Below are 115,343 nucleotides of genomic sequence, written 5' to 3'. Positions count from 1 at the left end.
GTTTTGATGTGTTGGGCGCCGCGGTGACGCCGATAGATGGCACGCTGTTGGGTGATAATGTCTCAGTTGAGGCGGCGGACAGTTTTAGCCTGAAAAATCTGGGGCGTTTTGCCAGCAAACTGCCGACAGAGCCTCGTGAAAATATTGTCTACCAGTGCTGGGAGCGTTTCTGCCAGGAGATTGGCAAAACGGTTCCTGTGGCAATGACACTGGAAAAAAACATGCCGATTGGCTCAGGGCTGGGCTCCAGTGCCTGTTCTGTTGTCGCGGCGCTGGTGGCAATGAACGAGTATTGCGGCAAACCGTTAAATGAGACGCGAATGCTGGCGCTGATGGGCGAGCTGGAAGGGCGCATTTCCGGCAGCGTGCATTACGACAACGTGGCGCCTTGCTACCTTGGCGGCATGCAATTGATGATCGAGGAAAACGGCATTATCAGCCAGCAGGTGCCAGGCTTTGATGAATGGCTGTGGGTGCTGGCCTATCCGGGCATCAAAGTTTCTACCGCGGAGGCCCGCGCTATCCTGCCGGCGCAGTATCGTCGTCAGGACTGTATTGCTCATGGTCGGCATCTGGCGGGCTTTATTCACGCCTGCTATTCCCGTCAGCCCCAGCTTGCGGCGAAGCTGATGAAAGATGTTATTGCTGAGCCGTATCGCATGAAATTATTGCCTGGGTTTAATGAGGCACGTCAGGCGGTCGCCGAAATGGGTGCGCTCTCCTGTGGTATTTCTGGTTCCGGCCCAACGCTTTTTGCGTTGTGCGATAAAACGGAAACCGCGCAACGTGTGGCAGACTGGCTGAGCAAACACTATTTGCAAAATCAGGAAGGCTTTGTTCATATTTGCCGTCTGGACACGACGGGTGCACGAGTAGTGGGATAACCAATGAAACTCTATAACTTAAAAGATCACAACGAACAGGTCAGCTTCGCGCAGGCCGTCACGCAAGGGCTTGGCAACAACCAGGGGCTGTTTTTCCCGCATGACCTGCCGGAATTCAGCCTGACTGAAATTGATGACATGCTGACCATGGATTTCGTTGCGCGCAGCGCCAAAATCCTCGGGGCGTTCATCGGTGATGAAATTCCGCAGGACATTCTGGAAGCGCGCGTTCGGGATGCGTTTGCGTTCCCGGCGCCCGTACAGCCGGTTGAGAGCGATGTTGGTTGCCTGGAGCTGTTTCATGGCCCGACGCTGGCGTTTAAAGACTTCGGTGGGCGCTTTATGGCGCAAATGCTGACCACCATCAGCGGCGACAAGCCGGTGACGATCCTGACTGCGACCTCCGGTGATACCGGGGCGGCAGTGGCACATGCCTTCTACGGCCTGAAAAACGTTCGTGTCGTGATCCTTTACCCGAACGGAAAAATCAGTCCGCTACAGGAAAAACTGTTCTGTACGCTGGGTGGCAATATCGAAACCGTCGCCATTGGTGCGGATTTCGACGCCTGTCAGGCACTGGTAAAACAGGCTTTTGATGATGAAGAACTGAAAGTGGCGCTGGGCCTGAACTCAGCGAACTCAATCAACATTAGCCGCCTGCTGGCGCAGATTTGCTACTACTTTGAAGCGGTGGCGCAACTGCCACAAGAGGCGCGTAATCAGCTGGTTGTTTCCGTGCCAAGCGGCAACTTTGGCGACTTAACGGCGGGCCTGCTGGCGAAATCGCTTGGGCTGCCCATTAAGCGTTTTATCGCGGCGACCAATGCGAATGACACCGTACCGCGCTTCCTGCAGGACGGTGAGTGGAAGCCAAAAGCGACACAGGCAACTCTGTCGAACGCGATGGACGTCAGCCAGCCGAACAACTGGCCGCGCGTGGAAGAGCTGTTCCGCCGTAAAATCTGGCGCCTGAACGAACTGGGCTATGCCGCAGTGGACGACGAAACGACCAAAGAGACGATGCGTGAACTGAAAGGTAAGGGCTATCTCTCTGAACCGCATGCGGCCATTGCTTACCGTGCGCTGCGCGATCAACTGCATCCGGGCGAGTACGGCCTGTTCCTGGGGACCGCGCATCCGGCGAAATTCAAAGAGAGCGTCGAAGAGATTCTCGGCGAAACACTGCCATTGCCGAAAGAACTGGCAGAGCGCGCAGATCTGGAACTGCTGTCGCACCATCTGCCTGCGGACTTCGCTGAACTGCGTAAACTGATGATGAGCAAAGCGTAATCCGCTTCGTCTCAAACCAGAACCGGGTGAGCGTAATCGCTGCCCGGTTTTTTTACGCCTGAATACGGAGAAATTAAGGAGGAATATGGCAGGAAAAACGGAGGAATTCCCATAAAATGCGGGCACTTAGAGATTAGGATTGCAGAGAATAACAAGCCGCCATCACTTTGCTTAAGCTCCTCACATCGGCCCACTACGGGCAAGATGAACAAAGGAGTAACCCATGTTGAAACCTGTATTCTTCGCGCTTTCGTTGTTGATGGTGGCTCCGCTGGCGGCACAGGCTGCTGAAATTACCCTTGTGCCAGCAGTAAAACTGCAAATCGGCGATCAGGATCGTCACGGCAACTACTGGGATGGCGGCCACTGGCGCGACCATGACTGGTGGCACAGACACTACGAATGGCGCGAAAACCACTGGCGCCCGCACGGTGACGACCGTCGCGACTTCCGTGGCGACTATCATGATGATCGCCACGATGATCATCATCCGGGGCCGGACTGGCACCACGATTAAACCCTTCGCTTAGTCTGCCCCCTCCTCAGAGAGGGGGCCACAGCCTTACTGTTCGTGACGTTTAAAGACCAATTCGCCCTTGCCGGACAGTTCTTCATCAAAGAAATAGCCTTCGCTATCAAACGCGGTTAACTGCTCTGGTTTTGTCAGGCGGTTTTCAATGATGTAACGACTCATCAGACCGCGTGCTTTTTTGGCGTAAAAACTAATGACCTTAAACTTGCCATTTTTCTCGTCCAGAAAAACGGGTTTGATAATTTGCGCGTTCAGTTTTTGCGTTTTGACCGACTTAAAGTACTCATCGGATGCCAGATTCACCACGATGTCATCGCCCTGCGCCTTAATGGCGTCGTTCAGCGTATTGGTGATGACCTCGCCCCAGAACTGATAAAGATCCTTCCCCTTCGCATTTTCCAGGCGGATCCCCATCTCCAGACGGTAAGGCTGCATCAGGTCCAGTGGACGCAAAACGCCGTACAAACCAGAGAGCATACGCAAATGCTGCTGTGCAAAATCGAAATCAGCCTCGGTGAAGGTTTCTGCCTGCAGGCCGGTATAGACATCGCCTTTAAAGGCCAGAATGGCCTGGCGGGCGTTTTTCGGCGTAAAGTCCGGCTGCCAGTCGTGAAAGCGGGTGGCGTTCAGGTCGGCAAGCTTATCGCTGATACCCATCAGGGCTTTGATTTGCTGCGCGCTAAGCTTACGTGCAACCTTAATCAACTGCTGCGAATAATCCAGCAATTCAGGCTGTGTGTAGCGCGTAGTGGCCAGCTCACTTTGATAATCTAGCGTTTTCGCGGGCGAGATGAGAATCAGCATAGTCAGTCCTTGCAGGAAAATTTCCGCTGACTGTAACAAAAAACGGCCTGCAATTGATCAATAGTTGCGATTGTCATTTACGATCCCGTTTTATCATCCCATGCGCCGGGCGCGAGCTGCTGGTTAATATCCGGATAACGCTTCGGATCGAACACTGGCATCACTCCCATCTTGCGCTGGCGTAGATAATCGGCGGCGATAAGGGTGACGACGGGAGACAGTAGCAGAATCGCCGTCATGTTAGTGATAGCCATAAACGCCATCATTACATCTGCCACATGCCAGAGTAACGGGATGCGCAATTGAGAGCCGATCAACACCATCAGTAAGATCCCGATACGCAACAGCCAAATATTACGCCTGCTGTTCATACGCAGGAAAATGAGATTATTTTCGGCGTAAACGTAATTGGCGATAATGGAATTAAACGCAAACATGATGATGATGACGGCGACAAAGCTGGCTCCCCATGAACCCGTCAGGGCTACCATCGCTTCCTGAACTATCTGGACGCCAATGATTGGGTTATCTGTTGGCGTATCCTTTGCCAGGAGAAGAATAAACGCGCTGGCGGTGCACACCAAAAACGTGTCGACAATTACGCCGACCATCTGCACGAAGCCCTGAGCGGCAGGATGAGGGGGAGATGAAGCCGCGGCTGCGGCGGCATTCGGCGTTGAGCCCATCCCTGCCTCGTTGGAGTACATACTGCGTTGAAAACCGCTGGTGAGCGCCTGGCTAAGCGTGTAACCCATGGTACCTGCCGCCGCTTCCTGCCAGCCAAAGGCACTTTTCACAATATTGGCGAACATCTCCGGCAGTGCGGTGAAGTGCGCAATGCCAATACCGACACTGGTCATTACCCAGGCCAGGGCCATGATCGGGACCACCCACTGCATGATGCGAGCAATCTGTTTCATGCTTTTCGTGATCAACAGCAGAATCATTCCAGCAAAAATAAGACCGGTGTAAATCTCATTAAAATGCCAGGCAAAATGGACGGCATTCGCTACCGAATTGGCCTGAATGGTATTGAATAACAGCCCGTAAACCAACAGCAGGAATACGGAAAACAGCACGCCCATCCAGCGCATGCCAAGGCCTCGCGCCATGTACCATGCAGGACCGCCGCGAAATTGCAGGTTGGCGTCGCGTTCTTTGTAGAGTTGCGCCAGTGTGCTTTCGGCGAAACACGTTGCCATGCCAATCAAGGCCGATATCCACATCCAGAAAATCGCGCCGGGGCCGCCTGCCGTAATCGCTAACGCCACACCGGCTAAATTACCGGACCCCATTCGTCCGGCAAGACTGAGAAACAGCGCCTGATACGACGTCAGTCCACCCGACTGGGCGCGGCTATGTTTGAGATTATGGTAGAAGTCGCCAATCAGGCGAAACGGTACAAATTTGCTTTTAAAAGCAAACCAGATACCTGCCGCAAGCAGCAGGTAGAGCATCAATGAACCCCAAAGTATTTCACTGATAAAAGAAAAGAATTCAGGCATTAACATCCCTCTTGTCTATGCCGGTTCGCAGGTTAATAAGCAGCGCTATTATTAATAAAGCACTACTTTGCAGGCAATTAATAAATCTAGTTTACCATACCGGGCGTGCGCAATGTCTGCGGTTGCGCTGGCAGGGCGTCGTGTTATCATCAGGGCAGACCGGTTACATCCCCCTAACAAGTTCAAAGAGAAACACTATCATGACGGATAAATTGACTTCTCTGCGTCAATACACAACTGTTGTTGCTGACACCGGAGATATCGCGGCGATGAAGCTGTACCAGCCGCAGGACGCTACCACCAACCCTTCTCTGATTCTTGGCGCTGCCCAAATCCCTGAATACCGCAAACTGATTGATGACGCTATTGCCTGGGCGAAAGAACAGAGCAGCGACCGCGCGCAGCAAGTGGTAGACGCAACGGACAAACTGGCGGTGAATATCGGTCTGGAAATTCTCAAACTGATCCCTGGTCGCATTTCTACCGAAGTTGACGCACGCCTTTCCTATGACACCGACGCGTCCATCGCGAAAGCAAAACGCCTGATCAAACTGTATAACGACGCGGGTATCAGCAACGATCGCATCCTGATCAAGCTGGCTTCTACCTGGCAGGGTATTCGCGCGGCTGAGCAGCTGGAAAAAGAAGGCATCAACTGTAACCTGACGCTGCTGTTCTCCTTCGCCCAGGCACGTGCCTGTGCAGAAGCTGGCGTTTATCTGATTTCCCCGTTTGTGGGCCGTATCCTCGACTGGTACAAAGCCAACACGGATAAAAAAGAGTACGCACCGGCAGAAGATCCGGGTGTGGTTTCCGTAACCGAAATCTACCAGTACTACAAACAGCACGGCTATGAAACCGTCGTGATGGGCGCAAGCTTCCGTAACGTCGGTGAAATTCTGGAACTGGCAGGCTGTGACCGTCTGACTATCGCTCCGGGCCTGCTGAAAGAGCTGGCGGAAAGCGAAGGCGCTATCGAACGTAAACTGTCCTATGCTGGCGAAGTGAAAGCACGCCCGGAACGTATTACCGAAGCGCAATTCTTCTGGCAGCACAACCAGGATCCGATGGCAGTAGACAAACTGGCGGATGGTATCCGTAAGTTTGCTGTTGACCAGGAAAAACTGGAAAAAATGATCGGCGATCTGCTGTAATCATTCAGGTGTGGCCGGAGACCCGGCCACACTTTCCCCTCTGTCTGCATTTCCCCTCAGCGTGTATCATTTCCGTTAGTCATTATTTTTTTGAACGGAATGAATATGGATACATTACGCATTGGCTTAGTTTCTGTTTCCGATCGCGCCTCCAGCGGTGTTTACCAGGATAAAGGCCTCCCGGCACTGGAAGAGTGGCTGGCGCAGGCGCTGACCACTCCTTTTACCATCGAAAAGCGGCTTATTCCGGACGAGCAGAGCATCATTGAACAGACACTGTGTGAGCTAGTGGACGAGATGAGCTGCCATCTGGTCCTGACGACGGGCGGCACCGGTCCTGCGCGCCGTGATGTCACTCCTGATGCAACACTCGCCATTGCTGACCGTGAAATGCCGGGGTTTGGCGAACAGATGCGTCAAATCAGCCTCAACTTTGTACCTACTGCCATTCTCTCCCGCCAGGTGGGGGTGATTCGCAAGCAGGCGCTGATCCTCAATTTACCGGGGCAGCCAAAATCCATCAAAGAGACGCTTGAAGGGGTGAAGCAGGCAGACGGGCAGGTAACCGTGCCGGGTATTTTTGCCAGTGTACCGTATTGTGTACAGCTTCTCGATGGGCCTTATATCGAGACCGATCCCAAAGTCGTAGCGGCTTTTCGCCCAAAAAGTGCAAGACGCGAGACAATATCCTAAAAATAGTGGTTTTTTAAATTAAGTCATGCGGGCACTGGAGTGTTGATTTATTTACGGTATAGTAATTTTTAATTTACAGTTTGCGTAAAAACGAAATCAACACTTCCTCTTTACAAATGGTCCGCTATGTCAAACTACACACGTCCCCTCAATAAGCAGGATTACAAAACCCTCACGCTTGCCGCCTTAGGCGGTGCGCTTGAGTTCTATGACTTCATCATTTTTGTTTTCTTTGCCGCCGTTGTCGGTGAGCTGTTTTTCCCGGCGGATATCCCGGAGTGGCTGCGTCAGGTGCAGACGTTCGGCATCTTTGCCGCAGGTTATCTGGCGCGCCCGCTGGGCGGTATCGTGATGGCCCATTTTGGCGATCTGGTGGGGCGTAAGAAGATGTTCACCCTGAGCATCTTGCTGATGGCGGTGCCTACGCTGGCGATTGGCTTGCTGCCAACGTATGCCTCTATGGGTATCGTTGCGCCGTTGCTGCTGCTATTGATGCGTGTCTTGCAGGGGGCGGCGATTGGCGGCGAAGTGCCGGGTGCGTGGGTGTTTGTGGCGGAACATGTGCCGGAACGCCGTATCGGGATTGCCTGCGGAACATTAACCGCCGGGCTGACGGTGGGGATCCTGCTTGGCTCTGTGGTCGCTACCCTGATCAATACCAGCATGACGCAGCAGGCGATTCACGATGGTGGATGGCGTATACCTTTTCTGCTGGGCGGTGCGTTTGGCCTGGTGGCAATGTATTTGCGCCGTTGGTTGCAAGAGACGCCGATTTTCCTCGAAATGCAGCAGCGTAAAGCACTGGCGCAAGAGCTACCGGTGAAAGCCGTCGTCATGAAGCATAAGAAAGCGGTAGTGATCTCGATGCTGCTGACCTGGTTACTGTCGGCCGGGATCGTAGTGGTGATTCTGATGTCGCCCGTCTGGCTGCAAAAACAGTATGGTTTCGCGCCAGCCTTAACCCTGCAGGCGAACAGTATCGCGACCATTATGCTCTGTTTCGGCTGTTTGACCGCCGGGCTGGTGGTGGATCGCGTTGGCCCCAGCAAAACTTTTATTGTCGGCAGCATTATGCTGGCCTGCTCAAGCTGGTTCTTCTATCACCTGACGGGCAGCCACCCGGAGCAGCTTTTTGCCTTGTATGGGCTGGTCGGGTTCTGCGTTGGGGTTGTCGGGGCCGTACCCTATGTGATGGTTCGCGCTTTCCCGGCGGAAGTGCGTTTTACCGGGATCTCCTTCTCTTATAACGTCTCTTACGCCATTTTTGGCGGGCTGACGCCGATTGCGGTGACGATGCTGATGGGGGTTTCGCCAATGGCACCCGCCTGGTATGTGCTGGCGCTGTCGCTGATTGGTCTGGGGCTGGGGTTATGGCTGCGCCAGGACCTGGTCGCTACCGAGAGCCCGGCGTTGGCGAAATCCACGCGCTAAGTGCGCGTTTGGAAAGAAAGCGCCATCGGACGATGGCGCTGAGAAAGATTAGTGCGAAGGCGTGTAGCTCAGGACGATATTGTCATCGGGGATCTGGGTGAAGTCCTTGATGATAGTGTGATAATCCGCCAGCGGATCGATGTCTTTAAACAGCTCCGGGTAGAAAATCTTACTTAACGTTTCAATCGCGATAATGTTGTACGGATTATTGTAGAAGTGGTGATAGAGCGCGCCGGTATGGCCCTGAGTAACGGCAGGAATACTGCTGACCCCCTGGCGTGCCAGTAAGGCATTGAAGGCGGCAGCCACTTCTTTTTCGTCCACGTTGTAGCCGAACGGAATGATCGCCGTTCCTTTGCCCGGGCGTCTTGAACCGGTCATCAGGTAGTAGTCCGGGTTCATGGAGATGATTTTTTCCACTGACACATTACCGGTTGCCCCTGGCAGCAGTTGTGAACCAATGTTCACACCGCCCGCCGCTTCGACCAGACCGCCCCAGCCATTACGGGCATGGGTAAAGCAGCAACCATTATCCAGCCCTGCGACACCCGCGATCGGTTCGATAAACACCAGCGGTTTTTTGTGAGCGTTGGCCAGACGCTGATGCAGCATATCCAGACGTTGCTGATAGAAAGTGATGTACTGTTGCGCGCGCTCATTTTGGCCGAGCACTTTACCGAGCAGCGCGATACCTGGCAGGGTGTTTTCTACCGGATGCAGTTCGTAATCGACAAACACCACCGGCACATGCAGTGCCTCCAGTTTTGCCAGCACACCACTTTGTACCAGGGACGGTTTAGCGCGGAGCTGGGCAATCATCAGATCCGGATGGCGCGAGATGATGGTCTCCAGATCGACATTCCCTTGATCCGAAAACTGCATGTCCAGGATCTTCTCGGCTTCCGGCCATTTGCGCTTAAGGACGTTCCAGGTTTCCGTATCCTGTTTTTTCGGCAGGTTGTTCCACGCCACCACTTTGGCAAAGGGATTGTCGCGCTCCAGCAGCGCCAGCGCCAGGATATCGCGGCCATCCTGCAAGATGATGCGCTGCGGCTCCTTAGGGATCGTGACGCTGCGGTTATCCAGATCCGTCACCGTGACCGGCCAGTTTTGTGCCATCGCCAGCAGGGGGGCAAAGATCAGCGCGATCCCCATGATTGTCTTTTTCAGATTCATCTCTTTCCCGTCTTATGACTGTTTTAGGTTGTTAATCCATCGACCACCACGTGTGGTAGTCCCTGCGAACAATATTCGACCCGGCCTTTTACCCCGTAGACTGCCGCCAGGTTCGCGGGCGTGACAACCTCGCCTGGAACGCCGCTGGCAACCAGCGCGCCGTTTTTTAACATCACCGCATATTCGGCATGGCGCAGCGCAATGTTGATGTCATGGATCACCACCACCGTCACGATGTTACGCAGGCGCGTTTCGCGGGCGACGATGTCCATTACGTGGAACTGGTAGTTCAGATCGAGTGCGCTCAGCGGCTCATCTAACAGCAGCAGGTCCGGTTTGCGAATCAGCGACTGGGCAAGGCCAATCAACTGTTTCTGTCCGCCGGAAAGCTGGTCTAAAAAGCTCATCGCCAGGTGCGAAATACCGAGCTTATGCAGAATGTCGTAGGCCTCCTGTTCGACGTTATCGCCGCCATAGAAGCCGCTGGCGCGTCGGGCGACGATAATCGACTCCAGCGCATGCAGATGCACGCCCTGTGGCAAGGATTGCGGCAGATAAACCACCTTTTGCGCCCGCTTTGCCGGGGAGAGGGTCATTAAATCTTCGCCATTCAGCCACAGTTGTCCCTGGGCCGGGTTGAGATCGGCAAGCGCACGTAGCAGGGTGGACTTGCCGGAGCCATTCGGCCCCAGCAGAGCGGTGATTTGCCCGCGTGGCAGCATCGGGGTGGTTAGCCCATCGATAATTTTCTTTTTGCGATAGCCGGTATGCAGGGCGTGGATGCGCAGTCCGTCGGTCATATATTCCCCCGATGGCGAATGATGATGCTCAGGAAGAAGGGGACGCCGACCAGGGAGGTAACAATACCGACGGGAATGATGACGCCGGAGACAATGTTCTTCGATAACACGGACGCCAGTGAGAGCACCAGTGCGCCAATCAACATGCTGCCGGGCAGGTAAAAGCGGTGGTCTTCACCAAACAGCATTCGCGAGATATGCGGCGCCACCAGGCCAATAAAGCCAACAGGCCCAACAAAGGCCACGGTCAGCGCGGAGATGATACTGATACGCAGCAGCGTCGCCATACGCAGTTGACGCACATTGATACCAAAACTGACGGCCCGGTCTTCCCCCAGACGCAGGGCGGTAAGCTTCCAGGCATTTTTCATCGACAGCGGAACGATGAGAAGCAGGGCGATGCTCAGAATTGCGAGCTTGTCCCATGAGGCGCGGGCCAGACTGCCCATGGTCCAGAAGACGAGCCCCTGCAATGTATCTTCGCTGGCCACAAATTGCAGAATGGAGATCAGCGCATTGAAGGTAAATACCAGCGCAATGCCAAACAGCACTACGCCGGAGGTCGCCACCCGTGTCCAGCGGCTAATGCCATCAAGAATAAAGCAGGCCAGCAGGGCGAAAACAAAGGCGTTAACCGAGATAACCCACTGATCGGGAATGCCCGGAATACCCAGGCCAAGAATGATAGCCAGCGCGGCACCAAATGACGCGGCGGAGGAGACCCCGAGGGTAAACGGGCTGGCGAGCGGGTTATTGAGGATGGTTTGCATTTCTGCCCCCGCCAGACCGAGCGCCATTCCGACCACGATCGCCATTAAGGCAATGGGCAGGCGTAACTCCCAGACAATAACGCGGGTGCCCGCATCGGCAGACCCGGCATCAACCAGCGCATGCCAGAGTGCGGAAAGAGAGAGCCCGGAAGGACCAATAGTGAAATCGAGAATCAGTGAAAAGAGAATAAACGCCAGGATCGCGCCTGCCAGCGCAAAACGCCGTAGCACGACTTTTCTGTAATGTGACGACACGGCGGATTCGTCAGGCTTGATACTGGCGACAAGAGGGGAACTCATTGGCTTACCTTATGCAACACAACAGAATCGATGTATCCCCCAACGTTCCTGTTCAGGCTGTTGCATGATATCCAATATCCGGGATGCTCCCGGCGACCATATTAGAAATGATAATGCTTATCAATTAAATGGGATTTTTATTACCATCTCGTTTAGCTTCGGTTATGGTTTTGGTCGAAAAACGCGCATTCTGCCAGGCTCCCAGCGCGCGCGAGGTGGCATATGCCCCGGCGATTGAGAGTGCGGCAGGCACCAGGAAACTGTGGTCCATTCGCGTGGACTCCATCACTAAGGCGAGTGTGGTGACGGGCATATTCGCTGAGGCGGCCAGGAACCCGGCAGCCCCCAACAGGGCGAAACTTTCCATATCGCTACCGGGGAAAAGCGGCCCGACAAGCATAAACAGTAATGACCCCAGCAGGCCGCCGACGGCAAGGCCCGGTGTCAACAATCCGCCTGCCGCCCCTGCACGTAGTACGGCGCAGATAACAACCACTTTGAGTACCAGTAAAACCACCGCGAGCCAGGCCGTCATTTCGCCACTCAGCGCCAGTTGCGCAGCACCTTTACCGTTGCCCGGAAGCTGTGGGAACCAGACGGAAAAAATACCCAGCAACGTAAAGGCAATCAGACTGACAGCAGGCATCTGCCAGTTATCCCGAACTTTGCTGCTCGCATATTGGGTGAGGCGGCGAAAAAGAAAAGCGCCCGCGCCCAGCAATGGGCCACAAAGCACGCTCCAGAAAATCAATGATGGGGCAGCGAACTCCGTTGTGAAGTGATACTGATGTTCGTCTCCCAGCCCCAGCGTGGCGACCCAGGCCGCCAGCGCCGACGTAACCAGCGCTGCGATAGCCGCATCCCAGCTAAAACTCACCAACAAAACTTCAAGCGTAAAGATAGCACCCGCCAGCGGCACGTTATACACCGCAGCCAGCCCTGCACCCGCACCGCAGGCGGTCATCAGTTGGATATCGGCAGGGGAAAGGTGCAATCTCCGCGCAGCGCCGCCGGCAAACAGGGCGCCCGCTTCACGTGGAGCGACTTCGCGCCCGAGCGGTGAGCCCATCGCTACGGTGATGATTTGCAGCAGAATATGAACAAGTGTGGTGAGTGGCGGCATCGGTTTGTCCGGATTGCTTACCGCCGTACTGATGCTGACACGCTTTTTGCCATAACGGGCAAGCAGCCACCATCCTCCCCCGGCAACGATGCCTGCGGCGACCAACACGATAAAGCGTCGCTGTGCACTGGCGTCGCTCACGCCCTGCAAAAAGGTCTGTGGACTTATCAATACATTCTGGCTATAGCCATACGCGAGGTGCTGAATTTCATGTAGCAACATGGCAAGCAACATACCGCTAAGCCCGGCCATGACACCGGTGAGAAGAAGCGCAACCCAGCGTTGCAACCAGTAAGCACGGCCCTGGAAAAGCGTAGTCATTGTCAGATTCTGTCTGCGAAGAAGTGCCGTCATCATCCCATAAAGTGGATGAATGCGTAATCAACAGGAAGGCAAAAACGGGGGAATTCGTGCCCGCGGTGCAGGCACGAAGAAGGGATTAGTGCTGCCCTTGTTCGCCAATTGGCAGAACGGTACGGCCATATTGCTCGTTGAGGACTTCACCCATCGCCAGGTAGATAGCGCTTGCGCCACATACCAGACCAATCCAGCCGGCTACATGAACGATACCTTCGTTGTCTGCCAGGTGACCTACTGCCAGCAGAGCGAACAGCACGGTCAGGCTCAGGAAGACGAACTGCAGCATACGTGCGCCTTTCAGCGTGCCGAAGAACATAAACAGGGTGAACACACCCCAGATACCCAGATAGACACCCAGGAAATGGCCATTCGCTGCATCTGCCAGACCCATTTTAGGCAGCAGAAGAATCGCAACCAGGGTGAGCCAGAAAGAACCGTAAGAGGTAAATGCGGTTAAACCGAAGGTGTTGCCTTTTTTATATTCCAGCAGCCCCGCAAAAATCTGCGCGATACCACCGTAGAAAATACCCATAGCCAGGATAATACCATCCAGCGGGAACATGCCAATATTGTGCAGGTTAAGCAGAATAGTGGTCATGCCGAAGCCCATAAGGCCCAGCGGAGCCGGATTAGCCAACTTGATGTTGCCCATAATTCCTCAAAATAAATCAACATTGAAGGATGAAATGTATTCCCCGCGTCTATATAGAGGAGGCGGGGCGCGGCATCATAAATAGCGTCACTGGCTGTGTCTATGATCTGAACAGGTGGAAATTAAAAATTTTTTTATTCCTTACCCCTTGATGAGCTTCGTTGCGACCCCATCTTGTAGTCAACCGCAATGTGTGGACCTGAAAAAAAACGAACGAGGGTAGTTGAAACCGCACGATTCGCCCTTATTACAGGTTCACAACCACATGTTGACCGAATTTTTAGTGGAGACGTTTAGATGGGTAAAATTATTGGTATCGACCTGGGTACTACCAACTCTTGTGTAGCGATTATGGATGGCACTACCGCGCGTGTGCTGGAGAATGCCGAGGGCGACCGCACCACGCCTTCTATCATTGCTTATACCCAGGATGGTGAAACTCTGGTTGGTCAGCCGGCTAAACGTCAGGCAGTGACAAACCCGCAAAACACCCTGTTTGCGATTAAACGCCTGATTGGCCGCCGCTTCCAGGACGAAGAAGTTCAGCGCGACGTTTCTATCATGCCGTACAAAATCATCGCTGCTGACAACGGTGACGCATGGCTTGATGTGAAAGGCACCAAAACAGCACCGCCGCAGATCTCTGCCGAAGTGCTGAAAAAAATGAAGAAAACGGCTGAAGATTACCTGGGTGAGCCAGTAACTGAAGCGGTTATCACCGTACCGGCATACTTCAACGATGCACAGCGTCAGGCAACCAAAGATGCTGGCCGTATCGCGGGTCTGGAAGTCAAACGTATTATCAACGAACCGACTGCCGCTGCACTGGCTTACGGGCTGGATAAAGAAGTGGGCAACCGTACTATCGCGGTCTACGACCTCGGTGGCGGTACCTTCGATATCTCTATTATCGAAATCGACGAAGTTGATGGCGAAAAAACCTTCGAAGTTCTGGCAACCAACGGTGATACCCACCTGGGTGGTGAAGACTTCGACAGCCGTCTGATCAACTACCTGGTTGAAGAATTCAAGAAAGATCAGGGCATTGACCTGCGCAACGACCCGCTGGCGATGCAGCGTCTGAAAGAAGCAGCAGAAAAAGCGAAAATTGAGCTTTCTTCCGCTCAGCAGACCGATGTGAACCTGCCGTACATTACTGCAGACGCCACTGGTCCGAAACACATGAACATCAAAGTGACTCGCGCGAAACTGGAAAGCCTGGTCGAAGACCTGGTGAACCGTTCCATCGAGCCGCTGAAAGTTGCGCTGCAGGACGCTGGCCTGTCTGTATCCGACGTGCAGGACGTTATCCTGGTCGGCGGTCAGACCCGTATGCCGATGGTGCAGAAGAAAGTCGCTGAGTTCTTTGGTAAAGAGCCGCGTAAAGACGTTAACCCGGACGAAGCTGTTGCTATCGGTGCTGCGGTCCAGGGTGGTGTGTTGACCGGTGATGTGAAAGACGTGCTGCTGCTCGACGTTACTCCGCTGTCGCTGGGTATCGAAACCATGGGCGGCGTGATGACTGCGCTGATCAACAAGAACACCACTATCCCGACCAAGCACAGCCAGGTGTTCTCTACTGCGGAAGACAATCAGTCTGCGGTAACCATCCATGTGCTGCAGGGTGAACGTAAACGTGCGTCTGATAACAAATCTCTGGGTCAGTTCAACCTGGATGGTATCAACCCGGCACCGCGCGGCATGCCGCAGATCGAAGTGACTTTCGATATTGATGCTGACGGTATTCTGCACGTATCTGCGAAAGACAAAAACAGCGGTAAAGAGCAGAAGATCACCATCAAGGCATCTTCTGGCCTGAACGAGGAAGAAATTCAGAAAATGGTTCGCGAAGCAGAAGCGAACGCTGAATCTGACCGTAAGTTCGAAGAGCTGGTTCAGACCCGTAACCAGGGTGACCACCTGCTGCACAGCACCCGTAAGCAGGTTGAAGAAGCAGGCGACAAACTGCCAGCGGAAGATAAAACCGCTATCGAAGCTGCGCTGACCGCGCTGGAAACGTCTCTCAAAGGCGAAGACAAAGCGGACATCGAAGCGAAAATGCAGGCGCTGGCTCAGGCTTCTCAGAAACTGTTGGAAATCGCACAGCAGCAGCACGCACAGCAGCAGGCTGGTGGCGCTGACGCTTCTGCGAACAACGCGAAAGACGACGATGTTGTCGACGCTGAGTTCGAAGAAGTAAAAGATAAAAAATAATCGCCCTGATGCAGGGTAATTAATCGGCACGGGCGTAGGAGATTTCTCCACGCCCGTGCTCGCATGTTAGGGGTAGATAAAAAAAGATGGCGAAACAAGACTACTACGAGATTTTGGGCGTTTCCAAAACAGCGGAAGAGCGCGAAATCAAGAAGGCGTACAAGCGCCTGGCCATGAAATATCACCCGGACCGTAACCAGGGTGATAAAGAGGCCGAAGCCAAATTTAAAGAGATCAAAGAAGCATACGAAGTTCTGACCGACGCGCAAAAGCGTGCTGCGTATGACCAGTATGGCCATGCGGCGTTTGAACAAGGCGGCATGGGCGGCGGTGGATTCGGCGGCGGCGGCTTTGGCGGCGGCGCTGACTTTAGCGATATCTTTGGCGATGTCTTCGGCGATATTTTTGGCGGTGGCCGTGGTCGCCAGCGTGCGGCGCGTGGCGCCGATTTACGTTACAACATGGAATTGACGCTGGAAGAAGCCGTTCGCGGCGTCAGTAAAGAGATCCGTATCCCGACGCTGGAAGAGTGTGACGTTTGCCACGGCAGCGGCGCGAAAGCCGGTACCCAGCCGCAGACCTGTCCGACCTGTCATGGTTCTGGCCAGGTGCAGATGCGCCAGGGGTTCTTCGCCGTTCAGCAGACCTGTCCGCACTGTCAGGGGCGCGGTACGCTGATTAAAGATCCGTGCAATAAATGTCACGGTCATGGTCGCGTAGAAAAAACCAAAACCCTGTCCGTTAAAATTCCGGCAGGCGTGGACACGGGCGATCGCATCCGTCTGGCGGGTGAAGGTGAAGCGGGCGAGCACGGCGCACCGGCAGGCGATCTGTACGTTCAGGTGCAGGTGAAACAGCACGCTATCTTTGAGCGTGAAGGTAACAACCTGTACTGCGAAGTCCCCATTAACTTTGCTATGGCGGCGTTGGGGGGAGAAATCGAGGTTCCGACCCTGGATGGTCGCGTCAATCTGAAGATCCCTGGCGAAACTCAGACCGGCAAGCTGTTCCGCATGCGCGGTAAAGGTGTGAAATCGGTACGCGGCGGCGCGCAGGGCGATCTGCTGTGTCGTGTGGTGGTTGAAACGCCGGTTGGCCTGAACGATAAGCAGAAACAACTGCTTAAGGATTTGCAGGAAAGCTTTGGTGGACCGACAGGTGAACACAACAGCCCGCGCTCCAAAAGCTTCTTCGACGGTGTCAAAAAGTTCTTTGATGACCTGACGCGTTAATCAGGTATAACTTTTAGAGGGTTGCTTAACGCAACCCTTTTTTATTGCATCCGCAGCCATAAACGGCTTATCACTTATCTTGTTTTATGGATCTCTCCTTGCCGCCGTGGTGTGAAAAAAATTACATCGAACGGCGTGTTATGTTATTAACGTAAACCCCCGAATTATTCCTTCTACTAAATTGAATTACCTTCCTGCTGGTCGTAAAAAACAAATTTTAGTGCAATTTCTTATTTTCATAGGTTAACGATACGAAAAACAACATTTTCTGACACCTGCATTTTAACGGCTTAGCTAATCCATCAATGTGATATCTCTATCACAAACCAATTTGTTCTTTTTAATAAACTGGCCTCGTTTTCATTCTTGCCTGAGATCGTTTTTATTATTGAAGTATTCACGTTAACTATAATAATGAGGAATGCATTATATGCCCCAAAAAAAGGGAAAGTTGCTGGCGTGTGCCCTGATATCGACGACCGCATTATGCAGTCTCCCTGCATGGTCTCTGGAATATAAAGGGGCTTTTGGTTCTATAAATGCCGGTTATGCTGACTGGAATAGCGGTTTTGAAAATGTTCATCGTGGTGAAGTATGGAAAGCAACTGCCGATTTTGGCGTTAATTTCCGCGAAGCAGAAATTTATTCATTTTTTGAAAGCAATGTTTTAAATCACTCTGTTGAGGGACGAAACCATACCGTATCGGCGATGGCCCATGTCCGTCTCTTCGATTCTGACTACTCCTTCTTCGGAAAACTATATGGTCAGTGGGACAACTCATGGAGCGATGATTTAGATATGTTCTATGGGCTTGGCTATCTGGGCTGGCAAGGGAAATCGGGTTTTTTTAAACCCTATATTGGGTTGCATAACCAGTCCGGGGATTATTACTCAAAAAAATATGGGCAAACCAGTGGCTGGAACGGTTACGTTATTGGCTGGACCGCAGCATACTTCTTCAATGCTTTTAATGAGAAGTTTGTATTGTCGAACTGGAATGAAATTGAACTCGACAGAAATGATGCATACGCCGAACAACAGCATGGGCATACCGGAATTAATGGTGGTTTAACATTAGCCTGGAAATTTTATCCCCGCTGGAAAGCATCTGTCACCTGGCGTTATTTTGATAATAAACTTGGTTATGATGGATTTGGCGATCAAATGATTTATATGTTGGGCTATGAATTTTAATTTTTCAGAGGATCTGAAATGAAGAAAACATTTGTTGCCAGTATGATTGGTCTGGCGTTATATGCAGGAAGCACAATCTCTCCCGTTCATGCCGCAGAGGCGAAACGCCCTAATTTGGTGATAATTTTAACGGATGATTTAGGCTACGGTGATCTGGGGACTTATGGTCATCAAATTGTCAAAACGCCAAACATCGATAAATTAGCACAGGAGGGCGTCAAATTTACCGATTACTACGCTCCCGCGCCGCTTTGTTCGCCTTCACGTGCGGGCTTACTCACAGGACGTATGCCTTTCCGCACCGGTATTCGTTCCTGGATACCGGCAGGCAAAGATGTGTCGATTGGTCGTAATGAAGTCACCATCGCGAATTTATTACGTGAGCAAGGCTACGATACGGCGTTAATGGGCAAATTACACCTTAACGCCGGGGCGGATCGCACAGACCAGCCGCAGGCTAAAGATGTTGGGTTTGATTATTCACTGGTTCACGCCGGTGGATTTATCACTAACGAACGACTGGCAAATGCAAAAGAGCGCCCTCGCTACGGCGCCGTTTATCCGGATGCCTTTATTCGCAACGGTAAGCCCATCGGCGAAGCGAAATTACTGAGCGGTGAGCTGGTCAGTACCGAAGTGGTGAACTGGCTGGACGAGCGCGAGAAGAAGAAAGAGGACAAACCGTTCTTCCTGTACGTTGCCTTCACCGAAGTGCACACCCCTGTCGCGTCGCCGAAGAAATACCTCGATATGTATTCGCAATATATGAGCGAATTTCAGAAGAAACACCCGGATATGTATTACGGCGATTGGGCGGATAAACCCTGGCGTGGACCGGGTGAATACTATGCCAATATCAGCTATATGGATGAGCAGGTAGGTAAAGTCGTAGAAAAAATTAAGGCGATGGGTGAAGAAGACAATACCATCATTATCTTTACCAGTGATAACGGACCGGTAACGCGTGAAGTTCGTAAAGTCTACGAACTGAACATGGCCGGTGAGACCGACGGCCTGCGCGGACGTAAAGATAATCTCTGGGAAGGGGGCATACGTGTTCCGGCGATCATTAAATATGGCAAACATCTGCCGCAGGGGATGGTAACCGACACGCCGGCTTCCGGGCTGGACTGGATGCCGACTCTCGCACAGATGATGAAATTCGATCTGCCAAAAGATCGCACTATTGACGGTCAGTCTCTGACGCCTGTCTTCGAGAAGGTTGCGCTGAAACGCGAGAAACCGCTGATTTTTGGTATTGATATGCCTTTCCAGGACGATCCGACCGACCTGTGGGCGCTTCGCGACGGAGACTGGAAAATGATCATCGACCGCGAAGGGAAGGCAAAATATCTCTACAACCTCAAACAGGATCGGGCTGAAACCATGAACCAGATCGGCAAAAATCCAGAGGTTGAAAAGCGTCTGTATGAGGAATTCCTGAAATATAAGCAGGATATTGATAACGATTCACTGATGAAAGCGCGCGGTGAAAAACCTACGCCAGTTACCTGGGGTTAAACGCATTTAATAATAAAAAGAAGTAATTATGCCACTTAGGGCACTGCCCGCCCGATCTTTCATATAGAGGGATCGGGTTATTTTTATTTCAGGGACGAACATCATGTTAAGAAAAAGCTGCCAGGTCATGGTCAAACCCACCGGTTCGGTATGCAACCTTGATTGCCAGTACTGTTTTTATCTCGAAAAAGAGAAGCTTTACCCTGAGAGAAATAAAAATTTCCGCATGAGCGAAAGCACCCTTGAGCGCTTCATTGCCCAGCATATCGCTGCGCAGGATGTTGACGAGGTGATTTTCGCCTGGCAGGGAGGCGAACCCACACTGATGGGGATAGCGTTTTATCAGCAGGCCATCGCGCTACAAAAACGTTATGCCAATGGCAAACAGATTGTGAACACCTTTCAGACCAATGGAATACTCATCGACGATCGCTGGGCTGAGTTTTTCCGTGAGAACGCCTTTCTGGTTGGCATCTCAATTGATGGTGATGCGGCGTTGCATGATGCATGGCGGGTGACGCGAGCGGGAAAACCAACGCATGAAAAAGTAGAGCGCGCGATCTATCTTCTTGCCCGCCATGAGGTTGCATTTAATACCCTCACAGTGGTTAACGCGGCAAACGCGGCCCACCCGCTTCGGGTTTACCGCTATCTGAAATCGCTGGGTAGTCAGTACATGCAGTTTATCCCGTTGGTGGAGCGAAGAAGCAAAACTTCTGACACTGCATCACTGGCCCATCCGCAGGAACCGCAAGCGGAGATGATGCCCTGGTCAGTGGGCTCTCTGGCGTTTGGTGAATTTCTTTCGACGATTTTTGATGTGTGGATCCGGGAGGATATCGGCGACATTTCTGTGCAACTCTTTGATCAAACTCTTGCGGCGTGGTGTCGATTGCCGCCTCAGGTTTGCGTGTTTGCCCCGACATGCGGCAGTGCTTTTGCTATGGAAATGAACGGCGATGTGTATAACTGCGATCATTATGTCTATCCGCAGTACAAACTTGGCAATATCAATAACACTACCATCAGAGAGATGAACAACAGCCGGCAAAACCACACGTTTGGCGAAGCGAAAAACAAATACCTTTCTCGTGAGTGTCACTCCTGCCCATGGCTGTTTGCCTGCAATGGCGGTTGCCCGAAACATCGTTTTTTGCCTCAGGCAGAGGGATCATTCCCGCAAAATTATCTTTGCCAGGGCTATCAGCACTTCTTTTCTCATACCTCCGCGTTAATGCAAGCGATGAAAACCCTGTTTGAAAATGGATACTCGCCGGCAGATATAAGGTATGTTTTATCGGCAAACTGAGCATTTCAGGGAGGAAACGCAATGTTTGGTCATCATGATGTCGACTGCTGCAAAACTTTTGGCTGCAAAAACCTGGGTATCCTGAATAGCCCCGATTACCAACCGCAGGGGAAAGATATTCTTTGCCGCGAATGTGGTTTTACCTTTCCGCGGATTTCCAGACACGCTTTGAATGTTTTTCGTACGGCTGTCAATAAAGAGTGGAAGGGATTAATAAAACAGTGCCCTTTTTGTGGCGGGACGGCTTTTAAACGACACGGTTATTCTTCGCAAGGTAAAAGCCGACTCCTCTGCCGTCATTGCAGCAGAACCTTCCTTTTTACGCCGGTGAGTCTGGAAAAAGAGAATTTAAGCGAGTTGGGTAAAGGCATTGCGGCAGGCGCTACTTTGATAGATCTTCGCAGAGAGCTGCGTCTGGACAGTACCTCCCTGAGCCGACAATTTTCCCGACTGGCGCGGCAGGTTAATAGCCTTCAATCACAATGTCTTTTCCAGGCATATGACATTGCTTTGTGTACGCGCGCTTTTGTTCTGCCTTATCTGGGTTCGGGCAATTTGCTCTATATTCTGGTGACCGCCGAGGCGGATAGCGGCAACGTTGTTGCCGTCTCCACCAATTACTCGCCAGTCTGCGTAGAAAAAGAATATCAGTACACTCACAGTTTTACAGAGCGCTCATTGAGCGGAACGTTTGCCCACATCGTTCAACGAAAAGAGAAGCTGACTGCGCAACGGGCGACGTTATTCGATATTGATTACGGCATGGCCGCATTGCGTAAAAACGATGCAGGGATGATAGTGAAGCCCGTTTTGCCTGCTTATCGTCATTTTGAGTTGGTGAAAAAATTGACGGATGAAAGGTCTGTCAATGTTCAGCATTTTCTTGAACACGAATGCTTTATTTATGGTGGATGCCTGATAGCCAATCACGATGACGTGGTGCGTGGACGATGCCATATATCGTTTGTTGCTGAGCGCGGGCTTGTCGCGCAGCAGCAGGCGCGGCCACCGCGATATTTTCTGGCGGGAGGTATTCGTAACAATGTCTGGCGCTATTTTTCCACGCCTGACTACGCGATGGCCGTCTCCAATTTGACCGGCAGTAAAAAACCTGGAGAATTGTGTCGTGCGACGCTGTTACCCGCGACGCGATTTATTCATTATGTCGAGTCGCATCCTTTTTACGCTCAGATGACGCGCCTTTCCCCGGCAAATCTGACAATGGTCCTTGATTTTATGAAGTATGAATACAACCAGACCCGCACGGTACTGCCGCTCGAGCCTTCTCTCTGCCACTAGAATATCCCCCCTATTCAGGCGAAGTATGCAAAGCCTGAACATCTCATTGATAACCGTATCATCATATAAACTCGGTAAAACCGAGTTTATCCCCAAAATTTATCTGATTTTATCGATGATTCTGGCGGGGTAATATAAGCGCCCCAGGGAGTCGTAAATCGAGAGAAGACCATGAAATTTCTACAACGTTTTTTTAGCAGTGATATCTCAGGCGGGATTGTCCTCATCATTGCTGCCGTACTGGCGATGTTTTGCGCCAATCTGGATGTGACCAAAGCAGGTTATCAAGCTTTCCTTGATACACCGGTTGCGTTCAAGTTTGCAGCGCTGGAAATCAATAAAAATATGCTGTTATGGATAAATGACGCGCTTATGGCGGTCTTTTTCCTGATGGTCGGCCTTGAAGTGAAATATGAGCTGATGCAAGGTTCGCTTGCCAGCCGTCAACAGGCTATTTTTCCGGTGATTGCCGCCCTGGGCGGTATGGTGGCACCAGCGCTGATATTTCTGGCGTTTAACATGCACGATCCGCTGGCGCGTCACGGCTGGGCGATTCCTGCGGCGACGGATATCGCCTTTGCCCTTGGCGTTCTGGCACTGCTCGGCGATCGCATTCCCCCGGCGCTGAAAATCTTCCTGATGGCGCTGGCGATTATCGATGATCTGGGTGCGATCATTATTATCGCGCTGTTTTACACCAGCGATCTCTCGCTGGTATCGCTGGGCGTTGCGGCGGCGGCCATCGTGGCGCTGGCGGTACTGAATGCCCTTAATGTTCGCCGGATCGGCATCTATATGCTGGTTGGCTTAGTATTGTGGACTGCGGTGTTGAAATCGGGCATTCATGCCACGTTGGCCGGGGTCGTACTGGGCTTCTTCATTCCTCTGAAAGAGGAGAATGGCGTCTCTCCGGCCCGTCAGGTGATTGATGCGATCCACCCCTGGGTTGGCTGGCTGATTTTGCCCCTGTTTGCCTTTGCTAATGCGGGCGTATCGCTTGAAGGGGTCACCTTTGCCGGGCTGACGTCGCTGTTGCCAATGGGGGTGATTGCCGGTCTGTTTATCGGTAAACCCGTCGGCATAACCATTTTTTGTTGGCTGGCGCTTCGCCTCAAACTGGCAAAACTGCCGCAGGGGGCGGCGTTTAAACAAATAATGGCGGTCGGCGTGCTGTGCGGTATTGGTTTTACCATGTCGATTTTCATCGCTACCCTCGCGTTTGGTGACGTCGATACACATATGGTTGCTTGGGCGAAATTAGGCATTCTTACAGGTTCAATCCTGGCGGCGGTGGTGGGATACTGTCTGCTGCGTTCGCGTATAGTCCGCTAATTCCTGAAGGGGAAGGCGAACGATAGCCTTCCCGAAAACGTCACTCAGGGAGCGAAGACACGATGTCGAATATCAATTACAACCATCTGTACTACTTCTGGCAGGTATACCGCGCGGGGTCCGTTGTCGGTGCTGCGGAAGCGTTATATCTCACGCCACAAACCATCACCGGGCAAATAAAAGCGCTGGAAGAGCGCCTGCAGGGCAAGCTCTTTAAGCGCCGGGGAAGGGGGCTGGAACCAACGGAACTTGGTGAGCTGGTTTTTCGTTACGCCGATAAGATGTTTACGCTAAGCCAGGAAATGCTGGATATCGTTAATTATCGCAAAGAGTCACATTTGTTGTTTGACGTCGGGGTAGCGGATGCGCTGTCAAAACAACTTGTGAGCGGTATTCTTGAGGCTGCGGTTCAGGAAGGCGAGCCTATCCATTTACGCTGTTTTGAATCCACCCATGAAATGCTGCTCGAACAGTTGAGCCAGCATAAGCTCGATATGATTATTTCGGATTGCCCGATAGATTCTACCCATCAGGAAGGGCTCTTTTCGGTGAAGATTGGCGAATGCAGCGTCAGCTTCTGGTGCCAGAAACCGGCACTTAAAAAGCCCTTTCCTGCCTGCCTTGAAGAACGCCGTTTGCTGATTCCTGGCCGCCGGTCGATGCTCGGGCGTAAATTGCTTAACTGGTTTAATTCGCAGGGGCTGAATGTTGAAGTGCTGGGCGAGTTTGATGATGCGGCGTTGATGAAATCGTTTGGCGCAGCGCACAATGCCATTTTTGTGGCTCCGACGCTCTATGCAAAAGACTATTTTGCCGATGAGAATATCGTCGAAATTGGCCGAGTGGATAACGTGATGGAAGAGTACCACGCCATTTTTGCCGAACGAATGATTCAGCACCCCGCCGTACAGCGTATTTGTAACCGTGATTACTCCCGGCTATTTCATGACCTCTGATGATACGCGCCATATTTCGTTAACCACCGAAGCATGACTTTTTCAGCACGGTAGATTTATCTCTCCTACCCATACAGGAGATAAATCATGATTGCTGTACTTTTCGAAGCCGACGCGGTTGCGGCAAAGCAAGAGCGCTACCTTGAGCTGGCTGCGGAACTGAAACCGCTGCTTGCCGATATCGATGGCTTTATCGCGATTGAACGTTTTCAAAGCCTGACCACCCCGGGGAAGATACTCTCGTTATCCTGGTGGCGTGATGAGGAAGCCATTCAGACATGGAGAAATAATCATTTTCACCGTGAGGCGCAGACGGAGGGGCGCGAGGCAATTTTTTCGTTTTATCGCATCCGTATTGCCCGTCTGGAACGGGAATATTCATCGGAAAACCGGAGGTAAGGTGATGTACGATATTTATGTAGTACTCAAAAACCTGCCGGGTGAGCTGGCGAAACTGGGCAAAACGCTGGGCAGTAACGGTATTGGTCTTGAGGGTGGTGGTGTCTTTACCCACAATAATGAAGGGCATGCCCACTTTCTGGTGGAAGAGGGCATACGGGCGAAAGTGGTACTGGAGCAACACGGTTTTGATGTCCGCGAGCTGCGCAGGCCTGTGATCCGTAAGCTCAAACAGGAGCGGCCCGGCGAGCTGGGCGAGATAACGGCAACGCTTGCATCCCATGGCGTAAATATTCTCGTGCAGTATAGCGATCACGCAAATCAGCTCATACTGGTGACGGATAATGATCTCGTTGCCAGCGAGGCAACAGAACCCTGGGCGGTTTATGCAACTTCATCCTGAACATCTTTCTGATGACGACGCACTTGAGCTTTCGGTCGCGGCAGTTGCCGCAGCGATGGCCGATCCATCACGCGTGAAAATGCTGTGTGCGCTGATGGATGGGCGGGCATGGACGGCAACGGAATTGAGTGTGGCGGCAGGCGTTGCGGCCTCCACCGCCAGCGCACATTTGAGTAAGCTGGTTGACAGCCAACTGGTCTGTTTCCTGTCGCAGGGTCGTCATCGTTACTACCGTCTGGCAGGCCAGGAGGTTGCCCGGTTGATTGAAATGATGATGGGCATTTCCTGGCGGCAGGATAAACCTTTAACCACACGCACGCCCGTGGCGCTGCGGCATGCACGCACCTGTTACGATCATCTGGCTGGTGAGCTGGCGGTAAACATTTATGACGCGCTGGTGGCGAAAGATTACCTGACCGCGGATGGTGCGTCGCTTACCGAAGAAGGGCTGGCATTTTTTATCCGGATGGGTTTACCGCTGGAAAATAAATCAACGCGTAAACGTAGCTGTGCCTGTCTTGACTGGAGCGAGCGGCGCTTTCATCTGGGGGGGCATGCAGGAGCGGTGTTGCTTATTTATTTTGAAACGAAGGGGTGGATCCGCAGGACGCCCGGGTTTCGTGAAGTTGCGCTGACTGCGAAAGGTCGGCAGGGGTTACAGACATTACTCGGCATCGACGTCGGGTAGCAGGCATAAAAAAACCCGCTTTACGCGGGTTCTTTCACAAAGTACAACAAGCGGGCGATTAAGCCAGTTTGCTGATCTGTGCAGTCAGGTTTGCTTTATGACGCGCAGCTTTGTTTTTGTGGATCAGACCTTTAGCGGCCTGGCGATCCACGATCGGTTGCATTTCGTCAAATGCTTTCTGTGCAGCAGCTTTGTCGCCAGCTTCGATCGCAGCGTACACTTTCTTGATGAAAGTACGCATCATAGAGCGACGGCTTGCGTTGTGTTTGCGAGCCTTTTCAGACTGAACGGCGCGCTTCTTAGCTGATTTGATATTAGCCAAGGTCCAACTCCCAAATATGATCTATATGGACAATTCAAAGGCCGAGGAATATGCCCTTTTAGCCTTCTTTTGTCAATGGATTTGTGCAAATAAGCGCCGTTAATGTGCGACGCTACGTTACGTATTGATGGCGCAGGATTCTACCAGCTTGTGGTCATCGAATACAGCCTTTCCACTATAAAAATCGCTTTCCGGCCCAGTTTTTCATGCGGTAAGAAGGCAGCCTGATGAAATCCTTCTCCTTTCTGGCGGGTTCGGGCAATCGTCGGTTAACGTTGCACGTTGTACAAGGTATACTTTGACGATTTTCACTGTTTTGAGCCAGACATGAAGCTGATACGCGGCATACATAATCTCAGCCAGGCACCGCACGGGTGTGTGCTGACTATTGGTAATTTCGACGGCGTGCATCGCGGCCATCAGGCACTTTTACAAGGGCTTAGCGAAGAAGGTCGTACCCGTGCTCTCCCCGTGGTGGTGATGATATTCGAGCCGCAACCTCTCGAACTTTTCGCGAGCGATAAAGCGCCTGCGCGCCTGACCCGACTGCGGGAAAAACTGCGCCTGCTGGCCGAATGTGGCGTCGATTACGTACTGTGCGTACGTTTTGACCGGCGTTTTGCCGCCTTGACGGCGCAAACCTTCGTCAGCGACCTGCTGGTTGACAAACTTGGCGTGAAATTCCTCGCTGTGGGCGATGACTTCCGCTTTGGCGCTGGTCGCCAGGGGGATTTCTTGTTATTACAGAAAGCCGGTCTGAAATACGGCTTTGATGTTACCAGCACGCAAACCTTCTGCTCTGGTGGCGCGCGCGTGAGCAGTACGGCGGTTCGCCAGGCGTTGGCTGATGACAACCTTGAGCTCGCTGAACAACTGCTGGGCCGTCCGTTCAGCATCTCCGGGCGTGTGGTTCACGGCGACGAGCTGGGGCGTACTATCGGTTTTCCGACGGCGAACATACCGCTGCGCCGCCAGGTTTCCCCGGTCAAAGGTGTCTATGCGGTAGAAGTGGCTGGCTTAGGCGATACTTTACTGCCCGGCGTGGCCAACATTGGTACGCGCCCGACGGTTGCCGGGGTTCGCCAGCAGCTTGAAGTCCATCTGCTGGATGTTGTAATGGACCTCTATGGACGCCATATAGATGTAGTACTGCGTAAAAAGATACGCAACGAGCAGCGATTTACATCGCTGGATGAGCTTAAAGCGCAGATCGCGCGTGATGAGTTAACCGCCCGCGAGTTTTTTGGGCTATCAAACCCGGCTTAAATGCCTGTGTGATAAATACGGAACCGAGAATCTGATGAGTGACTATAAATCAACCCTGAATTTGCCGGAAACAGGGTTCCCGATGCGTGGCGACCTCGCCAAACGCGAACCGGGAATGCTGGCGCGTTGGACTGATGATGACCTGTACGGCATCATTCGTGCAGCCAAAAAAGGCAAAAAAACCTTCATTCTGCATGATGGCCCTCCTTATGCGAATGGCAGCATTCATATTGGTCACTCTGTTAACAAGATTCTGAAAGACATTATCGTGAAGTCCAAAGGCCTTGCGGGTTACGACTCGCCGTATGTGCCGGGCTGGGACTGTCACGGTCTGCCTATCGAACTGAAAGTAGAGCAGGAATTTGGTAAGCCGGGTGAGAAATTCACCGCCGCGGAGTTCCGTGCAAAATGCCGTGAATACGCTGCGACCCAGATCGACGGCCAGCGCAAAGACTTTATCCGTCTTGGCGTACTGGGCGATTGGGAACATCCGTATCGCACCATGGACTTCAAAACCGAAGCCAACATTATCCGTGCGCTGGGTAAAATCATCGGTAACGGTCACCTGCATAAAGGCGCCAAGCCGGTGCACTGGTGCGTTGACTGCCGTTCTGCGCTGGCAGAAGCGGAAGTTGAGTATTACGACAAAACCTCTCCGTCTATCGACGTGGCGTTCCATGCCGTCGATGTCGACGCGGTAAAAGCGAAATTTGGCGTTGCCAGCGTTAACGGTCCTGTCTCTCTGGTTATCTGGACCACCACCCCGTGGACGCTGCCGGCGAACCGCGCGATCTCTCTGTCCCCGGAATTTGACTATGCGCTGGTGCAGGTTGAAGGGCAGGCGCTGATCCTCGCGAAAGATCTGCTGGAAAGCGTGATGAAACGCGCTGGTATCAGTGAGTTTACCGTGCTGGGCGTGGTGAAAGGTTCTGACCTGGAACTGATGCGTTTTAAACACCCGTTCCTCGATTTTGATGTGCCTGCGATCCTGGGCGACCACGTGACGCTGGAAGCCGGTACCGGTGCAGTGCATACCGCCGGTGGTCATGGCCCTGATGACTATACCATCAGCCAAAAATACGGTCTGGAAATCGCTAACCCGGTTGGCCCGGATGGGGCATATCTGCCGGGTACGTATCCGATTCTGGATGGCGTAAACGTCTTCAAAGCGAACGATATTATCGTCAACCTGCTGCGTGACAACGGTTCACTGCTGCATGTCGAAAAACTGCAACACAGCTATCCGTGCTGCTGGCGCCACAAGTCGCCGATCATTTTCCGTGCGACCCCGCAGTGGTTCGTCAGCATGGATCAGAAAGGCCTGCGCATTCAGTCTCTCAAAGAGATCGATCGCATTGAGCAGGAAGGTCTGGCGAAAGAGAACCTGAGCGGCTGGATCCCGGCATGGGGTAAAGCACGTATCGAATCGATGGTCGCGAACCGTCCTGACTGGTGTATCTCCCGTCAGCGTACCTGGGGCGTGCCGATGGCGCTGTTCGTGCATAAAGACACCGAAGAGCTGCATCCGCGTACCACTGAACTGATGGAAGCTGTCGCTAAATACGTTGAGAAAGACGGCATTCAGGCGTGGTGGGATCTCGATCCGCGTGAAATTTTGGGCGATGACGCTGACAACTACGTGAAAGTGCCGGATACCCTGGACGTCTGGTTTGACTCCGGTTCAACAAGCTACTCTGTGGTTGACGCGCGTCCGGAATTTGGCGGCCACGCAGCGGATATGTATCTGGAAGGTTCTGACCAACACCGTGGCTGGTTCATGTCGTCTCTGATGATCAGCGTCGCGATGAAAGGCAAAGCACCTTACCGCCAGGTACTGACCCACGGCTTCACCGTCGATGGTCAGGGCCGTAAGATGTCCAAATCTATCGGTAATACCGTTTCTCCGCAGGACGTGATGAACAAACTGGGCGCGGATATCCTGCGTCTGTGGGTGGCATCAACCGATTATACCGGTGAAATGGCGGTTTCCGATGAGATCCTCAAACGTGCCGCCGATAGCTATCGCCGTATTCGTAACACCGCGCGCTTCCTGCTGGCGAACCTCAATGGTTTCGATCCGGCAAAAGACATGGTGAAACCGGAAGAGATGGTGGTGCTGGACCGCTGGGCGGTGGGCTGCGCGCAGGCAGCGCAGAAAGATATCATCAGCGCGTACGACTCCTATGATTTCCATGAAGTTGTGCAACGCCTGATGCGTTTCTGCTCCATCGAGATGGGCTCTTTCTACCTCGATATCATCAAAGATCGTCAGTACACCGCAAAGGCGGACAGCGTTGCCCGTCGTAGCTGCCAGACTGCGCTGTACCATATCGCAGAAGCGCTGGTGCGCTGGATGGCGCCGATCATGTCCTTCACCGCAGATGAAATCTGGGGCTACCTGCCAGGCGAGCGCGAAAAATATGTGTTCACCGGCGAATGGTATCAGGGGTTGTTTGGTCTGGCGGAAACCGAAGCCATGAACGACGCCTACTGGGAAGAACTGCTCAAAGTGCGTGGTGAAGTGAACAAGGTTATCGAACAGGCGCGTGCCGACAAGAAAGTGGGTGGTTCGCTGGAAGCGGCAGTAACCCTGTTCGCTGAACCTGAGCTGTCTGCGAAACTGACGGCGCTGGGTGACGAATTACGATTTGTCCTGTTGACCTCCGGTGCGAAAGTTGAAGATTATGCCAACGCTTGTGCTGATGCCCAACAGAGCGAGCTGCTCAAAGGTCTGAAAGTGGCGTTAAGCAAAGCCGAAGGTGAGAAATGCCCGCGTTGCTGGCATTACACTCAGGATGTCGGCAAGGTAGCGGAACACGCAGAAATCTGCGGACGCTGTGTCAGCAACGTCGCCGGTGACGGCGAAAAACGTAAGTTTGCCTGATGAGTAAACCGATCTTTTCAACAGGGCTACGCTGGTTGTGGCTGGTCGTCGTCGTGCTGATTATCGATCTGGGCAGCAAGTTCCTTATCCTCCAGCATTTTGCGCTGGGGGATACGGTGCCGCTGTTCCCGTCGCTTAATCTGCATTACGCGCGTAACTATGGCGCGGCATTTAGTTTCCTCGCGGACAGCGGTGGCTGGCAGCGTTGGTTCTTTGCCGGTATCGCTATCGGTATTTCTGTCGTGCTGGCGGTACTGATGTACCGTTCAAAAGCCTCGCAGAAGCTGAACAATATCGCCTACGCGATGATTATCGGCGGTGCGTTAGGCAATCTGTTCGATCGCCTGTGGCACGGTTTTGTCGTTGATATGATTGATTTTTATGTCGGCGACTGGCATTTCGCCACCTTCAACCTGGCCGACAGCTTCATTTGCGTCGGCGCGGCGCTGATTGTGCTGGAAGGCTTCCTGCCGAACGCGGCTGCGAAGAAACAGGCGTAACAAAACCTGCCGGGCGGCGTTACGCTTGCCCGGCTTGGGTTATCCTCAGGCCCGGTAAGCGTTATCGTCACCGGGCAAAACAAGTGAGCGTACCTGCATGTCAAAATCTGTACAGAGTAATAGCGCGGTGCTGGTGCACTTTACGCTCAAACTCGAAGATGGCTCCACCGCTGAGTCAACCCGCAACAATGGTAAACCTGCGCTGTTTCGTCTGGGGGATGGTTCACTGTCCGAAGGGCTTGAGCAGCACTTGCTGGGATTGAAAGCAGGCGACAAAAAAGCGTTTTCGCTGGAACCGGACGCGGCATTTGGCACGCCGGTTCCCGATCTGATTCAGTATTTCTCGCGCCGTGATTTTATGGACGCGGGTGAGCCGGAAATCGGCGCGATTATGCTCTTTACCGCAATGGATGGCAGCGAAATGCCAGGCGTGATCCGTGAGATCAACGGTGATTCTATTACCGTTGACTTTAACCATCCGCTGGCAGGGCAGACCGTTCATTTTGATGTCGACGTGCTGGAAGTGGAACCGGCACTGGAGGGGATGCATGCAGATCCTGTTGGCTAACCCACGTGGTTTTTGTGCGGGCGTAGACCGCGCGATTAGCATTGTTGAAAACGCGCTGGCGATTTATGGCGCGCCCATTTATGTCCGTCACGAAGTGGTCCACAACCGTTACGTGGTAGACAGCCTGCGTGAACGCGGGGCGATTTTTATCGAGCAAATCAGCGAAGTGCCGGACGGTGCGATCCTGATTTTCTCTGCTCACGGTGTTTCACAGGCGGTACGTAACGAAGCGAAAAGCCGCGATCTGACCGTCTTTGATGCCACCTGCCCACTGGTAACCAAAGTGCATATGGAAGTCGCTCGCGCCAGTCGTCGTGGGGAAGAAGCCATCCTGATTGGCCATGCTGGTCATCCGGAAGTCGAAGGCACCATGGGGCAATACAGCAACCCGAAAGGGGGAATGTACCTGGTGGAGTCGCCGGAAGACGTAGAGACACTCAATATCAAAGATATCAATAAGCTCTCTTTTATGACGCAGACGACACTCTCCGTGGATGATACTTCCGACGTGATTGATGCGCTGCGTCAGCGCTTCCCGAAAATTGTCGGGCCGCGTAAAGATGATATCTGCTACGCCACGACCAACCGTCAGGAAGCCGTGCGCGCACTGGCGGAACAGGCGGAAGTGGTACTGGTTGTCGGCTCGAAGAACTCGTCGAACTCCAACCGTCTGGCGGAGCTGGCCCAGCGTATGGGGAAATCCGCTTACCTGATTGATGATGCTTCTGATATTCAGGAAGAGTGGGTGCGCGAAATCAGTTGCGTTGGCGTAACGGCCGGGGCATCGGCGCCTGACGTTCTGGTGCAAAACGTTATCTCCCGTCTGCAGGAGCTTGGCGGTGGGGAAGCCATTCCGCTGGAAGGCCGTGAAGAAAATATCGTTTTCGAAGTACCGAAAGAGCTGCGGGTCGATGTTCGCGAAGTCGAATAACTTTTTCGCTTTGAGTTTATGAGAAGATGCCAGGCCTGACGCCTGGCATTTTTTATGGAGGATGTATGCGCCTGCCGATTATTCTCGACACCGATCCTGGTATTGACGACGCGGCTGCCATTGCCGCTGCGCTTTTTGCTCCTGAGCTTGATCTCAAACTGATGACCACGGTCGCAGGTAATGTCTCGCTGGGGAAAACCACCCGTAACGCTCTGCAATTGCTTCACTTCTGGAATGCCAATATTCCGGTAGCGAAAGGGGCGGCAACGCCTTTGCTGCGCCCGCTGCGCGATGCGGCAAGTGTCCACGGTGAATCCGGCATGGAAGGCTATAACTTTATTGAACATCAGCGCCAGCCGCTGGCAAAGCCAGCGTTTCAGGCGATCCGCGATGTGCTCATGGCCTCACCGGAGCCGGTCACACTGGTAGCGATTGGCCCATTGACCAACATTGCTCTGCTGTTATCCCACTACCCGGAATGTCAGTTCAACATTCGTCGTCTGGTGATGATGGGTGGCTCTGCCGGACGCGGTAACTTCACGCCGAATGCCGAATTTAATATCGCCATCGACCCGGAGGCGGCTGCGCGTGTCTTTGAAAGCGGGCTGGAGATTGTGATGTGCGGTCTGGATGTGACTAACCATGCAACGCTTACCCCGGATTATCTGTCTATGCTGCCATCGGGAAATCAAACCGGGAAAATGCTACATGCCCTGTTCAGCCACTACCGCAGCGGCAGTATGGCGACCGGGCTACGAATGCACGATCTCTGCGCGATTGCCTGGCTGGTGCGCCCGGACATTTTTACCCTGAAATCCTGCTTTGTGGCGGTGGAAACCCAGGGCACGTACACGGCGGGCACCACCGTGGTGGACATTGAAGGCCGTCTGGGGAAACCCGCGAATGCGCAGGTGGCCCTGGGTATTGATATCGATGCATTCCGCGCCTGGGTTGCAGACGTACTCAGTAAGGCGCCGTAAGCGAGACCAGCGGCATCTTCTCACTTAAATAATCAATCATTGCCCGCATTCTGGCGGGCATATGCTTTCCTGAAGACCACAGTAGCCAGAGCTGCCCGGAGTAGTCGCTAATAAATTCCCAGTCTGGCAGCACCTGAACTATCTCGCCTCGCGCCAGTGCCGCACTTGCGGTAAACAGCGGCAGGCTGCCTATCCCCAGATGGTTCAGCACCGCATCAAGACGCACGCCGGTGTGGTTAGCGGCATAGCGTCCGTGGGTCTGAATGGTTTCGCTTTTGCCACGCTTACGAAATTTCCAGCGTGAGTCTGCTGGCGTTTCGCCAAGACTGATGCAGCTATGCTGGCGTAAATCTTCCGGCTTCTCGGGTGTGCCGTGCTGGCGAAGATATTCCGGCGTGGCGCAAATCAGATGCTTAATCGGTATTAACGGCTTACCGTGCAGGCCGGGAGAAGGCGAGTCGGTAATGCGCAGCGCCAGGTCGACGCCGTCATCAATTAAATCCATATACCGATCTTCCAGGCGCAGCCGTACATCAACCTGCGGATAACGGACCAGAAATTCGCGCATGAGGGGGTGGATAACAAATCGCCCAACGGCTTTGGGCACGCTGATAGTCAGGGTGCCTTGTGCAATATCCTGCACGCTGCTGCCAGCATTCATTGCCTGTCTGGCGGCGTCGAGCATCATTTGCGCATGTTCGTACACGCTACGCCCGGACTCACTCAGCCGCAGTTTGCGTGTTGTACGGTGCAGTAATTTATTACCCAGCGCCTGCTCAAGGCGTGAAACGCAGCGGCTCATTGCAGATGGTGTCGCGCCGGAAACACGGGCGGCGGCAGAGAAGCTGCCCTGATCGACAATCAGAACAAAGGTCGCGAGATCGGGAAGTAGGGTGTTATTCATTTGTGTCTGCCAGGCAAAAGTGTGTTGAGAGCGCAACGGATTATCAAAGCCAGTGAAGATAATATACTGGTCGTGTAATCAGGAGGAAGAAGATGACAACACGAAATTACTACACCAGTGATGAGACACAGGGCCAGGCCAATGTTGTGCAATGTATTCCCGATGGGGAGGACGGTTATGTGATTGAGCTGGATGCCACGCTCTTTCACCCACAGGGAGGCGGTCAGCCTTCTGATGGCGGAACCATCGACGGCGTGCCCGTACAACGCGTTTTCGCCGACGGTGATACGGTATGGCACCGCACCGCCACGCCGGTCGCGCCAGGCCCGGTCACGCTCAGTGTCGACGGTGAATTACGTCATCTTCATGCACGCTGGCATTCGGCCGGACATCTGATTGGTTGTGCAGGTGAAACATTCGGCTGGCAGCCTGTAAAAGCCCATCATTGGCCAGGTGAGGGGCGCATTACTTTTAGCGGTAACGGGACTCTCACTGCGGAGATGTTAACGGCGAAAATCAGTGCGTGGATGGAGGAAAATCTGCCGCGACACATCGGCTTTTCCGAAGGAAAGCGGCACGTTCGCTTCGGCGAATTGCCTGCCTATGGTTGCGGCGGCACCCATGTCAGCGCACTGCGTGAAATCGGGCTCATCACACTTACCAATGTCAAAATGAAAAAAGGTCAGCTCGTGGTCAGCTATACAGTGGACGAACGCTGACCGTTCGCTGACGCGCGGTGCGTTGTCATGCAGCAAAAGACGAGGTAGTAACGCATCGCTGTAGTGAAAAATCTTCTTAGCATACCGATGATCAGTGTCTTATGTGGGTTTTGCTATTCAATTCGCAACATGCGAACACATGTCTTTTACTGATATTTCCCGCTGTTTATCATTTAATTCTAATTATCGGTGTTTTCGGCTGGTAGCCCCGACGCGGGCTGGTTAATCTGAGAACGATTTTCAGCATTTCATTAACAAAAGAGTACAACTATGCATGATGCACAAATCCGCGTAGCCATCGCGGGGGCCGGCGGGCGTATGGGCCGCCAGTTAATTCAGGCAACCCAGCAGATGGATGGCGTCGCGCTTGGCGCAGCGCTGGAGCGCGAAGGTTCTTCCCTGCTGGGCAGCGATGCAGGAGAGCTCGCTGGCGTGGGTACAACAGGCGTTACCGTGAGCAGCGATCTGCAGGCGGTAAAGGACGATTTTGATGTACTGATCGATTTCACCCGTCCGGAGGGAACCCTTGTTCATCTGGCGTTTTGTCGCCAGCACCGCAAAGGGATGATTATCGGTACCACCGGTTTTGATGATGCAGGCAAAGCGGCAATTCGCGAGGCATCGCAAGAGATTGCCGTTGTTTTTGCAGCGAATTTCAGCGTTGGCGTGAACGTAATGCTTAAGCTGCTGGAAAAAGCGGCGAAGGTTATGGGGGATTACACCGATATAGAAATCATCGAAGCACATCACCGCTATAAAGTAGATGCGCCGTCAGGAACAGCCCTGGCTATGGGAGAGTCTATTGCCCAGGCATTGAATAAAGATTTAAAAGATTGTGCGGTTTATGCACGTGAAGGCCATACCGGCGAGCGTGTACCGGGCACAATTGGCTTTGCTACCGTTCGCGCGGGCGACATTGTCGGCGAACATACAGCGATGTTCGCTGATATCGGTGAACGCATTGAAATTAGCCATAAAGCATCAAGCCGAATGACGTTTGCCAATGGCGCTGTTCGCTCTGCTTTATGGCTAAAAAACAAAGAAACCGGCCTTTTTGACATGCGAGATGTGCTGGATCTGAACAATTTGTAAAATTTATTACCCATCGTGATGTGGTTGTTGCAGTCGTAATGCATTGATTGCATAGGGCAATATTTTATTGCCCTTTTATTTTTCCCGACTTTATGTGATTTCCTCGTTTAAACCCCTATTAATGACTATCTTCCGTCTCATTATGGTTGCTGAAATGTAAATTTTGACCGTTTGGTCCACTTTCTACTAGAGCTGAGCCCGTGTAACCAGTTTTATGGCGACGCAAGCGTTTTCCTTCCTCCGGTAATGTGATCTTTTTGCCCTCTAAATCGTGCTATTCTTTTCTGGGGCGCAAAAAGACATGAAAAAGATGCGCTATGAGTTGACTTTTACCCTTCATGTCTCCAGAATGCCGCCGTTTGCAAAAAATTCGCGGTTACGCAAATTTGCATTGATTCGAGGCTTATAATTGAATTAATATGCAAATAAAGTGAGTGAATATTCTCTGGAGGGTGTTTTGATTAAGTCAGCGCTATTGGTTCTGGAAGACGGAACCCAGTTTTACGGTCGGGCCATAGGGGCAACAGGTTCGGCGGTTGGGGAAGTCGTTTTCAATACTTCAATGACCGGTTATCAAGAAATCCTCACTGATCCTTCCTACTCCCGCCAAATCGTCACCCTTACTTATCCCCATATTGGTAATGTCGGCACCAATGCCGCCGATGAAGAATCCTCTCAGGTACATGCGCAAGGCCTGGTCATTCGCGACCTGCCGCTGATTGCCAGCAACTATCGTAATACCGAAGACCTCTCTTCATACCTGAAACGCCATAACATCGTGGCGATTGCCGATATCGATACCCGTAAGTTGACGCGTCTGCTGCGTGAAAAAGGCGCACAGAATGGCTGCATCATCGCCGGGGACAATCTGGATGCCGCTCTGGCGCTGGAGAAAGCGAAAAGCTTCCCGGGGCTGAACGGGATGGATTTGGCGAAAGAAGTGACGACTGCCGAGCCATATAGCTGGACGCAGGGGAGCTGGACACTGAAAGGCGAACTGCCGGAAGCGAAAAGCGAAGATGAACTGCCGCTGCATGTCGTGGCGTACGACTTCGGCGCAAAACGTAACATCCTGCGTATGCTGGTGGACAGAGGCTGCCGTCTGACGGTCGTTCCGGCGAAAACGTCGGCGGAAGATGTCCTGAAAATGAATCCGGACGGTATCTTCCTCTCTAACGGCCCTGGCGACCCGGCACCGTGCGATTATGCTATCGAGGCAATCGAAAAATTCCTTGAGACCGACATTCCGGTATTCGGTATCTGTCTTGGCCACCAGTTGCTGGCGCTGGCGAGCGGCGCGAAAACTGTGAAGATGAAGTTCGGTCACCATGGCGGCAACCACCCGGTAAAAGATATCGATAACAACACCGTGATGATTACCGCACAGAACCACGGTTTTGCAGTAGATGAAGCCTCCATGCCTGCAAACCTGCGCGTCACGCATAAGTCATTGTTTGATGGCACCCTGCAGGGGATTCATCGCACGGATAAACCGGCATTCAGCTTCCAGGGCCATCCTGAGGCAAGCCCGGGTCCGCACGACGCTGCGCCGCTGTTTGACCATTTTATCGAGTTAATTGAGATTTACCGTCAGTCTGCTAAATAATCAGGAGCGAAAAAGAGCCATGCCAAAACGTACAGACATAAAAAGCATCCTGATCCTTGGCGCCGGCCCGATTGTTATCGGTCAGGCGTGTGAGTTCGACTACTCCGGTGCGCAGGCGTGTAAAGCGCTGCGTGAAGAGGGTTATCGCGTCATTCTGGTGAACTCCAACCCGGCGACGATCATGACCGACCCGGAAATGGCGGATGCAACCTATATCGAGCCGATCCACTGGGAAGTGGTACGCAAAATCATCGAAAAAGAGCGTCCGGATGCGGTACTGCCGACCATGGGGGGCCAGACAGCGCTGAACTGTGCGCTGGAACTGGAACGCCAGGGCGTACTGGCCGAGTTCGGCGTCACTATGATCGGTGCCACCGCTGACGCGATTGATAAAGCAGAAGACCGCCGCCGTTTCGACGTGGCGATGAAGAAAATCGGCCTGGAAACCGCGCGTTCCGGTATCGCGCACAATATGGAAGAGGCGCTCGCCGTTGCCGCTGACGTGGGCTATCCGTGCATCATTCGACCCAGCTTCACCATGGGCGGAACGGGCGGCGGTATCGCCTACAACCGCGAAGAGTTTGAAGAGATTTGTGAACGCGGTCTGGACCTTTCCCCGACAAAAGAGCTGCTGATTGATGAGTCGCTGATTGGCTGGAAAGAGTACGAGATGGAGGTGGTGCGTGATAAAAACGACAACTGTATCATCGTCTGCTCCATCGAAAACTTCGACGCCATGGGCATCCACACCGGTGACTCCATCACCGTTGCGCCTGCACAGACCCTGACCGATAAAGAGTATCAAATCATGCGTAACGCCTCGATGGCGGTATTGCGTGAAATCGGCGTGGAAACCGGCGGTTCTAACGTCCAGTTCTCGGTTAACCCGAAAAATGGCCGTCTGATTGTTATCGAAATGAACCCGCGTGTCTCCCGCTCCTCTGCGCTGGCCTCGAAAGCGACCGGCTTCCCGATTGCCAAAGTGGCGGCGAAACTGGCGGTGGGTTACACCCTCGACGAATTGATGAACGATATCACCGGTGGCCGTACCCCGGCGTCCTTCGAACCGTCTATCGACTACGTTGTCACCAAGATCCCGCGCTTCAACTTTGAGAAATTCGTTGGCGCCAACGACCGCCTGACCACTCAGATGAAATCGGTCGGTGAAGTGATGGCCATTGGCCGCACGCAGCAGGAATCCCTGCAAAAAGCGCTGCGCGGCCTGGAAGTGGGCGCAACCGGCTTTGACCCGAAAGTGAGCCTGGATGACCCGGAAGCGCTGACCAAAATCCGTCGCGAGCTGAAAGACGCTGGCGCTGAGCGTATCTGGTACATCGCCGATGCCTTCCGTGCAGGCCTGTCCGTTGATGGCGTTTTCAACCTGACCAATATTGACCGCTGGTTCCTGGTGCAGATTGAAGAACTGGTGCGTCTGGAAGAGAAAGTCGCCGAAGTGGGTATTAACGGCCTCGACGCGGATTTCCTGCGTATGCTCAAGCGTAAAGGCTTTGCCGATGCGCGTCTGGCTAAACTGGCAGGCGTGCGCGAAACGGAAGTGCGTAAGCTGCGCGATCAGTACAACCTGCACCCGGTCTACAAACGTGTGGACACCTGTGCGGCAGAATTCGCGACCGACACCGCTTACATGTACTCCACGTATGAAGAAGAGTGTGAAGCGAATCCGAACCAGGACCGCGATAAAATCATGGTACTGGGTGGCGGCCCGAACCGTATCGGTCAGGGGATTGAATTTGACTACTGCTGCGTACACGCCTCACTGGCGCTGCGCGAAGACGGCTACGAGACCATCATGGTCAACTGTAACCCGGAAACCGTCTCCACCGACTATGACACCTCCGACCGTCTCTACTTCGAGCCGGTAACGCTGGAAGATGTGCTGGAAATCGTGCGTATCGAGAAGCCGAAAGGCGTTATCGTGCAGTACGGCGGCCAGACGCCGCTGAAACTGGCGCGCGCGCTGGAAGCGGCGGGTGTACCGGTTATCGGTACCAGCCCGGATGCCATTGACCGTGCCGAAGACCGTGAACGTTTCCAGCAGGCGGTTGACCGTCTGAAACTGAAACAACCGGCGAACGCCACCGTCACCGCCATTGAGCAAGCGGTTGAGAAGGCGAAAGAGATTGGTTACCCGCTGGTGGTGCGTCCGTCTTATGTACTGGGCGGCCGTGCGATGGAAATCGTCTACGACGAAGCCGACCTGCGTCGCTACTTCCAGACCGCAGTGAGCGTGTCCAACGATGCGCCAGTCCTGCTGGATCGCTTCCTGGACGATGCGGTAGAAGTGGATGTTGACGCTATCTGTGACGGCGAAATGGTGCTGATTGGCGGCATCATGGAGCATATCGAGCAGGCTGGCGTGCACTCCGGCGACTCCGCCTGTTCCCTGCCAGCCTACACGCTGAGCCAGGACATCCAGGACGTGATGCGCCAGCAGGTGCAGAAACTGGCCTTCGAACTGCAGGTTCGCGGTCTGATGAACGTCCAGTTTGCGGTAAAAGATAACGAAGTGTATCTGATTGAGGTGAACCCGCGTGCGGCGCGTACCGTACCGTTTGTCTCCAAAGCCACCGGCGTACCGCTGGCGAAAGTGGCGGCGCGTGTGATGGTCGGTCAGACGCTGGCACAGCAGGGCGTCACCAAAGAAATTATCCCGCCGTACTACTCAGTGAAAGAAGTGGTGCTGCCATTCAATAAATTCCCGGGCGTTGACCCGCTGTTAGGGCCAGAAATGCGCTCTACCGGGGAAGTGATGGGTGTGGGCCGTACCTTCGCCGAAGCGTTTGCTAAAGCGCAACTGGGTAGCAACTCCACGATGAAGAAACAGGGTCGTGCGCTGCTTTCTGTACGTGAAGGGGATAAAGAGCGTGTGGTTGACCTTGCAGCGAAGCTGCTCAAGTTCGGTTTCGAGCTGGATGCAACCCACGGTACGGCGATTGTCCTGGGTGAAGCCGGTATTAATCCGCGTCTGGTGAACAAGGTGCATGAAGGTCGTCCGCACATTCAGGACCGTATTAAGAATGGCGAATACACCTACATCATCAACACCACCGCAGGCCGTCGGGCGATAGAAGACTCCAGGGTCATTCGCCGCAGCGCGCTGCAGTACAAAGTGCATTACGACACCACGCTGAACGGTGGTTTTGCTACCGCGATGGCGCTGAATGCCGATGCCACCGAGAAGGTGACCTCCGTTCAGGAAATGCACGCGCAGATTAAAGCGTAACTTGTTGCGCAGTGCTGCGCAGACCAGCGCACAGTATTACCGATTAAATAAACGGTTCCTGTTCAGGAACCGTTTTTTATACATACCATTCGTGCTGAACGTGCAAATCATTGTTACGCATTTTTCTAATGCTACTAGCACGATTTTGCTCACACTAATGATCCTCAAACCTGCATACTATTTCTTGTTATCCGTACTTTTAATGTGGTTAATGGTTTTGTCGATATTCAGGCAAGCCTGACCATAACAAGATTTTTAATTTGTAAAAATGGTGTGCTTATGAGTAAAGAATATGTTGAAAAACCCCTGTATTTGTTAATTGCCGATTGGATGATGGCGGAAAATCGTTGGGTGAGCGCTAAGGAAATTGCCAGTCATTTTGACATGGACCACTGTAAAGCGATCAATACGGTTTCTTATATTCTTTCTGAGGTAGAAGAAATTACCTGTGAGACCAGGACAATTCCAAATCAACTGCAAGGTAGAGGATGTCAATGTCAGCGTCTGGTGCGTGTAAAAAATATTGATGATCAAATCTATACCAGGCTGAAAAATAATGCGCAGGAAAAAATTCTCAGTACCACAAAAACATCCCATATGCCTGTAGTCCTGCCAGCAGGACTTAAGACGGAACAGAAATGGCAAATGATGTTGTCAAAAAGTTTGCGTCGTTAATGAGCGAATATCGAATGGCGCGAGTGCGCCATTCGATAAAGTCATTGCGCTGATTTCGGCTTCACCTCCGTCGTACCTTTAAGCCGCGGTCGGTTTTTTTCTGGCTGGCGTAGCGGTTGCGTTTCATATAATGATGAGCGACAACGGATAGCCAGATCCTGATACTCCCGGGTATTAAGCTGCTTCCAGTGCAACTCTTCTTCGGTTACATCACGGATGAAACGGGCTGGCGATCCTACCAATAACTGTCTTGCTGCCCCGATAAATCCGGCTTTCACAAAGCTCATGGCGGCAACAATGCTCTCTTCGCCAATGACCGCGCCGTCCATAATCACGCTGTTCATACCGACCAGCGCATCCCGGCCAATCACGCAGCCATGCAAAATCGCGCCGTGTCCGATATGTCCGTTCTCACCGACGACGGTGTCGGTATCGCAGTAACCGTGCATAATGCAGCCATCCTGTAAATTCGAACCTGGTTCCAGAATCAGGCGGCCATAGTCACCGCGAAGCGAAGCGTGAGGGCCGACGTAGACACCAGCCCCTACAATGACGTCGCCAATCAATACCGCGCTCGGATGGATATACGCCTCTGGATGGACGACCGGGATCAAGCCTTCAAAGGCGTAGTAGCTCATGAGTTATTAACGTCCTTTCCATACCGGTGAGCGTTTTTCGGCAAAGGCCTGCGGCCCTTCAATCGCATCTTCGGAATGCAGGACCGCCGGATAGTGTTTCAGCGCACCGCTACGGAGATAACGATAGCCTTCTTCTACCGGCATTTCTCTGGTTGTTCTGGTTATCTCTTTTAATGCGGCAATGGCCAGTGGTGCGCTTTGAAGCAGTTGCTGTGCCAGTTCGCGCGCCTTCTCCATTAATGCTTCCTGACTGACAACATAATTAGCGATACCCCAACGTAGTGCTTCTTCGGCATTCATGCGCCGCCCGGTCATCACCATTTCATTGACGATAGCGGGCGGTAAGCGTTTAGGCAGACGTAAAACCCCACCGCTGTCCGGCACGATGCCGAGTTTGGCTTCGGGTAAGGCAAAGCTGGCATTTTCAGCGCAGATAATGAAATCTGCTGCCAGCGCCAGTTCAAACCCACCGCCAAAGGCATAGCCGTTTACTGCGGCAATGACCGGTTTATCGAGATCAAAAAGTTCGGTCAATCCTGCAAACCCGCCAGGCCCAAAATCTGCATCCGGTGCTTCACCTTCTGCTGCTGCTTTTAAATCCCAGCCCGCGGAAAAGAATTTCTGGCCGGCGCCGGTAATAATTGCCACGCGTAATTCAGGGTCATCGCGGAAATTCAAAAATACTTCGCCCATGGCAAAACTGGTTTTTGCATCAATGGCATTGGCAACGGGGCGATCGAGAATAATTTCCAGAATATGCCCATGGCGGTTCAGATGTAATGATTCACTCATATTTTGCTCCTTTTAAATATGTGTATGCTTTGCAGAGGCATACCGCCTCTGCAAGATATGAAGTGTTCACGTTATTTCTATTTCGGCGAACATAAATTCAGCCGAATAGGTTATGTTAGATTTTTCTTGATGACTTTCCCTGAACAGTTGCGTGGCAGATCGCTCCTGAATTCAACAAGCGTCGGTACTTTAAATTTCGCCATATTACTGGCGCAAAAAGAAAAAAACTCATCAGCACTTAATGTTTCGCCTTCATGAAGAACAATAAAGGCTTTTATAGCTTCATCCCTGATAGTGTCTTTAACGCCGATAACCACCGTATCCTGAATTTTTGGATGGGTCGAAATGATATTCTCCAGTTCTACACAGGAGACATTCTCGCCACCGCGCTTAATCATATTGCAACGCCTGTCGACAAAATAAAAAAAGCCTTCTTCATCGTAGTAACCCGAATCGCCGGTATGTAACCAGCCGTTTGCATCCAGCGCCATGGCGGTTGCGTCCGGCTGTTCGTAATACTCTTTAAAAAGCGTTTTCCCCGGCATGCCTTTAATGCATATTTCACCGATTTCATGGGGAGGAAGGGGCTGATTTTGATCGTTACGAATTTCCGCTTCGTAGCAAAACCCCGCGCGGCCAATTGACGGCCAGCGCCGTTTATCACCGGGTCTGTCACCAATAATGCCGACAATCGTTTCCGTCATGCCATACGATGTCAGCAACCTGACACCGAAACGTTCAATAAAGGCGTCTTTTTCCTGCACGGAAAGATTGAGGTAGAAAAGCACTTCACGAAGGCAATGCTGATTATCCGCAGGCATTGGCGGTTGCACCATCAGGGTTCTAATCATCATGGGAATGCATTCGGTAACTGTGGCACGGTATTTTCGCACCTGGCTCCAGAACGCACGCGCACTGTATTTCTCAAGCAGCACAAAGGTGGCACCGCTGGAGAAGGCGGCCATTGCCGCCGTACACTGACAATCGATATGAAAAGCGGGCATAGCGGTCAGATAAATATCGTCATCGCGTAATGCACACTGCCAGGCGGAGTAATAACCCGCAAAGCGTAAGTTATATTGGGTAATGACCACGCCTTTTGGTCGTGAGGTCGTGCCCGAGGTGAAAAGAATTTCTGCGGTATCGTCGGTGCTTAACGTCGGCGTAGAGTTCAGAGTAGTGGGTTGGGCGCGCTTAAGTTGATAAAAATCACTCACCGCGGTATCTGAGACACAGAACTGCCGGTCGATAAGGCAGATATGATTGAGCTGCGTTTCACCTTCCTGCAGAATCTGACGGTAAAGGGGATAGAAGTTTTCAGTGGTTACCAACAAACGAGCCCGGCAGTTTTGCAGGATCCACAGACTTTCATCATGCAATAGTCTGGCGTTAATCGGCACCATGATGGCACCGATTTTTGCCAGCCCGAACCAGCAAAAGAAAAACTCAGGGCAGTTATCCAGATGCAGCGCGACTTTATCGCCTTTTTGGATCCCCAGCCCGTTGAACAGGTTTGCTGTGCGATTGATTTCCTCATTGAGGAAGGTATAGCTGAATTGCTGTACTTCACCTTCACATGACTCAAAAATCAGCGCCGTTTTATCGCCATAGACCTCTGCCAGGTCGTCCCACATCTGACGTAAGTTTTGATCGCCAATAACATCCATCGCACTTTTATCCACTGAAATTAGGTGTAAGCGCTAACAGGGTGGCTACACGATCCCGTTAGCGCTACATATTTAATCCTCAACCCTGGCCAGCCCCTTGCTTACCAGTTCCTTAATATCTGCTTCGCTGTAACCGATGTTCTGCAAGATGGCGGAGGTATCCATGCCGTGTGACGGCATGCCGCGCCAGATTTTCCCAGGGTTATTTTTGAATTTCGGCATAATGTTTGGCCCCTTGCAGGTACGGCCATCCATGGTTTGCCATTGGGTGATTGATTCGCGGGCGACGTACTGCGGGTTACCCTCCAGTTCAGGAATGGTCAGTACTTTTGCACAGGCAATATTCAGCTCGGCGAAGCGCGCTTGTACTTCGGCAATGGTATGCGTTAGCAGCCATGCATCCAGTTTCTCTTCCACCAGTGGGCCGTACGGGCACTCGACGCGGTGAATGAGTTGTGTACCTTCCGGAACTTCTGGCGTGCCGAGAATATGCGCCAGCCCGATATCGTTAAAACACTCGGTAATTTGCGTGATCCCGACCAGTTCCATCACGATGTAGCCATCCGAGCATTTATACAGACCACAGCCAGCGTAGTAGGGGTCTTTGCCTTTGGTCATACGCGGACAGATTTCGCCGCCATTGAAATAATCCATCATGAAGTACTGGCCCATGCGCAGCATCACTTCATACATCGCAATATCAATGCTTTCCCCTTTGCCTGTTTCACGTACTTTATGCAGCGCCGCAAGTGCTGCGGTTGTCGCCGTCATGCCGGAAAAATAGTCTGCCGTGTAGGGAAAAGCGGGCATCGGCTGGTCAACGTCGCCATTTTGAATCAGGTAACCGCTGAAGGCTTGCGCAATGGTGTTATAAGCAGGAAGGTTGGTGTACTCCTCTGTCCCAAACTGCCCAAAACCAGACAGGTGGGCGATGACCAGCTTCGGATTGTGTTCCCATAACACTTCATCGGTAATTCCCCGGCGAGCAAATGCCGGACCTTTACTGGCCTCGATAAAAATGTCGGTGGTTTCCATCAACTTAAGGAACGCTTCCCGGCCTTCATCTTTGAAGATATTCAGCGATAGCGCGTGCAGATTGCGGCGTGAGAGTTGCGGATAATTGGGCTGGACACGAATTGTGTCGGCCCAGGCGACATTTTCAATCCAGATAACTTCTGCGCCCCACTCGGCAAACATTTGTCCGGCGAAGGGCCCGGCAATTTCGATACCGGAGAAAACGACCCGTACACCCGCAAGTGGTCCAAACACGGGCATTGGTAAACGATGACTCATGACATACTCCTGTGTGGCATCCCTGGAACCCCATCACGGCGTGATGGGGTTATCACCCGATTAACGGTACTGTTTGAGCACTGCGCGACCCAACGTCAGGATCTGCATTTCGTCGGAACCGCCGGACACCCGGTCAACGCGCAGATCGCGCCAGAAACGGGTAATACGGTGATTGCCTGCAATCCCAACGCCACCGAGTACTTGCATCGCACTGTCAACGACCTCAAATGCCGCATTGGCGCAGAAGTATTTGCACATGGCTGCATCGCCGGAGGTAATGGTGCCGTTATCTGCTTTCCAGGCGGCTTCCAACAGCATGTTTTTCATGGAGTTTAATTTGATTGCCATATGGGCAAACTTCTCCTGAATGAGCTGGAAGCGACCGATCGTTTCGCCAAACTGTACTCGCTGATTGGCGTAGCGCGCCGCATCTTCAAAGGCGCACATTGCGGTACCGTAGTTCGTCAGAGCAACGAGGAAGCGTTCGTGGTCAAACTCTTCTTTAACACGGTTAAACCCATTACCCTCACGGCCGAACATGTCTTTTTCATCCAGTTCAACATCGTCAAAGGTAATTTCGCAGCAGCTATCCATGCGCAGACCGAGTTTCTCAAGCTTGTTAACTTTGATGCCAGGTTTGCTCATATCGACAAACCATTCGGTATAAATGGGTTTATCCGCAGACGCGCCGTCACGCGCCATTACCACGATATAAGGGGTGTAAGCGCTACTGGTGATGAAGCACTTACTGCCATTAAGATAAACCTTACCATTTTTACGGGTATAAGTGGTTTTTAAACTGCCCACGTCAGACCCGGCGCCCGGTTCGGTGATCGCCGAGTTCCACATCTGTTTACCGGTACCCTGAAACGCCATGATCTTATCGATCTGTTCCTGAGTGCCTTCGCGTAACACCGTGTTGAAGCCGCCAGGAAGTTGATAGAGCACGTAGGTTGGTGCACCCAGGCGACCCAATTCCATCCACACAGCCGCCACGGTAACGAAACCGGCATCCAGACCACCGCGATCTTCCGGGAGCAGCAGGCTGTCAATGCCCATATCGGCCAGTGCTTTTACGAAACGCTCAGGATAGACGCTATCGCGATCGCATTCGGCAAAATAGGCCTCCCAATTTTCACTGGCCATTAATTCACGAATACCGGCGACGAACAGCTCCTGTTCATCATTTAAGTTAAAGTCCATCTTTTAACCTCTTGATATGGTTGATTTATATTAGTTATCTTTCCAGTGCGCTTTGGCGTCCTTAATAAAGGACAGCGTGACCATGATATTGACGAAGAAGAGAGGGCAGCCGCCTGCGATGATCGCCGTTTGTATCGGTTTCAACCCGCCGAGAGCCAACAGCACAATACCGATGATGCCGACCAGAATGGACCAGCCGATACGTACCAGCAGAGGCGGCTCTTCACCATCGCGTATTTCGCGGCAGGTCGACATGGCCAGCGTGTAAGAACACGCGTTGATAAGTGTGACGGTGGCAATAAAGCAGAGAATAAAGAATCCCCACATTGTTGCTGTACTCAGGGGTAAGGCGGCCCAGGTCTCGATAATGGCGCGTGGTACGCCATGCTCGGCGATAAGCTGCGGAATATTCAGAATATTTTTATCCATCAGCAGCAGCGTGTTACTGCCCAGCACAGTCCACAGGATCCAGGTGGAAGCCGTCAGGCCCAGCACCATTCCGAAGCACAGTTCCCGAACGGTACGGCCACGCGATATACGGGCGAGGAAGATACTCATTTGGATGGCGTAAATGACCCACCAGGCCCAGTAGAAAACGGTCCAGCCCTGCGGGAAACCGCCTTTGCCGATAGCATCGGTGTAGAACAACATACGTGGCAGATGCATCAACAGCATACCGACGGAATCGGTGAAGTAGTTCATGATGAAGCTGGCGCCGCTGACAATGAATACCCAGCCGAGCATCAGGAAACTCAGGTAGCTACGCACGTCGCTGGCAATCTTCACTCCTTTCTGCAGGCCGCAGGCCACGCAGATTGCGTTCAGAATGATCCAGCAGGTAATGATGATCGCGTCCAGTTGCAGCGTATGGGGAATGCCGAATAGATACTGCATACATTCGGTGACCAGCGGCGTAGCCAGACCGAGGCTGGTACCCATCGCGAAGATCAGTGCCACAAGATAGAAGTTATCGACGATGGTCCCGAACAGCCCTTTCACATGTTTCTCACCCACTAAAGGCACAAGCGTTGAGCTGGGGCGAATCACATCCATTTTGCGAACAAAGAAAAAGTAGGCGAAAGCGACGGAAAGGAAGCTATAGGTGGCCCACGGTAGCGGTCCCCAGTGGAACAAACTGTAGGCGAGGCCGAGCTCTTTGGCGCCGGTAGAGTTGGGGGCTAATGCAAACGGTGGCGTAGAGATATAGTAATAAATCTCTATCGATCCCCAGAACAACACGGCTGCGGAGGTACATGAGGCGAACATCATGAAAATCCAGCTCGCGGTGCTGAATTCAGGTTTCTCATTGCCCAGTTTCTTTTTGGCGTAAGGGCCAAAGACCAGCCAGAACCAGCCAAAGAGCATCACGACCATATACCACTCAAATGCCCATCCCCAGACATTCGTTACATAAGTAAATACTGCATTAATAACCACATTGGCGGCATCAAGGTCTCTAACAGTTAGCCAGCAAAGTATTCCGACGATTATTAGCGGTGGGAAAAAAACTTTTGGCTCTATACCTGACTTTCTCTTGTCATTTTTCATGTTCGAATTCCAGTGTCATAATTGATTTATATTTCGTTCCCGTTTGTTATATTTATGTTCATTTTTGTGAGTGTTTATTTAATGACTCTTTAACCTCAAGGGAGATTCGGCGAGTACTCCATGATGGGTATTCGCTACAGCGTATTCTGTTATTCTGGTCACACTTTTTTGTCGGTTTTTATTTGGTTGGGAGTGATTGATAAGTTCTTTAAAAACAATTTCTTACTTGTTGTTTTTCTGTTTTTTCATCCTTGTGGTGTTCAATATTGGTGATCCCGGAAACAATATTGAAAATTTGTAAGGTGAAACCGATTTTTCAATATTGGTGAGGTCGCTAACAATATTGAAAGTCCCATTTTACAGGGTGTGACATTTTCAATATTGGTGATTAATGTTTTATCCCGTAATTAAATGGTGTGATATCTGTATTTACCATCGCCGATATGGACGACGATTCCTTCATGATTTCTGGAGAGGCAATGAAGATAATTACTTGTTACAAGTGCGTACCTGATGAACAGGATATTGCGATCAATAACGCGGATGGTTCGTTAGATATTAGTAAAGCGGATGCCAAAATTAGCCAATACGATTTGAATGCGATTGAAGCTGCCTGCCAGTTAAAACAGCAGTCCGGAGAAGCGCAAGTGATCGCCATGAGTGTTGGCGGGAAGGCGCTGACTAATGCGAAAGGACGCAAAGATGTACTTTCGCGCGGCCCGGACGAACTGATTGTTGTGATTGATGATGCGTTTGAGAATGCGCTGCCGCAACAAACCGCAGTGGCGTTAGCGCAGGCAGCGAAAAAATCCGGCTTTGATCTGATTATTTGTGGCGACGGTTCCTCCGATCTCTATGCCCAACAGGTCAGTCTGCTGCTGGGTGAAATGCTGCACATTCCGGCAATCAACGGCGTCAGTAAAATTTTATCGCTGGTGGATAACACGCTGACCGTTGAGCGCGCTCTGGAAGACGAGATCGAAACCCTGAGCATACCGCTTCCGGCGGCCATTGCGGTCTCTACGGATATTAACTCCCCGCAAATTCCTTCCATGAAAGCCATTCTGGGCGCGGCTAAAAAACCGGTTCAGGTCTGGACGACAGCAGATATTGGTTTTACCCACCGGGAAGCGAACTCCGTGCAACAGATCGCTGCGCCGGGACAACGTGAGCGCCAGCGCATCGTTATTGAAGGTGATGGCGAAGAACAAATCGCCGTATTTGCTGACCATCTGCGCAAGATCATCAATTAAAAGGGGATGTTATGAGCAAGTTTTCCACTGTATGGGTATTCAGCGATACCGTTTCCCGGCTGGCTGATTTGGTGGGTGGCGCACGCATGTTGGGCGAACAGATCAATGTATTTGTGCTCAGTGAAACCGACAGTGCCACAGCATTCCACCTGGGGGCTGATAGCGTCTGGCATCTCAGCGGTAAACCGGAAGACCGCATGATTGAAGATTATGCGGACGCCATGGCGGCGACCATTCGCCAGCAGGGTTCGAAAGGGCTGGTACTGTTGCCCAATACACGTCGGGGCAAATTACTGGCGGCAAAATTGGGTTTCCGCCTGACGGCCGCAGTCTCTAATGATGCCAATGCCGTCGCCATCGCGGGTGATAACGCTTTGGTAAAACATATGGTGTATGGCGGACTTGCCATTGGCGAAGAAACGCTACGTTCTTCTTTCGCCGTGATTACACTCAGCAGCGGCACATTTGAGCCGGCGCAGCCAGACACTTCGCGAAGCGGCGTGGCGCAGACTGTCGCATGGCAGTCGCCGGAAATCACCGTCATTCGCACTGCAACTCAGGCTCGCCAGAACAGTAATGTTGATCTTGATAAAGCGCGGTGGGTTGTCAGCGTCGGACGCGGTATCGGGAGCAAGGAGAATATCTCGCTGGCAACAGCGTTGTGCCAGTCCATTGGCGCGGAGTTGGCCTGTTCGCGTCCGGTCGCTGAAAACGAAAAATGGATGGAACACGAACGCTATGTCGGCATTTCTAACCTGATGCTCAAACCGGAATTGTACCTGGCTGTAGGGATCTCCGGTCAGATTCAGCACATGGTGGGCGCAAACGGCGCACAGACGATTTTTGCTATTAACAAAGACAAAAACGCGCCGATTTTCCAGTATGCCGATTACGGTATCGTCGGTGATGCGCTGAAAATTTTACCCGCACTGACGGCCGCATTAGCGCGCTAATTCCTTAAGCAGAGCGGTGGCCGCTCTGTTATTACAGGTAATTTCTGGAGTTTTTATGTCAGAAGATATTTTTGACGCCATCATCGTGGGGGCGGGGGTGGCGGGCTCGGTGGCAGCGCTGGTGCTTGCCAGGGAAGGTGCGCAAGTACTGGTGATTGAGAGGGGCAATTCCGCCGGAGCGAAAAATGTAACTGGCGGGCGTATTTACGCCCATAGTCTCGAACGTATTATTCCCGGTTTTGCCGGGCATGCTCCCGTCGAACGCCTGATTACACATGAAAAGCTCTCGTTTATGACCGATAAGGGAGCAATGACGGTAGATTACCTCAACGGCGATCATGGTGAACCTGAGCAAGCCTCTTATTCCGTCTTACGCAGTAAATTTGATGCCTGGCTGATGGAGCAGGCAGAAGAGGCGGGTGCGCAATTGATCACCGGGATCCGCGTTGACAATGTTGTGCAACGTGATGGCAAAGTGGTTGGCGTGGAAGCCGATGGCGACATTCTGGAAGCGAAAGTCGTGATTCTGGCGGACGGTGTGAACTCCTTGCTGGCTGAACAACTGGGCATGGCGAAACGCGTTACGGCTTCGAATGTTGCGGTTGGGGTTAAAGAACTCATCGAATTGCCAAAAACAGTCATTGAAGATCGTTTTCAGTTACGGGGCAACGAAGGGGCGGCCTGGTTGTTTGCCGGCGCACCGACAGATGGCCTGATGGGGGGCGGGTTCCTCTATACCAATCAAACGACAGTTTCGCTTGGGTTAGTATGCGGTCTGCATCATCTCAAAGAGGCCAAAAAATCAGTCCCGCAAATGCTGGAGGATTTTAAACAGCACCCTGCCGTCGCGCCGTTGATTAGCGGCGGAAAAATGGTGGAATACGCCGCTCATGTTGTTCCGGAATCCGGGATGAATATGCAGCCTGAACTGGTTGGCGACGGTGTACTGATCGCGGGTGATGCCGCCGGCATGTGTATGAATCTTGGTTTCACCATTCGTGGCATGGACCTGGCCGTGGCGGCAGGGGAAGCCGCCGCGAAAACGGTACTTTCCGCGATGCAAAGTAACAATTTCAGCCGTCAGGGGCTTTCGGCTTATCGTCAGCGCCTTGATGACGGTCCGATGCGAGATATGCGTATGTATCAGCGTTTACCTGCCTTCCTCGATAACCCGCGCATGTTTACCCGTTACCCGGAAATGGCGGTTGGCGTGGCACGCGATCTGTTTACCGTCGATGGTACCGCCCCGGTAGCAATGCGTAAGAAAATCCTTCGTCATGCCAAAAAGGTAGGTTTTATCAACTTGATAAAGGATGGTCTAAAAGGAGCGACTGTACTATGACTTCCCCCGTCAATGTGGACATCAAACTGGGTGTTAACAAATTCAATGTGGATGAAGAAAACCCACACATCATTTTAAAAACCGACCCCGATAAGCAGGTGCTGGAGGTGTTAGTTAAAACCTGTCCTGCGGGCCTGTACAAAAAGCAGGATGACGGCAGCGTGCGTTTTGATTACGCCGGATGCCTGGAGTGCGGTACCTGTCGGATTTTGGGGTTGGATACGGTCCTCGAAAAATGGGACTACCCACGCGGTACGTTTGGTGTGGAGTTTCGCTACGGCTAAAACCGGTGCCGGATAACAGAGATTTATCCGGCCTATAAAAATTACGTGAAGTATTGGCTGGAGAAGGTGCTTTTGCCGGGCCATTCGGCACTTGAGGTGACCAACCTCGTATTTTGCCGTTGAGACAGGACATAACCATGCAGCAGATCAGAAATTTTGATGATATCCAATTCTCATCTATTCACCGTCGAATCATGTTGTGGGGAAGCGGCGGACCTTTCCTGGATGGGTATGTGCTTGTCATGATTGGCGTTGCACTGGAGCAACTCACGCCAGCATTAAAGCTGGATGCACAGTGGCTGGGATTGTTGGGGGCGGGAACGCTAGCGGGTCTGTTTGTCGGCACCTCGTTGTTTGGCTACATCTCAGACAAAGTGGGGCGACGGAAAATGTTCCTCATCGATATCATTGCCATTGGGGTGATATCGGTGGCCACGATGTTTGTCTCCTCGCCCATGGAATTGCTCATTATGCGAGTACTGATTGGCGTGGTGATTGGCGCGGATTACCCTATCGCAACCTCCATGATCACTGAATTTTCCAGTACCCGCCAACGAGCTTTCTCAATCAGTTTTATTGCTGCGATGTGGTATGTCGGCGCGACCTGTGCCGATCTGGTCGGTTATTGGTTGTACGATGTGGACGGCGGATGGCGCTGGATGCTGGGGAGTGCGGTAATCCCTTGTATCATGATCCTGATTGGGCGTTTTGATCTTCCAGAATCTCCGCGCTGGCTCCTGCGTAAAGGGCGGGTGAAAGAGTGTGAGGAGATAATGATTAAACTGTTTGGCGAGCCGGTAGCGTTCGATGATGAACCACCACAAGAAACTCGCTTCTTACAACTGTTTAATCGTCGTCACTTCCCGTTTGTCTTGTTTGTCGCCGCTATCTGGACGTGCCAGGTTATTCCGATGTTCGCCATCTATACCTTTGGTCCGCAGATTGTTGGCCTGCTGGGGCTGGGCGTCGGGAAAAGCGCGGCGCTGGGCAATGTGGTGATCAGCTTGTTTTTTATGCTGGGCTGCATTCCACCGATGTACTGGCTGAACAGCATGGGGAGGCGACCGCTGCTGATCGGCAGCTTTATGATGATGACACTGGCGCTGGCCGTGCTGGGATTGATCCCTGAAATGGGTATCTGGCTGGTGGTTGCGGCATTCGCGGTATATGCCTTTTTCTCCGGCGGGCCAGGAAACCTCCAGTGGCTTTACCCGAATGAGCTGTTCCCGACCGATATTCGCGCCTCTGCCGTTGGCGTCATCATGTCCCTGAGCCGGATTGGTACCATTCTTTCAGCCTGGGCGCTGCCGATTTTTATCACTAAATATGGGATCAGTTACGTCATGCTGATGGGGGCGGGAATTTCGCTCGTTGGCCTGCTCATCTCCATCGCTTTTGCACCGGAGACGCGTGGTTTGACGCTTGCTCAGACGGGGAGTATGACGATTCGACGCAAGTCCCTGAATTAAGTCAAACCTTCAGAGTGTTCTGTATTTTCTTTTAAGGTCAGTCAGTTAGTCTAAAGTTACCCTGTATTTAACTGAAAACGATTGAAAAGCAGGGGAGAACACCATGCGAACGAAACTGTTATTAACGTCACTGTTTACGGCTGCCACGCTCTTTACCGTTGCTGGTTGTTCATCCAATCAGGCCGTAAAAACCACCGATGGCAAAACAATCGTGACTGATGGCAAACCGGAAATCGATAGCGACACCGGCCTGGTCTCTTACAAAAATGCGGAAACGGGTAAAACCGAGCAGATTAACCGCGACCAGGTGAAGAACATGAGTGAACTGGACAATTAATTTCACTCCGTGTCAGAAAGCGTCCCGCCATTAGCGCGGGACTTTTTTTGTCTCACCCCTCGGTGGCGGCAGACCGGTAACGCCAGCCCTTCTCGCTGTTTTAGCCGCTATTCTGACAGGTGCTGTGCTGGTGCCTGCTAATCCCGCACAGATTGTCGCTGTTAGCACGACGATTAACTGTCTACACTCAAAGAAAAAAGTGTGCAGTGAAAACAGGTTAATCGATGATTCTGATAATTTATGCCCATCCCTATCCGCAGTATTCCCATGCGAATAAGCGGATGATTGAGCATGCAGGGACTCTGGAGGGGGTGGAAATTCGCTCTCTTTATCACCTCTACCCCGATTTCAATATTGATATCGCCGCCGAGCAGGAGGCATTGCGTCGCGCTGACCTGGTTGTCTGGCAACATCCCATGCAATGGTACAGTGTACCGCCGCTCCTCAAATTATGGATTGATAAAGTCCTGGCCCACGGCTGGGCATATGGCCATGGCGCGCGTGCGTTGCAGGGGAAAAGTCTGTTATGGGCCGTGACCACGGGCGGTGGGGATCAGCACTTTGATATTGGCTCACACCCTGGCTTTGATGTTCTGGGACAGCCATTACAGGCCACGGCGCTCTATTGCGGGATGAACTGGTTGCCGCCGTTTGCCACTCACTGCACCTTCATTTGCGACGACGAAACTCTGCAGGCGCAGGCCCGTCGCTACAAACAATTGTTGCTCGACTGGCAGGAGACCCACCATGGATAGTCATACGCTTATTCAGGCGCTGATTTACCTGGGGGCAGCCGCGCTCATCGTACCGATCGCGGTACGTCTGGGGCTGGGGTCCGTGCTGGGTTATCTGATCGCCGGTTGTATTATTGGTCCGTGGGGCTTACGCCTGGTCACTGACGCTGAATCTATCCTCCACTTCGCTGAAATCGGCGTGGTGTTGATGCTGTTTGTGATTGGCCTTGAGCTGGATCCCCAGAGACTGTGGAAGTTGCGCGTGTCCGTCTTTGGCGGCGGCGCGTTGCAAATGGCCTCCTGCGGCGTTTTGTTGGGGGCGTTTTGTATGGTGCTGGGGCTCGACTGGCCGGTGGCGCTGCTTATCGGCCTGACGCTGGCGCTCTCCTCAACCGCGATTGCCATGCAGGCGATGAATGAGCGTAACCTGACCGTTTCGCAAATGGGGCGTAGTGCCTTTTCCGTGCTGCTTTTCCAGGATATCGCGGCCATTCCACTGGTGGCGATGATTCCGCTACTGGCCAGCAGTGGCGCATCCACAACGGTGGGGGCGTTTGCCTTGTCGGCGTTGAAAGTGGTTGGCGCGCTGGCGCTGGTGGTCGTGCTGGGGCGCTATGTCGCGCGTCCGGCACTGCGTTTTGTTGCCCGCTCCGGATTACGTGAAGTGTTCAGCGCCGTGGCGCTGTTTCTGGTATTCGGCTTCGGTTTGTTGCTGGAAGAGGCTGGCCTTTCCATGGCGATGGGGGCGTTCCTGGCTGGCGTGCTGCTGGCAAGCTCGGAATACCGTCATGCGCTGGAAAGCGATATTGAACCCTTTAAAGGTCTGCTGCTGGGGCTCTTTTTTATCGGTGTCGGTATGTCGATAGACTTTGGCACCCTGGTCACTCATCCGCTGCGTATCCTGCTTTTGCTGGTCGGTTTCCTGGTGATTAAAACCCTCGTTCTGTGGCTGATTGCTCGCCCGCTGAGTGTGCCAGGCAAACAGCGGCGCTGGTTTGCGGCACTGCTGGGGCAGGGCAGTGAGTTCGCGTTTGTGGTTTTTGGTGCAGCACAAATGGCAGGCGTGCTCGACCCGGAGTGGGTCAAAGCCTTGACGCTGGCGGTGGCGTTGTCCATGGCGGCGACGCCTGTGCTGTTAGTCCTGCTGACGCGTCTGGAAAGCGCTGCCACCGGGCAAGCGCGTGAAGCCGATGAGATTGACGAAGATGAACCGCGGGTCATTGTGGCCGGATTCGGCCGCTTCGGCCAAATTGCCGGGCGTCTGCTACTCTCTAGTGGAGTCAAAATGGTTGTTCTCGATCACGACCCGGACCACATTGAAACGCTGCGTAAATTCGGCATGAAGGTCTTTTATGGCGATGCGACGCGCGTGGATCTGCTGGAGTCAGCCGGTGCCGGAAAAGCCGAAGTGCTGATCAACGCGATTGACGATCCGCAGGCCAATCTCCAGCTTACTGAGCTGGCGAAAACCCATTTCCCGGCGCTGCGTATTATTGCCCGTGCCCGCGACGTCGATCATTACATTCGTCTGCGCCAGGCGGGTGTTGAGAAGCCGGAGCGTGAAACATTTGAAGCGGCGTTGAAAGCCGGGCGAATGGCGCTCGAAGGGTTAGGTCTGGGGCCTTATGAGGCGCGTGAGCGTGCCGACCTTTTCCGCCAGTTCAACACCCAGATGGTTGAAGAGATGGCCGGAGTGGATAACACCGCTCAGGCCAGAGCGGACGTCTTTAAACGCACCAGTGCGATGTTGACGGAGATTATCAGCGAAGACCGGGCGCATCTGTCCGTGGTCCAGCGCCATGGCTGGCAGGGGACCAAAGAGGGCCGTCACACGGGGGATGTCGCCGATGAACCTGAGGCGAAACCACAGCCATAGCGCGTGTTACGGCTGATTGACGGTTAAGGGTTTGCTTCGCGAAAAAGTGGAAAGCAAGGTATGCGATCGTGCAGCGCGGGTTTGCTTACAGATTACGAAAATTTTCTGTCTCTTTACCCTGTCGCCAGTCGACGAAAGAATGCGCTTTCCGTATAGTGGCGACAATTTTTTGCATCCGGGAAATTATCAATGATCAGTCTGATTGCGGCGTTAGCGGTGGATCGCGTCATTGGCATGGAGAATGCCATGCCATGGAACCTACCTGCCGATCTCGCCTGGTTCAAACGTAATACGCTAAACAAACCTGTGGTTATGGGACGCCTGACATGGGAGTCGATTGGGCGCCCGCTGCCAGGTCGTAAAAACATTGTCATCAGCAGCAAGCCAGGCACTGACGATCGCGTACAGTGGGTCACCTCGGTTGACGCGGCGATTGCCGAGTGCGGTGACGCGGAAGAGATCATGGTGATCGGCGGTGGCCGTGTTTATGAGCAGTTCCTGCCGAAGGCACAAAAGCTCTATCTGACGCACATTGATGCCGAAGTCGAAGGGGATACCCATTTTCCGGATTACGATCCGGATGACTGGGAGTCGGTATTTAGCGAGTTTAACGATGCGGATGAGCAGAATTCTCATAGCTATTGCTTCGAGATTCTGGAACGTCGGTAATTGTCTGCCCCGGTAGCGCGTTGCGCGCCGGGGCGACAGCGTATCTTCTTAAGAGGCGACCGCCTCGTCTTCACCTAAATCCATCTGACGGTTCGACGGTTGCACAAACCAGGCTTGATCTTCCCAGCGCAGGCAGGTTAGTGTGCCGCCCCAGCAACAGCCGGTATCCAGTGCGTAAATGCCTTCTGGCGTGCCTTTCCCTTCCAGTGATGCCCAGTGACCAAACACGATGCTGTACGCCTGCGAGACAGGTCCGGGAATGGTAAACCAGGGCTTCAACGGTGCCGGTGCGTATTCCGGAACATCTTTGCAATACATATCCAGCTCCCCGTTCGGGAAACAGTAGCGCATCCGCGTAAAGGCATTGCTGATAAAACGCAGCCGTGCCATTCCGCTCAGTTCCGTTGACCAACTGTTCGGATAGTCGCCATACATCCCGTCAAGGAAGAACGGGTAGGAGTCGCTGGAGAGAATGGCTTCAACGTCGCGTGCGCATTGCTGAGCCGTCTCCAGATCCCACTGCGGCGTAATACCCGCGTGGGCCATCACCAGCTTTTTCTCCTCATCGACCTGCAACAGCGGCTGACGACGCAGCCAGTTGATGAGGTCGTCGGCATCGGGCGCTTCCAGAAGCAAATTAAGCCGATCTTTGGGTTTATTGCGGCTGATGCCGGCAAACACCGCCAGCAGGTGCAGATCGTGGTTGCCGAGGACCAGGCGAACGCTGTCGCCCAGCGATTTAACGTAGCGCAATACATCCAGCGAGCCGGGGCCGCGCGCGACTAAATCACCCGTTAACCATAAGGTGTCCTGCCCAGGTACAAACTGCACCTGATTTAACAATGCGAGCAGTTCATCATAGCAACCATGAACGTCGCCAATAAGATATGTAGACATTGTCTCAGTGGATTAGTGTTTGAACGGCAAGTCGGAAGACCGGGATAGCGATGCGGAACGCCTTCCCTTGCGCATCGATCATTTCATAATGGCCTTCCATGGTACCAAACGGCGTTTCAATTACCGCACCGCTGGTATACTGATATTCTCCGCCGGGTTCAATGTGCGGCTGAACGCCGACCACACCTTCACCCTGAACCTCAGTTTCACGGCCATTCCCGTTGGTGATAAGCCAGTACCGTTTAAGCAACTGGACCGGCGCTCGCCCCAGATTCCGAATAGTGATGGTGTAAGCGAAAACATAGCGTTCTTCATCGGGTGAAGATTGCGATTCAATATAGACACTTTGCACCTGAACAGAAACTCGGGGCGAATTGATCATGACTTAACTCTCCTTCGGCGGCGCATTATCAGTCAGATAGTTCGCCATCTTGCAATACTGCGCAACAGAGATGTTTTCCGCACGCATCGCCGGATCAACGCCCAGCTCCGTCAATACCTCAACGGAGAAGAGGTTGCCAAGGCTGTTGCGGATCGTTTTACGGCGCTGGTTAAAGGCTTCCGTCGTGATCCGACTCAGCACCCGGACTTCTTTGACCGGATGTGGCAACGTGCGATGTGGTACCAGGCGCACGACAGCGGAATCCACCTTAGGCGGTGGGGTGAAGGCTGTTGGCGGCACTTCCAGCACCGGAATAATCTGGCAATAGTATTGCGCCATGACGCTTAAACGACCATACGCCTTACTGTTTGGCCCTGCAACCAGACGATTGACGACCTCTTTTTGCAACATAAAGTGCATGTCGGCAATGGCATCAGTATAGCTAAACAGATGGAACATTAGCGGCGTGGAGATGTTATAAGGCAGGTTGCCAAATACGCGCAGCGGCTGACCCATAGTCTGCGACAGCTCGCCGAAATTCATGGTCATCGCATCTTGCTGAAAAATCGTCAGCTTTGGCCCGAGAAACGGGTGAGTTTGCAGACGCGCAGCCAGATCGCGATCCAGCTCGATAACGGTGAGCTTATCCAGACGTTCACCTACCGGCTCGGTCAGCGCGGCAAGGCCCGGGCCGATTTCGACCATCGCCTGGCCTTTTTGCGGATTGATAGCTGAAACAATACTGTCGATCACAAACTGATCGTTGAGGAAGTTTTGCCCGAAGCGTTTACGGGCTAAGTGGCCCTGATGGACTCGATTAGTCATTGAGTATTAACAATCATGGTGATGGCGAGATTAAGCGCCGTGATAAAACTGCCGACATCGGCTTTTCCCTGGCCCGCCAGTTCCAGCGCGGTGCCATGATCAACAGATGTACGAATAAAAGGTAAACCGAGCGTGATGTTCACGCCACGGCCAAAGCCCTGGTATTTTAGCACGGGCAGGCCCTGATCGTGGTACATCGCCAGTACGGCGTCGGCATTATCAAGATATTTAGGCTGAAAAAGCGTATCGGCAGGCAGTGGACCACTAAGATTCATGCCTTTTGTGCGCATTTCATCAAGAACCGGAATAATCGTATCGATCTCTTCGGTGCCCATATGTCCGCCTTCCCCGGCGTGTGGGTTCAGGCCGCACACCAGAACATGTGGCTGGCGGATACCAAACTTTTGCTGCAAATCGGTATACAAAATGGTGATGACGTCGCGCAGCAAATCTGGCGTGATGGCCTCGGCAACCGCTTTGATGGGCAGATGGGTCGTGGCCAGCGCAACGCGGAGTTCCTCTGTTGCCAGCATCATCACGACTTTGCTGACGCGCGAACGCTCTTCGAAGAACTCGGTGTGTCCGGTAAACGGCGTACCCGCGTCGTTGATCACCCCTTTATGCACGGGGCCGGTGATCAGCGCAGCAAACTCGCCGCTCAGGCAACCATCGCAGGCACGGGCCAGCGTGTCGACCACGTATGGTCCATTGTTGACGTCCAGCTCGCCTGGCACAACTGGCGTTTTGAGTGCAACGGGTAATACGGTGAGGCTGCCTGCCTGTTGTGCACGGGCCGGTTGTCCGGCGTGGTACTCGCGCAGGACGAGGGGCAAACCCAGCAGCGCCGCACGCTCGGTGAGCAGCGTTGGATCTGCACACACCACTAACTCTACGGGCCAGTCACGCTGGGCGAGTTGTACGACTAAATCAGGACCAATCCCGGCGGGTTCGCCGGGAGTGATAACGACACGATGTGCGTTCATTAGTTGCTCAGGATTTTAACGTAAGCGCTGGCGCGCTGTTCCTGCATCCAGGTTGCCGCTTCTTCGGAGAATTTGCGGTTCATCAGCATGCGGTAAGCACGATCTTTTTGCGCAGCATCGGTTTTATCGACGTTACGGGTATCCAGTAGCTCAATCAGATGCCAGCCAAAGGAGGAGTGTACCGGGCCGCTCATCTGACCACGGTTAAGCTTCATCAACGCATCACGGAATGCCGGATCGTAGATATCCGCTGCCGCCCAGCCCATATCGCCGCCCTGATTGGCAGAGCCTGGATCCTGAGAGAACTCTTTTGCCGCTGCAGCAAAGGTGGTTTTACCGCTCTTGATGTCAGCCGCGATCTGTTCCAGTTTCACGCGAGCCTGGTCGTCACTCATGATTGGCGACGGTTTCAGCAGAATGTGACGAGCGTGAACTTCGGTCACGGATATGCTCTGGCTTTGGCCACGCAGATCGTTCACTTTCAGAATATGGAAGCCAACGCCTGAACGGATGGGGCCAATGATGTCGCCTTTTTTCGCCGTGCTAAGCGCCTGAGCGAAGATTGACGGCAGTTCCTGAATACGCCCCCAACCCATCTGGCCGCCTTTCAGCGCCTGCTGGTCGGCAGAGTAGGTAATTGCCAGTTTACCGAAATCGCCGCCTTTACGCGCTTCGTCAACGATAGAACGTGCCTGGCTTTCTGCTTCATTTACCTGGTCAGAGGTTGGGTTTTCCGGCAACGGAACCAGAATGTGGCTCAGGTTCAGTTCGGTACTGGCGTCGTTTTGGTTGCCTACTTGTTTCGCGAGCGCTTCAACTTCCTGCGGCAGCACGGTAATGCGGCGGCGAACTTCGTTGTTGCGGACTTCGGAAATGATCATCTCTTTGCGGATTTGGCTACGGTAGGTGTTGAAATTCACACCGTCGTAAGCCAGACGGCTGCGCATCTGATCCATGGAGATATTGTTTTGTTTGGCGATATTGGCGATGGCCTGATCGAGTTGATCATCGGTCACCTTGATGTTCATTTTCGTCGCCATTTGCAGAATGATTTGATCCATGATCAGACGTTCAAGAATCTGATGACGCAGCGTAGCGTCATCAGGCAATTGTTGACCCGCCTGGCCCGCGTTAAGTTTCACGGATTGCATCAAACCATCAACGTCGCTTTCGAGCACCACGCCGTTATTCACGACGGCAGCTACTTTATCGACAACTTGCGGTGCAGCGAAACTGGTATTCGCAACCATAGCGATACCGAGAAGCAGCGTTTTCCAGTTCTTCATACTTTTTCCATTTCAATTAACCGATAACTTTGCAAATCAACCACATCATAATGAGCTACGGTACGGCAGAATGTTCGAGCGCAACATTTGTTGCGTGCCCAGACCGTAATTTGAGCTCAAACCGCGCAACTCAATGTTAAAACCGATGACGTTGTCATACTTGCTTTGGTTGTTTTCCCAGCCGTTGATTTTGCGTTCATACCCAACGCGAATCGCATAACAGCAGGAGTTATACTGCAGACCTAACATCTGGTCGGCAGGCTTGTTTGTATTGGTATCGTAGTAGTAAGCCCCGACGACAGACCAGCGGTCGACGATCGGCCAGCTTGCTGCGGCACCAACTTGCGAAATGCCGTCTTTATAGAGTTCCGAGGCTGCGTAGTTCGGCAGTGTTGCCTGGATGTATTCCGGGCTGGCATAGCGATAGCTGAGCTGTACCATACGGTCTTCATCGCGGCGATATTCAATTGATGTGGAACCGTTAGCGATATTGTTCAGACGCGTGTCATACTGCACGCCGCCACGCAAGCCCCAGCGATCCGAAATGCGCCAGTAGGTATCTCCCGCCCATACTAGTGAACCCGTTTTGTTGTCTTTCTCCCAATTTATGTTGTCATCGCCAGTGCGTGACTGTGTGAAATAGTAGATTTGACCAACAGAAACGTTAAAACGTTCAACAGAAGCATCATCATAAATACGGGATGTGACGCCGGTGGTAACCTGGTTTGCCGATGCGATACGATCCAGACCGCCGTAGGTACGGTCGCGAAACAGGCCGCTGTAGTCGGATTGCAGCAGGGAGGAGTCGTAGTTTTTGATAGTGCTCTGGTTGCGATATGGTATGTAAAGGTACTGCGCGCGCGGCTCCAGCGTCTGGCTATACCCCTCCGCCAGAGTCATATCACGCTCGAAAATCAGCTTCCCATCGACCTTAAACTGCGGTAACACACGATTAACGGAATCTTTATAATCAGTACCGTTCGCCGCGTTGTAGGCATCAAGATTGGTTTGCTGATAGTGAGTCGCCATCAGCTTCGCCTCAGTATCGAGGCTGCTCCAGTTATTCGACAGCGGCAGATTTAATGTTGGTTCAAGGTGAACACGCGTGGCTTCAGGATAATTTCCGTTGGTGTTAGCAAAATGCACCGCCTGGCCATAGATATGTGCGTCAAACGGACCCAGGTCGTTTTTGTAGTAATTCACGTCTAGCTGTGGTTCTGCGGCGTAGGAATTACTGTTCTGCCGGTTAAATACCTGGAACTGTTTAGTCGATACGGTGGCGTTAAAATTCTCCAGCCAATAACCCATGCTGAATTTCTGGGTGGCGTAACCGTCAGTACTGGTACCGTATTTCGACGAAAAGTCGGTAAAATAGTATGGATCGCTGACTTTGGTGTAATCGACGTTAAAACGCCAAACCTGGTCCATCACGCCAAAGTGATTCCAATAGAACAACCAACGATGGCGATTCGACTCGGTAGAAGAATGGTCGTCCTGATAGACGTTATCCGACGGCAGATAATCAAATTCGATGAGACCTGTTCCCGCTTGCGTCAGGTAGCGGAATTCGTTCTGCCACTGAGTATTGCCGCGTTTTTGAATGTAGTGCGGTGTGATGGTCGCATCGAAGTTGGGGGCGATATTCCAGTAGTACGGCAAATAAAACTCAAAGCCGTTGTTCGTGCTGTACTTGGCATTTGGAATCAAGAAACCAGAACGGCGCTTATCACCCACCGGCAATTGCAGGTACGGGCTGTAGAAAACCGGCACCGGGCCGAGTTTAAAGCGCGCGTTCCAGATCTCTGCGACCTGTTCTTCACGGTCATGGATGACTTCGCTACCCACGACGCTCCAGGTATTTGAACCCGGTAAGCAGGAGGTGAATGAACCGTTTTCAAGGATGGTGTAACGGTTTTCGCCACGCTGTTTCATCAGGTCTGCATCACCACGTCCCTGGCGCCCCACCATCTGGTAGTCGCCTTGCCAGACGTTGGTGTCTTTCGTATTTAAATTTGACCAGGCTTTCGGACCTTTCAGGATGACCTGATTGTCGTCGTAGTGCACATTACCCAGTGCATCCACTGTACGCACCGGGTCAGCCTGGCCTTCCACCTGTTTCTGGTGAAGTTGAACTTCATCAGCACGCAGGCGGCTATTGCCCTGATTAATATCCACATTGCCTTTAAAATTGGCGTCGTCAGGGTAGTTACCTTTGGCGTCATCGGCATTGATGGTCACAGGCAGATTATTAGTATCGCCTGTCACTAATGGACGGTTATAGCTCGGAACGCCAAGCATACATTGCGAGGCGAGACTGGCTGTCATCCCTTGTTGACTATAAAGGGCTGTGCCGATCATTGTGGCCAGGAGGGTGGGAATACGTTTTTTCATACGTTGTATTTGTTGTTCCGTCATCTGTGGCTTTACGCTGGCAAACGGTCAGAGACTAACGTACTCATCTTCGCAGCGCTAGTTAATCCTGCCCGTTTTCGAGCCAGGTCAGAGAAGACTGTGCCTGTGCACGGCATAGAATGACGGGTATGATAAAGCAAATTTTAGCCGACGGCATGACGATTTGGGGAGTATATGCAGTATTGGGGAAAAGTGGTTGGTGTGGTTTTCGCTCTGATCATGGGCGGAGGCTTTTGGGGCGCGGTTCTCGGGCTGTTAATCGGCCATATGTTTGATAAGGCTCGCAGCCGAAAAATGGCGTGGTTTGCCAATCAACGGGAACGTCAGACGCTCTTTTTTGCCACCACCTTCGAGGTGATGGGCCATTTAACAAAGTCCAAAGGTCGCGTGACGCAGGCCGATATTCAGGTTGCCAGTCTGTTTATGGACCGGATGAACCTGCACGGTGACTCACGCGCGGCGGCGCAGCAGGCGTTTCGCGTGGGCAAAGCGGATAACTACCCATTACGTGAAAAAATGCGTCAGTTTCGCAGTGTTTGCTTCGGACGCTTTGATTTAATCAGAATGTTCCTGGAAATCCAGATTCAGGCGGCATTCGCTGATGGCTCGCTGCATCCTAATGAGCGCGAAGTGCTGTACGTCATTGCCGAAGAACTGGGGATCTCTCGTGGTCAGTTCGATCAGTTTTTACGTATGATGCAGGGTGGGGCGCAGTTTGGCGGTGGCTATCAGCAGCAAGCGGGCGGCGGCTGGCAGCAGCAGGCGCAACGCGGCCCTACGCTTGAAGATGCCTGCAATGTGCTGGGTGTGAAGCCAACGGATGATGCCACCACCATTAAGCGCGCCTACCGTAAGCTGATGGGCGAACATCATCCGGATAAGCTGGTGGCGAAAGGGCTGCCGCCGGAGATGATGGAGATGGCGAAGCAGAAAGCGCAGGAGATTCAGAAGGCTTATGAGCTCATTAAAGAGCAGAAAGGGTTTAAGTAAGTTGCGGGCTAGCTTACTTGCCAGATTATCCCCGGGCTGTGCTCGCAATCCTCACGTACTTTGAGTCCGCTCCGGTTGTTGTGCGCAGGCCGTGAATAATCTGCCTGCGCCGCTGACGCCCGCCGTCGATGGCCTGGTAACCCCGGGGAGTCGGCGTAAAACGCCTCGCCCGGGCTACCTGCTGGTTTTGACGGTAACCCGGATAAGGCGCAGCCGCCATCCGGGACCGTAAGCCGCGTTAAGTCAAAAATCCACCGGCGCCCTGAACGTCATGCTGTTGCCATACGCCGGGTGGGTTATCGTCAACGTTTCCGCATGCAGTAACAGGCGTGGCGCCAGAGCAAGAGCCTCTGGCGTCGCGTAAAACCTGTCGCCCAGAATCGGATGCCCCAACGCCAGCATATGCACACGCAATTGGTGCGAGCGACCGGTAATCGGCTTAAGCCGCACGCGCGTGGTATTGTCGGCGACGAATTCCAGCACTTCATACCCGGTCTGCGCGGGTTTACCGGTCTCGTAGCAGACTTTCTGCTTCGGACGATTCGGCCAGTCGCAAATCAGAGGCAGATCGACAAGCCCCTCTTCGTGCTCCAGGTGTCCCCAAACGCGCGCCACATACTGCTTTTTCGGTTCGCGCTCGCGGAACTGGCGCTTGAGCTCGCGCTCCGCCGCTTTGGTCAGAGCCACCACAATCACGCCGCTGGTCGCCATGTCCAGACGATGCACGGATTCCGCCTGCGGGAAATCGCGCTGAATGCGCGTCATCACGCTGTCTTTATGCTCTTCAAGACGCCCTGGCACAGACAACAGGCCGCTCGGCTTGTTGACCACCATAATGTGCTCATCCTGATAGAGGATGGTCAGCCAGGGATCCTGAGGCGGATTGTAGGACTCCATTACCATAGCCTGCTCCGTTACTGATGCGTCACAACGATAAGACGCAGCGCGTCAAGACGCCAGCCTGCCTGAGAAAGGCTTTCCAGCACCTGCAGGCGGTTGCTCTCAATAGCGCTCAGCTCGTCATCACGAATATTCGGGTTAACGGCTTTGAGGGCTTCGAGGCGCGACAGCTCCGCTGACAGTTTTTCATCCGCTTCGCGCTTCGCGGCGTCGATCAATGCCTGTGCGGCTTTTTCGACCTGCGCTTCACCTTTTTGCAGAATGGTGTGTACATCCTGCTGTACGGCGTTCACCAGCTTACTGCCGGTGTGGCGGTTAACCGCGCTGAGCTGACGGTTGAAACTCTCGAACTCGACCTGTGTGGCAAGGTTAGTGCCGTTTTTATCCACCAGCAGACGAATCGGCGTCGGCGGCAGGAAGCGGTTAAGCTGCAGTTGTTTCGGCGCCTGTGCCTCAACGACATAAATCAGTTCCAGCAGCAGTGTACCGACAGGCAGCGCCTTATTTTTCAACAATGAAATGGTGCTGCTACCGGTATCGCCAGAGAGGATCAGATCCAGCCCGTTGCGAATCAGCGGATGTTCCCAGGTAATAAACTGCGCATCTTCGCGGGACAGTGCCACCTCACGCTCAAAGGTGATGGTGCAGCCATCTTCCGGCAGGCCCGGAAAATCCGGTACCAGCATATGATCGGATGGCGTCAGCACAATCATGTTCTCGCCGCGATCGTCCTGGTTGATACCGACGATATCGAACAGGTTCATGGCGAAATTGATAAGCCCGGTATCATCGTCCTGCTCTTCAATGCTTTCTGCCAGAGCCAGCGCTTTTTCACCGCCGTTTGAGTGAATTTCCAGCAGACGGTCCCGACCTTGCTCAAGCTGCGCTTTCAGCGCGTCATGCTGCTCGCGGCAGGCCTTGATGAGGTCATCAAAACCGTCGGTATTTTCCGGCGATGCAAGGTAATTAATCAGATCGGTGTGGACCTTGTCGTAAATCGTCCGCCCTGTCGGGCAGGTGTGTTCGAACGCGTCCAGACCTTCGTGGTACCAACGCACCAGCACGGATTGCGCCGTTTTTTCCAGATAAGGCACGTGGATCTGAATGTCATGCGCCTGGCCGATACGATCCAGACGACCGATACGCTGTTCGAGCAGATCCGGATTGAACGGTAGATCGAACATCACCAGATGGCTGGCAAACTGGAAGTTACGTCCTTCGGAGCCGATTTCAGAGCACAGCAATACCTGCGCGCCGCTGTCTTCTTCGCTAAACCAGGCCGCCGCGCGGTCACGTTCTACTATCGACATGCCTTCATGGAACACTGCGGCACAGATACCTTCACGCTCGCGCAAGACCTGCTCCAGTTGCAGCGCGGTGGCCGCTTTGGCGCAGATCACCAGAACCTTCTGTGAACGATGGCTGGTCAGATAGCCCATCAGCCATTCGACGCGCGGATCGAAGTTCCACCAGGTACCGCTGTCGCCTTCGAATTCCTGATAGATCTGTTCCGGGTAGAGCATATCGCGGGCGCGGTCTTCAGCACTTTTACGCGCGCCCATGATGCCGGAGACTTTAATTGCCGTTTGATACTGGGTCGGTAGCGGCAGCTTGATGGTGTGCAGTTCGCGTTTCGGGAAGCCTTTCACGCCGTTACGGGTGTTACGGAACAGCACGCGGCTGGTGCCGTGGCGGTCCATTAGCATCGAAATCAGCTCCTGACGCGCTGCCTCAGCGTCGTCACGGTCACTGTTGGCGGCCTGCAGCAGCGGCTCGATGTCCTGTTCGCCAATCAGGTCGCTAAGCGTATTGAGCTCGGTATCATTCAGGCGTTTGCCTGCCAGTAACAAGGCAACCGCATCAGCAACCGGGCGATAGTTCTGTTGTTCATCAACGAACTGAGCGAAATCGTGGAAACGGTTTGGATCCAACAAGCGCAGGCGCGCAAAGTGGCTCTCAAGGCCGAGTTGCTCCGGTGTCGCGGTAAGCAGCAAAATGCCCGGCACGCGCTCAGCAAGCTGTTCAATGGCCTGGTATTCGCGGCTTGGAGCCTCTTCGCTCCACACCAGGTGATGAGCTTCATCCACCACCATTAAATCCCATTCGGCGTCACACAGGTGCTCCAGGCGCTGTTTATTACGGCGCACGAAGTCCAGTGAGCAAATCACCAGTTGTTCCGTTTCAAATGGGTTGTCGGCATCGTGCTGCGCTTCGGCATAGCGTTCGTCATCAAACAGCGCAAAGCGCAGGTTGAAGCGACGCAGCATTTCGACCAGCCACTGGTGCTGCAGCGTTTCCGGCACGATGATCAGCACACGTTCCGCGGCACCAGACAATAACTGCTGGTGGAGGATCATCCCGGCTTCAATGGTTTTGCCTAAGCCAACTTCGTCCGCCAGCAGGACACGTGGCGCATGGCGACGGCCAACATCGTGGGCGATATGCAATTGGTGAGGGATCAGGCTGGTACGCTGGCCGCGCAGCCCGCTCCACGGCATACGGTACTGTTCACTTTGATATTTACGCGCGCGATAACGCAGCGCGAAACGGTCCATACGGTCGATTTGCCCGGCGAACAGGCGGTCTTGCGGTTTGCTAAAGACCAGTTTGCTGTCGAGAAAGACCTCGCGCAGCATGACGTTGGTTTCCTGCGTATCCAGGCGCGTACCGGTATAGGCGAGCAGGCCGTTTTCTTCTTTTACGTCTTCAACAGTCAGCTGCCAGCCTTCGTGGCTGGTTACCGTATCGCCAGGATTAAACATGACGCGTGTAACGGGGGAATCGCTGCGTGCATACAGACGATTTTCTCCCGTCGCGGGAAAAAGCAGAGTAACGGTTCGCGCATCCATCGCTACGACTGTACCCAGTCCGAGTTCGCTTTCCGTGTCGCTTATCCAGCGTTGACCAAGTGTAAAGGGCATAAATTGAACTCTATATCTCAAATTGCAGGCAATAGTTCGTCACCGCCTGAGAATCAGGCGGACGGCTAAGTTTGGGGCCAGGAATAGAAAGGGCGCTATGGTACTGGATGGCAATGCTTTCGTCACTCTCGTTATGCCCGTTGTTTTGCAAGTCACCGCGTTGTTGGCACGTTGATCACCTTGTTCGCTTTACACCGAAAACCAGCTCAACAATGGCCGTGAAGCAACCCGCAATCCAGAGGCTCGAAGGCTGGCCCTCTGTTACTGTGCCAGCCGGATACGAAGTCAAAACAGTCCCAGTTGCCCTGTCAGTAGTGTAGCAAAATCATCGTCGGTGAAGGGCAGTATTCCATCAGCGACCGGCTGAAGTTGTTTGGTCAGATAGTGGTCGTAATCCAGGGGCGATTGCTGATAATCCACCGGTTCCGGCCCCTGTGTCGTCCAGACATATTTGATGGTGCCCCGATTTTGATACTGGGGCGGGCGGCCGCGTTTCAGGTTCTGTTCATCGGCGAGTCGTGCTGCGCGAACATGAGGCGGCACGTTACGCTCGTAATCGGCCAGCGGGCGGCGCAGGCGCTTGCGGTAGACCAGCAGCGCATCCAGCTCGCCTGCCATCAGCTTATCGATTGTTTCGCGCACATAGTCCTGATAGGGCTCATTGCGAAAGATACGCAAATAAAGTGTCTTTTGAAATTGCTGCGCCAGCGGCGTCCAGTCGGTTCGTACGGTCTCCAGCCCTTTGAACACCATCCGTTGTTCTTCACCTTCTTGTATCAATCCGGCGTAGCGCTTTTTACTTCCCTGTTCTGTGCCGCGAATGGTCGGCATCAAAAAACGGCAAAAGTGGGTTTCGAATTCCAGTTCCAGCGCACTGGTCAAGTGCTCAGCGGACAGATGTGCCTCCCACCAGTTGTTCACATAGGCCACCAGTTCGTGACCAATACGTGCCGCATCGGCCTCGTTATGTGCTTTTTTGAGCCAGACAAAGGTGGAATCCGTATCGCCGTAAATGACGTCATAGCCCTGAGACTCAATCAGCGCTTTGGTCTGGCGCATGATCTCGTGGCCGCGCATGGTGATCGATGAAGCAAGACGCGGATCGAAAAAACGGCAGGCGCTGGTACCCAGCACGCCGTAAAACGCATTCATGATGATCTTAAGCGCCTGAGACAGCGGTTTGTTTCCCACTCGTTTGGCTTCATCGCGGCCATGCCAGATTTGACCGACGATCCCGGGCAGGCAATGGGTCTGCCGGGAAAAGCGTGCGCCCAGAAAGCCGCCTGTGCTGTGTTCAGGATCCGGATGCGCCATCCCTTCCACCAGACCGACGGGATCGATCAGGAAGGTGCGGATGATCGAGGGATACAGGCTTTTGTAGTCCAGCACCAGCACGGAATCGTACAGGCCCGGGCGTGAGTCCATCACATAGCCGCCGGGACTGGCCTGCGGTGGCACATCACCAAGGTTTGGCGCGACATACCCCGCGCGGTGCATCCGTGGAAAATAGAGGTGGCTAAACGCCGCCACCGAACCACCATGCCTGTCAATCGCCAGACCGTTCACCGTAGCGCGTTCCAGCAAGAACGGCATGATGTCCGTTTTGTGGAAGATGCGCGTAACCAATTCACAATCTTTCAGGTTATAGGTGGCAAGTGCGGGCTTGTTTTCGGCGAAACGGCGATCGATTTCGTCCATGCGATCCCATGGGTTATCGATCGCTTTGCCTTCACCCAGTAACTCTTGCGATACCGTTTCCAGCGAAAAAGAGGAAAAATTCCAGAAAGCGGATTTAAGCGCTTCAATCCCGTCGATAATCACCCTACCAGTTGCCTGGGCGAAGAAAACGCCGTTTTTAAACCCGTGCTCGCGCCATTCGAGCGGTTGATTGCCGCGCCCGAGCAATAAAGGCAGGCGATAACGTTCCGCGCTTTTTTGCAGCACGCGCAGGTCGAACTGCACGACGTTCCAGCCGATAATCACGTCGGGATCGTGCTGCGCAAACCAGGCGTTGAGCTTTTCCAAAAGTTGCGGACGACTGGCGACATACTCAAGAGTGAAATCCAGCCCGCTGGCATCACCGTTTTCCGGACCGAGCATATAGACCGTGCGCTGGCCGCACCCCTCCAGCCCGATACAGTAAAGTTCGCCGTTACGGGTGGTTTCGATATCCAGCGAGACCCATTTGAGGGGCGGGCGGTAATGCGGATTGGGTTTCAGGCGCGCGTTGGTCAGTTGCTCGCCGCACGGCTCGCCATCCACCCATACCGGCGCGGTAATAAAGCGCTCCATCAAAAAGCGTTCTGGCGGGCGGACGTCGGCTTCATAAACCGTGACGCCACCGTCGCGCAGCAGTTTTTCATAGCGCATCAACTGGCGGTGCGCCCGACAATATAGCCCGTGAACGGGCTGGCGGTGGAAATCCTTAAGTTGCAGTGGCGTGAGGCGGTACTGGTTTTCTCCGGCGAGTAAACGCTGTGCCTGGCTGACTTGCGCACTGGGGATAAACGCAACCGATTCTTGTGGCGGCAAAAAGACCTGTAGCGGCCCGTTATCCGTCGCCAGCCAGAATTCCACCTCGGTTCCCTGTGGCGTGTCCCGCCAGTGTCGGGTCAGTAAAAAGCCTTCTCGCGCTTGCGTCACACCATTCTCTCATCGCCTCATTATCGGCGAGATTATAGCCTGGTTTGCCCGGAGATACTGATTTTTTGTACAGGTATGCGGATGCCCGCCCGCCGCTGCACTCAGCCGGGCTGGCGGTCGACTTTTTGTATCGGAATATGCGGGAGATATCGCAGTATGCGATAACCGGTGTAGTAGAACGATTCCCTGAGCAGAAAAGGCAGTTGCGTTTGCCAGGAACGATATCGGCTTGTGGTGGTGGGCGAGGACCAGCTCATAATATCGTTATCGTGTGCGATAAGCCGCATGCGCAGCATATGCAAAGGATCGCTGACCAGCAGCGCGGTCTGCATATTCTGGCGTGTCATGATTATTTTGGCGTTATGGATATTTTCACGGGTAACGGTAGATTGCTCGTCGATAAAAATGACCGACTCAGGGACACCCCGATTTAAGAGGTAATTTCGGGCGATGGCGGCATCGGGCTCGGTTGCGCCATTACTGAGACCGCCTGTCAGGATCAGCGAGTTCACCTTGCCTTCCTGATATAACCAAATCGCGTGGTCTAATCTGGCGGTAAAAACCGGGCTGGGGGATTTTTTATTGATACCGGCTCCGGCAACAATCGCGCAATCTGCCTTGCGTGTCTGGTCCTGTTGGCTAAAGCGGTAAATCGCGATGGCGTTATAAATGATCACGAACGCCGCCGTGACGAGCCCCAGCAGTATCCATTTTCCTGCTCCCTTTATTTTCACTGACTTTTCTCCCGCCGGTTGCCGTATCGCATAGCATTGCCAGTTTGCCGTGAAATGGCAACGACATGCTGGATATAAGGCGGAAAATTAGGAAGTTAAAAATGACCGACCCATAGCCAGGCTACGGGTCGGGAGAGGGTAAAACTTACTGCCCGTAATAGGCTTTTGCGCCGTGTTTGCGCAGATAGTGTTTGTCCAGCAGTGTCTGTTGCATAGCCGGGAGCTCTGGCGCGAGCTGGCGACAGAAAATGCCCATATAGGCCACTTCCTCCAGCACGATGGCGTTGTGCACCGCGTCGTCGGCGTTTTTCCCCCAGGCGAACGGCCCATGTGAGTGCACCAGTACGCCGGGCATTTGTGCCGGATCGATACCCTGCTTTCTGAAGGTTTCAACGATCACGTTGCCGGTTTCCCACTCGTATTCACCGTTAATTTCGGTATCCGTCATTTTGCGCGTACAGGGAATGGTGCCGTAGAAATAGTCTGCGTGGGTTGTTCCGGTCGCCGGAATGGCCTGGCCGGACTGTGCCCAGATGGTAGCGTGGCGCGAATGGGTATGCACAATGCCGCCAATGGTCGGGAACGCCTGATAGAGCAGGCGATGTGTTGGGGTGTCGGAAGAGGGTTTCTTTTTCCCTTCCACCACTTCCCCGGTTTCGAGACTGACCACCACCATATCCCCGGCGGTCATGACGCTGTAATCAACGCCGGACGGTTTAATTATCAGTACGTCACGTTCGCGGTCAACGGCGCTGACATTGCCCCAGGTGAGGGTCACCAGGTTGTGTTTTGGCAGCGCCAGATTGGCTTCCAGCACTTGCTGTTTCAATGCTTCTAACATGCTTTCCTCCAGGAAAAAGCGGCCTGCCGGAGCAGGCCTAATGTTCCCCTGTTAACGTTTGGAGCCGTAATACACTTCGTTCCAGCGCAAAGCGTCTTTAAAGGCAGGCAGGCGGGTTTCGTTATCGATAGTCACAATTTCGATACCGTGTAGCTCAGCGAACTGGCGCATGTCATCAAGGTTCAGGGCGTGGCTGAACACGGTATGGTGCGCGCCGCCCGCCAGAATCCAGGCTTCGGAGGCGGTCTGTAGATCCGGTTGTGCTTCCCACAATGCGTTCGCAACCGGCAGTTTCGGCAGATCGTGCGGCGTCTTAACGGCATCAACGCAGTTCACCAGCAGGCGGAAGCGATCCCCCAGATCGATCAGGCTGGCGTTAATGGCCGGGCCGGTTTTGGTAGAGAAGATCAGGCGTGCCGGATCGGCTTTACCGCCAATGCCGAGGTATTGAACATCCAGGATCGGTTTCTCATCCAGCGCGATAGACGGGCACACTTCCAGCATGTGCGAGCCGAGTGCCAGATCGTTGTTCTCTTCGAAGTGATAGGTGTAGTCCTCCATAAAGGAGGTGCCGCCCTGCAGACCGGTCGACATCACCTTCATGATGCGAAGCAGAGCGGCAGTTTTCCAGTCGCCTTCGCCCGCAAAGCCGTAGCCCTGCTGCATCAGGCGTTGAACCGCCAGGCCCGGAAGCTGTTTCAGGCCGTGTAAATCTTCGAATGTGGTGGTAAAGGCGTGGAAGCCCCCCTGTTCCAGGAAGCGTTTCATACCCAGCTCAATGCGTGCGGCATCAATCACATTCTGACGCTTGTCGCCGTTCACCTGTGCGGCTGCGGTCAGGCGGTAGCTGCTTTCATACTCGTCGACCAGCGCGTTGACATCACCTTCACTGATGCTGTTCACTACTTGAACCAGATCGCCCACACCCCAGGTGTTGACGGAGAAACCGAACTTGATTTGTGCGGCTACTTTGTCGCCGTCGGTCACCGCCACTTCACGCATGTTGTCGCCGAAACGGCACACTTTCAGATGACGGGTATCCTGTTTGGACACGGCCTGGCGCATCCAGGCACCAATACGCTGGTGCGCTTTTTTGTCCTGCCAGTGGCCGGTCACCACCGCATGCTGTTGGCGCAGGCGGGCACCGATAAAGCCGAACTCACGGCCGCCGTGCGCGGTCTGGTTCAGGTTCATAAAGTCCATGTCGATGCTGTCCCACGGCAGGGCAGCGTTAAACTGAGTGTGGAATTGCAGAAGCGGTTTGTTGAGGATTGTCAGGCCGTTAATCCACATTTTTGCCGGTGAGAAGGTATGCAGCCACACCACCATACCGGCGCATTTGTCGTCATAGTTGGCGTCACGGCAGATATTCGTTATCTCATCCGGCGAGGTACCGAGCGGCTTAAGAACCAGTTTGCAGGGCAGTTTGGCCTCAGCGTTCAGCGCGTTAACCACTTGCTCGCCATGCTGCGTCACCTGACGCAGGGCTTCGGGTCCGTAAAGGTGTTGGCTGCCAATCACAAACCAAACTTCATAATTATCAAAAATCGTCATTATTGTGTCCTTAGTGAGTGAGCGCTGCCTGCGTTGCTGGCGCAGCTACAGGGAGATAGTGAAGCTCGGCGCTTTTCGCCCATTGCTGGTAGCGGCGGTAGAGTTGTTCAAAGCGTTGAGCCTGCGCAGGTGCGGGTTGCAGCGTGTTTTCGATCTGGCTGGCCATTTGCTGCTGTGCGGCAGGAATATCGGTGTGAACCCCTGCGGCGACGGCGGCAAAAATAGCCGCACCGAGTGCACAGCACTGATCCGAGGCGACAATTTGCAGTGGGCGATTAAGCACATCGCAGCAGGCCTGCATGATGACGCGGTTTTTACGGGCGATACCCCCCAGCGCCATGACGTTGTCCACCGCGATACCTTGCTCGGTGAAACATTCCATAATGGCGCGTGCGCCAAAGGCAGTAGCGGCAATCAGCCCGCCAAAGAGCGCCGGGGCATCGGTTGCAAGATTCAGGTCGGTGATCACCCCTTTCAGGCGCTGGTTCGCGTTCGGCGTACGGCGGCCGTTGAACCAGTCGAGGACAACCGGCAGGTGTTCCAGCGATGGGTTTTGCGCCCAGGCCTCTGTCAGGGCTGGCAGCAGTTGTTTCTGGCTGGCTTTAATTTGCGTCTTCAGTTCAGGATGTTGCAGCGCCAGTTGCTCCAGCGGCCAGCCGAGGATGCGGCCAAACCAGGCGTAGATATCGCCGAACGCCGATTGACCTGCTTCCAGACCAATAAAATCGGGTACCACGCTGCCATCCACCTGACCACAGATGCCTTTCACGGCACGGTCGCCGACGCTCGGCTTATCAGCGATAAGAATGTCGCAAGTCGACGTACCAATGACTTTGACCAGCGTGTTGGGCTGTGCGCCTGCGCCTACTGCCCCCATATGGCAGTCGAACGCGCCGCCGGAAATAACCACCGTTTCCGGTAAGCCAAGGCGTTGCGCCCATTCCGCCGTCAGCGTGCCAACCGGGATATCGGCGGTATAAGTGTCGGTAAAGAGCGGGCAGGGCAGGTGTTTGTTGAGGATTGGATCCAGTTCATCGAAGAAGCTGGCGGGGGGTAAACCACCCCAGCTTTCATGCCACAGAGATTTATGCCCGGCGCTGCAGCGACCACGGCGGATATCCTGCGGACGGGTAGTGCCGGAGAGCAGGGCAGGCACCCAGTCGCACAGTTCAATCCACGATGCGGCAGCCTGAGCGACATTGCTGTCGGCGCGGGTCACGTGCAGGATTTTTGCCCAGAACCATTCGCTGGAATAAATCCCGCCGATGTAGCGTGAATAGTCGACTTTACCCGTTGCGTGGCACAGGGCGGTGATCGCTTCGGCTTCTTCGACCGCCGTATGATCTTTCCACAACACAAACATCGCATTGGGGTTGTCTGCAAATTCCGGACGCAGTGCCAGAACCCGGCCTTCTGCGTCGACAGGAGCAGGCGTTGAACCGGTGCTGTCCACGCCAATGCCTTTGACCTGGGCACGCTGTTCAGGCGTCAGTTCTGCCAGCACGCTTTTAAGCGCCATTTCCATCGACTCGATATAGTCCCGGGGATGGTGGCGAAATTGATTATGTGCCGCGTCGCAGTAACGCCCTTCTTGCCAGCGAGGATACCACTCCACGCTGGTGGCGATTTCTGCCCCAGAGGTACAGTCCACCGCCAGTGCGCGAACGGAGTCGCTGCCAAAATCGAGGCCAATTGTGATTGCCATCGTGTTGCTCCATGAAGAATAACCTTATGGAGAAACATAGTGATCGGCGGGAAAAAGCGTCAGGCAGGATTCGCTAATCTTATGGACGAAAATGCTATGGGAGTGCAAAGTGTGACCGTGTGCAAAAATTCTATGTGGACATTTTAATCGCCTTTATAGACACTTTGGTTGACCCTTTTTGTCCCCTTTGCGTCATAAAAATGGCGTAATTGCTTTTATCTGGCGGGGTTAAAAGTGGCGGCGTTTTCCTTGTGCCTGGTCAAAACGCCTGATTAATGAAAAGCGTATCAATATGGACAATTGGTTTCCTTCATGATGCCCGGAGTATCGAGTTTATGGCTGAGTCACAAAATGATCCTCTGTTGCCTGGTTACTCGTTTAACGCCCATCTGGTGGCGGGGTTGACCCCTATCGAGTCCGAGGGCTATCTCGATTTCTTTATCGATCGTCCGCTGGGAATGAAGGGGTACATTCTCAATTTCACCATTCGCGGTGAGGGGGTCATTAATAACCACGGGAAACAGTACGTTTGCCGCCCCGGCGACATGATTTTGTTCCCGCCGGGAGAAATTCATCACTATGGCCGTCACCCGGATGCCAAAGAGTGGTATCACCAATGGGTCTACTTCCGTCCGCGCGCCTACTGGCATGAGTGGCTAAGCTGGCCGACCATTTTCGCGCAGACTGGTTTCTTTCGCCCGGAAGAGCCCTGGCTGGCGCAGTTTAGCGAACTCTTTGGGCAGATTATCGATGCCGGGCAGAGCGGAGGGCGTTACGCAGAATTGCTGGCGATAAATCTGCTCGAACAACTGTTATTGCGCCGTATGGATGCCATCAATGAATCACTGCATCCGCCGCTCGATAACCGCGTTCGCGACGCCTGCCAGTACATCAGCGATCATCTGGCGGACAACCATTTTGATATCGCCAGCGTCGCGCAGCATGTGTGTCTGTCGCCGTCCCGTCTCTCGCACCTGTTCCGTCAGCAATTGGGGGTGAGCGTGCTGAGCTGGCGCGAGGATCAGCGTATCAGTCAGGCGAAGCTGCTGTTGAGCACTACGCGTATGCCAATCGCCAGCGTGGGGCGTAATGTCGGCTTTGAAGATCAGCTCTATTTCTCACGCGTTTTTAAAAAATGTACCGGTGCCAGTCCCAGTGAATTTCGTGCAGGATGTGAATAGAGCGTAAAGATAGGCAAGGAGTGGCCCGGCAACCTGTCATAACCGGCAAAATATTCAGATAATTGAAGCTTGACCCTCAGGGTATGCGCCTGGAGAATTCCAGCTTCATTTTTTGACCGGAAAACATATGCAAGCACTGCTGGAACACTTTATTACCCAATCTACGGCCTATACGCTGATTGCGATTGCGCTCGTGGCTTTTCTGGAGTCGCTGGCGCTGGTGGGGCTTATTCTACCCGGCACCGTGATGATGGCGGCACTCGGGGCGCTGATTGGCAGCGGTGAAGTGAATTTCTGGCACGCCTGGATGGCAGGGATTGTGGGCTGTCTGCTGGGGGACTGGATCTCATTCTGGCTCGGCTGGCGTTTCAAAAAACCGCTGCACCGCTGGTCATTCATTCGCAAGAACAAAGCGCTGCTGAATAAAACCGAGCATGCGCTGCATCAGCACAGTATGTTCACCATTCTGGTGGGACGGTTTGTGGGGCCGACGCGTCCGGTTGTGCCGATGGTCGCGGGCATGCTTGATCTGCCGGTCACGAAGTTTATCCCGCCGAACATCCTTGGCTGCCTGCTGTGGCCGCCTTTCTATTTCTTGCCTGGCATCCTGGCGGGAGCGGCGATTGATATCCCGGCGGGGGAGCAGAGCGGTAACTTTAAATGGCTGCTGCTGCTGGCAGCGGTGCTGCTCTGGCTGGCGTTCTGGATGTGCTGGCGCCTGTGGCGTAGTGGTAAAGCCGGACTGGATCGTTTAACGGTATATCTGCCGCGTCGCCGATTGTTCTGGCTGGCGCCGCTGCTGACGGTGGGGGCCGTGTTTGCGGTGACAATTCTGGTTCGCCACCCTTTAATGCCCATCTACCTGTCTATTTTGCAAAAAGTGGTTACCTGATCCCAAGCAGCGAGGAGACAGGCGCGTTGCCGCTGAGCAGTTCGTCTGTTTGCCCGTCCCAGGCGATACGACCATCGGCAATCACCAACGCGCGCGACGCGATACGGGCGGCATCTTCCACATTGTGCGACACCATCAACAGCGTTAACTGCTGGCGATGACAAACCTCTTTTACCAGTGCAAGCATCTCCTGGCGCAGGGCCGGATCGAGCGCGGAGAAGGGTTCATCCAGCAAGAGCACGGGTTGTTCACGCACCAGACAACGGGCAAGTGCCACACGCTGCCGCTGGCCGCCAGAAAGCTGATCCGGCATGCGGCCAAGCAATGTATCCAGCCCCATAGTGCTGGCAATGGCCTCAAGTTTTGTATTTTGCGCAGAAGACAGTTTTAGGCCCGGGTTCAGCCCCAGACCAATATTTTGCCGCACCGTGAGATGGGTAAAGAGGTTGTTCTCCTGAAATAGCATCGACACCGGGCGCCGCGAAGGTGGCGTGCGCGTATGATCGCTATTCTCAATCATAATGACGCCGCTGGCCGGGGAGAGAAAACCGGCGATTAAATTGAGCAGCGTACTTTTCCCGGCCCCACTAGGCCCAAGCACGGCGACCTGTTCGCCCTGTTGGATCGACAGCGTAAAACGCATGGGTAAATGCTGATACAGCCAGGTTACATCAGTCAGTCTTAGCATGGCGGCCCGGAAGTTTTTCGATAAGGGTGAACAGTAAAAAGCACAGTAGCAGCAAAATCAGCGCGGTAACCGCACCATCCTGCGTGCGATAGGCGCCAATTTGCTGATAAAGATAGAAGGGCAACGTACGGAAATCGTCATTGCCAAACAACGCCACAACGCCAAAATCACCAATCGACAACACGCAGGCAAAGGCCAGCGCCTGCGCCAGCGGTGCTCTAAGGGCACGCAGTTCGATGACCTTTAACCGGTTGAAACCTTCAATCCCCAGAGACTGACAGAGCAGGCTGTAGCGTGCCGTCACATCCCGCATGGGGTTCTCCAGTACTTTCAGGGCATAGGGAATAGCCATCAACGCATTGGTGAAAATCACGATGCCATCGGCGGACGAGGGCAGGCCGATGCTGTTATTGAGCAGCAGGAAAAAGCCGGTCGCCAGCACAATACCAGGCATTGCCAGAATCAGCATGCCGCTCATCTCCAGCGTTTGTCCGGCCAGTTGACGCTGGCGGGCGCGTAGCTCACGGCTGCTCCAGAGCAGCATCATGGTTAACGTGACACACAGCAACCCCGCTCCCAGGGCAATGCGCACAGAGGTCCAGATTGCCTGCCAGAGCACGGGCTGAGCAAGCACATGAAGAAGGCTGAGGTTCAGGCCATCGATAATGACCGCCAGCAGGGGGGGCAACAGAAGAAGAAGCGCCAGTGCGATGAGCGTGTAGTCGGCGATACGGCTGAAAAAGCGATCTTCCGGGTTGCGCCAGCCCAGAATCTGATGGCTGCCCACGGAAATGGCTTTGCTAAGGCGCTGGCTAAGCAGAACCAGCCCCAGGCAGCAGATCATCTGAATTAACGCCAGCAGCGCTGCTCGGTCTGGGTCGAAGTCGTAACTCAACGCCTGATAGATAGCCAGTTCAATCGTCGTCGCTTGCGGGCCGCCACCCAGCGACAGCACAGTGGCAAAGCTTGCAAAGCAGAGCATGAAAATCAGGGCGGCGACAGGCGGGATCTGGCGGCGTAGCCAGGGCCACTCGACATAGCGGAAGAAAGACCAGCCGCGCATACCCAACTGCGCGGCCAGTTGTCGCTGCTCGCCGGGGATCTGCTCCAGCGTCTGGAGCAGCAGACGGGCCGCCATCGGCAGGTTAAAAAAGACGTGCGCCAGCAGAATGCCGGGCAATCCGTACGGTGAAAATGTCCACTCCAGACCTGCTGCGCGAAACGCCGAGGCAAGCCAGCCCTGGCGGCCATAAACACTCAGAATACCAAATACCCCAACCAGCACCGGGAGGATCAGCGTCATGGCGCACAGACGCAGCAGGGCAAGACGGCCAGGGAAGCGTCGCCGATAGAACGCGCGGGCGAGAAAGATAGCCGGTGCGACGGAGAGCAGCGCCGACAGAAAGGCCTGCCAGAAAGAGAAACGTACCACGTGCCACAGATAACTATCGTGCAGGAGTGCCGCCAGATCGGCCGCGGGCGCGTTTTGCCAGAGCGCGAGAAACGCGGAGAAGGCCACCGCCACCATCAGGGCGGCGGCGGCCAGTCCGGGAACCAGCCAGCCGAAGGTTAGCGGCTGACGGCGCGTTGCCATGCGTTAATCCATTCGCCGCGCTGGGTTGCGACGTCTTGCGGGGTATATTCCAGCGAGGTCTGCGGTTTCACCAATGTGTCGAATGCGGCGGGCAGCGAGACATTGCTGACCGGGTACATCCAGTTGCCGGTCGGGATGGCATTCTGGAATGCCGGAGAGACCATAAATTTCAGGAACTTCTCTGCCAGTTCCGGCTGCTTGCTGGCGGCGGTTCGGGCTGCGACTTCAACTTGCAGATAATGGCCTTCGGTAAATGCTGCGGCTGCGTAGTTGTCTTTCTTCTCTTCAATGATGTGATAGGCCGGAGAGGTGGTATAGCTCAGCACCAGGTCGCCTTCCCCTTTCAGGAACAGACCGTACGCTTCGCTCCAGCCTTTGGTGACCGTCACGGTTTTGGCCGCCAGTTTTTGCCAGGCTTCCGGGGCTTTATCGCCGTACACTTTCTGCATCCACAGCAGCAGGCCGAGACCTGGTGTGCTGGTACGCGGATCTTCATAAATCACACGCCATTTCTGCGAGCTTTCTACCAGTTCTTTCAGGCTCTTCGGCGGGTTTTGCAGTTTATTTTTGTCATAAACGAACGCGAACCAGCCGTAATCGAAGGGAACGAAGGTGTCGTTTTTCCAGCCGCCAGGCACGGTAACGGCGTCGGGTGAAATACCGCTTTTGGCGAACAGTTTGGTCTGCGTGGCGGCTTCAAGCAAATTGTTATCCAGCCCCAGCACCACGTCCGCTTTGCTGTTTTTACCTTCCATGCGCAGGCGGTTAAGCAGCGATACGCCATCTTCCAGCGCGACAAATTTCAGTTCGCAGTTGCAGTCGGCTTCGAAGGCTTTTTTTACCGCAGGCCCCGGTCCCCATTCCGCAGAGAAGGAGTCGTAGGTGTAAACGGTCAGGGTCGGTTTCGCGAAAGCAGGCGCTGCGGCAAGCAGCAGGAATGGCAGAACTTTTTTAAGCACTTTGCACCTCAAAAATGGGTGGCAAAGAGGATTTAAGCGATAGCCTCAAATCCCTTCGCCGGCGTTATCCGGATCAGGTTCGACGGGTATTTTCTCAGCACACGCTTTTGGCGCAGCACCCCGTTGAGCACCGCGCCATTGTAATGATTTTGTAAGTTTTCTGAAAGCGCCCCTTCATCATTCAGCAGGAAGAGCCGGAATCTCTGTGATTACGGGTCCGGCGGAGCGAACCATGCGGATTTAAAGTCAAACCAGCCAAGGGTGTTCATACGCAGACCGCGCATACTGCGCTGGCCCTGAATCCGCAGCCAGTGGTGAATCAGCGGTACCATGGCTTTGCTTTCCAGTAACTGCTGGCACCAGACGGCCAGATTCATTTTACCAGCGCGCCAACGCTCAGCATCGGCCTGCCAGTCCAGCGGAACGCAGTGTTGAATCAGCGGAACTTCATACAAATGCGTGAAGAGAGAAAAATCGAGCGGCAGCGTGAAGTTGGCGCTATTAAGCCAGATATCACTGACGATATCGCCACGGTGCCACTCTTCATAATCCACCTCTTGTATCTCCAGGCGTACATCATGTTGCGCCAGTAGCTTGCTCATGGTGTTGGCAATGGCTTTATGCTCGTTGTGATCGCGGTAGAAGGTCAGCGTGAGCGATTCCAGCCCCGCCGGTTTTTCACCACTGCCTGGTCGCGCATGGTGCCAGCGCGGCAGCAGTCCGTACGCCGGGAACCAGTACTGCTGATAATGTTCTTCGGCGTGATAGAGCAGCCGGGTAGGGGAGAGCACCTGGCTTATCCAGTCGCGAACCCCCTGGTTTGCTCCCCGGTGCGAGCGTGCGTCGAAGAGCAAGTAATAACAGCCCTCTTCAAGGCGGCTTTCGACCGCTTTTTCACCGTCGGTTGGCCCGTCGATGGTCAGACCGCCGTTCGGTTCATCACCAATTTCCGACAGTACCCAGACATTGACTTCATCAATAAGCGCGCGATACCCGAAGTAATCATCAAACGCATGGATTTTCAGTTGGTTATTGTTATTGCGGGTGACAGCGTAAGGCCCGGTGCCGACCGGATGGCTGGCGAAGTTGGCCATCGAGTTCCACTCCTGCGGCAGGATCATGGCGGGTACATGCCCCATCAGCCAGGGCAGCCAGTTGTCCGGTTGTGAAAGATGAATATCCAGCGTCCATGGCGTCGGGGAGATAACCTGGGTGATATGCGAGTAGAGCGGCAGCGTGCAAACCCGTTCGAGGGACGCAATAACATCGCGCATTTCGAGTTCACGGCCATGGTGAAAATGGATGCCGGGGCGCAAATAAAAACGCCAGTGGAGTGGCGTGATCGCTTTCCAGTGATGCGCGATATCGGCTTCCAGTTCCCCATTTTCCTCATTTATGCGAGTCAGAGCGCTAAAAATTTGCCGCGCCATGTGGGTTTCAGAGCGCCGCAGGGCGGTGCCAGGCAGCAGGTTACGCAGCGGACGGTAGTACAAAACCCGCAGAATATGCCGCCCCTGGCGGAAGCTGCGGCCCAAATGCGAGATCAGCATCTGGCGGACGGCGCTCTTATCACCCACCAGTTGAACCAGTTGCTCGATACGATCCTGCTCCAGCAAATCCTCTGCCCGCTGTTGCTGTAAAGCGAGGCCGGTATAAAGAAAAGTCAGGCGCGAACGCTTGCCGCGACCGGCTTCCGCCTCCCACGTCAGCCAGCCGCGCTCTTGCATGGTATTGAGCAGGGTCCGCATATGGCGACGGGAACAGCTCAGCAGATCGGCCAACTCATTGAGCGTTGTCTCCTGAGATTTCCCGTCGCAACATTGCCACAGACGAATGAATTGTTGTTGCAGGCGACCTGATGGCATAAAAGGGGAACTCCTGATGAAAAGTCAGCAATTTATTAATCCCTATATTAAGCCAATAATCTTCCGTGATGAAGCGAGGAGGTGGTTATGAAGAGATCGTCTACACAGCAATTTTACTTAGCGTATTTTCGTGCGACGCAGAACGCGTCCCGGCTCTTTCGTTTGAGTACGAATCAGCGGCTGAAAATGCTCGAAGAATTAATGCAGTGGGAAGTGACAATCCCGGTCTCGAAACCCTGAAACGCGTCCATCATGTGTGACTGAGTATTGGTGCTAATCACCACGCCAGCAGTTATTATCTGCTGGCTTTTTTCGTTTCTTTCGCATGCAAGGGATCTTTATGCTCTGGTTAGTCACGATGGGACGTCGCCTGAATGGGGTCTTCATCGCTTTTATGATCGTCGCGTTTATGATCGGTGTTGCTGGTGCTTTGCAGGCCCCAACGCTGAGCCTGTTTCTGAGTCGCGAGGTGGGGGCGCAACCGTTTTGGGTTGGACTGTTTTATACCGTTAACGCCATTGCCGGGATCCTGGTCAGCCTCGGGCTGGCAAAACGCTCTGACCAACAGGGCGATCGCAAAAAACTGATTATGTTTTGCTGCCTGATGGCGGTGGGTAACGCTCTTCTATTTGCTTTCAATCGACATTATCTGACCTTAATCACCTGTGGTGTGATGCTGGCGTCGCTGGCCAGTACTGCTATGCCGCAGCTTTTCGCGCTGGCGCGGGAATACGCGGACAGTTCGGCGCGTGAAGTGGTGATGTTCAGCTCGATCATGCGTGCGCAAATTTCGGTGGCATGGGTTATTGGCCCGCCGATGGCCTTCATGCTGGCACTCAACTATGGCTTTACCGCCATGTACTCGATTGCCGCCGGTATCTTCGTTATCAGCCTGGTACTGGTGGCATTGTGGTTGCCCTCCGTGAAGCGAATTGAACAGCCTGCGGATATTGCCGTCACGGAAGTCAGTGGCTGGGGCAATAAGAACGTCCGTATGTTGTTTATCGCCTCGACGATGATGTGGACCTGCAACACGATGTACATCATTGATATGCCGCTGTGGATCAGCAGCGAGCTGGGGTTACCGGACAGTCTGGCGGGCGTGTTAATGGGAACGGCCGCGGGGCTTGAGATCCCGGCAATGATCCTGGCAGGTTACTACGTTAAGCGCTTTGGTAAACGCAGGATGATGGTCAGCGCAGTGGCGGCGGGCGTGGTCTTCTATCTAGGGCTTATCATGTTCCATAGCCGTGAAGCTCTGCTTGGTCTGCAGCTCTTTAACGCTATCTTTATTGGGATTATAGCCGGTATAGGCATGCTATGGTTTCAGGATCTGATGCCAGGCCGCGCCGGGTCCGCAACGACGCTATTCACTAACAGTATCTCTACGGGGGTGATCCTCGCCGGGGTGATACAGGGCGCGCTGGCACAAAGCTTCGGCCATGCGAAGGTGTACTGGGTGATAGCGGTGCTTTCGCTGGTGACGCTTTTTCTGACCTGCCGGGTCAAAGACGTCTGAGGCGAAAAACGCTCCCGGCTGACGGTTGCCGGGAGCGGTGGGTTATTTCAGTACAATGCGTTTGATATCGCCAATGATAAAAATATAAGCGACAACGCCAATCAGCGCCGTCAGGCCAATATAGATAAGCGCGTAGAAGAAATTCCCGGTCCCGGAAATAATAAACCCTATGATCAGCGGCGTAATAATGGACGCCATATTAGCGCAGAAGTTAAAGATCCCACCTGTCAGCCCCGCCATATTTTTCGGCGCAATGTCGGAAATTAACGTCCAGCCTAGTCCGACCATGCCCTGGCCGAAAAAGGCAATCGACATAATCACAATCACCAGCGTGTTATTCGATACCCAGTTCGCTGTGATAATACAACTGGAGAGCAGCAGGCCGGAGATGATCGGCAGCTTCCTGCTGATATTTACCGATGCGGTTTTCTTCAATAATTTATCTGAAATCCATCCGCCAAAAATGATGCCTACCGCCGCCGAGAGAAACGGCCAGGTCGCAAAAAAACCGACGTGCAGCCACGGGAGATGCCGCTCGTGGGCAAGATATGTGGGAAACCATGTCAGAAAGAACACCAGCGTGGTGTTACCTGCAAATTGCCCTAAACTGGCGCCAATGACCTGTCGGCAGCACAGCAGTTTTTTGGCATCCGGCCAGTTAAAAGGGATGTTTTCACTGCCTTTTTCTTTATTACCAACCCCAATGTATTCCAGCTCTTCTTTATTTGCCGTTGTTGATTCGTGGGGCTCTTTATAAAATTTCCACCATACAAACGTAAAGGCGATGCCGAGTGCGCCGGTGATGAAAAATAATGTTCTCCAGCCGTGGTGTTCAAGGATTAAAAATAAAATCGGCGAGAAAGCGGCCAGGCCAATATATTCCCCAACGGTATATGTTGCCGTTGCCCGGGCGCGTTCATGCTGTGGAAACCATGTTCCTACGACGCGACTGTTAACCGGGAAACAGGGGGCTTCACTGATCCCAAGGCCTAAACGAAATAGCAGTAGAGATTTTAAGCCCACTGAAAAACTTTGCAGTAAGGTGAAAGCTGACCAGAAAAAGATAGAAAGGGCGTAGGTTATTTTGTTTCCGAAGCGATCTAAAAACATTCCTCCGGGGATTTGCGCCAGCGCGTAGGTCCATGCAAAGGCTGAGAACACGATACCCATCATGGCGGGATCGATATGGATCTCATTGCTGAGTGCCGGAGCGACAATACCTAATATGGTACGATCCAGATAATTGATCATCGTACCGATAGATAATAACAATAAAATTACAATTCGCGCTTTGGTTCGCTTTTGTTGGCCTGCTAAAGGCACAGCACTTTCCTGGCTGATACTTGTCCTCATAGTAGTTTCCTTTAATATTTAAAATATTTTTGCATATTCCTTAATATGCAGAAATACTTTATCTTTCCGCTCTTTATTTTCACGCTATAAACTAACGCTTAACATATTATTCACCGCATCATATGAATATTTGATATTGCCCAAGAATTCATGTTTTACCCACAGGGGACGACCTGTGCTGTGCTATATTCAATGCAATATCAATTTTATATTATACGGTCAAAAATAATGAACCTAAAGCAACTTTATTATTTTAAGCGTTTATCAGAAACGGAGCACTACACGGAGGCGGCTTCCAGTCTCTTCATCACTCAACCCTCCCTAAGCCACGCTATCTCTGAGCTGGAGAAGGAGCTTGGTGTATCCTTGTTTGCCAGAAAAGGTCGGAATGTCGAAATTACGCAAAACGGAAAACGCTTTCTTCCCTATGTCGAAGATGCGCTAACGTCGCTGGAAAATGGTCGCATGACTTTGCAGAAAAGTGGCCTGGAAAATAAGGAGAATATTCGCATTGCCTTTATATATACAATGGGTGAATATGTTGTACCGCAGCTAATTCACAAATATTCTACACTTCCTGCACGACATAACGTGACCTTCTCCTTTACTCAGGGGACGTCTCTGACTTTATTGCAGGAGTTGAAAGCTGGCAAGAGCGACTTAACGATTTGCTCATATATCCCGGATGAACCGGATATTGATTTTATCCCTATTATTCAACAGGAATTGGTCGTCGTCACCGCGAAGGATCATCCACTGGCGCGCTTGTATCAAAATGAAGTGGATCTTGTGGAGACAATCCATTACTCGTATATCTACTTTTCGGAGAACAGCGGCTTACGGCCGTTTATTGATAACGTCTTTATGCAGCAAAAACTGGTGCCTGATATCGCCTGTTATGTTGATGAGGATACGGCGATGGCGGGGCTGGTCAGTATTGATTACGGTATTGCGATCATGCCAAGAATTTCTGCACTCTCGTATTATAACGTCCATATTCTGGCGATTAAAAATAAGATCCCGCCGCGTTATATCTACCTGGCGACTATGAAAGATCGCGTGCTTTCACCAGCGATTCAATCCTTTAGAAACTTTATTATTGATGACAGCCAGCAAAAGCGCTAACAAGAACCCGGAGACAGGCTCCGGGTTTTCTTGTTTTAGTACAGAATATCCATCATTTCACGCAGTTCTTTGATGGCGATCTGCCCTGGTGCTGAGGCCTGGCCTACGGTACCGAACGTCATCGCTGAACCAAACAGGCGACCCGTTACACGACTGACGCCACCCATTTTTGCCATCGACATGGTAATAATTGGGCGTGTCGCATATTTCTCTTTCATGGTCAGCGTGGCGGAGAGCAGTGTCAGCACATCCTGCGGCGTTTGCGGCATAACCGCGATCTTCGGCAGATCTGCGCCCAGCTCCTGCATGCGGCGAAGACGATAGATGATATCTTCCTGGGCGGGTGTTTTGTGGAAATCATGATTACTCATGATGACTTTGACACCAGCGCCATGGGCCACATCGATGACTGCACGAATATGCGCTTCATCGTTGAACAGCTCAATATCAATAAGATCGGCCAGACCGCTGATGGCTGCCTGACGATTAAGCTCGAAATAGGCCTCATCGCTGATTTCTGTTTCGCCGCCTTCTTTTTTGCTGCGGAAGGTAAACAACAGCGGAATATCAGCCAGAATCTGACGAATGTCGCTCAGCGCCTGTTGCACAAGCTGCGGTTCGCGGACTTGTGTAAAGTGGTCGACACGCCATTCGATAAGATCGGCACCTGCGGTGGCCAGAGACCGTGCATTTGCTTTCAGTTCGTCGAGCGTTTTGCCGATCAGCGGCACACAGATAAGCGTGCTCCCTTCCTGAAAGGTGATGTTTTTAACCGTTACTGCTTTAGTCATGTTGGTATCCATAATATTCTCGCCGAACCGTCAGGCTGTGGCGGTTGCGCGGACCGTTTTTTGGGCAGCGCGAGCCTGAAACTGACGATAACCGATGTACAGCGCAATCACAAAGCCGATTATGGCGATAATCAAATCAAACCACATAATGCTGGCGATGCTGATTTTGGACAGTTTCGCCGTGATCAACGGGATCGTGAAGCTGGCAATACTGCCGGCAGTGTAGAAGATCCCGGTGGCTTTACCTTTCCCTTGCGGGAAACTCATTGCCATGATGGTCGCACCCAACTGCAATACCCCGCCTGCGGCTGAGAAACCGATCACGAAAGCAAAACCGGTCACAATCATCGGCGTCGGGAACATGCAAACAATCAACAACGAAATCATCGAGATGCCGGTGTAGAGAATCATCGCAACGGCCGAGTTAATGACGTTTTTCACAAAGGTCGCGGTGACAAATACACAGGTCAACGAGCCCGCCGTGTAGATACTCAGTAACTTGATTGCTGATTCGTAGGGAATACCCGCAACGAACTGGCCGTACTGCGCCAGCCACTGACTGACCAGGTAAAAGGTCGCCATGCCAATATAGCCATACAGCGTGAACACCAGCATATCCATGGTACCGGCATCTGACTGCGTTGTTGTCGTTGCACCAGGTTTCTCTGCGGTCTCTTTTTTGGCCCCGTTGTCAGGGAAGGGCATTTTGATCAAATAGATGGCGCTAATAACCATCAATACAGCCGCAATGATAAATGACCAGCCAAACCACAGATTCGCCCAAATCAACAGGCTAATAATGAAGGGCAGCAGGAATTGCCCGGCCGAGACAAAGGCTTTGATTAACACGTTCGCACGGCTTGCTGAGTTCGGGAAAGATTCCATCAGCGCCGGGTAGGTCCCGGAGTCGAGGAAGCTGTTCGCCAGACCAGCCAGGATGCCAAAGAAATAGGCAACATAGATGTTTTTGGTCAGCAAAATACCTAAGAAAAAGAGCAAATAGCTCAGAATACCCAGATAAATAAAAGGTTTACGTCCGTAGCGATCGGACAGAAAACCCGTCACGATGGTGGCGAGTTTGCCGATACCTAAAGACGAAATAACAATCGAAACGCCGGCTCTGTCTGTTCCCCACTGTTCCTGTAAATTCGCCATGTTGAGGGTAATTAATAGTACCCCCATGCCATGGATCAGGTAATTGAGGTACAGCCCGGCCGCAGTTGGGACATATTTATTTTTCATCATGTTTACCCTTAAAAAAGGATATTTTTGACGTAATCGACCGGCATCTCTTTACCTGTCCAGATTTCAAAGGCTTTCGCCCCTTGCCAGAGCATCATTCCCAGGCCGTTGAGTGTGCGGCAGCCTTTCTTCTCCGCCACTTGCAACAGGTGGGTTTTGCGCGGGTTATAAATCACGTCAGAGACGATGAGATCTGGTCGCAGGAAGCTGTCGTTCGGCAGCAGCATCTGGCCTTCAAACGGTTTCATACCCACACCGGTAGCGTTGGTGAGGATCACACTGCTATCGATTTCCTGACGCAGTTTGTCGTGATCGGCCAGATCGTACAGATGAATTTCACAGTTGGTGTTATTGCGGATCTTGGCGACAGTTTGCTCCGCATTGGCGAAAAATTTGTCTTTCTGGTTGAAAATGGAGATCGCTTTTACGCCATCCAGTGCTGCCTGAACGCAGAGTGCCGTTGCCGCGCCACCCGCACCCAGGACCGTCATTTTCTTGCCGATGATATCAATACCTTCTTCAGCCAATGCGCGCATATAACCGGTACCGTCGGTGATATGACCCGTCAGTACGCCATTGTCATTAACCACGGTATTCACCGCACCGACCAGCTCTGCCGCCGGGGAAAGTTTGTCCAGGTATTGGCAAATGGCGGTTTTGTTCGGCATGGATACGTTAAACCCGCGCAGTTTAAGCGCCCGGAAACCCTGTACAACATCTTTCAGCTCCTGGTTGTCTACTTCAAATGCCAGGTAGACATAATCCAGACCCAGATGCGCAAAGGCTTCGTTATGCATTGTCGGCGACATGCTATGGCGAATCGGTGTTGCAATCAGTCCAATCAGCTCAGTGTGACCCGTAATACGTTCAGCCATGTTAAAGTCCTTAATATGTTAGAAGTGGAATTTTGGTTGATTCGCGGTTGCCCAGAGCACCCATATCCTCGAGGGTGTCCAGCACGTTGCGCCCTTCGCGCACGCCATCAATGATTCGCCGGGCCATCAGGCTGTCGCCGATGTTCATTATTTTTACGTTATTGGCTCTTGCCCATTGCTCAATTTCATTGAGACCGCTGGTGTTGGCGCGCATTCCCAGGCACACAAAGCCGTAGTCAAAAGGAATGTCGCAAGCCTGGTCGGCTTTCTTGACGCTAAAGTGTGTGGGGTGAACGGCGATGAGTTGTGTCTGCATGTGCTGTTCCACGTGGTGCTCATCCAGCATGGTCAACATGGCATTTTTGGTAATGATATCCAGATCGCGTCCTGGACCTTCCTGCATCTCAATCAGCACGGTAGTAGCACCGCGTGCAGAGAAATATTCGATAACATCCAGGCCAACAGCACCGCCGCCGACAACGGCGATGCGTTTTCCTTCAACATTCGCAAATTGCTCCAGGTGCTGAATCATGCCGATAATGGAGAAGACGCGGCCGCCCTCAACGTCAATGCACTCTTTCAGTCCGTTAATCGGCGGCAGCAGCGGTGTTGAGCCCGTGGCGTTGACAATCAGGTTCGGCCGTAGCCCGGCAATGTGCTCAACAGTGGCCTTCTGACCAACCTGCAGCATTAAATTGTCTAAACCGGCCATCCGGTTTTTCATAAATTGCGGGAAGTCGGCGATACGCTTTTTCTCCGGCAGGCGCGAGATTTCAGAGGCCAGTCCGCCGAGGCTGTTTTTCTTCTCCAGCAACCAGGTATGGCAACCGACTTCTGCGGCAGTGCATGCGGCTTCCATACCTGCGGTTCCCGCACCGATAACCACGACACGGGTGTCGCGATTTACCCTGCGCAGTTTATAAGCGTCGCCATGGATAATGTCCGGATTGATGGAGCAACGCAGCGGACGAGAGCGCGCGATACGGTGGTCGGCGCAGCCGATATTGCAGGAGATGCATTTGCGCATCAGGCGTTCATTGCCGCTCTGGACCTTTTGCACCCATTCCGGTTCGGCAATCAGGCCACGGCCGATAGCAATCAGGTCTGCATCGCCCGTTGCGATAATGTCTTCGGCCACTTTCGGTGAGCGAATATTGCCAGCAATAACAGTCGGTTTATTAAACTTATCGCGTACGGCGCGGGAGAGATAACGCTTCCAGCCATCTTCCAGTGACATCTGATCAATTTGCAGATTCAGGTTGTCGTTTTGCGCGGCGGAAACATTGAGAATGTCGACCTTATCCTGGCAAAGTGCCAGCATACGTAGCGTATCCTCCAGCGTGTTGCCGCCCTTAAGGAAATCATCGGCACTGAAACGCAGGCTAATCGGGAAGCGAGGACCGACGCTGGCGCGCACTTTATCAACAACCAGCGTTAATATTCTGGCGCGGTTTTCCGGGGAGCCGCCAAATTCATCGGTACGTTTATTAAACAGAGGCGATAAGAACTGGCTTATTAAATAAGAGTGGCCTGCGTGAATTTCCACACTATCAAAACCCGCACGTTTTACACGTTCTGCCGCTTCACCAAATTTATTAACCGCATGATATATTTCGTCATGTGTCATGGGGCGAGGAATATTACCGTTCTTTTTCGACGGTATATTCGAAGAGGAGAGCGGTTGTTCGCCATTCAGGCGATAAGCATAAGCAGAAGCACCCGCATGATTTAGCTGAATAGAGACACAGGCTCCGTGTTTATGCAGCGTCTCAGTTAATTTGAATAACCCAGGAATATATTGATCGTTATCGATACGCAGCTGCGTTGTGCCATTTGAGGCGAACGGGAAGTCGATACAAATATTCTCAATCGTAATTAAGCCTGTGCCCCCTTTTGCCCGCAGTTCATAGTACTCCAACTGTTCCTGAGAGACTTCACCGTTCAGGCTCGCCAGGTTGGTGCCCATTGGCGGCATGATGATCCGGTTTTTTATCGTCATCCCGTTAATGGTTAGCGGGGTGAAAAGGTGTTGGTAGTGGCTCATTTGCTCTCTCCACGGGAAATCCAGGAGGCCGACATGCGGAGGCCCTGATATATCCAAAGTTAAAATGTTTCTGTGGGAAAGATAACGAGGGGGGGAGAGGAAAAATAATGCTTTTTTTTGCATGAAACCATAGTGTCTTTCTATGCAATTAACCGTTTTTTCACATGCTTGTATTCTTATATTAAATAATTGAGCTGTATTTTTACTTGTGTTGCCGGGTTTATACAAAAAGAGAGAAGAAATGCACAGAATAAGAGCGATACAGTAGATAATTAAATTTTAAAAGTTCAAATATCTGTGCATATGATAGAAAGAAGTGATGGTTTTTGTGATGATAATCACAATATAAAACGTGAAAGGCCCGGCGAAAAACCGGGCACCAGAGCAGCAGACAGGTTTAATTCATAAACGCGGGCTGCTTGTTTTCGTAGCTGGAGATGGCATCTTCATGCTGCAGAGTCAGGCCAATACTGTCGAGACCGTTCAGCATGCAGTGGCGGCGGAATGCATCAATAACAAACGGGTACGATTTCCCCCCGGCTTTCACTACCTGCGCCTCGAGGTCCACCTCGAACGAGATGCCCGGATTGGCCTGGACCAGTTTGAACAGTTCGTCCACTTCTTCATCGCTCAGTTTCACAGGCAGCAACTGATTATTGAAGCTGTTGCCGTAGAAAATGTCTGCGAAGCTTGGGGCGATAACGGTTCTAAAGCCGTAGTCGGTTAATGCCCAGGGCGCATGTTCGCGTGATGAGCCGCAACCGAAGTTTTCACGCGCCAGCAAAATAGAGGCGCCTTTATATTCCGGGAAGTTCAGGACGAATTCCGGGTTCGGAACTTCCCCTTTATCATCCAGGAACCGCCAGTCATTAAACAGATGTGCGCCAAAGCCAGTACGCGTGACCTTCTGCAAAAACTGTTTTGGAATGATGGCGTCGGTATCGACATTGGCGGCATCCAGTGGGACAACCAGGCCTGTGTGCTGTGTATATTTCTCTGCCATGATTATCTCCTTTACAAGCTGCGAATATCAGCGAAATGACCGGTTACCGCAGCCGCGGCGGCCATTGCCGGACTGACCAGGTGCGTACGACCATCGCGCCCCTGACGACCTTCAAAGTTACGGTTACTGGTGGATGCGCAACGTTCGCCCGGGTTCAGACGGTCATTGTTCATTGCCAGGCACATAGAGCAGCCTGGTAAACGCCATTCGAAACCGGCTTCAATAAAGATCTTGTCCAGCCCTTCGGCTTCGGCCTGCGCTTTCACCGGGCCAGAGCCTGGAACCACCAGCGCCTGTACGCCCGGTGCAACTTTGCGCCCTTTGGCAACCTCTGCGGCGGCGCGTAAATCTTCAATACGTGAGTTGGTGCAGGAGCCGATAAAGACTTTATCAATGGCGACGGAGGTCAGAGGTACACCTGGCTGCAGGCCCATATAGGCCAGCGCTTTCTCTGCTGAGGCACGCTCAACCGGATCGGCGAAGGAGGCCGGGTCCGGAATGATGTCATTAACGGAGATGACCTGACCCGGGTTAGTCCCCCAGGTGACCTGCGGGGCAATCTCTTCGGCTTGCAGCGTCACAACTGTATCGAAGGTCGCGCCGTCGTCGGTTTTCAGCGTCTTCCAGTACTCCACCGCATCGTCATAGTCTTTGCCTTTCGGCGCATGCAAACGACCTTTCACATAGTTGAAGGTGGTTTCATCCGGCGCGACCAGGCCCGCTTTGGCACCCATTTCGATAGCCATATTGCACAGGGTCATACGACCTTCCATGCTCAGCGCCTGAATCGCCTCGCCACAGAATTCGACTACGTGCCCGGTACCGCCGGCGCTGCCGGTTTTGCCGATAATCGCCAGTACAATATCTTTAGCAGTAATACCTGCCGACGCTTTGCCTTTCACTTCAATTTTCATGGTCTTTGCGCGACCCTGTTTCAGGGTCTGCGTCGCCAGCACGTGCTCCACTTCGGAGGTCCCGATACCGAACGCCAGAGCACCAAACGCGCCGTGAGTGGCGGTGTGGGAGTCGCCGCAGACGATGGTCATGCCCGGCAGGGTGACACCCTGTTCAGGCCCCATCACGTGCACGATACCCTGATACGGGTGGTTCAGGTCATACAATTCAACGCCGAACTCTTTGCAGTTCTTGATCAGTTCCTGCATCTGGATACGCGCCATCTCACCGGAGGCATTGATGTCTTTGGTCTGCGTGGAAACGTTATGATCCATGGTCGCAAAGGTCTTGCCCGGCTGACGCACCGGGCGATTATGCGCGCGCAGGCCGTCAAACGCCTGTGGTGAAGTGACTTCGTGCACCAGATGGCGGTCGATATACAACAATGGGGTTTCGTTTGGCGCTTCGTACACAACATGCGCATCAAACAATTTTTCGTACAACGTCCTGGCCATGATTACACCCCTTCTGCGATATAACGGGCAATGATGTCACCCATCTCATCGGTACTAACAGCTGCGGCGCCACGGGCTAAATCACCGGTACGCACACCTTCTTCTAATGCGCGGTTGATGGCGCTTTCAATGGCGGTTGCCGCGTCGTCGGCATCCAGGCTGTAACGCAACAGCAGTGCGAGAGAAAGAATTTGAGCTATCGGGTTCGCAATATTTTTGCCCGCGATATCCGGCGCGGAGCCGCCAGCCGGTTCGTACAGACCAAAACCTTGTTCGTTCAGGCTGGCAGACGGCAGCATGCCCATGGAACCCGTGATCATCGCACACTCATCAGAGAGGATGTCGCCGAACAGGTTGGAACACAGCAATACGTCAAACTGGGACGGGTCTTTAATCAACTGCATGGTGGCGTTGTCGATATACATATGCGCCAGCTCGACGTCCGGGTATTCCTGTGCCACTTCGTTGACGATTTCACGCCACAGCAGAGAGGTCTGCAGCACGTTCGCTTTATCAATAGAATGCACTTTTTTACGGCGTTTGCGCGCAGATTCAAACGCGATACGCGCAATACGTTCAATCTCAAAACGGTGATAGACCTCGGTATCAAACGCTTTCTCGTGCTGCCCGCTGCCTTCACGGCCTTTTGGCTGACCGAAGTAAATACCGCCCGTCAGCTCGCGCACGCAGAGAATGTCAAAGCCGTTAGCGGAAATATCGGCACGCAGCGGGCAGAACTCTTCCAGCCCCTGGTACAGTTTAGCCGGACGCAGGTTGCTGAATAATTTGAAATGTTTGCGCAGCGGCAGCAGAGCACCACGCTCCGGTTGCTGTGCTGGCGGCAGGTTTTCCCATTTCGGACCGCCTACGGAGCCAAACAGGATAGCGTCTGCCTGCTCGCAGCCTTCGACGGTTGCCTGCGGCAGCGGATTGCCATGGCGGTCAATTGCGATGCCGCCCACATCATAGTGGCTGGTGGTAATACGCATTTCGAAACGGCTACGAACGGCGTCCAGTACTTTTAAGGCTTGCGCCATGACTTCGGGGCCAATGCCGTCACCCGGCAACACGGCAATATGGTAATTCTTCGACATCACACGGTTTCCTTGTTGTTTTCTTTATTTTGAGCTTTGCGTTGCAATTCTTTTTCGACTTCTGCGGCGCGCCAGATGTTGTTCAGCACGTGTACCATCGCTTTGGCAGAGGATTCCACGATATCAGTTGCCAGACCCACACCATGGAAACGACGCCCGTTGTAAGTGACGACGATATCCACCTGACCCAGCGCGTCTTTACCCTGACCTTTGGCATTGAGATCATATTTAACCAGCTCAATGTCATAACCGGTGATGCGGTTAATCGCCTGATAAACAGCGTCTACCGGGCCGTTGCCGTTGGCGGCTTCGGCTTTCGTTTCTTCGCCACAGGCCAGCTTCACGGAGGCGGTAGCGATATCGCTGGAGCCGGACTGCACGCTAAAATAATCCAGACGGAAATGTTCCGGTTCTTCCTGCTGTTTATTGATGAACGCCAGCGCTTCCAGATCGTAATCGAAGACCTGGCCTTTTTTGTCTGCCAGTTTCAGGAACGCGTCGTACAGGTGATCCATGTTGTAGTCGGTATCTTTGTAGCCCATCTCTTCCATACGGTGTTTCACCGCCGCGCGGCCAGAGCGGGACGTCAGGTTCAACTGCACCTGGTTCAGACCGATGGATTCCGGGGTCATGATTTCGTAGTTTTCACGGTTTTTCAGCACGCCATCCTGGTGGATACCGGAGGAGTGAGCAAAGGCACCGGTGCCGACAATGGCTTTGTTCGCCGGGATTGGCATGTTGCAAATCTGGCTAACTGTCTGGCTGGTACGCCAGATTTCGTGATGATTAATGCCGGTGTGCACATTCATGATGTCTTTGCGCACTTTGATGGCCATGATGACCTCTTCCAGCGAACAGTTTCCTGCGCGCTCACCGATGCCGTTCATCGCCCCTTCAACCTGGCGTGCGCCAGCATGGACAGCAGCAATAGCGTTGCCGACAGCCAGACCTAAATCATCGTGGGTATGAACGGAGATAATGGCTTTGTCGATATTTGGCACGTGTTCATACAGGCCGGTGATGATATTGGCGAATTCGAACGGCATGGTGTAGCCAACGGTGTCCGGAATATTAATGGTTTTCGCACCCGCGTTGATGGCGGCTTCAACCACACGCGCCAGGTCAGCAATCGGAGTACGGCCTGCGTCTTCGCAAGAGAATTCAACGTCGTCGGTGTAGTTACGGGCGCGCTTAATCATATAAATGGCGCGTTCAATCACTTCATCCAGCGTACTGCGCAGTTTAGTGGCGATATGCATGGGGGAGGTGGCAATAAAAGTATGGATGCGGAATGCTTCGGCAACTTTCAATGATTCAGCCGCTACATCAATATCTTTCTCGACACAGCGTGCCAGCGCACAGACACGGCTGTTTTTAACCTGACGCGCGATAGTCTGTACGGATTCGAAATCGCCCGGAGAAGAGACCGGAAAGCCGACCTCCATGACGTCAACACCCATACGTTCCAGCGCCAGAGCGATCTGCAGCTTCTCTTTTACACTCAGGCTTGCCTGTAATGCCTGTTCACCATCACGTAAGGTTGTATCAAAAATAACGACTTGCTGGCTCATGGTTTGGTCCTTATCTCTCTTCGGTCGCCTTGCTACGAGCATAAAAAAACCCGCGCCAAGGCGCGGGTTCTTAGTGTAACTGGAGGATGACTCAACGCTGAGTGTCGCCCACCGGTCTACCGCGCACATGGGATGCGTTTAGTAGTAGTAGACCGAGGAAGCGAACATTGCGAATCATTAACCATGCTCCAGATGAATGCGATTAAATACGATATGCCATTAGTGGTACTGGATTCAGAAATCAAAGTCAACACCTGGCCCCTTAAAAGCGCATGAAAATGGATTTGGCACTGCGTTCTATTTTAGTTAATCGTGCTGTAATTCCGTTAAAAATCAAAATAAGGTATTAGTGCTATTTCATACTTGACGTTGTTTGTGCCTTTCATGAACATTTCTTTGCAGTTGGTTATATTTTTACATTTTTGAAGAGGGTTTGCTATCCTGATGATTAGTCATAATTAATTTGTTGGGGTTATTATTTTTCTTAACTAATGCGACGAAATGATAAAATTAAGTTAAATTATATTGTTCGTGCTATTGAAATATCTCTGTTGGATCGCATTTATTGCTTAATGAGGCTGTATTGTGCATTCACGCTATTTATGTTTTGATTCTGGTCTGCCGTTTCATTTGGACGGGAACATATGATTTAGTGCTTTTTATGGGGTTGGAAAAATCCCGGCATTAAATTATCTTTATGTATTCCTATTTTGTTGAATTCCTCTTTTCCTTATCTTATATGCGTGATAAATCATATTTCTTTAGGTTATTGCTGCCGGGATAAATGGAATTTAGCATGATATCGGAGAAGGATATGTCAGAAGAACAAGTTGAAAACACCCATATTAGTGAGGTAACGAAACCGCAACTGCGCAAAGTTGATCTCAATTTGTTAACTATTTTTGATGCGGTTATGCAGGAACAAAATATCACGCGGGCAGCTCATTCTTTGGGAATGTCGCAACCGGCAGTGAGCAATGCCCTGGCCAGGCTTAAGGTCATGTTTAATGACGAACTCTTTGTGCGCTATGGTCGAGGAATACAGCCTACGGCACGCGCCTTCCAATTGTTTGGTTCGGTCAGGCAGGCGTTACAACTCGTGCAAAATGAACTGCCGGGATCGGGCTTTGAACCCGTGACCAGCGAGCGCGTTTTTAATCTTTGCGTGTGCAGTCCGCTTGATAATCTCCTCACTTCTGTCATCTACAATAGAGTGAATGAGGTTGCGCCGAATATACACCTGGCCTTTAAATCATCATTAAATCAAAATACAGAACACCAACTTCGTTACCAGGAAATAGAATTTGTCATCGGCTACGATGAATTTCGTCGACCAGAATTCTCATGCGTGCCGTTGTTTAAAGATGAGATGGTGCTGGTAGCCAGTAAAAAACATCCACGTATTAATGGGCCACTTCGTGAAAGTGATATTTATTGTGAACAGCACGCAGTAGTTGCGCTGGATCGTTATGCATCTTTTAGCCAGCCGTGGTATGACACGACGGATAAACAAACCTGTGTTGCTTATCAGGGAATGGCATTGACGAGTGTACTCAATGTGGTTTCTCAAACGCAGCTTGTGGCGATTGCCCCGCGTTGGTTAGCCGAAGAGTTTGCCGGGAAATTAGAGCTCCAGGTTTTACCTTTACCGTTAAAACTGAATAGCCGTACCTGTTATCTTTCATGGCATGAAGCGGCGGGACGGGATAAAGGCCACCAGTGGATGGAAGAGTTACTGGTCTCGGTTTGTCGCCGTTAAAAGGCATCCAATGCGTTGAATGCGCCGATGGCTGCTTTCTTCTGTTTGGCCATCCTGGCGCGAAATTTTATGCTGAGCTATTTTACTGGCGCATCAAATCGCGACGTAAAAATGCATGAATTACTGAGCAGGAAGTGATTCGAATGATGAATTATCATCGTCTTTGCTTATTACAGACAATTTCACCAATTCCCGCCTGTTAACCTTATTATTCCTCTTTTGGGGCAAGGTGAGATGAATCGTTTGCTAATTGCCTGCCAGATTTTCAGCGGTTATGGTAACTGCCATTCATAATCAGAATGCAGGGACTTCCTGTACTGAACAGAGCGACAAGACGGACATGCGTTCTGTCGTCAGTCGCCAAACCCAAGCCTGGAGGCAAACCATGGAGATGTTGTCTGGAGCCGAGATGGTCGTCCGATCGCTTATCGATCAGGGCGTGAAGCAAGTATTCGGTTATCCTGGGGGCGCGGTCCTCGATATTTACGATGCGCTACATACGGTCGGTGGAATCGATCATGTCCTGGTGCGCCATGAGCAGGCTGCTGTGCATATGGCTGATGGTCTGGCAAGGGCGACCGGTGAAGTTGGCGTTGTGCTCGTCACCTCCGGACCGGGAGCCACGAACGCCATCACCGGGATTGCAACAGCTTATATGGACTCGATTCCGTTGGTGGTTCTTTCAGGGCAGGTTGCGACCTCCCTCATCGGCTATGATGCTTTCCAGGAATGCGACATGGTGGGGATATCCCGCCCGGTGGTAAAACATAGTTTCCTGGTAAAACAGACCGAAGACATTCCTGGCGTGCTGAAAAAAGCGTTCTGGCTTGCTTCCAGTGGTCGTCCTGGCCCGGTCGTCGTCGATTTACCGAAAGATATTCTCAATCCAGCGAATAAACTCCCTTATGTATGGCCGGATTCGGTGAGTATGCGCTCCTATAACCCGACAACTCACGGTCATAAAGGGCAAATCAAACGTGCTTTGCAAACGCTGGTAGCGGCGAAACATCCCGTTGTCTATGTGGGCGGTGGTGCGATCACGTCTGCCTGCGAACCGCAACTGCGTACGCTGGCAGAGAAATTGAATCTTCCTGTGGTCTCGTCGCTTATGGGGCTGGGGGCGTTTCCGGCATCGCATCGTCAGGCGTTGGGTATGCTGGGTATGCACGGTACCTACGAAGCCAACATGACCATGCATCACTCGGATGTGATCTTTGCCGTTGGGGTGCGCTTTGATGACCGTACAACCAACAATCTGGCGAAGTACTGCCCGAATGCCACGGTTCTGCATATTGATATTGACCCGACATCGATTTCAAAGACCGTACAGGCAGATGTGCCGATTGTTGGGGATGCCCGGCTGGTACTTGAGCAGATGCTGGAGTTATTGGGGCAAGAAGAGTTTCAGCAACCCCTGGACGATATTCGCGATTGGTGGTTGCAGATTGAGCAATGGCGTGCCCGCCAGTGCCTGAAATACGACACGCAAAGTGAGAAGATCAAACCGCAGGCGGTGATCGAAACGATCTGGCGCTTAACGAAGGGTGACGCCTACGTCACTTCAGATGTTGGCCAGCATCAGATGTTTGCGGCGCTCTATTACCGTTTTGATAAACCGCGTCGCTGGATAAACTCTGGCGGTCTGGGCACGATGGGCTTTGGTCTGCCAGCCGCGCTGGGTGTGAAAATGGCGCTCCCGGATGAAACGGTTATCTGCGTTACGGGCGACGGCAGTATCCAGATGAATATTCAGGAGTTGTCTACCGCAATGCAATATGAGCTTCCGGTGCTGGTACTGAACCTGAACAACCGTTATCTGGGGATGGTGAAGCAGTGGCAGGATATGATCTATTCGGGTCGTCATTCACAATCGTATATGCAGTCGTTACCCGATTTTGCACGCGTAGCCGAAGCTTACGGTCATGTAGGGATCAATATAACCCGTCCGGAAGAACTTGAAGCGAAGCTGATTGAGGCGCTTGAGCAGGTTAAAAATAACCGCCTGGTCTTTGTCGATGTGACCGTCGACGGAAGTGAACATGTTTATCCGATGCAGATCCGTGGCGGTGGCATGGATGAAATGTGGTTGAGCAAAACGGAGAGGACCTGATTATGCGCCGGATATTATCTGTTTTACTGGAAAATGAATCAGGCGCGTTATCGCGCGTGATCGGCCTTTTTGCCCAGCGCGGCTATAACATTGAAAGTCTGACTGTGGCACCGACAGATGATCCGACGCTTTCGCGGATGACGATCCAGACAGTCGGGGATGCCAAAGTGCTGGAGCAAATTGAAAAGCAACTGCACAAGCTGGTGGATGTGTTACGTGTGAATGAGCTTGGGCAGGGCGCCTACGTTGAGCGCGAGATCATGCTGGTGAAAATCCAGGCCAGCGGATATGGCCGCGAAGAGGTCAAACGCAACGCGGAAATCTTCCGTGGGCAGATCATTGATGTTACGCCTTCTATTTATACGGTTCAGCTCGCCGGCACCAGTGATAAGCTTGATGCTTTTCTGGCGACCATTCGCGATGTGGCGAAAATTGTTGAGGTGGCGAGGTCTGGCGTAGTTGGTTTATCTCGCGGCGACAAAATCATGCGTTAGTGTTACGCATACGTCATTTTCCTGGCCTGGCGCTATCCGCTGGGCTTTTTTTTTGCGAAATCCGCCGGAAGCAAACACAAAAGCGGTTGCCGCAGTGTCTATTCTGCGCTTAGATGTTATGGAATTTAACCTATATCCCTAAAAAGGTTATGGAGTATCTTTTATTTTTTGAGGGGCAATTGTGAAACTGGATGAAATCGCCCGGCTAGCCGGCGTCTCACGTACCACGGCAAGCTATGTCATTAATGGAAAGGCAAAGCAATATCGTGTCAGCGATAAAACCGTCGAGAAAGTTATGGCGGTCGTACGTGAGCATAATTACCACCCGAATGCGGTGGCGGCTGGGTTGCGAGCGGGACGTACTCGCTCCATTGGGCTGGTTATTCCGGATTTGGAGAACACCAGTTATACGCGGATTGCGAATTATCTGGAACGTCAGGCGCGTCAGCGCGGTTATCAACTACTTATCGCCTGCTCGGAAGATCAGCCAGATAACGAAATGCGCTGTATTGAACATCTGCTTCAGCGCCAGGTCGACGCCATAATCGTTTCAACATCGTTGCCGCCGGAGCATCCTTTCTATCAGCGTTGGGCCAATGACGCGTTTCCAATAGTCGCACTTGACCGCGCGCTGGATCGTGAACACTTCACCAGCGTTGTCGGCGCCGATCAGGACGACTCGGAAATGCTGGCGGCGGAATTACGTAAATTCCCGGCAGAAAAAGTACTGTATCTGGGCGCGTTACCTGAGCTTTCTGTCAGCTTTTTACGTGAACAGGGCTTTCGTTCGGCCTGGAAGGACGATCCGCGCGAAGTGGATTATCTCTATGCCAATAGCTATGAGCGTGAAGCCGCTGCACAGTTATTTGAAAAATGGCTGGAAACACACAGCATGCCGCAGGCGCTGTTTACTACCTCTTTTGCACTGTTACAAGGTGTGCTGGACGTTACGCTACGCCGAGATGGTAAGCTACCGTCTGATCTGGCCATTGCTACTTTTGGTGATCATGAACTGCTGGACTTCCTGCAATGCCCGGTTCTGGCGGTGGCACAGCGTCATCGTGATGTTGCTGAGCGCGTGCTGGAGATTGTACTGGCAAGTCTGGACGAGCCGCGTAAACCTAAAGCGGGTTTGAGCCGTATTCGTCGCAACCTCTACCGTCGTGGTGTATTAAGCCGCGTTTAGTAATCCAATAAAGGCAGTCATTGCTGCCTTTTTGTTGCGAATGAAAGGCGATAATTAATTTTATAGCCAATTCAGATAAATCCTTATTTTTAAGGCCGTTAATTTAATTAATTTGCCTTATTTCACCTGTGACACATTTTAAAGTAATTAAGACGTAACGGAACGTGTCCCCTGTATTACTTTGTTACATTTCCCGCTGTAATCGTTGAAATAACAACCGCTTTTTGATTATGGGCTTTAACCCTACGGTTTTTCTTATCGCTTCCGCGGCGCGCAAGCGCTATCTGGCACTGTTATCTGCCTGCAATATGTCTTAAAATGCCGCCCGCGTCGCAAACTGACACTTTATATTTGGCACGCATGAAATAACTGGTTTTTAACGCCCCAATGCATATTCAGTTTTTTTCTTACAAATATTCATGACGTTAATTTGCCTCATTAGTTGAGCGGTATTTCACCAAAGTGGAATGTAACCGCGAATAAGGGATCTTTTATTCTGGTTAGCCTTTGCACTGGCTTGACAAGCTTTTCCTCCGCTCCGTAAACTCCTTCGGTGGGGATTTGTGGGATAAAGTGGTGAAATAGGTCACTCAGGGGTGGGGCTGGTATGTTCCGTGGAGCTACATTAGTCAATCTCGACAGCAAAGGCCGGTTAGCCGTGCCGACCCGTTATCGGGATTTGCTGCTGGAGAAAGCTTCCGGTCAAATGGTTTGTACCATTGACATACGTCACACCTGCCTGCTGCTTTACCCCTTACCCGAATGGGAAATTATTGAGCAAAAATTGTCGCGTCTGTCGAGCATGGATCCGCAAGAGCGCCGGGTACAACGTCTCTTGTTGGGGCATGCCAGCGAATGTCAGATGGATAACGCAGGGCGCTTATTAATCGCGCCCGTTTTGCGGCAACACGCCGGGCTGACGAAAGAAGTGATGCTGGTCGGACAGTTCAATAAGTTTGAACTGTGGGACGAAACGACCTGGTATCAACAGGTCAAGGAAGATATCGACGCTGAGCAAACGGGTACTGAGATACTTTCAGACCGGTTGCAGGATTTGTCTCTGTAATGATGATGGAAAATTTTAAACACACAACGGTGCTACTGGATGAGGCCGTTAATGGCCTGAACATTCGTCCGGATGGCATTTACATTGATGGCACTTTTGGCCGCGGTGGTCACTCACGCCTGATCCTCTCCCAACTGGGAGCGGAAGGACGTTTGCTGGCTATTGACCGTGATCCAGAAGCGATTGCCGTCGCAAAAACCATTGATGATCCCCGCTTTTCCATCGTACATGGTCCTTTTTCCGCGCTGGCTGAGTATGTCAGCGAGCGTGGCCTCACCGGTAAGATCGACGGAATTCTGCTCGATCTTGGTGTCTCTTCTCCGCAACTCGATGACGCTGAACGCGGTTTTTCCTTTATGCGTGACGGTCCGCTTGACATGCGTATGGACCCCACCCGCGGTCAATCTGCTGCGGAGTGGTTACGAACGGCCGATGAGGCCGATATCGCATGGGTGATAAAAACCTTTGGTGAAGAGCGCTTTGGTAAACGCATCGCGCGCGCCATCGTTGAACGTAACCGTGAAGAACCGATGACCCGCACCAAAGAGCTGGCTGCGGTGGTGGCGGCAGCGACACCGGTGAAAGATAAATTCAAACATCCTGCGACCCGTACCTTCCAGGCGGTGCGCATCTGGGTAAACAGTGAACTGGAGGAGATAGAGCTGGCGCTAAAAAGCTCGATCGACGTATTGGCCCCGGGAGGGCGGCTCTCGATCATCAGTTTCCACTCGCTGGAAGACCGCATTGTAAAACGTTTTATGCGTGAACAAAGCCGCGGTCCGCAGGTTCCGGCAGGGTTACCGATGACGGAAGAGCAACTCAGGAAACTGGGCGGACGTCAGTTACGAGCACTAGGCAAGTTGATGCCGGGCGAAGAAGAAGTGGCTGAAAATCCACGTGCCCGTAGTTCAGTTCTGCGTATTGCAGAGAGGACGAACGCATGATCGGCAGAGTGTCAGAGACCCTTAGCAAAGTTAAAGTGTCGTTAGGAAGCAACGAGCGCCATGCCTTGCCTGGCGTGATCGGCGACGACCTTTTGCGATTTGGGAAACTGCCACTCTGCCTGTTCATTTGCATCATCATGACGGCGGTGACGGTTGTCACCACTTCGCATCATACCCGTCTGTTGACGGCCCAGCGTGAACAACTCGTGCTGGAGCGCGATGCGCTGGATATCGAATGGCGCAACTTGATCCTTGAAGAGAATGCGCTCGGCGATCATAGCCGGGTTGAGCGGATCGCGACCGAGAAGCTGCAAATGCAGCATGTCGATCCGTCCCAGGAAAACATTGTTGTACAGAAATAAGGAACCACGCGACGCATGAAAGCCGCAGCGGTTAAAACGCCAAAACCGAAACGCCAGGAAGAACAGGCCAGCTTTGTGAGCTGGCGTTTTGCCTTGCTTTGCGGCTGCATTTTGCTGGCGCTGGGCTTTTTGCTGGGCCGCGTCGCGTATTTGCAAATTGTAAACCCCGATATGCTGGTGCGTGAAGGGGATATGCGCTCGCTGCGCGTTCAGGAAGTCGCCACCTCGCGCGGCATGATTACCGATCGTTCCGGACGTCCGCTGGCAGTGAGTGTGCCGGTCAAAGCTATTTGGGCCGACCCGAAAGAGGTGCAGGATGCCGGTGGCGTAACGCTCGATAATCGCTGGAAAGCCCTGTCCGACGCCTTGACCATCCCGCTCGATCAGCTTTCCTCGCGCATTAATGCGAACCCGAAAGGGCGCTTTATCTACCTGGCGCGTCAGGTGAACCCCGACCTTGGCGAGTACATTAAAAAGCTTAAGCTGCCGGGCATTCACCTTCGCGAAGAGTCGCGCCGTTATTACCCTTCGGGCGAAGTAACTGCTCACCTTATCGGCTTTACTAACGTCGACAGTGAAGGCATCGAAGGGGTTGAGAAAAGCTTTGATAAGTGGCTGACCGGTCAACCGGGTGAACGTATTGTACGCAAAGACCGTTATGGCCGCGTGATTGAGGATATCTCCTCCACTGACAGCCAGGCGGCGCATAACCTTGCGCTGAGCATTGACGAACGTCTCCAGGCACTGGTCTACCGCGAACTGAATAATGCGGTGGCATTTAACAAAGCGGAATCGGGTAGTGCTGTGCTGGTGGATGTGAGCACCGGCGAAGTACTGGCGATGGCGAATAGCCCCTCTTACAACCCGAACAATTTTACCGGTACCGCGAAAGACGCCATGCGTAACCGCGCGATTACCGACGTCTTCGAACCGGGTTCGACGGTTAAACCCATGGTAGTGATGACCGCGCTCCAGCGTGGCGTCGTGACACCTAACACCGTGTTGAACACTATTCCTTATCGAATTAACGGCCACGAAATCAAAGACGTGGCGCGCTACAGCGAATTGACCCTGACCGGGGTACTACAGAAGTCGAGTAACGTTGGTGTTTCTAAACTGGCGTTAGCGATGCCGTCCTCAGCGTTAGTAGATACTTACTCACGTTTTGGACTGGGAAAGGCGACCAATTTGGGGTTGGTCGGAGAACGCAGTGGCTTATTTCCTCAAAAACAACGGTGGTCTGACATAGAGAGGGCCACCTTCTCTTTCGGCTACGGGCTAATGGTAACGCCGTTACAGTTAGCGCGAGTCTATGCAACCATCGGCAGCTACGGTGTGTACCGTCCGCTGTCGATAACCAAAGTTGATCCACCTGTTCCGGGCGAACGCATCTTCAATGAGTCTATCGTACGCAATGTTGTACATATGATGGAGAGCGTGGCCCTGCCGGGCGGCGGCGGTGTGAAAGCGGCGATTAAAGGCTACCGCATCGCAATTAAGACCGGTACGGCGAAGAAGGTGGGGCCGGATGGCCGCTACATCAACAAATACATTGCTTATACCGCGGGTGTTGCGCCCGCCAGTAATCCACGCTTTGCGCTGGTGGTCGTTATTAACGATCCACAAGCAGGTAAATACTACGGTGGCGCCGTTTCTGCGCCGGTGTTTGGTGCCATCATGGGCGGTGTTTTACGCACCATGAACATCGAGCCGGATGCACTGACAACGGGCGATAAGAATGAATTCGTAATTAATCAAGGCGAGGGGACAGGTGGCAGATCGTAATTTGCGCGACCTTCTTGCTCCGTGGGTGCCAGGTGCGCCGGAGCGAGCACTGCGAGAAATGACACTCGACAGCCGGGTAGCGGCGTCGGGTGATCTTTTTGTGGCAGTAGTGGGTCATCAGGCGGACGGGCGTCGATATATCCCGCAGGCGATTGCGCAAGGTGTGGCTGCCATTATTGCCGAGGCTAAAGATGAGGCTACTGACGGCGAAATTCGCGAGATGCACGGCGTTCCGGTTATCTATCTGAGCCAGTTAAATGAGCGTCTTTCTGCGCTGGCGGGGCGTTTTTATAACGAGCCTTCTGAGCAACTGCGTCTGATTGGTGTGACCGGCACTAACGGTAAAACCACGACTACGCAATTGCTGGCGCAATGGAGCCAATTGCTTGGCGAAACCAGCGCGGTAATGGGCACGGTGGGGAATGGTCTGTTGGGCAAAGTTATCCCATCGGAAAATACCACCGGTTCCGCCGTTGACGTACAGCATGTGATTGCAAGCCTTGCTCAGCAAGGCGCAACTTTCGCCGCGATGGAAGTCTCCTCTCACGGTCTGGTTCAACACCGCGTGGCGGCGTTGAAATTCGCCGCGTCTGTCTTCACGAACCTGAGCCGCGATCATCTGGACTATCACGGTGACATGGCCAATTACGAAGCGGCTAAATGGCTGCTGTTTTCTGCTCACCATTTCGGCCAGGCCATCGTCAATGCGGATGATGAAGTCGGACGCCGTTGGTTAGCAAAACTGCCTGATGCAGTCGCCGTGTCGATGGAAGACCATATCAACCCGAATTGCCATGGCCGCTGGCTGAAAGCAACCGAGGTGGTGTACCACGATGGCGGTGCTACTATCCGCTTTGCCTCCTCCTGGGGCGAGGGCGAGATTGAAAGCCGTTTGATGGGCGCCTTTAACGTCAGCAACCTGCTGCTGGCGCTCTCGACACTGCTGGCGCTGGGCTATCCGCTGGCCGATTTAATCAATACTGGCGCACGTCTGCAGCCGGTATGCGGGCGTATGGAAGTGTTCAGCGCGCCGGGCAAACCGACCGTGGTGGTGGATTATGCCCACACTCCGGATGCGCTGGAAAAAGCGCTGCAGGCAGCACGACTGCACTGCACCGGAAATCTGTGGTGCGTATTTGGCTGCGGTGGCGATCGTGATAAAGGCAAACGTCCGTTGATGGGCGCAATTGCCGAACAGTTCGCTGATATTCCGGTCGTGACGGATGACAATCCGCGTACCGAAGAGCCGCGCGCCATCATCGACGATATTCTGGCGGGCATGCTCGATCCGGGCCGTGCACATGTGATGGAAGGCCGAGCAGAAGCGGTTACCAACACCATCATGCAAGCGAAAGAAAATGACGTTGTCCTGCTCGCAGGTAAAGGTCACGAAGATTATCAGATTGTCGGTAGCCACCGTCTCGATTATTCAGACCGTGTAACCGCGGCGCGTCTGTTGGGAGTCCTCGCATGATTAGCGTAACGCTTAGCCAGCTCAGCGGCATTTTGCATGGCGAACTGCATGGTGCAGACGCAACCATTGAGGCGGTCACTACGGACACCCGCAAGCTGACCTCTGGTTGCCTGTTTGTGGCGCTGAAAGGCGAACGTTTCGATGCCCACGATTTCGCTGATAAAGCAAAAGAGGGCGGTGCTGGCGCGCTGTTAGTCAGTCGCAAACTGGATATCGACCTGCCGCAACTGGTGGTGAAGGATACCCGTCTCGCCTTTGGCGAACTGGCAGCCTGGGTTCGCCAGCAGGTTCCTGTTCGCGTTGTGGCGCTGACCGGCTCGTCTGGCAAAACCTCGGTGAAAGAGATGACGGCCGCCATCCTCAGCGAATGTGGCAATACGCTCTATACCGCCGGGAACCTGAACAATGACATCGGTGTGCCGATGACCCTGCTGCGCCTGACAAATGAACATCAGTATGCAGTGATTGAACTTGGCGCTAATCACCAGGGTGAAATCGCCTGGACTGTGTCGCTGACCCGCCCGGAAGCGGCGCTGGTTAACAATCTTGCGGCAGCGCATCTTGAAGGGTTTGGCTCTCTGGCCGGGGTGGCAAAGGCTAAAGGCGAGATTTATACCGGCCTGCCTGCCAACGGCATCGCTATTATGAATGCCGATAACAATGACTGGCTGAACTGGCAGAACATCATTGGCGATCGCAAAGTCTGGCGTTTCTCGCCAAATGCCGCCAACAGCGATTTTACCGCGACCAATATTCATGTGACCTCCCACGGTACTGAATTTACGCTGCAAACCCCAACGGGCGGTATTGATGTCACGTTGCCATTACCCGGGCGCCACAATATCGCGAATGCGCTGGCCGCAACCGCGCTGGCGATGGCGGTAGGGGCACCGCATGACGCAGTGAAAAAAGGTCTGGCAAATCTGAAAGCTGTTCCGGGGCGTCTTTTCCCGGTGCAACTTGGAGAAAACCAATTACTGCTGGACGACAGCTACAACGCGAACGTGGGGTCGATGACGGCGGCAGCGCATGTGCTAGCTGAAATGCCAGGCTATCGGGTCATGGTGGTCGGCGACATGGCGGAATTGGGTGATGAAAGCGAGGCGTGTCACATTCAGGTGGGTGAAACGGCAAAAGCTGTTGGTATCGACCATGTGTTAAGCGTCGGCAAGCTCAGTAAAGCCATCAGTGATGCCAGTGGCGTTGGCGAGCATTTTGATGATAAGGCGGCAATGATTGCGCGTTTAGAGGCGCTGATTGCCGAGAAGCAAATTATTACCATTTTGGTGAAAGGTTCACGTAGTGCCGCCATGGAAGAGGTCGCACGCGCATTACAGGAGAAAAGGGCATGTTAGTTTGGCTGGCCGAACATTTGGTCAAATATTATTCTGGCTTTAACGTCTTCTCCTATTTGACGTTTCGCGCCATCGTCAGCCTGCTGACTGCGCTCTTCATCTCTTTATGGATGGGGCCGCGCATGATTGCCCGTCTGCAAAAACTCTCTTTTGGCCAGGTCGTGCGTAACGATGGTCCGGAGTCGCATTTCAGTAAACGCGGTACGCCGACCATGGGCGGCATCATGATTCTGACAGCGATCGTGGTTTCTGTGCTGCTGTGGGCTTACCCGTCCAATCCATACGTCTGGTGCGTTCTGGTTGTCCTGGTTGGCTACGGCATTATTGGTTTTGTCGATGACTACCGCAAAGTGGTGCGCAAAGACACGAAAGGCCTGATTGCGCGCTGGAAATATTTCTGGATGTCGGTGATTGCCCTGGGCGTCGCCTTTGCATTGTACCTTGCAGGCAACGATACGCCCGCTACGCAACTGGTGGTGCCGTTCTTTAAAGATGTTATGCCGCAATTGGGCATTTTCTACATCCTGCTGGCTTATTTCGTGATTGTAGGAACAGGTAACGCGGTCAACCTGACTGACGGCCTGGATGGTCTGGCGATTATGCCCACCGTGTTTGTGGCGGCGGGTTTTGCGTTAGTGGCCTGGGCGACAGGTAACATGAACTTTGCCAGTTATCTGCACATTCCGTATCTGCGTCATGCGGGCGAGCTGGTTATCGTCTGTACGGCAATTGTCGGCGCGGGGCTGGGATTTCTGTGGTTTAACACCTATCCGGCTCAGGTCTTTATGGGGGATGTGGGCTCGCTGGCGTTAGGCGGTGCACTGGGCATTATCGCCGTGCTGCTGCGTCAGGAATTCCTGTTGGTCATTATGGGCGGCGTCTTCGTCGTCGAAACCCTGTCTGTCATTTTGCAGGTTGGGTCGTTCAAATTGCGTGGTCAGCGTATTTTCCGTATGGCGCCGATTCACCATCACTATGAACTGAAAGGCTGGCCGGAGCCGCGCGTTATTGTGCGCTTCTGGATTATTTCGCTGATGCTGGTCCTGATTGGCCTGGCAACGCTCAAGGTACGTTAATCATGGCAGATTACCAGGGTAAAAAAGTCGTCATTATTGGTCTTGGTCTGACGGGACTCTCGTGCGTGGAATTTTTCCGCGCGCGCGGCGTAACGCCGAAAGTGATGGATACCCGCGTTTCGCCTCCGGGGTTGGATAAGCTCCCCGAAGAGGTGGAGCGCTATCTTGGTGGTCTGAATGATGACTGGCTGCTGGCGGCCGATCTGATCGTCGCGAGCCCTGGGATCGCTCTGGCGCATCCGTCGCTGAGCGCAGCGGCAGATGCGGGCGTAGAGATCGTTGGTGATATTGAGCTTTTTTGCCGTGAAGCGCAGGCGCCGATCGTGGCGATCACCGGGTCGAATGGCAAAAGCACAGTCACCACGCTGGTTGGCGAAATGGCGAAATCCGCCGGCAAGAACGTCGGCGTTGGCGGCAATATTGGCCTGCCCGCGCTGATGCTGCTGGAATCTGCCTGCGATCTTTACGTGTTGGAACTTTCGAGCTTCCAGCTTGAAACCACATCCAGCCTGCATGCAGCGGCGGCGACCATCCTCAACGTTACCGAAGATCATATGGACAGGTATCCGTTTGGTCTCCAGCAGTACCGTGCGGCGAAACTGCGTGTTTATGAAAATGCGAAGGTTTGCGTGGTGAATGCAGATGACGCGCTGACCATGCCAGTGCGTGGTGCGGATGAGCGCTGCGTCAGCTTTGGCGTAGATGTCGGTGATTACCATCTCAATCGCCAGCAGGGGGAAACCTGGCTGCGCGTGAAAGGTGAGAAGGTGCTGAACGTTAAAGAAATGAAGCTTAGCGGCCAGCACAATTATACGAACGCGCTGGCGGCGCTGGCCCTGGCCGATGCCGTGGGGTTACCGCGCGCCAGCAGCCTGAAAGCGTTGACCACGTTTACTGGTCTGGCGCACCGCTTCCAGTTGGCGCTGGAGCACAACGGCGTGCGCTGGATTAACGATTCCAAAGCGACCAATGTCGGCAGTACTGAGGCGGCACTGAACGGCCTGCATGTAGATGGCACGCTGCACCTGCTGCTCGGTGGCGACGGTAAATCGGCAGATTTCTCTCCGCTGAAACGTTATCTCCAAGGCAGTAATGTTCGCTTGTATTGCTTTGGCCGTGACGGCGCAGAACTGGCTACGTTGCGTCCGGAAATTACCGATCAAACACAGGATATGGAACAGGCGATGCGCCTGATTGCGACGCGTGTGCAACCGGGCGATATGGTGTTGTTATCACCCGCCTGCGCCAGCCTTGATCAATTTAAGAATTTTGAACAGCGTGGCGATGTCTTTACCCGCCTGGCGCAGGAGTTAGGTTGATGCGTTTAAGTCTCCCCCGCCCGAGAATGCCGCACCTGCCAGGATTTGGGATCCTGAGCTGGTTATTTGGGGCATTAAAAGGTTGGGTGATGGGCTCACGCCAGAAGGACAACGACAGCCTGGTCATGTACGACCGCACGCTGTTCTGGCTGACGCTGGGCCTGGCGGCGATCGGATTCATCATGGTGACTTCGGCATCCATGCCGGTAGGGCAGCGACTGACGGCAGACCCATTTTTCTTTGCCAAACGCCATGCGCTGTATCTGTTTCTGGCATTTTGTCTGGGGCTGGTAACGCTGCGATTGCCGATGGAGTTCTGGCAGCGCTGGAGCTCGGTAATGCTGGTGGCCGCCATTGTCATGCTGCTGGTAGTTCTGGTGGTGGGTAGCTCAATCAACGGGGCATCGCGCTGGATTGACCTTGGGGTGATGCGTTTCCAGCCTGCGGAATTTACCAAGCTGTCGCTGTTTTGTTATCTGGCGAACTACCTGGTGCGTAAGGTTGATGAGGTGCGCAATAACTTGCGCGGCTTCCTTAAACCGATGGGCGTCATTATGGTGCTCGCCGTGCTGCTGCTGGCACAGCCTGACCTCGGGACCGTGGTTGTGCTCTTTATTACCACGCTGGCGATGTTATTCCTGGCGGGGGCAAAACTGTGGCAGTTCATCGCCATTATCGGCTCTGGTATTGCAGCGGTGATTCTGCTGATTTTGGCTGAGCCATACCGTATTCGTCGTGTGACATCGTTCTGGAATCCCTGGGATGATCCGTTTGGTAGCGGCTACCAGCTAACGCAGTCGCTGATGGCATTTGGTCGCGGTGAGCTGTGGGGCCAGGGGCTTGGGAACTCGGTACAAAAGCTGGAATATCTGCCCGAAGCACATACCGACTTCATCTTCGCCATTATCGGCGAAGAACTGGGTTATATCGGTGTGGTACTGGCACTTTTAATGGTATTCTTCGTCGCTTTCCGCGCCATGTCCATCGGACGCAAGGCGCTGGAAATCGATCAGCGGTTTTCGGGTTTTCTGGCCTGCTCGATCGGCATTTGGTTCAGCTTCCAGGCATTAGTAAACGTTGGCGCAGCCGCAGGTATGCTGCCGACTAAAGGGCTGACTTTGCCGCTCATCAGTTATGGCGGCTCCAGTTTATTGATTATGTCGACGGCCATCATGCTGTTGTTACGTATTGATTATGAAACGCGTCTGGAAAAAGCCCAGGCGTTTACACGAGGTTCACGATGAGCGGTCAACCGAAGCGGTTAATGGTGATGGCAGGCGGTACCGGCGGGCATGTGTTCCCCGGGCTTGCGGTTGCGCACCATTTAATGGATCAGGGCTGGCAAGTGCGCTGGCTTGGAACCGCCGATCGCATGGAAGCCGACCTGGTACCGAAACACGGTATCGAGATTGACTTCATCCGTATCTCCGGCCTTCGCGGCAAAGGGGTGAAAGCCCTGCTGCTTGCGCCGTTGAGAATTTTTAACGCCTGGCGTCAGGCGCGCGCCATTATGCAGCGCTTCAAGCCAGACGTAGTGCTGGGCATGGGCGGTTATGTCTCTGGCCCTGGCGGGTTAGCCGCATGGTCGCTAGGTATTCCCGTCGTGCTGCATGAGCAAAACGGTATCGCAGGGCTGACTAACAAATGGCTGGCGAAGATCGCCACCAAAGTTATGCAGGCCTTCCCGGGCGCATTCCCGAAAGCCGAGGTAGTAGGTAACCCGGTCCGTGTGGATGTACTGGCGCTGCCATTGCCGCAAGAACGATTGCCGGGCCGTGAAGGGCCGGTGCGGGTTCTGGTGGTGGGTGGTTCGCAGGGGGCGCGCGTACTGAATCAGACGATACCGCTGGTCGCGGCAAAACTGGGCAGCGCGGTGACTATCTGGCATCAGAGTGGAAAGGGGGCTCAGCAAACCGTTGAGCAGGCCTACGCCGATGCTGGTCAGCCTCAGCATAAAGTGACCGAGTTTATTGATGATATGGCGCAGGCCTATGCCTGGGCGGACGTTGTGGTATGCCGCTCTGGCGCACTGACGGTCAGTGAGATCGCTGCCGCAGGCCTGCCTGCGTTATTTGTTCCATTCCAGCATAAGGATAGACAGCAGTACTGGAATGCGCTGCCGCTGGAAAAAGCGGGTGCGGCGAAGATTCTGGAGCAGCCGCAATTTACGGTCGATGCCGTGGCAGAGACACTTGCAGGCTGGAACCGGGAAGCATTACTGGAAATGGCCGAGCGCGCACGCGCCGCCGCCATTCCCGATGCCACTGAACGAGTGGCAAAAGAAGTGAGTCTTGCAGCACAGGCTTAATACTGGCGACGCCTTTTGCGTCGCGCGAATTTGAAGTGGTAGATGGCGTTTAGAGA

The 115,343-nt window shown here is 53.1% G+C and carries 99 protein-coding genes, 1 pseudogene and 1 riboswitch (1 of these 101 running past the window's edge); of the genes and pseudogenes, 58 read left to right on the top strand and 42 right to left on the bottom strand.

The window, feature by feature from the left end; all coding sequences use genetic code 11:
* From thrB to MRY16398_RS24610, 3 genes are all read left to right on the top strand, one after another.
* Positions 1 to 884 carry the 3' portion of a homoserine kinase gene (thrB, locus tag MRY16398_RS24620; RefSeq protein ID WP_039078274.1) on the top strand. 46 nt of this gene lie to the left of the window's left edge, so the window shows 884 of its 930 coding nt (coding positions 47-930); its start codon lies off the left edge, out of view; the stop codon is at positions 882 to 884.
* Between the two features lie 3 nt (positions 885 to 887).
* A complete protein-coding gene (thrC, locus tag MRY16398_RS24615; protein WP_125125368.1) occupies positions 888 to 2,174 on the top strand; it encodes a threonine synthase in 1,287 nt (428 codons plus the stop codon).
* Between the two features lie 223 nt (positions 2,175 to 2,397).
* The gene (locus MRY16398_RS24610; protein WP_125125367.1) at positions 2,398 to 2,691 is read left to right on the top strand and encodes a DUF2502 domain-containing protein; all 294 of its coding nucleotides are present in this window, start codon (positions 2,398 to 2,400) and stop codon (positions 2,689 to 2,691) included.
* A gap of 45 nt (positions 2,692 to 2,736) precedes the next feature.
* Here the strand turns inward: MRY16398_RS24610 and yaaA are convergent, their stop codons facing one another.
* A complete protein-coding gene (gene yaaA / locus MRY16398_RS24605) occupies positions 2,737 to 3,510 on the bottom strand; it encodes a peroxide stress protein YaaA (protein WP_039078277.1) in 774 nt (257 codons plus the stop codon).
* Positions 3,511 to 3,587: 77 nt separating this feature from the next.
* The gene (locus tag MRY16398_RS24600; protein WP_125125366.1) at positions 3,588 to 5,015 is read right to left on the bottom strand and encodes an alanine/glycine:cation symporter family protein; all 1,428 of its coding nucleotides are present in this window, start codon (positions 5,013 to 5,015) and stop codon (positions 3,588 to 3,590) included.
* Between the two features lie 200 nt (positions 5,016 to 5,215).
* Here MRY16398_RS24600 and tal point away from each other — a divergent pair, with 200 nt between their 5' ends.
* From tal to MRY16398_RS24585, 3 genes are all read left to right on the top strand, one after another.
* The gene (tal, locus tag MRY16398_RS24595; protein WP_071193601.1) at positions 5,216 to 6,169 is read left to right on the top strand and encodes a transaldolase; all 954 of its coding nucleotides are present in this window, start codon (positions 5,216 to 5,218) and stop codon (positions 6,167 to 6,169) included.
* A 105-nt stretch (positions 6,170 to 6,274) separates the two neighbouring features.
* Positions 6,275 to 6,862, top strand: coding sequence for a molybdopterin adenylyltransferase (gene mog / locus MRY16398_RS24590; RefSeq protein WP_125125365.1), 588 nt, complete (start codon positions 6,275 to 6,277; stop codon positions 6,860 to 6,862).
* 126 nt (positions 6,863 to 6,988) lie between these two features.
* Positions 6,989 to 8,293 (top strand): MFS transporter, encoded by a 1,305-nt coding sequence (locus MRY16398_RS24585; RefSeq protein WP_039078281.1) that lies wholly within the window; start codon positions 6,989 to 6,991, stop codon positions 8,291 to 8,293.
* 48 nt (positions 8,294 to 8,341) lie between these two features.
* On the opposite strand, the gene MRY16398_RS24580 is transcribed toward MRY16398_RS24585, so the two are convergent.
* The 5 genes from MRY16398_RS24580 to satP form a co-directional block, all read right to left on the bottom strand.
* On the bottom strand, positions 8,342 to 9,469 hold the full coding sequence (locus tag MRY16398_RS24580; RefSeq protein ID WP_125125364.1) for an ABC transporter substrate-binding protein: 1,128 nt from the start codon (positions 9,467 to 9,469) through the stop codon (positions 8,342 to 8,344).
* A 23-nt stretch (positions 9,470 to 9,492) separates the two neighbouring features.
* Complete coding sequence (locus MRY16398_RS24575; protein WP_125125363.1) at positions 9,493 to 10,269, bottom strand: ABC transporter ATP-binding protein; 777 nt, start codon at positions 10,267 to 10,269, stop codon at positions 9,493 to 9,495.
* A complete protein-coding gene (locus MRY16398_RS24570) occupies positions 10,266 to 11,339 on the bottom strand; it encodes a FecCD family ABC transporter permease (RefSeq protein ID WP_039078284.1) in 1,074 nt (357 codons plus the stop codon). The genes MRY16398_RS24575 and MRY16398_RS24570 overlap by 4 nt, the downstream gene beginning before the upstream one ends.
* Before the next feature lie 124 nt (positions 11,340 to 11,463).
* Complete coding sequence (locus tag MRY16398_RS24565) at positions 11,464 to 12,783, bottom strand: chloride channel protein (protein WP_125125362.1); 1,320 nt, start codon at positions 12,781 to 12,783, stop codon at positions 11,464 to 11,466.
* 118 nt (positions 12,784 to 12,901) lie between these two features.
* Complete coding sequence (gene satP / locus MRY16398_RS24560) at positions 12,902 to 13,474, bottom strand: acetate uptake transporter (protein WP_039078285.1); 573 nt, start codon at positions 13,472 to 13,474, stop codon at positions 12,902 to 12,904.
* Between the two features lie 297 nt (positions 13,475 to 13,771).
* On the opposite strand from satP, the gene dnaK reads away from it, so the two are divergent.
* The 11 genes from dnaK (at position 13,772) to MRY16398_RS24505 (ending at position 26,022) form a co-directional block, all read left to right on the top strand.
* Entirely contained in the window at positions 13,772 to 15,688 is a 1,917-nt protein-coding gene (dnaK, locus tag MRY16398_RS24555; RefSeq protein WP_039078286.1) for a molecular chaperone DnaK, read from the top strand.
* 86 nt (positions 15,689 to 15,774) lie between these two features.
* Positions 15,775 to 16,920 (top strand): molecular chaperone DnaJ, encoded by a 1,146-nt coding sequence (gene dnaJ / locus MRY16398_RS24550; RefSeq protein ID WP_039078287.1) that lies wholly within the window; start codon positions 15,775 to 15,777, stop codon positions 16,918 to 16,920.
* Positions 16,921 to 17,350: 430 nt separating this feature from the next.
* Positions 17,351 to 18,115 carry an outer membrane protein OmpK gene (locus MRY16398_RS24545; protein ID WP_039078288.1) on the top strand — a complete coding sequence of 255 codons (765 nt, stop codon included), beginning with the start codon at positions 17,351 to 17,353 and terminating at the stop codon, positions 18,113 to 18,115.
* 18 nt (positions 18,116 to 18,133) lie between these two features.
* Positions 18,134 to 19,636 (top strand): sulfatase family protein, encoded by a 1,503-nt coding sequence (locus tag MRY16398_RS24540; RefSeq protein ID WP_125125361.1) that lies wholly within the window; start codon positions 18,134 to 18,136, stop codon positions 19,634 to 19,636.
* A 103-nt stretch (positions 19,637 to 19,739) separates the two neighbouring features.
* Positions 19,740 to 20,945, top strand: coding sequence for an anaerobic sulfatase maturase (locus MRY16398_RS24535; protein ID WP_125125360.1), 1,206 nt, complete (start codon positions 19,740 to 19,742; stop codon positions 20,943 to 20,945).
* Between the two features lie 21 nt (positions 20,946 to 20,966).
* Positions 20,967 to 22,244 carry an IS1 family transposase gene (locus tag MRY16398_RS24530; RefSeq protein ID WP_125125359.1) on the top strand — a complete coding sequence of 426 codons (1,278 nt, stop codon included), beginning with the start codon at positions 20,967 to 20,969 and terminating at the stop codon, positions 22,242 to 22,244.
* A gap of 171 nt (positions 22,245 to 22,415) precedes the next feature.
* The gene (gene nhaA, locus MRY16398_RS24525; protein WP_125125358.1) at positions 22,416 to 23,576 is read left to right on the top strand and encodes a Na+/H+ antiporter NhaA; all 1,161 of its coding nucleotides are present in this window, start codon (positions 22,416 to 22,418) and stop codon (positions 23,574 to 23,576) included.
* A gap of 62 nt (positions 23,577 to 23,638) precedes the next feature.
* Entirely contained in the window at positions 23,639 to 24,532 is an 894-nt protein-coding gene (nhaR, locus tag MRY16398_RS24520) for a transcriptional activator NhaR (protein WP_039078293.1), read from the top strand.
* A gap of 87 nt (positions 24,533 to 24,619) precedes the next feature.
* Positions 24,620 to 24,931 carry an antibiotic biosynthesis monooxygenase family protein gene (locus MRY16398_RS24515; protein WP_039078294.1) on the top strand — a complete coding sequence of 104 codons (312 nt, stop codon included), beginning with the start codon at positions 24,620 to 24,622 and terminating at the stop codon, positions 24,929 to 24,931.
* A gap of 4 nt (positions 24,932 to 24,935) precedes the next feature.
* Entirely contained in the window at positions 24,936 to 25,334 is a 399-nt protein-coding gene (locus tag MRY16398_RS24510) for an amino acid-binding protein (RefSeq protein ID WP_125125357.1), read from the top strand.
* Positions 25,318 to 26,022: an ArsR/SmtB family transcription factor gene (locus tag MRY16398_RS24505; protein WP_039078296.1), complete on the top strand. Its 705-nt coding sequence runs from the start codon at positions 25,318 to 25,320 to the stop codon at positions 26,020 to 26,022. Before MRY16398_RS24510 ends, MRY16398_RS24505 begins: the two co-directional genes overlap by 17 nt.
* A 58-nt stretch (positions 26,023 to 26,080) precedes the next feature.
* On the opposite strand, the gene rpsT is transcribed toward MRY16398_RS24505, so the two are convergent.
* The gene (rpsT, locus tag MRY16398_RS24500) at positions 26,081 to 26,344 is read right to left on the bottom strand and encodes a 30S ribosomal protein S20 (RefSeq protein ID WP_039078297.1); all 264 of its coding nucleotides are present in this window, start codon (positions 26,342 to 26,344) and stop codon (positions 26,081 to 26,083) included.
* Positions 26,345 to 26,446: 102 nt separating this feature from the next.
* Between rpsT and MRY16398_RS31470 the strand changes: the two are divergent.
* From MRY16398_RS31470 to rihC, 7 genes and pseudogenes are all read left to right on the top strand, one after another.
* Positions 26,447 to 26,646: pseudogene (locus MRY16398_RS31470) on the top strand (DUF2575 domain-containing protein).
* Positions 26,647 to 26,671: 25 nt separating this feature from the next.
* Entirely contained in the window at positions 26,672 to 27,610 is a 939-nt protein-coding gene (ribF, locus tag MRY16398_RS24490; RefSeq protein WP_039078298.1) for a bifunctional riboflavin kinase/FAD synthetase, read from the top strand.
* A 34-nt stretch (positions 27,611 to 27,644) separates the two neighbouring features.
* The gene (gene ileS / locus MRY16398_RS24485) at positions 27,645 to 30,494 is read left to right on the top strand and encodes an isoleucine--tRNA ligase (protein WP_125125356.1); all 2,850 of its coding nucleotides are present in this window, start codon (positions 27,645 to 27,647) and stop codon (positions 30,492 to 30,494) included.
* A complete protein-coding gene (lspA, locus tag MRY16398_RS24480; protein WP_071193614.1) occupies positions 30,494 to 30,994 on the top strand; it encodes a signal peptidase II in 501 nt (166 codons plus the stop codon). Before ileS ends, lspA begins: the two co-directional genes overlap by 1 nt.
* A gap of 97 nt (positions 30,995 to 31,091) precedes the next feature.
* Complete coding sequence (gene fkpB, locus MRY16398_RS24475; RefSeq protein WP_039078301.1) at positions 31,092 to 31,562, top strand: FKBP-type peptidyl-prolyl cis-trans isomerase; 471 nt, start codon at positions 31,092 to 31,094, stop codon at positions 31,560 to 31,562.
* Complete coding sequence (gene ispH, locus MRY16398_RS24470; RefSeq protein ID WP_039078302.1) at positions 31,543 to 32,493, top strand: 4-hydroxy-3-methylbut-2-enyl diphosphate reductase; 951 nt, start codon at positions 31,543 to 31,545, stop codon at positions 32,491 to 32,493. The genes fkpB and ispH overlap by 20 nt, the downstream gene beginning before the upstream one ends.
* Before the next feature lie 65 nt (positions 32,494 to 32,558).
* Positions 32,559 to 33,473, top strand: a complete 915-nt coding sequence (rihC, locus tag MRY16398_RS24465; protein WP_125125355.1) for a ribonucleoside hydrolase RihC — start codon at positions 32,559 to 32,561, stop codon at positions 33,471 to 33,473.
* Here the strand turns inward: rihC and MRY16398_RS24460 are convergent.
* Positions 33,457 to 34,377 carry a LysR family transcriptional regulator gene (locus tag MRY16398_RS24460; RefSeq protein ID WP_125125354.1) on the bottom strand — a complete coding sequence of 307 codons (921 nt, stop codon included), beginning with the start codon at positions 34,375 to 34,377 and terminating at the stop codon, positions 33,457 to 33,459. The two genes, rihC and MRY16398_RS24460, sit on opposite strands and share 17 nt — an antisense overlap.
* 92 nt (positions 34,378 to 34,469) lie before the next feature.
* Here MRY16398_RS24460 and MRY16398_RS24455 point away from each other — a divergent pair, with 92 nt between their 5' ends.
* The 5 genes from MRY16398_RS24455 (at position 34,470) to caiF (ending at position 41,713) form a co-directional block, all read left to right on the top strand.
* Positions 34,470 to 35,096 (top strand): alanyl-tRNA editing protein, encoded by a 627-nt coding sequence (locus tag MRY16398_RS24455; protein ID WP_125125353.1) that lies wholly within the window; start codon positions 34,470 to 34,472, stop codon positions 35,094 to 35,096.
* 270 nt (positions 35,097 to 35,366) lie between these two features.
* Positions 35,367 to 36,188: a 4-hydroxy-tetrahydrodipicolinate reductase gene (gene dapB, locus MRY16398_RS24450; RefSeq protein WP_125125352.1), complete on the top strand. Its 822-nt coding sequence runs from the start codon at positions 35,367 to 35,369 to the stop codon at positions 36,186 to 36,188.
* Positions 36,189 to 36,645: 457 nt separating this feature from the next.
* Positions 36,646 to 37,794 carry a glutamine-hydrolyzing carbamoyl-phosphate synthase small subunit gene (gene carA / locus MRY16398_RS24445; RefSeq protein ID WP_039078307.1) on the top strand — a complete coding sequence of 383 codons (1,149 nt, stop codon included), beginning with the start codon at positions 36,646 to 36,648 and terminating at the stop codon, positions 37,792 to 37,794.
* 19 nt (positions 37,795 to 37,813) lie between these two features.
* On the top strand, positions 37,814 to 41,038 hold the full coding sequence (carB, locus tag MRY16398_RS24440) for a carbamoyl-phosphate synthase large subunit (RefSeq protein ID WP_039078308.1): 3,225 nt from the start codon (positions 37,814 to 37,816) through the stop codon (positions 41,036 to 41,038).
* A gap of 279 nt (positions 41,039 to 41,317) precedes the next feature.
* A complete protein-coding gene (caiF, locus tag MRY16398_RS24435; protein ID WP_125125351.1) occupies positions 41,318 to 41,713 on the top strand; it encodes a carnitine metabolism transcriptional regulator CaiF in 396 nt (131 codons plus the stop codon).
* Positions 41,714 to 41,754: 41 nt separating this feature from the next.
* Here caiF and caiE read toward each other — a convergent pair whose 3' ends face one another.
* The 6 genes from caiE to caiT all read right to left on the bottom strand — a co-directional run bounded on the left by caiE (position 41,755) and on the right by caiT (position 48,854).
* Positions 41,755 to 42,351 carry a carnitine operon protein CaiE gene (gene caiE / locus MRY16398_RS24430; RefSeq protein WP_125125350.1) on the bottom strand — a complete coding sequence of 199 codons (597 nt, stop codon included), beginning with the start codon at positions 42,349 to 42,351 and terminating at the stop codon, positions 41,755 to 41,757.
* A 6-nt stretch (positions 42,352 to 42,357) separates the two neighbouring features.
* Positions 42,358 to 43,143, bottom strand: coding sequence for a crotonobetainyl-CoA hydratase (caiD, locus tag MRY16398_RS24425; protein WP_039078311.1), 786 nt, complete (start codon positions 43,141 to 43,143; stop codon positions 42,358 to 42,360).
* Positions 43,144 to 43,253: 110 nt separating this feature from the next.
* Positions 43,254 to 44,810 (bottom strand): crotonobetaine/carnitine-CoA ligase, encoded by a 1,557-nt coding sequence (caiC, locus tag MRY16398_RS24420; RefSeq protein WP_125125349.1) that lies wholly within the window; start codon positions 44,808 to 44,810, stop codon positions 43,254 to 43,256.
* 72 nt (positions 44,811 to 44,882) lie between these two features.
* The gene (gene caiB / locus MRY16398_RS24415; protein WP_039078313.1) at positions 44,883 to 46,103 is read right to left on the bottom strand and encodes an L-carnitine CoA-transferase; all 1,221 of its coding nucleotides are present in this window, start codon (positions 46,101 to 46,103) and stop codon (positions 44,883 to 44,885) included.
* A 60-nt stretch (positions 46,104 to 46,163) separates the two neighbouring features.
* A complete protein-coding gene (caiA, locus tag MRY16398_RS24410; RefSeq protein WP_079497282.1) occupies positions 46,164 to 47,306 on the bottom strand; it encodes a crotonobetainyl-CoA dehydrogenase in 1,143 nt (380 codons plus the stop codon).
* 30 nt (positions 47,307 to 47,336) lie between these two features.
* Positions 47,337 to 48,854 (bottom strand): L-carnitine/gamma-butyrobetaine antiporter, encoded by a 1,518-nt coding sequence (gene caiT / locus MRY16398_RS24405; RefSeq protein WP_108702053.1) that lies wholly within the window; start codon positions 48,852 to 48,854, stop codon positions 47,337 to 47,339.
* 479 nt (positions 48,855 to 49,333) lie between these two features.
* Between caiT and MRY16398_RS24400 the strand changes: the two genes are divergently transcribed.
* From MRY16398_RS24400 to folA, 9 genes are all read left to right on the top strand, one after another.
* A complete protein-coding gene (locus MRY16398_RS24400; protein ID WP_110295067.1) occupies positions 49,334 to 50,107 on the top strand; it encodes an electron transfer flavoprotein FixA in 774 nt (257 codons plus the stop codon).
* An 11-nt stretch (positions 50,108 to 50,118) separates the two neighbouring features.
* On the top strand, positions 50,119 to 51,060 hold the full coding sequence (locus MRY16398_RS24395) for an electron transfer flavoprotein subunit alpha/FixB family protein (RefSeq protein WP_107224019.1): 942 nt from the start codon (positions 50,119 to 50,121) through the stop codon (positions 51,058 to 51,060).
* 55 nt (positions 51,061 to 51,115) lie between these two features.
* Positions 51,116 to 52,402 carry an FAD-dependent oxidoreductase FixC gene (gene fixC / locus MRY16398_RS24390; RefSeq protein ID WP_071193624.1) on the top strand — a complete coding sequence of 429 codons (1,287 nt, stop codon included), beginning with the start codon at positions 51,116 to 51,118 and terminating at the stop codon, positions 52,400 to 52,402.
* On the top strand, positions 52,399 to 52,686 hold the full coding sequence (gene fixX / locus MRY16398_RS24385) for a ferredoxin-like protein FixX (RefSeq protein WP_125125348.1): 288 nt from the start codon (positions 52,399 to 52,401) through the stop codon (positions 52,684 to 52,686). Before fixC ends, fixX begins: the two co-directional genes overlap by 4 nt.
* A gap of 137 nt (positions 52,687 to 52,823) precedes the next feature.
* Positions 52,824 to 54,155: an MFS transporter gene (locus MRY16398_RS24380; RefSeq protein WP_125125347.1), complete on the top strand. Its 1,332-nt coding sequence runs from the start codon at positions 52,824 to 52,826 to the stop codon at positions 54,153 to 54,155.
* A 103-nt stretch (positions 54,156 to 54,258) separates the two neighbouring features.
* Complete coding sequence (locus MRY16398_RS24375; protein WP_039078321.1) at positions 54,259 to 54,492, top strand: YgdI/YgdR family lipoprotein; 234 nt, start codon at positions 54,259 to 54,261, stop codon at positions 54,490 to 54,492.
* Positions 54,493 to 54,716: 224 nt separating this feature from the next.
* Complete coding sequence (gene kefF / locus MRY16398_RS24370) at positions 54,717 to 55,247, top strand: glutathione-regulated potassium-efflux system oxidoreductase KefF (RefSeq protein ID WP_039078322.1); 531 nt, start codon at positions 54,717 to 54,719, stop codon at positions 55,245 to 55,247.
* Positions 55,240 to 57,102, top strand: a complete 1,863-nt coding sequence (gene kefC, locus MRY16398_RS24365) for a glutathione-regulated potassium-efflux system protein KefC (RefSeq protein ID WP_071193627.1) — start codon at positions 55,240 to 55,242, stop codon at positions 57,100 to 57,102. The genes kefF and kefC overlap by 8 nt, the downstream gene beginning before the upstream one ends.
* Positions 57,103 to 57,291: 189 nt before the next feature.
* A complete protein-coding gene (gene folA, locus MRY16398_RS24355; RefSeq protein WP_039078324.1) occupies positions 57,292 to 57,771 on the top strand; it encodes a type 3 dihydrofolate reductase in 480 nt (159 codons plus the stop codon).
* A gap of 48 nt (positions 57,772 to 57,819) precedes the next feature.
* Here the strand turns inward: folA and apaH are convergent, their stop codons facing one another.
* From apaH to lptD, 6 genes are read right to left on the bottom strand one after another with little or no spacing between them, the layout of a single operon-like run.
* Positions 57,820 to 58,668, bottom strand: a complete 849-nt coding sequence (gene apaH / locus MRY16398_RS24350) for a bis(5'-nucleosyl)-tetraphosphatase (symmetrical) ApaH (protein ID WP_071193628.1) — start codon at positions 58,666 to 58,668, stop codon at positions 57,820 to 57,822.
* A 4-nt stretch (positions 58,669 to 58,672) separates the two neighbouring features.
* The gene (gene apaG / locus MRY16398_RS24345) at positions 58,673 to 59,050 is read right to left on the bottom strand and encodes a Co2+/Mg2+ efflux protein ApaG (protein ID WP_039078326.1); all 378 of its coding nucleotides are present in this window, start codon (positions 59,048 to 59,050) and stop codon (positions 58,673 to 58,675) included.
* A gap of 3 nt (positions 59,051 to 59,053) precedes the next feature.
* Positions 59,054 to 59,875 (bottom strand): 16S rRNA (adenine(1518)-N(6)/adenine(1519)-N(6))-dimethyltransferase RsmA, encoded by an 822-nt coding sequence (gene rsmA, locus MRY16398_RS24340; protein ID WP_039078327.1) that lies wholly within the window; start codon positions 59,873 to 59,875, stop codon positions 59,054 to 59,056.
* Positions 59,872 to 60,858, bottom strand: coding sequence for a 4-hydroxythreonine-4-phosphate dehydrogenase PdxA (gene pdxA / locus MRY16398_RS24335; protein WP_107224015.1), 987 nt, complete (start codon positions 60,856 to 60,858; stop codon positions 59,872 to 59,874). Before pdxA ends, rsmA begins: the two co-directional genes overlap by 4 nt.
* Positions 60,858 to 62,144 carry a peptidylprolyl isomerase SurA gene (surA, locus tag MRY16398_RS24330; RefSeq protein ID WP_039078329.1) on the bottom strand — a complete coding sequence of 429 codons (1,287 nt, stop codon included), beginning with the start codon at positions 62,142 to 62,144 and terminating at the stop codon, positions 60,858 to 60,860. Before surA ends, pdxA begins: the two co-directional genes overlap by 1 nt.
* Before the next feature lie 45 nt (positions 62,145 to 62,189).
* The gene (gene lptD / locus MRY16398_RS24325) at positions 62,190 to 64,535 is read right to left on the bottom strand and encodes an LPS assembly protein LptD (RefSeq protein ID WP_107224013.1); all 2,346 of its coding nucleotides are present in this window, start codon (positions 64,533 to 64,535) and stop codon (positions 62,190 to 62,192) included.
* Positions 64,536 to 64,730: 195 nt separating this feature from the next.
* On the opposite strand from lptD, the gene djlA reads away from it, so the two are divergent.
* Entirely contained in the window at positions 64,731 to 65,546 is an 816-nt protein-coding gene (gene djlA, locus MRY16398_RS24320; RefSeq protein ID WP_039078331.1) for a co-chaperone DjlA, read from the top strand.
* Positions 65,547 to 65,789: 243 nt separating this feature from the next.
* Here djlA and rluA read toward each other — a convergent pair whose 3' ends face one another.
* From rluA to araB, 7 genes are all read right to left on the bottom strand, one after another.
* The gene (rluA, locus tag MRY16398_RS24310) at positions 65,790 to 66,449 is read right to left on the bottom strand and encodes a bifunctional tRNA pseudouridine(32) synthase/23S rRNA pseudouridine(746) synthase RluA (protein ID WP_125125345.1); all 660 of its coding nucleotides are present in this window, start codon (positions 66,447 to 66,449) and stop codon (positions 65,790 to 65,792) included.
* Between the two features lie 11 nt (positions 66,450 to 66,460).
* Entirely contained in the window at positions 66,461 to 69,367 is a 2,907-nt protein-coding gene (gene rapA, locus MRY16398_RS24305) for an RNA polymerase-associated protein RapA (protein ID WP_125125344.1), read from the bottom strand.
* A 285-nt stretch (positions 69,368 to 69,652) separates the two neighbouring features.
* Positions 69,653 to 72,010, bottom strand: a complete 2,358-nt coding sequence (gene polB / locus MRY16398_RS24300; RefSeq protein ID WP_125125343.1) for a DNA polymerase II — start codon at positions 72,008 to 72,010, stop codon at positions 69,653 to 69,655.
* Between the two features lie 101 nt (positions 72,011 to 72,111).
* Positions 72,112 to 72,744 (bottom strand): YdcF family protein, encoded by a 633-nt coding sequence (locus MRY16398_RS24295; RefSeq protein ID WP_125125342.1) that lies wholly within the window; start codon positions 72,742 to 72,744, stop codon positions 72,112 to 72,114.
* Positions 72,745 to 72,889: 145 nt separating this feature from the next.
* Positions 72,890 to 73,585 carry an L-ribulose-5-phosphate 4-epimerase gene (gene araD / locus MRY16398_RS24290; RefSeq protein WP_125125341.1) on the bottom strand — a complete coding sequence of 232 codons (696 nt, stop codon included), beginning with the start codon at positions 73,583 to 73,585 and terminating at the stop codon, positions 72,890 to 72,892.
* 51 nt (positions 73,586 to 73,636) lie between these two features.
* A complete protein-coding gene (gene araA, locus MRY16398_RS24285; protein WP_125125340.1) occupies positions 73,637 to 75,139 on the bottom strand; it encodes an L-arabinose isomerase in 1,503 nt (500 codons plus the stop codon).
* A 10-nt stretch (positions 75,140 to 75,149) separates the two neighbouring features.
* Positions 75,150 to 76,844, bottom strand: coding sequence for a ribulokinase (gene araB, locus MRY16398_RS24280; RefSeq protein WP_039078338.1), 1,695 nt, complete (start codon positions 76,842 to 76,844; stop codon positions 75,150 to 75,152).
* Positions 76,845 to 77,179: 335 nt separating this feature from the next.
* On the opposite strand from araB, the gene araC reads away from it, so the two are divergent.
* Entirely contained in the window at positions 77,180 to 78,025 is an 846-nt protein-coding gene (gene araC, locus MRY16398_RS24275) for an arabinose operon transcriptional regulator AraC (protein WP_039078339.1), read from the top strand.
* A gap of 127 nt (positions 78,026 to 78,152) precedes the next feature.
* A complete protein-coding gene (locus tag MRY16398_RS24270; RefSeq protein ID WP_039078340.1) occupies positions 78,153 to 78,917 on the top strand; it encodes a DedA family protein in 765 nt (254 codons plus the stop codon).
* Here the strand turns inward: MRY16398_RS24270 and thiQ are convergent.
* The 4 genes from thiQ to sgrR form a co-directional block, all read right to left on the bottom strand.
* Complete coding sequence (gene thiQ / locus MRY16398_RS24265; protein ID WP_039078341.1) at positions 78,910 to 79,605, bottom strand: thiamine ABC transporter ATP-binding protein ThiQ; 696 nt, start codon at positions 79,603 to 79,605, stop codon at positions 78,910 to 78,912. The two genes, MRY16398_RS24270 and thiQ, sit on opposite strands and share 8 nt — an antisense overlap.
* Complete coding sequence (thiP, locus tag MRY16398_RS24260) at positions 79,589 to 81,199, bottom strand: thiamine/thiamine pyrophosphate ABC transporter permease ThiP (RefSeq protein ID WP_125125339.1); 1,611 nt, start codon at positions 81,197 to 81,199, stop codon at positions 79,589 to 79,591. The genes thiQ and thiP overlap by 17 nt, the downstream gene beginning before the upstream one ends.
* Positions 81,175 to 82,158, bottom strand: coding sequence for a thiamine ABC transporter substrate binding subunit (thiB, locus tag MRY16398_RS24255; protein ID WP_039078343.1), 984 nt, complete (start codon positions 82,156 to 82,158; stop codon positions 81,175 to 81,177). The genes thiP and thiB overlap by 25 nt, the downstream gene beginning before the upstream one ends.
* A gap of 32 nt (positions 82,159 to 82,190) precedes the next feature.
* Positions 82,191 to 82,291, bottom strand: a riboswitch (TPP riboswitch).
* Between the two features lie 76 nt (positions 82,292 to 82,367).
* On the bottom strand, positions 82,368 to 84,023 hold the full coding sequence (gene sgrR, locus MRY16398_RS24250) for an HTH-type transcriptional regulator SgrR (protein ID WP_125125338.1): 1,656 nt from the start codon (positions 84,021 to 84,023) through the stop codon (positions 82,368 to 82,370).
* A gap of 87 nt (positions 84,024 to 84,110) precedes the next feature.
* Between sgrR and sgrT the strand changes: the two genes are divergently transcribed.
* Together sgrT and MRY16398_RS24240 are read left to right on the top strand one after the other, a co-directional pair.
* A complete protein-coding gene (gene sgrT / locus MRY16398_RS24245) occupies positions 84,111 to 84,263 on the top strand; it encodes a glucose uptake inhibitor SgrT (RefSeq protein WP_072039723.1) in 153 nt (50 codons plus the stop codon).
* Between the two features lie 100 nt (positions 84,264 to 84,363).
* Complete coding sequence (locus MRY16398_RS24240; RefSeq protein WP_125125337.1) at positions 84,364 to 85,542, top strand: sugar efflux transporter; 1,179 nt, start codon at positions 84,364 to 84,366, stop codon at positions 85,540 to 85,542.
* Between the two features lie 42 nt (positions 85,543 to 85,584).
* Here MRY16398_RS24240 and MRY16398_RS24235 read toward each other — a convergent pair whose 3' ends face one another.
* The gene (locus MRY16398_RS24235; protein ID WP_039078346.1) at positions 85,585 to 86,895 is read right to left on the bottom strand and encodes an MFS transporter; all 1,311 of its coding nucleotides are present in this window, start codon (positions 86,893 to 86,895) and stop codon (positions 85,585 to 85,587) included.
* A 228-nt stretch (positions 86,896 to 87,123) separates the two neighbouring features.
* Here MRY16398_RS24235 and MRY16398_RS24230 point away from each other — a divergent pair, with 228 nt between their 5' ends.
* Positions 87,124 to 88,020: a LysR family transcriptional regulator gene (locus tag MRY16398_RS24230; RefSeq protein WP_125125336.1), complete on the top strand. Its 897-nt coding sequence runs from the start codon at positions 87,124 to 87,126 to the stop codon at positions 88,018 to 88,020.
* A gap of 35 nt (positions 88,021 to 88,055) precedes the next feature.
* On the opposite strand, the gene aroD is transcribed toward MRY16398_RS24230, so the two are convergent.
* The 9 genes from aroD to leuL form a co-directional block, all read right to left on the bottom strand.
* Complete coding sequence (aroD, locus tag MRY16398_RS24225) at positions 88,056 to 88,811, bottom strand: type I 3-dehydroquinate dehydratase (RefSeq protein ID WP_079497260.1); 756 nt, start codon at positions 88,809 to 88,811, stop codon at positions 88,056 to 88,058.
* Positions 88,812 to 88,841: 30 nt separating this feature from the next.
* Entirely contained in the window at positions 88,842 to 90,053 is a 1,212-nt protein-coding gene (locus MRY16398_RS24220) for an MFS transporter (protein WP_125125725.1), read from the bottom strand.
* 11 nt (positions 90,054 to 90,064) lie between these two features.
* A complete protein-coding gene (locus MRY16398_RS24215; RefSeq protein WP_039078349.1) occupies positions 90,065 to 90,928 on the bottom strand; it encodes a shikimate dehydrogenase in 864 nt (287 codons plus the stop codon).
* A gap of 10 nt (positions 90,929 to 90,938) precedes the next feature.
* A complete protein-coding gene (locus MRY16398_RS24210) occupies positions 90,939 to 92,972 on the bottom strand; it encodes an oxidoreductase (RefSeq protein WP_107224058.1) in 2,034 nt (677 codons plus the stop codon).
* Positions 92,973 to 93,369: 397 nt separating this feature from the next.
* On the bottom strand, positions 93,370 to 93,975 hold the full coding sequence (gene leuD, locus MRY16398_RS24205) for a 3-isopropylmalate dehydratase small subunit (RefSeq protein WP_039078351.1): 606 nt from the start codon (positions 93,973 to 93,975) through the stop codon (positions 93,370 to 93,372).
* 11 nt (positions 93,976 to 93,986) lie between these two features.
* Complete coding sequence (gene leuC / locus MRY16398_RS24200; protein WP_125125335.1) at positions 93,987 to 95,384, bottom strand: 3-isopropylmalate dehydratase large subunit; 1,398 nt, start codon at positions 95,382 to 95,384, stop codon at positions 93,987 to 93,989.
* A 2-nt stretch (positions 95,385 to 95,386) separates the two neighbouring features.
* Positions 95,387 to 96,478 carry a 3-isopropylmalate dehydrogenase gene (gene leuB, locus MRY16398_RS24195; protein ID WP_039078353.1) on the bottom strand — a complete coding sequence of 364 codons (1,092 nt, stop codon included), beginning with the start codon at positions 96,476 to 96,478 and terminating at the stop codon, positions 95,387 to 95,389.
* Positions 96,478 to 98,049 (bottom strand): 2-isopropylmalate synthase, encoded by a 1,572-nt coding sequence (leuA, locus tag MRY16398_RS24190; RefSeq protein ID WP_071193643.1) that lies wholly within the window; start codon positions 98,047 to 98,049, stop codon positions 96,478 to 96,480. Before leuA ends, leuB begins: the two co-directional genes overlap by 1 nt.
* 91 nt (positions 98,050 to 98,140) lie before the next feature.
* Positions 98,141 to 98,227, bottom strand: coding sequence for a leu operon leader peptide (gene leuL / locus MRY16398_RS31325; protein ID WP_103244949.1), 87 nt, complete (start codon positions 98,225 to 98,227; stop codon positions 98,141 to 98,143).
* A 636-nt stretch (positions 98,228 to 98,863) separates the two neighbouring features.
* On the opposite strand from leuL, the gene leuO reads away from it, so the two are divergent.
* From leuO to murG, 14 genes are all read left to right on the top strand, one after another.
* On the top strand, positions 98,864 to 99,808 hold the full coding sequence (gene leuO, locus MRY16398_RS24180; protein ID WP_052249223.1) for a transcriptional regulator LeuO: 945 nt from the start codon (positions 98,864 to 98,866) through the stop codon (positions 99,806 to 99,808).
* 385 nt (positions 99,809 to 100,193) lie between these two features.
* Positions 100,194 to 101,918: an acetolactate synthase 3 large subunit gene (ilvI, locus tag MRY16398_RS24175; RefSeq protein ID WP_071193644.1), complete on the top strand. Its 1,725-nt coding sequence runs from the start codon at positions 100,194 to 100,196 to the stop codon at positions 101,916 to 101,918.
* 2 nt (positions 101,919 to 101,920) lie between these two features.
* Positions 101,921 to 102,412 carry an acetolactate synthase small subunit gene (gene ilvN, locus MRY16398_RS24170; RefSeq protein ID WP_039078357.1) on the top strand — a complete coding sequence of 164 codons (492 nt, stop codon included), beginning with the start codon at positions 101,921 to 101,923 and terminating at the stop codon, positions 102,410 to 102,412.
* Positions 102,413 to 102,593: 181 nt separating this feature from the next.
* Positions 102,594 to 103,598 (top strand): catabolite repressor/activator, encoded by a 1,005-nt coding sequence (gene cra, locus MRY16398_RS24165; RefSeq protein ID WP_107224054.1) that lies wholly within the window; start codon positions 102,594 to 102,596, stop codon positions 103,596 to 103,598.
* Between the two features lie 607 nt (positions 103,599 to 104,205).
* Positions 104,206 to 104,664: a division/cell wall cluster transcriptional repressor MraZ gene (gene mraZ / locus MRY16398_RS24160; protein ID WP_039078359.1), complete on the top strand. Its 459-nt coding sequence runs from the start codon at positions 104,206 to 104,208 to the stop codon at positions 104,662 to 104,664.
* Positions 104,665 to 104,666: 2 nt separating this feature from the next.
* Entirely contained in the window at positions 104,667 to 105,608 is a 942-nt protein-coding gene (rsmH, locus tag MRY16398_RS24155) for a 16S rRNA (cytosine(1402)-N(4))-methyltransferase RsmH (protein ID WP_039078470.1), read from the top strand.
* The gene (gene ftsL / locus MRY16398_RS24150; protein WP_039078360.1) at positions 105,605 to 105,970 is read left to right on the top strand and encodes a cell division protein FtsL; all 366 of its coding nucleotides are present in this window, start codon (positions 105,605 to 105,607) and stop codon (positions 105,968 to 105,970) included. The genes rsmH and ftsL overlap by 4 nt, the downstream gene beginning before the upstream one ends.
* 15 nt (positions 105,971 to 105,985) lie before the next feature.
* Positions 105,986 to 107,755, top strand: a complete 1,770-nt coding sequence (locus tag MRY16398_RS24145) for a peptidoglycan glycosyltransferase FtsI (RefSeq protein WP_039078361.1) — start codon at positions 105,986 to 105,988, stop codon at positions 107,753 to 107,755.
* Positions 107,742 to 109,229 carry a UDP-N-acetylmuramoyl-L-alanyl-D-glutamate--2,6-diaminopimelate ligase gene (murE, locus tag MRY16398_RS24140; RefSeq protein WP_039078362.1) on the top strand — a complete coding sequence of 496 codons (1,488 nt, stop codon included), beginning with the start codon at positions 107,742 to 107,744 and terminating at the stop codon, positions 109,227 to 109,229. Before MRY16398_RS24145 ends, murE begins: the two co-directional genes overlap by 14 nt.
* Positions 109,226 to 110,584: a UDP-N-acetylmuramoyl-tripeptide--D-alanyl-D-alanine ligase gene (gene murF / locus MRY16398_RS24135; protein ID WP_125125334.1), complete on the top strand. Its 1,359-nt coding sequence runs from the start codon at positions 109,226 to 109,228 to the stop codon at positions 110,582 to 110,584. The genes murE and murF overlap by 4 nt, the downstream gene beginning before the upstream one ends.
* Entirely contained in the window at positions 110,578 to 111,660 is a 1,083-nt protein-coding gene (gene mraY, locus MRY16398_RS24130; RefSeq protein WP_039078364.1) for a phospho-N-acetylmuramoyl-pentapeptide-transferase, read from the top strand. The genes murF and mraY overlap by 7 nt, the downstream gene beginning before the upstream one ends.
* Before the next feature lie 2 nt (positions 111,661 to 111,662).
* Positions 111,663 to 112,979 carry a UDP-N-acetylmuramoyl-L-alanine--D-glutamate ligase gene (gene murD / locus MRY16398_RS24125; protein ID WP_125125333.1) on the top strand — a complete coding sequence of 439 codons (1,317 nt, stop codon included), beginning with the start codon at positions 111,663 to 111,665 and terminating at the stop codon, positions 112,977 to 112,979.
* Positions 112,979 to 114,223: a cell division protein FtsW gene (gene ftsW / locus MRY16398_RS24120; RefSeq protein ID WP_047371825.1), complete on the top strand. Its 1,245-nt coding sequence runs from the start codon at positions 112,979 to 112,981 to the stop codon at positions 114,221 to 114,223. The genes murD and ftsW overlap by 1 nt, the downstream gene beginning before the upstream one ends.
* The gene (gene murG / locus MRY16398_RS24115) at positions 114,220 to 115,287 is read left to right on the top strand and encodes an undecaprenyldiphospho-muramoylpentapeptide beta-N-acetylglucosaminyltransferase (RefSeq protein ID WP_039078367.1); all 1,068 of its coding nucleotides are present in this window, start codon (positions 114,220 to 114,222) and stop codon (positions 115,285 to 115,287) included. The genes ftsW and murG overlap by 4 nt, the downstream gene beginning before the upstream one ends.
* The last annotated feature ends 56 nt before the right edge of the window (positions 115,288 to 115,343 follow it).

This window comes from Phytobacter sp. MRY16-398 (genome assembly GCF_003925915.1).
Taxonomy (GTDB): domain Bacteria; phylum Pseudomonadota; class Gammaproteobacteria; order Enterobacterales; family Enterobacteriaceae; genus Phytobacter; species Phytobacter diazotrophicus.
Note: the sequence above shows the minus strand (reverse complement) of the source record. Positions and strands in the feature narration are given on the sequence as shown.

Excerpts from the sequence above, each read along its gene's own strand:
- thiQ (WP_039078341.1), bottom strand. The coding sequence starts at position 79,605 with ATGCTAAGACTGACTGATGTAACCTGGCTGTATCAGCATTTACCCATG.
- MRY16398_RS24565 (WP_125125362.1), bottom strand. The coding sequence starts at position 12,783 with ATGACTACGCTTTTCCAGGGCCGTGCTTACTGGTTGCAACGCTGGGTT.
- araD (WP_125125341.1), bottom strand. The coding sequence starts at position 73,585 with ATGTTAGAAGCATTGAAACAGCAAGTGCTGGAAGCCAATCTGGCGCTG.
- caiB (WP_039078313.1), bottom strand. The coding sequence starts at position 46,103 with ATGAGTCATCGTTTACCAATGCCCGTGTTTGGACCACTTGCGGGTGTA.
- MRY16398_RS24375 (WP_039078321.1), top strand. The coding sequence starts at position 54,259 with ATGCGAACGAAACTGTTATTAACGTCACTGTTTACGGCTGCCACGCTC.
- mog (WP_125125365.1), top strand. The coding sequence starts at position 6,275 with ATGGATACATTACGCATTGGCTTAGTTTCTGTTTCCGATCGCGCCTCC.
- tal (WP_071193601.1), top strand. The coding sequence starts at position 5,216 with ATGACGGATAAATTGACTTCTCTGCGTCAATACACAACTGTTGTTGCT.
- MRY16398_RS24455 (WP_125125353.1), top strand. The coding sequence starts at position 34,470 with ATGACAACACGAAATTACTACACCAGTGATGAGACACAGGGCCAGGCC.
- MRY16398_RS24610 (WP_125125367.1), top strand. The coding sequence starts at position 2,398 with ATGTTGAAACCTGTATTCTTCGCGCTTTCGTTGTTGATGGTGGCTCCG.
- fixX (WP_125125348.1), top strand. The coding sequence starts at position 52,399 with ATGACTTCCCCCGTCAATGTGGACATCAAACTGGGTGTTAACAAATTC.
- murD (WP_125125333.1), top strand. The coding sequence starts at position 111,663 with ATGGCAGATTACCAGGGTAAAAAAGTCGTCATTATTGGTCTTGGTCTG.
- satP (WP_039078285.1), bottom strand. The coding sequence starts at position 13,474 with ATGGGCAACATCAAGTTGGCTAATCCGGCTCCGCTGGGCCTTATGGGC.
- ileS (WP_125125356.1), top strand. The coding sequence starts at position 27,645 with ATGAGTGACTATAAATCAACCCTGAATTTGCCGGAAACAGGGTTCCCG.
- mraY (WP_039078364.1), top strand. The coding sequence starts at position 110,578 with ATGTTAGTTTGGCTGGCCGAACATTTGGTCAAATATTATTCTGGCTTT.
- caiF (WP_125125351.1), top strand. The coding sequence starts at position 41,318 with ATGAGTAAAGAATATGTTGAAAAACCCCTGTATTTGTTAATTGCCGAT.
- caiT (WP_108702053.1), bottom strand. The coding sequence starts at position 48,854 with ATGAAAAATGACAAGAGAAAGTCAGGTATAGAGCCAAAAGTTTTTTTC.
- leuD (WP_039078351.1), bottom strand. The coding sequence starts at position 93,975 with ATGGCAGAGAAATATACACAGCACACAGGCCTGGTTGTCCCACTGGAT.
- rsmA (WP_039078327.1), bottom strand. The coding sequence starts at position 59,875 with ATGACTAATCGAGTCCATCAGGGCCACTTAGCCCGTAAACGCTTCGGG.
- lptD (WP_107224013.1), bottom strand. The coding sequence starts at position 64,535 with ATGAAAAAACGTATTCCCACCCTCCTGGCCACAATGATCGGCACAGCC.
- carB (WP_039078308.1), top strand. The coding sequence starts at position 37,814 with ATGCCAAAACGTACAGACATAAAAAGCATCCTGATCCTTGGCGCCGGC.
- apaG (WP_039078326.1), bottom strand. The coding sequence starts at position 59,050 with ATGATCAATTCGCCCCGAGTTTCTGTTCAGGTGCAAAGTGTCTATATT.
- caiA (WP_079497282.1), bottom strand. The coding sequence starts at position 47,306 with ATGGACTTTAACTTAAATGATGAACAGGAGCTGTTCGTCGCCGGTATT.
- caiE (WP_125125350.1), bottom strand. The coding sequence starts at position 42,351 with ATGAGCTACTACGCCTTTGAAGGCTTGATCCCGGTCGTCCATCCAGAG.
- apaH (WP_071193628.1), bottom strand. The coding sequence starts at position 58,668 with ATGTCTACATATCTTATTGGCGACGTTCATGGTTGCTATGATGAACTG.
- nhaA (WP_125125358.1), top strand. The coding sequence starts at position 22,416 with ATGAAATTTCTACAACGTTTTTTTAGCAGTGATATCTCAGGCGGGATT.
- MRY16398_RS24515 (WP_039078294.1), top strand. The coding sequence starts at position 24,620 with ATGATTGCTGTACTTTTCGAAGCCGACGCGGTTGCGGCAAAGCAAGAG.
- MRY16398_RS24570 (WP_039078284.1), bottom strand. The coding sequence starts at position 11,339 with ATGAGTTCCCCTCTTGTCGCCAGTATCAAGCCTGACGAATCCGCCGTG.
- ftsL (WP_039078360.1), top strand. The coding sequence starts at position 105,605 with ATGATCGGCAGAGTGTCAGAGACCCTTAGCAAAGTTAAAGTGTCGTTA.
- MRY16398_RS24545 (WP_039078288.1), top strand. The coding sequence starts at position 17,351 with ATGCCCCAAAAAAAGGGAAAGTTGCTGGCGTGTGCCCTGATATCGACG.
- ribF (WP_039078298.1), top strand. The coding sequence starts at position 26,672 with ATGAAGCTGATACGCGGCATACATAATCTCAGCCAGGCACCGCACGGG.
- MRY16398_RS24580 (WP_125125364.1), bottom strand. The coding sequence starts at position 9,469 with ATGAATCTGAAAAAGACAATCATGGGGATCGCGCTGATCTTTGCCCCC.
- MRY16398_RS24510 (WP_125125357.1), top strand. The coding sequence starts at position 24,936 with ATGTACGATATTTATGTAGTACTCAAAAACCTGCCGGGTGAGCTGGCG.
- MRY16398_RS24235 (WP_039078346.1), bottom strand. The coding sequence starts at position 86,895 with ATGAGGACAAGTATCAGCCAGGAAAGTGCTGTGCCTTTAGCAGGCCAA.
- djlA (WP_039078331.1), top strand. The coding sequence starts at position 64,731 with ATGCAGTATTGGGGAAAAGTGGTTGGTGTGGTTTTCGCTCTGATCATG.
- folA (WP_039078324.1), top strand. The coding sequence starts at position 57,292 with ATGATCAGTCTGATTGCGGCGTTAGCGGTGGATCGCGTCATTGGCATG.
- thrC (WP_125125368.1), top strand. The coding sequence starts at position 888 with ATGAAACTCTATAACTTAAAAGATCACAACGAACAGGTCAGCTTCGCG.
- MRY16398_RS24585 (WP_039078281.1), top strand. The coding sequence starts at position 6,989 with ATGTCAAACTACACACGTCCCCTCAATAAGCAGGATTACAAAACCCTC.
- mraZ (WP_039078359.1), top strand. The coding sequence starts at position 104,206 with ATGTTCCGTGGAGCTACATTAGTCAATCTCGACAGCAAAGGCCGGTTA.
- dapB (WP_125125352.1), top strand. The coding sequence starts at position 35,367 with ATGCATGATGCACAAATCCGCGTAGCCATCGCGGGGGCCGGCGGGCGT.
- sgrT (WP_072039723.1), top strand. The coding sequence starts at position 84,111 with ATGAAGAGATCGTCTACACAGCAATTTTACTTAGCGTATTTTCGTGCG.
- leuL (WP_103244949.1), bottom strand. The coding sequence starts at position 98,227 with ATGATTCGCAATGTTCGCTTCCTCGGTCTACTACTACTAAACGCATCC.
- araA (WP_125125340.1), bottom strand. The coding sequence starts at position 75,139 with ATGACGATTTTTGATAATTATGAAGTTTGGTTTGTGATTGGCAGCCAA.
- caiC (WP_125125349.1), bottom strand. The coding sequence starts at position 44,810 with ATGGATGTTATTGGCGATCAAAACTTACGTCAGATGTGGGACGACCTG.
- ispH (WP_039078302.1), top strand. The coding sequence starts at position 31,543 with ATGCAGATCCTGTTGGCTAACCCACGTGGTTTTTGTGCGGGCGTAGAC.
- MRY16398_RS24240 (WP_125125337.1), top strand. The coding sequence starts at position 84,364 with ATGCTCTGGTTAGTCACGATGGGACGTCGCCTGAATGGGGTCTTCATC.
- fkpB (WP_039078301.1), top strand. The coding sequence starts at position 31,092 with ATGTCAAAATCTGTACAGAGTAATAGCGCGGTGCTGGTGCACTTTACG.
- dnaK (WP_039078286.1), top strand. The coding sequence starts at position 13,772 with ATGGGTAAAATTATTGGTATCGACCTGGGTACTACCAACTCTTGTGTA.
- kefF (WP_039078322.1), top strand. The coding sequence starts at position 54,717 with ATGATTCTGATAATTTATGCCCATCCCTATCCGCAGTATTCCCATGCG.
- leuB (WP_039078353.1), bottom strand. The coding sequence starts at position 96,478 with ATGTCGAAGAATTACCATATTGCCGTGTTGCCGGGTGACGGCATTGGC.
- MRY16398_RS24535 (WP_125125360.1), top strand. The coding sequence starts at position 19,740 with ATGTTAAGAAAAAGCTGCCAGGTCATGGTCAAACCCACCGGTTCGGTA.
- MRY16398_RS24270 (WP_039078340.1), top strand. The coding sequence starts at position 78,153 with ATGCAAGCACTGCTGGAACACTTTATTACCCAATCTACGGCCTATACG.
- MRY16398_RS24600 (WP_125125366.1), bottom strand. The coding sequence starts at position 5,015 with ATGCCTGAATTCTTTTCTTTTATCAGTGAAATACTTTGGGGTTCATTG.
- sgrR (WP_125125338.1), bottom strand. The coding sequence starts at position 84,023 with ATGCCATCAGGTCGCCTGCAACAACAATTCATTCGTCTGTGGCAATGT.
- aroD (WP_079497260.1), bottom strand. The coding sequence starts at position 88,811 with ATGACTAAAGCAGTAACGGTTAAAAACATCACCTTTCAGGAAGGGAGC.
- MRY16398_RS24230 (WP_125125336.1), top strand. The coding sequence starts at position 87,124 with ATGAACCTAAAGCAACTTTATTATTTTAAGCGTTTATCAGAAACGGAG.
- araB (WP_039078338.1), bottom strand. The coding sequence starts at position 76,844 with ATGGCAATCACAATTGGCCTCGATTTTGGCAGCGACTCCGTTCGCGCA.
- MRY16398_RS24215 (WP_039078349.1), bottom strand. The coding sequence starts at position 90,928 with ATGGCTGAACGTATTACGGGTCACACTGAGCTGATTGGACTGATTGCA.
- leuO (WP_052249223.1), top strand. The coding sequence starts at position 98,864 with ATGTCAGAAGAACAAGTTGAAAACACCCATATTAGTGAGGTAACGAAA.
- rihC (WP_125125355.1), top strand. The coding sequence starts at position 32,559 with ATGCGCCTGCCGATTATTCTCGACACCGATCCTGGTATTGACGACGCG.
- fixC (WP_071193624.1), top strand. The coding sequence starts at position 51,116 with ATGTCAGAAGATATTTTTGACGCCATCATCGTGGGGGCGGGGGTGGCG.
- nhaR (WP_039078293.1), top strand. The coding sequence starts at position 23,639 with ATGTCGAATATCAATTACAACCATCTGTACTACTTCTGGCAGGTATAC.
- MRY16398_RS24540 (WP_125125361.1), top strand. The coding sequence starts at position 18,134 with ATGAAGAAAACATTTGTTGCCAGTATGATTGGTCTGGCGTTATATGCA.
- MRY16398_RS24210 (WP_107224058.1), bottom strand. The coding sequence starts at position 92,972 with ATGAGCCACTACCAACACCTTTTCACCCCGCTAACCATTAACGGGATG.
- MRY16398_RS24505 (WP_039078296.1), top strand. The coding sequence starts at position 25,318 with ATGCAACTTCATCCTGAACATCTTTCTGATGACGACGCACTTGAGCTT.
- MRY16398_RS24530 (WP_125125359.1), top strand. The coding sequence starts at position 20,967 with ATGTTTGGTCATCATGATGTCGACTGCTGCAAAACTTTTGGCTGCAAA.
- thiP (WP_125125339.1), bottom strand. The coding sequence starts at position 81,199 with ATGGCAACGCGCCGTCAGCCGCTAACCTTCGGCTGGCTGGTTCCCGGA.
- dnaJ (WP_039078287.1), top strand. The coding sequence starts at position 15,775 with ATGGCGAAACAAGACTACTACGAGATTTTGGGCGTTTCCAAAACAGCG.
- rluA (WP_125125345.1), bottom strand. The coding sequence starts at position 66,449 with ATGGTAATGGAGTCCTACAATCCGCCTCAGGATCCCTGGCTGACCATC.
- MRY16398_RS24460 (WP_125125354.1), bottom strand. The coding sequence starts at position 34,377 with ATGAATAACACCCTACTTCCCGATCTCGCGACCTTTGTTCTGATTGTC.
- rapA (WP_125125344.1), bottom strand. The coding sequence starts at position 69,367 with ATGCCCTTTACACTTGGTCAACGCTGGATAAGCGACACGGAAAGCGAA.
- surA (WP_039078329.1), bottom strand. The coding sequence starts at position 62,144 with ATGAAGAACTGGAAAACGCTGCTTCTCGGTATCGCTATGGTTGCGAAT.
- leuA (WP_071193643.1), bottom strand. The coding sequence starts at position 98,049 with ATGAGCCAGCAAGTCGTTATTTTTGATACAACCTTACGTGATGGTGAA.
- lspA (WP_071193614.1), top strand. The coding sequence starts at position 30,494 with ATGAGTAAACCGATCTTTTCAACAGGGCTACGCTGGTTGTGGCTGGTC.
- ilvI (WP_071193644.1), top strand. The coding sequence starts at position 100,194 with ATGGAGATGTTGTCTGGAGCCGAGATGGTCGTCCGATCGCTTATCGAT.
- MRY16398_RS24395 (WP_107224019.1), top strand. The coding sequence starts at position 50,119 with ATGAGCAAGTTTTCCACTGTATGGGTATTCAGCGATACCGTTTCCCGG.
- caiD (WP_039078311.1), bottom strand. The coding sequence starts at position 43,143 with ATGAGTGAATCATTACATCTGAACCGCCATGGGCATATTCTGGAAATT.
- pdxA (WP_107224015.1), bottom strand. The coding sequence starts at position 60,858 with ATGAACGCACATCGTGTCGTTATCACTCCCGGCGAACCCGCCGGGATT.
- MRY16398_RS24220 (WP_125125725.1), bottom strand. The coding sequence starts at position 90,053 with ATGAAAAATAAATATGTCCCAACTGCGGCCGGGCTGTACCTCAATTAC.
- kefC (WP_071193627.1), top strand. The coding sequence starts at position 55,240 with ATGGATAGTCATACGCTTATTCAGGCGCTGATTTACCTGGGGGCAGCC.
- MRY16398_RS24575 (WP_125125363.1), bottom strand. The coding sequence starts at position 10,269 with ATGACCGACGGACTGCGCATCCACGCCCTGCATACCGGCTATCGCAAA.
- MRY16398_RS24400 (WP_110295067.1), top strand. The coding sequence starts at position 49,334 with ATGAAGATAATTACTTGTTACAAGTGCGTACCTGATGAACAGGATATT.
- MRY16398_RS24145 (WP_039078361.1), top strand. The coding sequence starts at position 105,986 with ATGAAAGCCGCAGCGGTTAAAACGCCAAAACCGAAACGCCAGGAAGAA.
- murF (WP_125125334.1), top strand. The coding sequence starts at position 109,226 with ATGATTAGCGTAACGCTTAGCCAGCTCAGCGGCATTTTGCATGGCGAA.
- leuC (WP_125125335.1), bottom strand. The coding sequence starts at position 95,384 with ATGGCCAGGACGTTGTACGAAAAATTGTTTGATGCGCATGTTGTGTAC.
- MRY16398_RS24380 (WP_125125347.1), top strand. The coding sequence starts at position 52,824 with ATGCAGCAGATCAGAAATTTTGATGATATCCAATTCTCATCTATTCAC.
- rsmH (WP_039078470.1), top strand. The coding sequence starts at position 104,667 with ATGATGGAAAATTTTAAACACACAACGGTGCTACTGGATGAGGCCGTT.
- murG (WP_039078367.1), top strand. The coding sequence starts at position 114,220 with ATGAGCGGTCAACCGAAGCGGTTAATGGTGATGGCAGGCGGTACCGGC.
- yaaA (WP_039078277.1), bottom strand. The coding sequence starts at position 3,510 with ATGCTGATTCTCATCTCGCCCGCGAAAACGCTAGATTATCAAAGTGAG.
- araC (WP_039078339.1), top strand. The coding sequence starts at position 77,180 with ATGGCTGAGTCACAAAATGATCCTCTGTTGCCTGGTTACTCGTTTAAC.
- ftsW (WP_047371825.1), top strand. The coding sequence starts at position 112,979 with ATGCGTTTAAGTCTCCCCCGCCCGAGAATGCCGCACCTGCCAGGATTT.
- ilvN (WP_039078357.1), top strand. The coding sequence starts at position 101,921 with ATGCGCCGGATATTATCTGTTTTACTGGAAAATGAATCAGGCGCGTTA.